Consider the following 111,674-nt stretch of genomic DNA (forward strand, 5'->3'; position numbering starts at 1 on the left):
ACCGGGCCCTTCTCCTCGATCACGAGGATCTCCTCCAGGCCGCGCGCGAACTCCAGCATCCGCGTGGGCTCCAGCGGGAACACCAGGCCGACCTTGTAGACGCGCACGCCGGCGGCGGCCAGGTCTTCGGTGCTCAGGCCAAGGCGGCGCAATGCCTCCATGAAATCGTGGTGAGCCTTGCCGACGGTGACCACGCCGAGGCGGGCCTGCGGCGAAACGACGATGTGCTTGTCCACCGAATTCACGCGGGCGAAGGCGAGCACCGCATCGAGCTTGGCGGCGAGCCGCTCTTCCAGGCCCAGCGAGGGCAGGTCGACCGAACGCACGTGCAGCGAACCGACCGACGCGGGCGGCTGGTAGTCCATCGGCAGCACGAAGCGGGTCGGCACCTCATCGAGGTTGACGGTCATGCCGCTCTCGACGACTTCGGAGATCGCCTTGAAGCCGACCCAGGCGCCCGAGAAGCGCGACAGCGCCCAGCCGTAAAGGCCGAACTCCATGTACTCGGCCACGCTGCCCGGATGCAGCACCGGCATGCTCCAGGCCTGCATGGCCGCGTCGCTCTGGTGCGGCATCGACGAGCTCACGCAGCCGTGGTCGTCACCCGCCACCACCAGGACGCCGCCCTGGGCGCTGGAGCCGTAGACGTTGCCGTGCTTGAGAGCGTCCCCCGAGCGATCGACGCCGGGGCCCTTGCCGTACCACATGGCAAACACGCCTTCGACGGTGCGCTGCGGATCGAGCGCGACGCGCTGCGTGCCCAGGCAGGCCGTGGCGGCGAGGTCTTCATTGATGGCCGGCAGGAACTGGACCTTGCCGGCCTCCAGGAACTTGCGGGCCTTCCACATCTGCTGGTCGACCATGCCCAGCGGGCTGCCGCGGTAGCCGGAGACGAAGCCCGCGGTGTTCAGGCCGGCGGCTTCATCGAGCCGCCTCTGCATCAAGGGCAGCCTCACCAGCGCCTGGGTGCCGGTCAGGAAGACCGTGCCCCGTTCTGCGCGGAGGTTGTCTGTCAGGGCGTACTGGCGCAGGGCGGGCGCAAGGTCCAACGGAGCGTTCATTGGTGCTGTATCAAGGCGTTAGCTGATAGAAATATTCTATGCGTGAACTACGTGTTTTGCGTTTCTTTCAATCCGCCTAGAATGCACCTAGCGAGTTCACTTCGACTCACAATGAAGGACTATTGAGATGATTCATCTTGACCGCGTCGCCTGGCGCCTGGTGGATGCCCTGCAGCGCCATGGAAAGCAGAGCGCGCAGCAGCTCGCCGATGCGGTCGGCATGTCCGTCACGCCGGTCTGGCGTCGACTGAAGGAGCTGGAGCAAAGCGGCGTGGTGCGAGGCGACGTGGTGCTGATGGATCGCGAGAAGCTGGGCCTGAGCGTCTGCGTCTGGGCCTACGTCACCCTGGTGCGCCATGAAGAGCAGGCCACCGAGGATTTCGAACGGCTCGCCGCCGCCTGCCCCGAAATCATGGAATGCGCCAGCATCACCGGCGAGGCGGACTACGTGATCAAGGTGGTCGCTTCGGACATGAAGGCCTACGACCGCTTCCTGCAGGACAAGCTCTTCAAGCTCAAGTCCATCTCCGGCGTGCGCTCCAACGTCGTGCTCAAGGAAGTGAAGTACGAGACCGCCCTGCCCCTGCCCCCGGCCGCCGCCTGACCCCTATGATGCCCACCCTCGCCCTGGCCTTCGACGACGTGCCTTTCCGCGCCATCGCGGAGCAGTCGCTCGCCGGCTTCTACGTCGTGCAGGACGAGCGCTTCGTCTACGCCAACGACACCTTCGCGGCGATGTTCGGCTTCGAGCGCACGGCGTTCATCGGGCGGCGGATCGTGGACTGCGTCACGGAGGACTCGGTCGACGAGGTGATGCACAACTATCAGCGCCGCATCAGCGGCGAGGTCAACGCGATCCACTACGTCACCAAGGGCGTGCACCGGGATGGAAGAGTGGTTCACCTCGAGCTCCATGCCTCGCGGGTGGAGTGCCGTGGCCGTCCGGCGATCGCCGGCGTGGCGCTGGACATCACCGAGCGCGTGCAGGCCCAGGCGTCGGTGCGCGAATCGCGCGAGCAGCTTCGCCGCCTGCTCAAGCACATCAACTCGACTCGCGAGATCGAGCGCGCCCGCCTGGCGCGTGAAGTGCACGACGTGCTCGGCGGCATGCTGAGTTCGGCCAAGTTCGACCTCTCGCGCATCGTGCGCCGCACGGCAGCCCCTGGGCTGGAAGAGCTGCACGCCATCGCCGCGCCGCTGGTGGAGCTGATGCAGGACACCATCGAGACGGCACGCTCCGTCTCCGAGGAGCTTCGGCCCGCCGGCCTGGACCTGCTGGGTCTGGGCGCCGCGCTGACCCAGGCGGTGGAGCGTTTCGGCGTCCGGCACGGCCTGGCCACGGATGTTCGATGCAGCGGCTCGTTCGACGCGCTGCCACCCGCATCGGCCATGCAGATCTACCGCATCGTGCAGGAGGCCCTGACCAATGTGGCGCGGCATGCCGAGGCCACGCAGATCGAACTGCAGCTGTCGGCCAAGGCCGGGGCGCTGGTGCTTCGGCTGGCCGACAACGGGCGCGGCCTCGATGCCACCCCGCGCCGGCCGGGAGCGATCGGCCTGTTCAGCATGGCCGAACGAGCCCGCGACATAGGCGCCACCTTCCACGCCCGCCCAGCCGGCGCCGGCGGCACCGAACTGCTGTTGATGCTGCCCCTGCCGGCATCGGTCACGCCCCCCGCCTGAAGGCTTCTGCCATGGCCATCCGCCTCCTCGTCGTCGACGACCACAAGATCTTCCGCGCCGGCATCGCGCGCCTGATGCTGGACGAGCCCGACATCTGCGTCACCGGCGAAGCGGCCGACGGCACCGCCGCCCTCTCGCTCATTCGCAGCCACCAGTACGACGTGGTGCTGATGGACATCAACATGGGTGCCCGCAACGGGCTGGAGACGCTGAGCGCCCTGCGCACCGAGTACCCACGCCTGCCGGTCGTGATGCTGTCCATGTACGTAGAGGCGCACTACGCGCGGCTCGCCCACAAGGCGCGGGCCAACGCCTACCTTTCCAAGGACATAGACACCGACGAGCTCCTGCGCGCGATTCGCCACGTGGCCGACGGCGGCATCTGGGTCACGCCGGCCTTCGGCGCATCGGCTCCGGACTCTTCGACGCCTGAATCGCCCCACGGCGCGCTCACCCCGCGCGAGAGACAGGTGATGATGAAGATCGCCCAGGGCATCCCGCTCACCGACATCGGCACGGAGCTGTGCCTGAGCGTGAAGACTGTCGGCACGCATCGCAGCCGCATCCTCGAGAAGCTCGGCCTGGCCAGCAACGCCGAACTGGTCCAATACGCGATGCGCGAGCGGCTGGTCGACTGATCGTTCCGGTCCCATGAAGCCCGCGGCAACCTCCCGCAGGAGTGACGCGGAAGCCGCGGTTCCGCCAGTTAGCATGAACCGTGTCGACACCGACCCGGAGGTCGTTTTCGATCCCGTCACCGATCTCCAGGCCCCTTGCATGTTCCGCTCGCTGCTCGCCGCCCTCGCAATGCTCTCCGGCACGGCCTTCGCCGCCGACGGCCTCGGGACGCTGCACAGCTTCCGCGACTGGGTGGTCGGCTGCGACAACACGCGGCGCTGCGAGGCGCAGGGCTACGGCAGCCAGGGTGAGGACGCGCCGCCCGGCGGCCGGGCCGCGCTGATCATCCGGCGCGAGGCCGGCCCCGGCCAACCGCCCGTGCTGCACTTCGCCTACAGCAGCATTGACGAGAACGCGCCGATGCCCGCCGCCGGCCAGGCCGTGCGGGTGCAGGCGGGCGCGCTGCGCTTCGACATGCCCGCGACGACTGCGCAGCAGTCGGAGCCCGACCTGCCCGCGTCGCGCGTGCCCGCGCTGCTGGCCGCGGTGCAGAAGGGCGACGTCATCCGGCTCTCGGCCGGCAGCGCGCAATGGCACGTGTCGCTGGACGGGGCGGCGGCCGCGCTGCTGAAGATGGACGACCTGCAGGGCCGCGTCGGCACGCCCGGCGCGTTGGTGCGCAAGGGCACGAAGCCCGAGGCGTCCGTGCCCGCACCCACCGTGCCGGTGGTGAAGGCCGCACCGCTGCCTCCCACCACCCCAGCCGATCTGAAGCTCGCCCCCGCGGTCGGCGCGCTACTGCCCCACACCGAGGACGACTGCCCCGACTTCGATCCCGCTCTGCTCGAACTGGTGCGCCTGACGCCCACCACGCTGCTCGTGCTGCAGCCCTGCTGGCGCGGCGCCTACCAGACCGGCAGCCGCGTCTGGCAGGTCGACGACCGGCCCCCGCACCGCGCGCGCCGACTCGGCCTGCCGATGCCCGATGGCAGCACGAACGACACGCTGGTGAGCGAGGGCCTCGGCGCCGAGAGCACGCTGGACCTGCACGAGGCGGCCAAGGGGCGGGGAATCGGCGATTGCTGGGCCAGCCATGACTGGACGTGGTCGGGGGACCGGCTGGTGCTCGTGAGCGCGTCCGAGTCGGATTGCCGGTTGTTCGAGGCGGGTGGGCTGATGGTGGACCTGTGGAGGGCGCAGGTGAAGTTGGTGAAGTGAGCGGAAGGCCCAGAGGGCCTGCGCGGCGCACGAAGCTGACAGTCCCAACCCGAAGCCCAAGTGGACCGCGGGCATTCAGACTTCGCGCCAACGGACGTTGGTCAGATCGAGACCTTCGTTGCGGAAAGTTGATCAACGCCACTAGACGACTGGTCTACTCTCGTCTACAGTGATGGTCATGCGCCCCTCCCAGGACACCTTCGACACCCGCCGGAGCATCGTTGACGCCGCCCAAAGGATCATGAGCGGCAAAGGCTACTCCGCGGTGGGCTTGAACGAGATCCTGAGTTCAGCCAAGGTCCCGAAGGGGTCGTTCTATCACTACTTCGAGTCCAAGGATGCCCTTGGCGAAGCGCTGCTGACGGAGTATTTCGACGGCTACCTGACCGACATGGACCGGACGCTGAACATGCCGGGCCAAAGCGCGGCGCAGCGGTTGATGAACTACTGGCTCCAATGGGCGCAGACGCAGCGGAGTTTCGATTGCCAGGGCAAATGCCTGGCGGTGAAACTGGGGGCGGAGGTGTCCGACCTGTCCGAGTCGATGCGCCAGGCGCTCAAGACCGGCACGGCCGAGATCATCGGCCGTCTCGCGGTCGCCATCGAGGCTGGGGCAGCCGATGGCTCCCTGGAAGTCGAAGGACGCGCCGCTGAAGTTGCGCAGAACCTCTACCAACTGTGGCTGGGCGCCAGCGTGATGGCGAAGATCGTGCGAGACGCCCAGCCGTTCGAAGCAGCACTGCAGATGACACGCCGGATATTGCACCTGCCCGCTAGCTGAAGGCGGGCGGGCCCGAAGGAATGCGCACGGCGCATTTTTTTCGGGCATGAAACTAGACGACCGGTCTAATAGTGGCTCAGCCGGTGTCCCCTTCCCTCGCCACTCCCACCTCCGCAAAGGAATGAAGATGAAGATCCTGATGGTCCTGACCTCCCACGATGAACTGGGCAACACCGGCCTCAAGACCGGCTTCTGGCTCGAAGAGCTCGCGGCCCCCTACTACGAGTTCAAGGCCGCCGGCGCCGACATCGTGCTGGCCTCGCCCCACGGCGGCCAGCCGCCGCTGGATCCGAAGAGCAACTCCGAGGCGTTCCGCACCGAAGCGACCCGGCGATTCGAGGCGGACGCCCGCGCCATGGCGGCGCTGGCAAGCACCGTACCGCTGGCAGAGGTCTCTCACGAAGGCTTCGATGCGGTGTTCTATCCCGGCGGACACGGCCCTTTGTGGGATCTCGCCGAGGACCCCAACTCGGTCAAGCTGATCGAAAGCACCTTGCAGGCAGGAAAGCCGGTGGCGCTGGTCTGCCATGCGCCTGGCGTTCTGCGCCACGCCAAGCGGCCGGATGGCCGGGCGCTCGTGGACGGCCTGACCGTGACCGGCTTCACCAACTCCGAGGAAGCCGCGGTGGAACTGACCGACGTGGTGCCCTTCCTCGTGGAGGACGAACTCAAGCGTCTGGGCGGTCGCTTCGAGCGCGGGGACGACTGGCAGTCGTATGTGGTGCGGGATGGACTGCTGATCACCGGCCAGAACCCGGCCTCGTCCGCAGAGGCGGCGGCCCGTTTGCTGACGGAGCTGGCGCGGGCGCGCTGAACGCACCGGCGCGAAGCCTGGCGAGACGCGCCGCATCCGTGCGCGTCCTCGCCAAGGGCCCCGAACACTGATCGCCTGATCCGCCCGTCGACCCCGTAGAAACCCGGATCGCGCATCAGAAGATCGCACCTGCCGCCTCGAACCGCTGATTCCTACGATCGCCTCATCGCTTGGGCCCACGACTTCGGGCCCGTGAGGAAGGATTCTCGAGGTGTACGCACAACTGGTGGAGACAGGCGCGGCGCGGGTTCGGGCGCTGGAGGAGATGGCGCCCGCTGAACGCGCGTTCCAGGAACGCATCGACGCAGGCATCAAGATCGAGCCCAAGGACTGGATGCCGGAAGGCTACCGCCGCACCTTGATCCGCCAGATCTCGCAGCACGCCCACTCCGAGATCGTCGGCCAGCTGCCCGAGGGCAACTGGGTCACCCGCGCGCCGACGCTCAAGCGCAAGGCCATCCTGCTGGCCAAGATCCAGGACGAAGCCGGCCACGGCCTTTACCTCTACAGCGCCGCCGAGACGCTGGGTGTCTCGCGCGACGAACTGCTCGACGGCCTGCATTCCGGCAAGGCCAAGTACTCCAGCATCTTCAACTACCCGACCCTGAGCTGGGCGGACATGGGCGCCGTGGGCTGGCTGGTCGATGGCTCGGCCATCGTCAACCAGATCCCGCTGTGCCGCTGCTCCTACGGCCCCTACTCGCGCGCCATGATCCGCGTGTGCAAGGAGGAGTCGTTCCACGCCCGCCAGGGCTACGACATCATGCTGGCCCTGTGCCGCGGCTCGGCCGCGCAGAAGCAGATGGCCCAGGACGCGCTGAACCGCTGGTGGTGGCCTTCGCTGATGATGTTCGGCCCGCCTGACACCGACTCGGTCAACAGCGCGCAGAGCGCCCAGTGGCGAATCAAGCTGCACTCGAACGACGAACTGCGCCAGCGCATGGTCGACCAGACCGTGCCGCAGATCGAGCACCTCGGCCTGACCGTCCCCGACCCCGACGTGCGCTGGAACGAAGAGCGCGGCCACTACGACTACGGCCAGATCGACTGGAGCGAGTTCCACCACGTCCTCAAGGGCAACGGCCCCTGCAACCGCCAGCGCCTGCGCACCCGCGTCGATGCCTGGGAGGAAGGCCGCTGGTTCCGCGAAGCCCTGGTCGCCCACGCCGACAAGCAAGCCGCAAAGCAGGCGGACGAGCAGGCCGTGGCCGCCTGAGCGTCGAACGATCCGAAGGAACAGAACATGAGCAAAGAGTGGCCCCTGTGGGAGGTCTTCATCCGCAGCCAGCACGGCCTCGCGCACAAGCACGTGGGCAGCCTGCATGCGCCGGATGCCGAGATGGCGATCAACAACGCCCGTGACGTCTACACCCGCCGCAACGAAGGCGTGGGGATCTGGGTCGTGCGCGCATCCGACATCGCCTCCAGCAGCCCCGGCGACAAGGCGCCGCTGTTCGAGCCCTCGAACAGCAAGGTCTACCGCCATCCCACCTTCTTCCCCATGCCCGAAGGCGTGAAGAACCTCTGAGGCGAGCGACGACCATGCGCGACCACAAGCTCCAGTTCCTGCTGCGCCTGGGCGACAACGCCCTGGTGCTCGGCCAGCGCCTGACCGAATGGGTCGGCAAGGGCCCCGCCCTCGAAGAGGACATGGCCCTGGCCAACACCGCCCTCGACCTGATCGGCCAGGCGCGGCTGTGGTTCACCTATGCCGGCGAAGTCGAAGGCAAGGGCCGCACCGAGGACGACTTCGCCTACCTGCGCGATGCCCACGAGTTCCGCAACGCGCTGCTGGTGGAGCAGCCCAACGGCGACTACGCCGACACGCTGATGCGCCAGTACCTGTTCGACAGCTGGCACCTGCTGCTGCTGGACGCCCTGGCCGGCTCCAGCGACGAGCAGATCGCCGGCATCGCCGACAAGGCCCGCAAGGAGGTGACCTACCACCTGCGGCGCAGCGCCGGCATGGTCGTGCGCCTGGGCGACGGAACGCCGGAGAGCCACCGTCGCATGCAGCGCGCGCTGGACGACCTGTGGATGTACACCGGCGAGCTGTTCAGCACCGACGAGGTCGATACCGCCATGCAAGCCTGCGGCGTGATCGGCGAGCTGGCCCAGCTGCGCAGCGCCTGGCGCGAGCAGCTCGCCGGCACCTTGTCCGCCGCCACCCTCGCCCTGCCGCCCGACGATGCCTGGATGCAGCGCGGCGGCAAGCAGGGCCGGCACAGCGAGCACATGGGCTTCCTGCTTGCCGAGATGCAATTCATGCAGCGCGCCTACCCCGGCCTGCAGTGGTGAGACGGCGATGGACCGTCCGAGCTGCGACGAGGTGTGGGGCTGGCTTGCACAGATCGAGGACCCGGAAATCCCGGTGATCTCGATCGTCGACCTGGGTGTCATCCGTGAAGTGAAGTGGGAGGACGATGGCGACGACGCCGAGTGCGTCGTCGCCATCACAACAACCTACTCCGGCTGTCCGGCCACCCATGTCATCCAGGCGAGCGTCGAGGATTGCCTGCGCGACCATGGCCTGAGCCGCGCCCGCGTCGTCCACCGCCTCTCGCCGCCCTGGACCACCGACTGGATGAGCGAAGAGGGCAAGCGCAAGCTGCGCGACTACGGCATCGCCCCGCCGGTCGGCCTGGCGGCGCAGCAGACGATCTCCATCGGCCAGATCGGCCGCGGCGGCCGCCCTGCGGCCTACGTCGCCCCCCGGCCGGACTGCCCGCGCTGCGGTTCGGCCCGGGTCTCGCTGACCAGCGAATTCGGCTCGACGCCCTGCAAGTCGCTTTACCGCTGCCTCGACTGCCTCGAGCCCTTCGATCACTTCAAGTGCCACTGAGCCCCCTTCGGTGTGCTGACGCGCATATGAGCCGCTTCTTTCCCCTGACCATCGCCAGCGTCCACCAGGAGACGCGCGACACCATCGTCGCCACCCTCGCCGTGCCCGGCGAGCTGCGCGAGACCTTCGCCTTCACGCAAGGCCAGCACCTGACCTTCCGCACCCAGCTGGAGGGCGAGGAGCTGCGGCGCTCGTACTCGATCTGCTCCGCGGTACAGGACGGGGACCTGCGCGTGGCCATCAAGCGCGTGGCGGGCGGCCAGTTCTCCAACTGGGCCAACGACCACTTCAAGCCCGGCGCCAGCATCGAGGTGATGCCGCCCACGGGCCAGTTCAACCTGCCGCTGGTGCCTGACGCGGCACGGCGCTACCTGGCGGTGGCCGCCGGCAGCGGCATCACGCCGATCCTGTCGATCGTCAAGACGACGCTGGCGGCCGAGCCGGGCTCGAGCTTTACCCTGCTGTACGGCAACCGCGCCTCGTCGTCGGTCATCTTCCGCGACGAGATCGCCAGCCTGAAGGACCGCTACCAGCAGCGGCTGAACATCGTCCACATGATGAGCCGCGAGCCGCAGGACGTGGAGCTGTTCAACGGCCGCATTGGCGCGGCCAAGTGCGAAGAGCTCTTCGCCCGCTGGATCCGCATCGCCGACCACGAAGCCGCCTTCATCTGCGGCCCGCAGAGCATGATGCTGGAGGTGTCGCAGGCCCTGCAGGCCCACGGCATGGCCAAGGAGAACATCAAGGTCGAGCTCTTCGCCGCAGGCACGCCAGCCAAGGCGCGGGCGCCGCGCCCCGCCACCGCCAACGACCCGCGCGAGAGCGAGATCACCGTCGTCGTCGATGGCGTGCAGCGCAGCTTCGCCATGGCCAAGGACAAGGAATCCGTCCTGGACGCCGGCCTGAAGAATGGCATCGACATCCGCTACTCCTGCAAGGGCGGCGTGTGCGCCACCTGCCGCTGCAAGGTCCTCGAAGGCAAGGTCGAGATGGACGCCAACTACGCCCTCGAGGACTACGAGATCGCCCGTGGCTTCGTCCTGAGCTGCCAGGCCTTCCCTATCACCGACAAGGTCGTCCTCGACTTCGACCAGGATGACTGAACCCGCACGCTGGAGCCACGAGATGACCTACGAAACGATTCGATTTGAAGTCAGCGAACGCGTCGCCCGCCTCACGCTGAACCGCCCCGAGCGGCTCAACAGCTTCAACCTGAAGATGCACGGCGAGGTGAAGCAGGCGCTCGCCCAGGTGGCCCAGGGCGCGGAGGACCGGAGCATCCGCGTGCTCGTGCTGACCGGCGCCGGCCGTGGCTTCTGCGCCGGGCAGGACCTGAGCGACCGCGCCGTCGCCCCGGGTGATGCGCCGCCCGACCTGGGCGAGTCGATCGAGAAGCACTATGGTCCGCTGGTGCTGGCGCTGCGCCGCCTGCCGATACCGGTGCTCTGTGCGGTCAATGGCGTGGCGGCCGGCGCCGGCGCCAACATCACCCTGGCCTGCGACATCGTCATCGCCGCGCGCTCGGCGAGCTTCATCGAATCCTTCTGCAAGCTGGGCCTGCTGCCCGACACCGGCGGCACCTACTTCCTGCCGCGCCTGCTGGGCCCTGCGCGCGCTGCCGGCCTGGCGATGCTGGGCGACAAGCTCAGCGCCGAGCAGGCCGCGGCCTGGGGTCTGATCTGGAAGTGCGTCGACGACGAGCAGTTGGCCGCCGAGGTCGACGCCCTCGCCCGCCAGCTGGCCGATGCGCCCACGCGCGGCCTGGCCAAGACCAAGTTCGCGCTGCAGGCCAGCGGCCTGAACACGCTCGAAGTGCAGCTCGACCTGGAGCGCGATTCGATGCGCGAGCTCGGTCGCACCAACGACTACCGCGAAGGCGTGGCGGCCTTCATGGAAAAGCGCGCGCCGCGTTTCACCGGCGCCTGAAGAGCAAGACCAGGGAGACAGAGAACATGAGCTATTCGATCCCCGCCGGCTCGGTGGTCGGCGTCGTCGGCGCCGGTGCGATGGGCGCCGGCATCGCGCAGGTCGCCCTGCAGGCTGGCCACGTGGTGCGCCTGCTCGACAAGGCACCCGGCGCCGCCGCCAAGGCCGTGCGCGGCATCAACGCGACGTTGGCGCGCCTCGTCGAGAAGGGCAAGCTCTCGCGCGAAGCCGCCGCCGCCTGCGGCGAGCGGCTGTTCGAAGCCGAAGCACCGTTCGACCTTCGCGACGCGGGCCTGATCATCGAGGCCATCGTCGAGCGGCTGGATGTCAAGCGCACGCTGTTTGCCGAGCTGGAGGGCGTGGTGTCGCCGAGCTGCATCCTGGCCACCAACACCTCCTCGCTGTCGATCACCGCGGTGGCCGCCGGGCTGCGCGAGCCGCAGCGGGTCGTCGGCATGCACTTCTTCAACCCCGCGCCGCTGATGGCCCTGGTGGAGATCGTCAGCGGCCTGGCCACCGCGCCCGGCGTGGCGCAGGCGGTCTTCGACGTCGCCGCCGCCTGGGGCAAGCTGCCGGTGCATGCCAAGTCCACGCCCGGCTTCATCGTCAACCGTGTCGCTCGTCCGTACTACGCCGAGGGCATGCGGCTGCTGACCGAGCAGGCCGGCGACGTGGCGACCATCGATGCGGTGATGCGAGAGGCCGGCGGCTTCCGCATGGGGCCCTTCGAGCTGACCGACATGATCGGCCACGACGTGAACTTCGCGGTCACGCAAAGCGTCTTCCAGGCCTACTTCGGCGATCCGCGATTCACGCCCTCGCTGGTCCAGCAGGAGCTGGTGAACGCCGGCTGGTACGGCCGCAAGTCGGGCCGCGGTTTCTACGACTACGCCGAGGGCGCGGAGCGGCCGCAGCCTGCCACCGAGGCGCCGCTGTCCCTGTCGAATGCCCCGATCGTGCTGTGGTGCGACACGCCCTTCGGCCAGGCCCTGGCGGTTCGGCTTGCCGACGCCGGCGTGCCTTTCGAGCGCCGCAGCGGTGCCGCGCCCCAAGGGCAGCTGATGATCGTCGGTCGTGCCACCGTGGCACTGACCGACGGCCGCACCGCCACCGAACGCGCGGCACGGCACCAGGTCGCCGCCACCGTGCTGGCCGACCTCGTGCTCGACCCGGCCACGGCCAAGCGCATCGCCCTGGCCCCGGCCGACACCTGCGATGAAAAGGCCTTCCACGCCGCAGTCGCCGCCTTCCAGGCCGCCGGCTTCGCGGTCACACGGCTGGGCGACGTCCCGGGCCTGGCCGTCATGCGCACCGTCGCCATGCTGGCCAACGAAGCGGCCGACGCGGTGAACCAGGGCGTGTGCGACGTCGCCGACGCTGATGCCGCCATGCGCCTGGGCGCCAACTATCCGCTGGGCCCGCTGACCTGGGCCGATCGCGTCGGCCTGGACCTGATCCTGGCCGTGCTGGACAACCTCGCCGCCGTCTATGGCGAAGACCGCTACCGCGCATCGGCCCTCCTGCGCCGCCGCGTCGCCGCGGGACGCCGCTTCCATTTCCGTTCGACCGATCCCGACCTCCTTCCCCTGCGATGAACCACGCCTACATCTGCGACGCCGTTCGCACGCCCTTCGGCCGCTACGGCGGCGCCCTCGCCTCGCTGCGCGCGGACGACCTCGCCGCCGCACCGATCGCGGCCCTGATCGCCCGCAACGCGTCGGTCGACTGGACCGCCGTCGATGACGTGATCTACGGCTGCGCCAACCAGGCCGGCGAAGACAACCGCAACGTCGCCCGCATGGCCGCCCTGCTGGCCGGACTGCCGATCGATGTGCCGGGCACGACGCTGAACCGCCTGTGCGGCTCCAGCCTGGATGCCATCGGCACCGCCGCGCGCGCCATCAAGGCCGGCGAAGCCGACCTCGTCATCGCCGGCGGCGTGGAGAGCATGACCCGTGCGCCCTTCGTGATGGGCAAGGCCGACAGCGCCTTCTCGCGCGCGGCCAAGGTCGAGGACACGACGATCGGCTGGCGCTTCGTCAATCCGCTGATGAAGAAGCTCCACGGCATCGACACCATGCCGGAGACGGCCGAGAACGTGGCCCAGGACTTCGGCATCTCGCGCGCCGACCAGGATGCGTTCGCGCTGCGCAGCCAGCAGCGCTGGGCGAAGTCGTTCGCCGAGGGCCGCTTCGGCCGCGAGATCGTCGCGGTGCAGGTGCCGCAGAAGAAGGGCGATCCGAAGACGATCGAGACCGACGAGCAGCCGCGCCCCGAAACCACGCTCGAGGCCCTGGCCAAGCTGCGCGGCGTCGTGCGGCCGGACGGTAGCGTGACCGCGGGCAATTCTTCCAGCGTCAATGATGGGGCTTGTGCGGTGCTGCTGGCCTCGGAAGCGGGCGTGGCCCGCCACGGCCTGAAGCCGCGCGGCCGGGTGCTCGGCATGTCCGTCGCCGGCGTTCCGCCGCGCATCATGGGCATTGGCCCCGCGCCGGCCAGCCGCAAGGTGCTGGCCCAGACCGGCCTGTCGCTTTCGCAGATCGACGTGATCGAGCTGAACGAGGCCTTCGCGGCCCAGGGCCTGGCGGTGCTGCGCCAGCTCGGCCTGCCCGACGACGCGGCCCACGTCAACGCCAATGGCGGAGCCATCGCCATCGGCCACCCGCTGGGAGCCTCCGGCGCCCGCCTGGTGACCACCGCGCTGAACCAGCTCGAAGTCACTGGCGGCCGCTATGCGCTGGCCACCATGTGCATCGGCGTCGGCCAGGGCATCGCGCTGGTGATTGAGCGGGTCTGAGATGTCAATGCAGTACGAAGACCTGATCGCCACCGCGCCCGAAGAGCGCGTGCGGCTGATCACCCTGAACCGGCCCGCGGTGCGTAACGCGCTGCGCACGCACACCCTCGCCGAGATCGCCGCGGTCCTGGACGAGGCCGCCGATGACCCGAACACCGGCGCGGTGGTCATCACCGGCAGCGAGAAGTACTTCGCCGCCGGTGCCGACCTGCACGAGATGGCCGACAAGGGCCCGATCGAGCTGCTGACCGACCCGCGCCCCAAGCTGTGGAAGCGCATCGCCGCCTTCCCCAAGCCCCTGATCGCCGCGGTCAGCGGCTACGCCTTCGGAGCCGGCTGCGAGCTGGTGATGCACGCTGACATCGTCATCGCCAGCGAAAGCGCCCGCTTCGGCGTGCCCGAGATCAACCTCGGCATCATCCCCGGCGCCGGTGGGACGCAGCGCCTGGCCCGCGTCGTCGGCAAGTCGCGTGCGATGCAGATGGTGCTGTCGGGCGAGCCCATCGATGGCGCCACCGCACTGCAGTGCGGCCTGGCGTCGGAGGTGCAGCCACCTGCCGAAACCCTGCAGCGCGCCATCACGCTGGCTCGCACCATCGCCGCCAAGGCGCCGCTGGCATTGCGCACCGCCAAGGAGGCCGTGCTGCTCGCCGAAGAGGCGCCGCTGTCGGCCGCGCTGAACGCCGAACGCACCGCCTTCGTCGTACTTGCCGCATCGCAAGACCGCCAGGAAGGCATCAGCGCCTTCCTCGAAAAGCGCCCCGCGCGCTTCCAGGGCCGCTGAGCGCGGCGCCGCTGCCGCTGCCCTTCCCCTCTCGCTCCAGACCATCAGGAGGACCGGATGACCCATCCCGTCACGTTGCAAAGTTTCATCGCCGGCCGCTGGGTCGGCACCCGTGCCGCCACCCCGCTGCCCAGCGCGGTCAACGGGCAGACCGTCTGCCATACCCATGAAGAGGCGCTCGACTTCGGCGAGGCCCTCACCTTCGCCCGCGGCACCGGCGCCGGCTCCTTGCTGGCCATGGACTTCCAGCAGCGCGCCGCCCGCCTGAAGGCCCTGGCGGCCTACCTGCTCGAGCACAAGGAGAGCCTGTACGCCCTGTCGCGCCACACCGGCGCCACGCGCAACGACAGCTGGATCGACATCGAAGGCGGCGCCGGCACGCTCTACGCCTATGCCCGAGTCGGCGCCAACGACCTGCCCTCGGGCAACCTGATCCACGAAGGCCCCGGCATCCCGCTGGGCAAGCAGGGCCGCTTCGCCGGCACGCACATCCTGGTGCCGCGCGGCGGCGTCGCGGTGCACATCAACGCCTTCAACTTCCCGATCTGGGGGCTGCTGGAGAAATTCGCGCCCAGCTTCCTGGCCGGCATGCCCTGCATCGCCAAGCCGGCCAGCGCCACCAGCTACCTGACCGAAGCCATGGTCCGGCTGCTCAACGACTCCGGCCTGCTGCCGGCCGGCGCGCTGCAGCTGGTCATCGGCGGCACGGGCGACCTGCTGGACCGCCTGAACGGCTCGGACGTGGTCACCTTCACCGGATCGGCCGACACCGCGGCGCGCCTGAAGGTGCGGCCCAACCTGATTGCGAACTCGGTGCCGTTCAACACCGAGGCCGACTCGCTCAACTGCGCCATCCTGGCGCCCGACGTCTCGCCCGACGACGACGAGTTCGAGCTCTTCGCCAAGGAAGTGGCTCGCGAGATGACGGTCAAGGTCGGCCAGAAGTGCACGGCCATCCGGCGCGTGATCGTCCCGCGCCGGCACATGGAGGCCATGGCCGAACGCATTGCCGCCCGCCTGGCCAAGGTGGTCGCCGGCGATCCGGCCGCCGAGGGCGTCACCATGGGTGCGCTGGCCTCGCGCGCGCAGCTCGCCGACGTCAGCGAGCGCGTCGAGCGCCTGCTTCGCGCGGGCGCCATGCGCTACGACACCCGGGCCTTCGCCCCGCGCGGCGAAGGCGTCGAACACGGTGCCTTCTTCGCCCCCACGCTGCTCGTGTGCCAGAACGGCTGGGCCAACGACGCGGTGCATGACGTCGAGGCCTTCGGGCCCGTCAGCACCCTGATGCCCTTCGACGACGTGGACGAAGCGCTGGCCCTCGCGGCTCGTGGTCAAGGCAGCCTGGTCACCACCCTGGCCACGCGCGACACGGCCATCGCCGCGCGCGCCGTGCCGCGCCTGGCGGCCAGCCATGGCCGTGTCCACATCCTGGAGCGCGAGGCGGCGGTCGAGTCGACCGGCCACGGCTCTCCCCTGCCCGTGCTCAAGCACGGCGGCCCGGGTCGTGCCGGCGGCGGCGAAGAGCTGGGCGGCGTGCGCGCCGTGATGCACTACCTGCAGCGCGCCGCCGTGCAGGGCTCGCCCACCATGCTCAGCGCCGTCACTGGCGAATACATGCGCGGCGCCGCAGTGCAGGAAGAGCCGCTGCATCCGTTCCGCAAGTGGTACGAGGACCTGCGCATCGGCGACTCGCTGCTGACCCACCGTCGCACGGTGAGCGAGGCCGACATCGTCAACTTCGGCGGCGTCTCGGGCGACTACTTCTACATGCACTTCGACGAGATGGCGGCCCGGAACACCCAGTTCGGCCAGCGCATCGCCCACGGCTACTTCGTGCTCTCGGCCGCTGCGGGCCTGTTCGTCTCGCCGGGCCCGGGCCCGGTGCTCGCGAACTACGGACTCGACAGCCTGCGGTTCGTCAAGCCGGTGGCCATAGGCGACACCATCCAGGCCCGCCTGACCTGCAAGCGCAAGATCGACCGCCCGACCAAGAAGGACCAGCAGCCGCAAGGCGTGGTGGCCTGGGACGTGCAGGTGCTGAACCAGCACGGCGAGCTGGTGGCCAGCTACGACATCCTCACCCTCGTGCGCAAGCGGCCAGACTGACATGCCGTGCTACTCCATTGACGGTGTGGTGCCGGTGGTCGACCCGACGGCGCACGTGCACCCCAGCGCCGTGCTCATCGGCGATGTGACGGTCGGCCCCGGTTGCTACATAGGCCCGTGCGCCAGCCTGCGTGGCGACTTCGGCCGCATCACGATGCTGGCCGGCGCCAACGTGCAGGACAGCTGCGTCGTCCACAGCTTTCCCAACCGCGAAGTCCTCATCGAGGAGAACGGCCACATCGGGCACGGCGCCGTGTTGCACGGCTGCACCGTGCGGCGTGACGCGCTCGTCGGCATGAACGCGGTGGTGATGGACGACGCGGAGATCGGCGCCGAGTCCATCGTCGCGGCCTGCGCCTTCGTGCCCTCGGGCACCCGGCTGCCGGACCGGTCGCTGGCCGTCGGAGCGCCTGCCAGGCTGCTGCGCACGCTGTCTGACGGCGACGTGGCGCGCAAGCGCGAGGGCACCGAGGTCTATCACGCCCTGGCGCAGCGCTGCCTGCACACCCTGAGGGAGGTCCAGCCGCTGGCCGCGCCGCCCGCCGATCGCCCGCCCCTGAACCTGCCCGACCTGCGCCCGCTGACCGCCGCGAAACGATAATCCGCCAGTTCAGCGGTATCGCATTTCGGGGGCACTCTTGACGGTCAGCGCGCGCGCAGGGCAACGGGCCCGCAGTTCCACCCATGGCGGCATGGCGGCCGCCTTCGCCGCGGCCATCGGCCCTGCCCTGTGCGCCGTGCTCTATGCAGCGGGCGCTTGCCGCGGGCCGTTACCGATGGCGGCGGCCGTGGCATTGGCCGTGGCGCTTTACGGCAGCGTCCAGTTTCCGGGGCGCTCGTCCAAGGCCTGCTTCGCGCTGGCCGGTGTGCTGATCCTCCTGATGGCTGCGGGCGTGGTGCCCGGCTTCGCGCGACTGCCGGTCGGCCACCTGTCGATCAACAGCGCGAAAGCGCTGGCCGGTCTCGCGGCCTTGGCCATGTTCCCTTCCTTCTGGGCCTGGAACCGCTCGTGCTCGGCCATGGCGGTGGCCTGCCTGTCCGGTGTGCCGCTGCTGGCCTGGTCAGTGGGTTTTGTGCATTGGGCTCCCGCATCGCCCGGCGCGCTGGTCGCGTTTGCGGCGAGCAATGTCTTCACCGTGATCGCGGAGGAATGGTTCTTCCGCCACTGGGTGCAGCGCCCGCTGGCGCGCTGGAGCATGCTCGCCGGCGTGGTGGCCAGCGCCCTGCTGTTCGGGCTGGTGCACCTGGGCGGTGGCCTGGTCTTCGCCGGCCTGGCCACCGTGGCCGGCCTCGCCTACGCCGGCGTCTTCGCCGCCAGCCGGGGCAGCATCTGGGCCGCCGTCGCCCTGCACGGCGCTCTCAACCTGCTGCGTGTCGCCCTGTTCGGCCTGTGAAAGGAGCGGCGGCGTGGCGTAACCTGCTGCCCCTTCGGTCCTGGAGAGAGTCCATGTCCCCGCTCAAGGCGGCCATCGTCGGCTACGGCTATGCCAGCAAGACCTTTCACGCGCCGTTGATCACGGCAGTCCCCGGCCTGCAGCTGGCGGCCGTCTCGTCCGGCGACCCGGCCAAGGTGGCCAGGGACTGGCCGCAGCTTCCGGTGCTCCCTTCGCCCGAGGCGCTGTTCGCCTGCGACGAGATCGAGCTGGTGGTCATCCCCACGCCCAACGAGACCCACTTTCCGCTGGCGGCGCAGGCGCTGGCTGTCGGCAAGCACGTGGTGGTGGACAAACCGTTCACCCTCACCACGGCCGAGGCGCAGGAACTGATCTCGCTGGCGCACCGGCACCAGAGGCTGCTGTCGGTGTTCCACAACCGGCGCTGGGATGCCGATTTCCTGACGCTGCAGGCGGTGCTGCGCCAGGGTTCGCTGGGCCGCGTGACGCATTTCGAATCGCACTTCGACCGCTACCGGCCGCAGGTGCGTTCGCGCTGGCGCGAGTCCGCCGCGCCCGGTGCAGGCCTGTGGTATGACCTCGGGCCCCATCTGGTCGACCAGGCCGTGGTGTTGTTCGGGGCACCGCAGACGATCTCGCTGGACCTGGCCAGGCAACGTGACGACGCCCTCACCGACGACTGGTTCCATGCCGTGCTGCGCTATGACGAACTGCGCGTCATCCTGCATGCCAGCGCCCTGGTGGCCTCGGTCGGCCCGCGCCTGGCGGTGCACGGCACGGCCGGCAGCTTCGTCAAGTTCGGTCTCGATCCGCAGGAAGACGCGCTCAAGGCGGGACAGGGCCCGGGCACTGCGGACTGGGGCCTCGACCCCATCCCTGGCCGGCTCACCCTGCGCCATGGCGACGAAGCGCACGAGCAGATCGTCGCTGGCGCGCGGGGCGACTACCTCGCCTACTACGTCGCCATCCGCGATGCGATTCGCCTCGGCGCAACCAACCCCGTCCCTGCGGAGCAGGCGCTGCAGGTCATGCAGCTGATGGAGCTGGGTCTCGCGAGCGCGCTGCAAGGGCGCGTGATGCCCGTGGCGCGCTCCTGACGGATCAGCGCCTCGGGCATCTCGGTCTCCATCCGGCCCTGCGGACCAGGTGCCCATCGGAACCGGCGGCGAAGACCACGGCCGGGGCCAGCCGCCCGCCTCACACGTCCTTGCTGACGACAAAGCCCGGCGGGACGCCGCGGGCATGCAGTTCCGCCACGGCCTGGTCGAGGAACTCCGGCGCCGGCCGGTAGTGGCCGCTGCTGCGGGTGATTTCCTTGATCTCGCCGTTCTCCACGCGGATCGTGCCCGCCGCGGCGACCGGCTGGCCGGCCAGGAAGCTGGTGTGCTGGAAGTCGGCGATGCCGGCCTTGTTGGACAGGTAGAGCTTGCCGTCGTGGTCCATCACGAAGATGGCGCTGCCGGTCTTCTCGCCCGAGACGGTGGCATCGCGGGTGTCGAAGGGCTGGCCGTCGGCGCCGAGCAGCTTTCCGCCCTCGATGCGGACTTCGTAGGCCTGGCGCTCCTGCTCGTCCAGGTACTTGACCTTCTGGCCGAACACCATGCCCTTCTCCTCATGCTGGTAGGCCGACAGCATGGGGATGGTCTTGCCGTACTTGGCCCCCTCGGGCGGCGGCACGTGGTCCACCCGCGCCGGGTTCACCGGGTCGATGGGCTGCATGGGGAACACCATCGGGAAGTCCAGCGAGCCGAGGTCGAAGGGCTTCTTCTCTTCCGGCGCATCGCCCGATGACGTGGCATGCGCGGCCATTCGCCCGGCTGCGCCGGGGCGCCCCATCGGCAGCGGCGAAGCGCCGACGCGCGATGCCTCCATGCTCAGGCCGTGGGACGGGCGATGGCGCGGCGCCAGGGCGTCGTGGCCTAGCGTGGCGGGGCGATGATGGGCGGATACGCCAGTCGCGGCTGGCGAATCCGGTCGTGGCATGACCGCCGCAGCGGCCGGCCCCGTCCCGCCAACCGTCAGCGTCATGACTGAGCGTCCTCGAACCGGACGTTGTGACGCAGCGACGGTGCCACGACCTCGCCCATCTCGACGTCGTGCCACTCTTCCTCGCCGTCCTGGGCCTGCAAGCCCAGCTTGTGCGCCACCCAGCCGCCGATGTCGGGCAGCTTGCCGGCGGACTGGTTGATGAAGCTGGCCGCGCTGGTGGCCATGCCGCCGATCTTCTCCTTGGCCTTGCCGGCGCCGGCCACGATCCCCTCGGTCGCCGCCTGGGCGGCGGCGCCGACGATGGGAGCGCCGATCTCGATCGTCGCGGTCATCAGGGCCATCAGCGCGACGCTGGACGCCCGCTTGCCGGTCATCACGCTCCAGTCGGCGCGGTCAGGCGGCAGATGGCCGTGGCTGCCCAGCGGCATGTGGCCGGCGGTATCGATCATCGTGTTCGCAGCGAACAGCTCGGAGATGAAGAATCCGATGGTGGCCGTGACCGCCAGGGGCACCGCGGGGCTCATCAGGGCGGCCCCCGCGCCCTTGGCGGCGTCGATCGCGCTTTCCGTGTAGCTTCGGTTCATCTTGTCGATGACAGCGCCAAGGTCGTCGCGCAGCAGCATGCGGGCGTCGTAGCCCGTGACGCCCATCAGCTTCTTGTACTGAACCGCCGCCGCGGCCGCGAAGCCCAGGCCGGCGTCCAGCGCCACGTCGACACGGTCGGCCGTCAGGCGCGAGATCGAGCTGTTGGTCACGCCGTCGAAGCGATGCTCGAAGGCGGCCTGGATGGCCGGCGCAGCCATGCGCGGCGCGTTCTTCAGGAAGTTGGCAGCGGTGGCCAGTTTCATCGAATCCATGATGGCGTCGTTGCCGGTCGGCACCTTGATCGATGCCGGCAGGTGGGCGTTGCCTTCGACGCCGTTGTAAAGCAGCGGCTTCATGGTCGCACTGCCCATCACGCTGATCGCCACGTCCAGCCCGCCGACACCCAGGCCGACCATCATGCCGACCGCCGGAGCGCTGCGCAGGATGTGGGGCGGAAGCATGGCGACCAGCTTCTCGTTGGCCAACTCCATGCCGATCGCATAGCCGGCGTTGCCGGTCAGGCCCAGGCCCACCACGGCGATCCCGGCGTCATGGCGCCATGCCTGCTTCAACAGCTTCTGCACCTTCTCAGGGGTGTCGAAGCCCTTCTCGAGCAGCACGGCGACGTTCTCGACCAGACGCGCTTCAACGTCAGGTGACAGGTCCTCCACGCCGCCCATCGACGCCTTGACCAGATGGTGCAGGCGAGCGGCCATGACGTGGTGGCTCATGGGCGACGAGGGCGACGTCCGCGTCGACAGCAAGTGCGTCTGCGAATCCGGCGAGCGGACGAAGGTCGCCGCGATGGCGGGCACAGTCCGCCTCTGCAACCCGGTCAGCGCATGGGAGCGTTCGAGGTTCTGCGGCTGGCGCTCCTCTTGGATTTCGCTGGTGCTGGCCCCGTCCCCCCCATGACTCGGAGAGTAGATCGGGTTTGTCGTGCTGGTATAGGCCTTTTGGATCTCTGGCATGGGGATTCTCCGGTGGGTGGGGCTGTGGACTCCAAGGGTGCCGGACCCGGCGCCGGGCGGCGCTTCCGGCGCGAAGCCTTCGCGCAGACAGCGAAGTTCGTCGCTCGGCTCACCAGGGCTTGCCCTGGCGGCGCAGACGGTCCAGTTCAGCCGCACCGTGCCGCAAGCGGTCCACGGTCTCTTGCGACACGTCGTCCATCGATTCGGTGCTCGTGCCGTCGCTGCACAGCGTGCTGGGATCGGTGCTGGTGCGCACGTCGGACAGGCGCATCTTGTGCAGCGTGGCGATGTGCGACACGAGCGCCTCGCCCACGGGCGCCGCACCGACGCCTCTCATCGCCGGCGTGCCGGGCGGGCGCCGGCAGGCCCAGTTCCCCGGGCGCGAGCAACTCATGCGCCTTGGCCGTGGGGTCGCCTCGCTCGCGCGCCGCGCGCGCCTCGGCCAGCCGATCGCGTGAAGCCGCCGGTGGTGGCTCCGCGGGCCGGCTGCTGCCCGTCGAAAGACGAGTCTTGTCGAACACCGCAGACGCCTTCGGGTCAACCGAACAGGCCGCGCAGCCGGGCACCCAGGCCACGCGGGCGCGCTGGCTCATCCTGCGCGCGAGGCTGCGACGCCGCGCCGTGATCTTGCGATTCAGCATCGAAGTACTCGGTGCGCGTGCTTTCGCCCAGCGAGTCGATCCGCTCCTGCTCGAGCAGGTCGGCCAGCGTGGGAGAGGAGAACTCGTTTCGCGCCTCGGCGAACGCCGGCCGAGTCGAGCTGGTGGGCGCCTCGCCGACGGGCGGCCGCTGACTGGCGGGCAGCGTGACGGGCTCGCGGCCGGTGGCGGCCATGGCATCCCGCGGCTTCTGGACCGATGGCCGGTTCTGGGCGAACGCGCCGTCGAGGTGATACCCCGAGGGCTGGCCGTCGGTGTCGTAGTCGAAGTGGACGCTGCCGGTGAGCTCCTCCAGCGCCGTGCTGGCGCCGCTGGTGATGCCTATCACCGGCCACACCGAGGCGCTGTTGCTCACGTCGGAGGACTTCAGGGCCGCGATGGTGTTGATGCGGAAGTTCTTCGGGTCGCTGATGAACTCGGCCACGCGGCTTTCCGGCAGGTTCGGGTAGGCCAGCTGCATCTGGACCAGCCGGTCCATGGCCTCGGGCTTGAGCTCCATCTTGATCTTGACGCGGCCCGGGTGCGTGGCCTGCAGGTCGGTGATCAGCTGGCGCAGCGTGGGATCGCTCTCCAACCGGGCCTGCATGTCCCGCAGGGGATGGCCCGCGGCGCCGGCATCGCCGTAGACCTTCTCGCCCAGCTTGGTCCAGATGGCGGGCTCGGTCAGGCGCGAGGGGTTGCTGGCGCGCAGCTCGTGGATCACGCCGAAATGCATCGGCTTGCCCGCCATCGCGAGGCCATGCTGCCAGCGCATCAGGTCGAGGTTGGCCAGCAGGTCCTTCCTGGCGCTGCCCTCGGGCCAGCCGTCGGCGACCTCGGTGCGCAGCTCGCCCAGGCGCGCCGCGAAGGTCGCCGGCTCGTCCGCCCTGGCCGGCAGGCCGGCCAGGCGTTCGGCCTGCTCGGGGAAAGCCACGGCCGTGCCGTCCAGCAGCTCGGCCCACTGCTCGCGCTGCACCGGCTGCGGCACCGCGGAACGGTACTCGCACTTGGCACCGCTCTTGTCGTGCACGCCGATGCTGAGCTCGTTGTCGGTGTTGCCGAACCCCAGCGCGAACTGGTGGGTCGCGTCCTCCGACTGCGGGAAGTTGAACCAGCTGCGAAAGCGCAGGCCCGGCAGCCGCAAGTCCGCCTCGCGGTTCCAGTAGCGGTGCCGCTCGGCGCCGGCCTGCAGCTCGCCGTCCAGCGTCTGGCCGTGCTGCTTGAAGGTCGTCTTCTCGAAGCCGATGCCCACACCGGCATGGAAGATCGAAGGGCGCGCGGCCCAGAAGTGCCCGCCCGCGTCTTCCTTGTAGCCGTTGGGGCCCATGCGGAAGAAGCCCTGCGCCTTGGCCTCGACCGCCGTCTCCTTGCGGACGACCGTTTCGCGCTCGTAGGTCGGCGCGAGCAGGGCCTGCAGGTCCTTCAGTTCGCCCTCGCCCTTCTTGCCGAAATCGAAGAGCCGGTCGACGAACTCGGGCAGCTTGTCGCGCGGCACCATGAACCAGAAGCCGTCGCCATGCGCATGGCGCACGCCGATCTCGCCGATCACCGCTCCGCGCATGAAGTGGTGCAGGAAGCCGTGGCCGTGGCCCCCGCTCTTGCCCCATCCGGCCGCGACTTCGGCCGACACGTCGCGCGCCTTCTCGATGGCGAAGGCGATGTCGCCGCCGCGCGGGTCGTCGCCCATCACTTCGACGGCCACGTTGTAGTCGCGCCCCAGCAGGCCGCCCGCGAAGGCGAACGCGAAGTTCTTGTTGTTCACGTAGCCCAGCGGATCGATCCCGCCGCCGTAGCTGCGGTCGAGCAGGTAGGTCTCCTTGGTCTTCATGCCCAGCAGCGTGTCGGTGAAGCGCTGCTTCAACTCCTGCAGCGCCTCGTCCTTGAGCTGCGCTTCGAGCTGCGCGTGCTCGGGCAGCCGCGCGTCCTTCAGCCGCCAGGCCAGCGTGGCGGCATCGGGCGCGCCGTAGTGGGCCAGCAGGTTGGGGTCGACGCGGTTGTGCTCGGCCGCATCGATCAGCTCGGACTTGCGCTTGCCCGGGCTCGGCACGCCGTAGCTCTCGGCCACTGCGCGGTTGAGCGGATGGCGCCAGTTGTTCAGCATGCGGCCCATGCTGCGCACGATGTCGTAGGTGTCTTCCAGCTGCTGGGTGTTCTTGAAGGCGAGGCTGGAGTACTGGGTCAGCGGATCGTCCGCATGGGCCTGTTGCAGGGCTTCGAAGCGGGTGCGCAGCTCGCCCGTGCTGGCCTCGCCGGCCGCCAGCAAATCATGCAGCTCGTGCACCGCCTGCAGGTTGCGCAGGATGCGGGTGTTCAGCAGCAGTTCGCCGTCCTTGGAGGACCGGCCCATTCCTTCGGCGTCGGGCTGGCGCAGGTACAGGCGCTCCGGCGAGTGGCGCATGCGCTGCAGCAGCCCGAGGGCCTGGCCCGCCTCGGCCGAGCCGGCGCTGCCGGCGAAGGCACCGAACCAGCGGTGCAGGTCGTCGAGCAGGTCGTGGTTCTCGTCCACGTGCTTCGGGCGATGGGACTTGAAGCTGCGGTCGTCGGCCAGGTTGGCATCGAGGAAGCCGGTGGCGTGGCCGATGTGCTGAAGCATCTGGCGGCTGTTGCGCATCAGGCCCTCGGTGAAGGCCTGCATCTCGTCGGCGAGGCTGGCATCCTGCCCGGCGATGCGGGTCAGGTGCGTGGCCAGGCCGGTGGGCGCTGCGGTGGACGAGCTCCTGGCCAGGTTGGCCCGGTACCAGTTCGCCGCGGTCGAGGTGGCCTGGTACAGCGGCTGCAGACCCTCCCGGCCGTGGCGCTTGTGCTGCACCCAGCGCGCGCCGACCTTGGGCGCCGAGGCCAGCGAACGAGCGTGCGCCCAGGCCGACTGGAACCAGTTGACGGTGTTCGAAAGAAAGGGCCGCGAAGTGCTCTTGAAGCCGAGGAACTCGCTCTTCACGTGGGCCGCCGGCAGGCCCGGCAGGTGGAACTCGCGCCCGCCCGCGGCGCGCAGCGCGTCGATCGCGCCCTGGCGGTCCAGCGGCGCGAGGCCGGTCTGCGGCGAATAGTGGTAGGTCGCCGGCTCGCCCTGGCCGGGCGGCGGTGCGATCCGGACCTGTACCCGCCCGGTCCAGTTCGATTCGATGCCTTCGAGCGTGTGGCCGGGCGCGAGCGGCAGGTCCTGCGCCACCCAATCCTGCTGACCGTCGGCCTGCGCCTGCAGCTGGTACAGCCGAGGTGCTTCGCCCTCGCGCCGGGCGACGGCGAAAAGTCGCCCGGAGACGTCGAGCGTGATCTGGTCGAGGCGGCCGACGTCCGGCAGGGCCAGCGCCTCGGCCGGTGCACTGCCGTTCAGGTCACGCGTGAAAAGTCGGTTGGCGTCGTCGACGTAGTAGAGGCGCTTGGTGGCCTCCCCGGCCGAGCTGCCGAGGCTTTCGAGCACGGCGAAGTCGCGCACCGGCCCGGTGGCGACCTCGCTCAGGCGAGCCTCAATGGCCGCGTTCACCGTGCCGGGCCGTGGCGCGGTGCCGGGCGGCAGATGCGGATGCAGCCCTTCGAGCTCGACGCGCACCAGGCGCTGGGTGCTGCTGCCATCGGCCTGGCGCTCGGTCTGCAACGCGTAGCTGCGCCCCAAGCCGCTCGGGTTGGGCTTGAGCGCCGTGAGGCCCGGCACGCCCATGGGCTGCCACTGGCCCCCGGCGTGACCGATGTGGAGCTGGCCGCGCCTGAGCGCCAGCTGCACGCCGTCGCGATCGATCGCAACCGTGTCGCGCGGGGCGATCCGGATCGGCTGCATGCCGTTGCGGCTCTGCGCCACGAAGGCGTTGTCGAAGCGCCAGCCCGGCTTGAAGCCGGCATCTGCGTGATAGGCGCTGAAGACCTCGCCGTTGGGTCGCCGGAACAGCGCGTGCAGCGTGGGCTCGCCGCCGTCCGGATCGACCGTGTGGCCGAAGTCGACGAGGGTGCTGTCTCGGTCCAGTTCGGGGCGGCCCTCGAAGGGATCGGCCACGCGTTGGGCCACGAAGCCCTGCGGGCCCGGCGGGCGCGACAGGTCGAGCCGGTACAGGCGGCCGTCGTGGCCGGCCACGTAGGCCGTCTCGTCGCCCGCCCAGGCGATGGCGGCGGCCTCGGCCTGCACGGGTCCGCCGTCGCTGGCGACCAGCCTGAGGCCGGCCGAGCCTTCCCGATCGCCGACCGCGATGCTGAGCCGCCCGCGGTCGTCCAGCGCCAGCACGCTGCCGTCGCGGCCGACGGCATAGCTGGTGAGGGGCCGCTCGCTCGTGTGCACCAGCTCGGATTCGTCACCGTCCAGGCGCAGGATCTCGGCTCCGCCGCCCTCGGCCGCGCGCGCTGCGTAGAGCTGGCCATCGCGCTGCGGGCCGATCTGTGCATGGGTGCGGCCCCCCTCCTCACCGGCAGGGGACCAGGCCTTGCCGGCGTCATCGAAGCGGTAGAGACCTCCATCCGGCCCGATGCCGAACAGCGCTCCCGAGCGCGAAGCAGCCACCTGGGTGACGAGGTGCGAAGGCAGCTGCCGCAGGCCCGCGTCGGCCAGCACCAGCGAGGCCCGCACGGCTGGCTTGCGGTTGGGCAGGCGGTCCAGCAGAGGGGCCACCAGGCGGCGCAGGCGCGAAGCCGGCTTGAGTTCCAGGGGTTCATGGGCCGGGTCGTAGCTCGGCACCGCCGCCACGCCGTCGTGGCCGATGGACACGTGCAGCGCCGTCCCGTCGCGGGTGCGGGCATGCTGGACCGAGGCGCCCGGTCGAACCGGCGTGGCGGGCGAGGCCGCGACGATGCCGGTATGGCGGCCCAGCGCGTGCTTCTGCAGCACCTGCGCCGTCTTCCTGTCCGTGCCTTTCACCTTGGCCTGGCCGACCTGGCTGCCGCGCGTCCGGCCCACTTCGACGTGAGGCTCGGCTCTCGCCGCGCGCCCTGGCAAGCCGCACAGCCATCCGGTGGTGGTGGATGGCGGGGCGGCCGTGGTGGCCTGGGTCGAGCTTTCCCCGCCGACATTGGCGGAGTTGTTGACTGGTGCGGCGGTGCGGGACGTCCTGAAGTTCAGCACGTGGAGGCCTCGAGGGGTGTTGGCGAACCACAAGTTAGGCGAGCTCGGCCTGACGACCTGCTCCGATGCGAACAGGCATGGCCTGACACGAAGCGAGGGGCTCGCGCCGGTCGCTTCGTTCGGCCGTCGACGGCTTCGCCTGTGTCACGAAACCGACATGTGCGCTCCAGACCATCGATCGTGTTCGTCAGGCATGGGGCCCGTGGCCCTGCCAAACCCCAGCCATCGCCTCCAGGAGTACCCCCATGGCACCGCCCTCCCCCGCCTCCCAACCGTCGCCGTCGCAACGGCAGTTGCTCGCCGACATCGCCGTCATGCTCGGCCTTCCCGCCGCTGGTGGTGCCCGCCTGGCGGCCCCCAACGTGTTCACCGGCCCTTCGGGCCTGGTGTGCCGCCTGTGGATGCAGCCGGACGCCGATGCGGTGCGGCCCGAGGTGCTGCTGCCGATGCGAGCCCGCGAGTTCCGCGACGACGATCTGGAGCGCCTGCTCAAGGTCCAGGGCCTGCTGCTGGATCAACTGGGCTGGTACCTCGGTGCCTCCAGCGACGGCATGCTCAGCCTCATGCCGCTGGCCTGGCTGGACGAACCGCAGGCCGTCGCCGCCTCGCTCGACATGGCCAATGGCATCGCGGTCTCGGCCCTCGCTGCGTTGATCAACGAGGGCGGCGCCCGGCGCGCGCAATAGCCATGCCGATCGAGAACCCTCCGACACGATCGGCCTCGACCGGACGGACCCCTTCACCGACCCCGCATCCGACCGGGCTGTCGACGCCGACGCCGGCGAGCACCTCCCCATCCAACGCGCAGCTGCAGGGTCCCGACGCCCTGGCCGCCCGGCCGCCTTCACTGGGCACGAGCGGGCACCACGCGCATTCGATGCGCTTCAACCGGCCGCCGGTGGATCACCATGCGCATCGCCCGTGGGGATCGGCCCGCTTCACCGCCCACGCCGAAGAGACCGGCACCGCCTCGCTGCTGCCGCCGTTGGACCACGGCCGCTCGGATCGTTTCTCTGGCTCGTTGCCGGGTTCGATTGGTGGCTCGGGTTACTTCGAGATCGAGCTGGACCATGTCCCGCATGACAACGGCACGCCGCCACCGGTTCAGTCCACGGGGCAAACAGTCCAATCGAACTCGGCCGTCAACGATCCTGCGTCGGAAGTGGTGATCGACATCGACCCCCCCGTGATCGATGCGACGCCGCGCGGCCAGATCGAGGCGGTCCTGCACGGCATGGACTTCGCGGCACCCGAAGGCCCTCTGCGCGAAGCGCAGGTCGCACTCGAGGCCGAGTACATCACCTGGGCCGCCGGGGTGGCCGAGAAGCGGCAGGCAGCCTTCGGCGCCGGGCACTACAGCATCGGAGGGGACCACCAGAAGAACTTCGGCGAGGCGGTGCTGCCGGCGGTCTACGACTTCGCACGCCAGTTCATCTCGTCGAGTTCCCGCTCACCGGTGCGCAATGCGGTGGCGACCGAGTTCGCGCCGAACTACACCCAGGTGGCTGGGCAGCGCGTCAACGTCGGCGAATTCAGCAACGGATGGGACTCTTCCGTGGTCGGGGGCGCGCTGGGTGGCGTCACGGCCCACGCCGTCGACAGCACGCTGCTCACGGCGATGGATCGCGAGGCCAAGAAGGCCAACATGCCGCAACTCAAGCCCGTGGATCTGAAGGCCCTGGTGCCGGATCCCGGCGACGTGCAGCTGAGCATCGTCGAAGGCAAGAAGGTGTACTGGCGCCCGACCGACGACGTTCATGCCGACCTGGAGTCCGGCGCCGGCGCGGCGGTTGGGCATCCCAGCAAGACCCAGCTGCAGGAGGAGGTGAAGGTGCGCCGACAGGCGCTGGCCAGCGTGCAGGACGGTCTGGAAGCCAAGAACTGGGGCCTTTTCGCCCAGCCCATGGTCACCGGTGCGTTCAACGTGCTGCGTCGGGTCGTGATGCCGGCGTCCAGCCTGTTGCAGCCGGGTCCCGTCTTCATCGGCTCGGTCGTCGCCTCGGGCACGGCCGGGGCCGTCACCAAGCTGGGCCTGGGCCTGCTGAAGCCGACGGCACAGGCCGACGTGGACAACCTGGTCGGCGGCCAGCAGCACGTCAAGTTGTTCGCCACCAAGGTGCCCGATGCCTCGCTGGAGCCGGCGCGCTTCTCCGACATCGGCCACCTGCCTGGCCGCGCGAAGGCGGTCCTGGGCGAGACCGCGGCGCTGGGCGCGCATTTCCTGGCCGGCGCCTGGCGCGACAGTGGTTCGTGGGTGCCATCGCGCGATGCTTCGCTCGCCCGCATCGGCGATGTCATGCGCTCGGTCACGGCCAACACCCTGGCCAGCGTGCTCTCGACCGCCACCGGCCCGCTCGTGGCCTCGGTCGCACGCCAGGGCCTCACGGTCCCGGCAGCCGGCGAAGCCAAGGACTCGGGGGCGTACCTGCTGCAGCAGGCCGCCACCAGCGCAACCAACGACTATGTGTGGCAGGCGTCCAAGGAAGCACACAAGAACAGCGCCTTCGACCTCGCCGGTTCGCTCGACCGGTGGCGCGCCCGCACTGATCGATAGCACAGTGCATGAGCGTTCCGCGCGCGGTCCTGCCGCCACCGGACGCGGACCCAGGCGAGTTGCGCTGGCAGTCAAGACAACGTGACCGGCCCAGGCGACCATCGAGCATCCGGTGGCCGACCACCCTGGCTGGAGGACGTAGTGAGGGCTCCCGAAGCGCCGACGCGAAGGGCCTTTGTGGCCCGCGAAACCCATGACAGCAGGACCCTGACCGACGCCGAACGGGACGCCGTGGAACAGGGCCGGCTTTTCGGTCGACTGCCGCTCGCCCTGCGCGATGCCATCCTCGGGCGGGCCTACGTCTGGCGGTTCAAGGACGGCGAGCGGGTGCTGCCTGCGGGCGCCCAGCCTGGCCATTGGCTCGGCGTCGCTTCGGGTGAGTTGCTGGGGCGCACGTGCTCCGCGCAAGAGGGCCAGTCGATCCCCACCCACCTGCTGGGGCCAGGCGCGTGGATGACCTTGTACAGCCCGGTTTGCGTGGTTCGCCGGCGCGGGATCGAGTTCGTGGCCAGCGGGCCGACCTGTGTCCTCGCCGTGAGTCGTGACGACACCCTGGAGCTGTGCTCGCGCGGGCCCGAGCTGGTCATGGCCATGCTTTCGCTTTGCGCGATCAACCTGCGCTATGCCCACCTCATCGTCCAGGAAGCGCAGACCAGCACGCTGGAGCAGACGCTGCTTCGATGGCTCGAATCCGGGGTCCAGATCGAAGACGGCCGCCGTGACGGGTCCTTCAAGGTCTACCGCAGCGTGGTTCCTCAAGCGGCCCTGGCCCTGTCCTCCGGGGTCTCCCGGCAAAGCTGGAACGCCGGCATGGCACGCCTGGAGGCCATGGGGCTGCTGGAGCGTGTCAAGGAGGGCCTGAGGGTGCCGGACTCGGCACGGCTCGAAGCCGCCTTGAAGGAACGCGGCCTGCGCGAGACTGCCCGGTACCTGCAGGCCGATGCACAACCGGTCAGCGCCGCGGCGCCGTTGGACGCCGAGCCCTTGCCCATCCGGGCCCTTCGCGACGATGAGCGAAGCGCGCTCGACTCCTGCCCTTGGTACATGCGCTTGAGTCAGCCCTTGCGCGACAAACTCCTGCCGCAGCTGCAGGTGCTGAGACTGCGCGACCAGGCCCAGGTGGCGGCCGTGGATCACCGGCCGCCTGGTTGGGTGGCGGTCCTGCGCGGAGGGCTTCGCCTCGTGTCCAGGGCTCCCTTCACGGACCCCGCCACGCCCGGGCGCAGGCCGGGGACGGTCCTGGCCGAGATGCCCCCCGGCTCGACCTTCTTCGAACATGCTCTGATCGACGGCGGCAACTCCGGCGTTGACGTCGGCTGTGAAGGCGACACGACCTTGCTCCTGCTGAAGCAGGATCCTTTCCTGGCGCTCATGGCCGCCGAACCGGAATTCCGGCTGGGCCTGCTGCACTGGCTCGGCATCTGCCACCACCAGATCTGCATCATGAAGCTCACCCTGGCGCTGCCCATGCCCGAGCGCCTGCAGGGCTGGCTCCACGTGCTGGGCCATCAGCGCGGCGCGGCAGACGGCCCCTGGGTCACCATCCCCATGAAGCTGACCCTGCAGGAGATCGCCTCGTCGCTCGGAACGACGCGCCAGTACGTCGCCAAGGCGCTGAAGGAGCTCGAAGGCGCAGGGGCCGTGGTCCGCCTGCCGGACTCGATCAAGATGCGCGGCGACCTGTTTCCGCGACTGGGGGCCTATGAAGGCTTGCGAGCGCGGCATGAAGCTGCCCGTCATCGCTGAGCCGCGGCGCCAAGCAAACCGGGGCCTCGTCGGCCCCGGCTCTGTCGTCGAGAGAACGTCCACCGTCAGCCGGTGTGGTCCTTCCACCGTGGGTGCTGCGCGCCTTCGACCTGTGCGGCCTGGGGCGTGAGCACGTCGGATTTCGTGTCCTCGATCCTCGCGCCCTGACGCGGCTGGTCCGACGGCGGGCGGTCCTGGCCTGCGGCCAGTTGACCCAACAGCGACAGCAGCTGCGCGTACTCCTGCAGCAGGCCCTGGGCCTTGCCGGAGCCGGCACCACCGCCTGCACCGCCCGCCCCTTGCGGACCGCCGGCCTGTCCCTCGTTGCCCATCATCGCCTGCATCAGCTGCGTGAGGATGGCGCCGAGAAGCGCCTTGACCGCTTCGTGCTGGGCCTGCTGCGCGAGCAGCTCGCCCACGCCCTGGGGCGGCGTCACCGGCGACGGGTGCCGCGAGAAGTGGACGTGCAGAGCTTCGGACATGCTGGGTCCCGGTGGAGGCGGGCCGGCGTGCGCCGGCCGCCCGGGGCTTACTTGACCTGCTTGTTGCCCAGCGCTTCGATGACCTGCTGCAGCAGCTTGGCCACGTCCTGCAGGCCGGGCTGGCCCTGGTTCTGGCCACCACCGTTGTCGGCGCCGGCCTTCTTGTCGTTCTCGGGGCCTTGCAGCGCTTGCATCAGCTGCTTGAGCGCGTCGCCCAGGGACTGGTCCTGCTTGTCCTTGGCGTCCTGCGCCTTGTCGCCCTTGAGGGATTCGATGAGTTGCTCCAGCAGCTTGAGCACCTGCTCCAACGACGCGTCCTGGGACTTGTCGTTTCCGGAGGTCTCCTTGGTGTCCGAAGTCTCTTCGGTGCCACCGGTCTCCTGGGTACCACCCGTTTCGCCCGCGCCGCCGGTTTCGCCCGCGCCGCCGGTTTCGCCCGCGCCGCCGGTTTCGCCCGCGCCGCCGGTTTCGCCCGCGCCGCCGGTTTCGCCCGCGCCGCCGGTTTCGCCTGCGCCGCCCGCGCCGCCGGTGTCGCCTGCGCCGCCAGCCGAGCCGCTGCCCGACGAGTCGCCCGCGCCACCAGCCGCCTGGCCGCCGCCCAGCGCCTTGATCAGTTCTTCCAGCAGCTTCAGGATCTGCGTGAGCTGGTCGCCGCCGCCCTGGCCGTCGACGCCCTTGCTGCCGTCCGCACCACCGGCGCCGCCGGCACCGCCCGCGCCGCCGGCGTCATCAGCACCGCCGGCCTTGCCGCCGCCCAGCGCCTGGATCAACTTCATCAGCAGCTCGAGGATCTGGGTGATCTGGTCGCCGCCACCCTTGCCGCCGTCAACGCCGCCAGCGCCTTCGGCACCACCGGCACCACCGGCACCCTCTGCGCCGCCAGCACCGCCAGCACCGCCAGCGCCGCCCGCACCACCGGCGCCACCAGCACCCTGGCCGCCATTCGGGTTCAGCAGCGCCTCGGCCACTTGACGGGCGAACTCGCCCATCAGGCCTTGCGCCAGGTCCTGGCCGCCGTTCTGGCCCAGCTTGTCGAGCGTGTTCTGGCCACCGCCGCCCAGCGCCTCGGCCAGTTGCTGGGCGAGGTCGTTGGCGTTGTGCTTCTTGCCGCCGGCGTTGAGCACCTGGCTGAGCATCTGCAGCAGCTCGATGAACTGCTGCAGCAGGCCTTCGACGCCCTGGCCGCCCTTGCCGCCCACGCCGCCTTGCTTGTCCGCACCACCGGCGCCACTGGCACCGCCGGCGCCCTGGCTGCCGCCGGCGCCCTGCACCTGGTCTTGCTGCTTGTCCTTGCTCAGCGCCTGCATCAGTTGCTGGAGCATGACCATGACGAGGGCCTTGACGACCTCGTTCTGCAGGTCGTGGGAGTGCTTCTTGTCGAAGCCTTTGGTTTGCTGCAACCCTTGCGTCTGGGAAAGGTGGAGGTGCAGATTGAGGGACATGTTTTCTCCTTGGGGGAAGTTGGCGGGTTAGGGTTTGGCCATGTTGGAGATGGCCGGGGTCGATCTGTCGATCTGGTCGACTCGGGATGCCGCGAAGGCCGGGGCCTTCATCGGGATGTCAGTTCCTGGCGCAGGTCGGAGGCCATCTGCTGGACCTTCCGCTCGAAGGCAGCGTCGTCCTTGCCGGCCATGAGCGAGTGGGCGTGGCCTTCGCGCATGGCCTTGACCATCATCGCGACCGCGTCGTTGCCGCCCGAGCTGTCGTCGGCGGTGGGCGAGCGGTCCGATGGCGATGAGGTGGTGTCGGGGGTGTCGGGGGTGTCGGGGGTGTCGACGTCCGGGGACGGCATGGTGGTGCCGGCCTGCGAATCGGTGTCCGTGCGGGTATCCGTATCCGTGTCCGTGTCCGTGTCCGTGTCCGGAGTGGGCGTTGCGGTGCCGGCCTGCGAATCGGTATCCGTGCGGGTATCCGTGCCCGTGTCCGGGGTGGGCGTGGTGTTGCCCGGAGCGCCTGCATCGGGCGTCGGGGTCGTGCCGCGGCCGAAGCCCGAATCGCAAATCAGCTTGTCGGTGATCTTGTCCGCCAGCTTGTCGGCCAGCTTGTCGGCCACCTGGTCCGACAGGTGGTTGGCATGGCCGTGCCGGCCCTTTTGGCCGCACAGGAGGGCGAGCAGGATCAGCAGCGCCATGAATTGCGGCAGGACGCCGGTCTGTGCGTCGCCGTGGTTCGCGCCCGCTTGGACCGGTCCCGACTTTCCTGCAGCGCCCGCCTGCCCGGTCGAGCCGGCGTGGCCTGCGTCCGTGCCGTTGGCTCCTGGATGGCCCGCGTGCCCGTGGCAGGCGCCGCCATGCGAAGCGGCCTGCATCAGCCGCTCGAGCAGGGCCAGCACGATCACGGCTGCGATGCCCGCGCGCAGATTCTTCTCGGCGCCGTGGTGGCGACCATGCTCCTGCGCATGGCAGGAGGGCTGGGTGTGGATGTAGATGTGCAGGGACGACATGCGTGCTCGCTCGAGTGGGTGATGGTGGCCTGTGGGTCCGGGTATCTAACGAATGTCTAACGGGTGTCGAACCTTAGGTTCGCGCTTGCGCGGCGCACGTCCATGCCGCGAAGCGCACTGCATGGACGCGAAGTGGAATGAGGCTCACTGCCAGGCTCCCGAGGCGGCCGACGGGGCCGACGCGGCCTCGACCGGATGGGCCAGCTGCTCCAGGCGTTTGGCGACGGGCCGTATCGACAGCTCGGGTCGCGCCTGGTTGAAGAAGATGCTGACCAGCATCACCAGCATCAGCATGGCGGTGGCGCCCTTGATGGGCTGCCCCAGGCTGTTGGGCTCCAGCTTCTCGGCTGCCTTGCCGAGCAGGCCGATGCCGAGGTCGATCAGCATCAGCGTCACGATCACCGGCCCGGCGATCTTCAGCGTCGTCTCGGCCAGGCTCTGGACCTGCGCCGGCAGGAAGCGCTCCAGCAGCGTCGGCCAGCTCGGCAGCGTGCCATGCAGCGGCCACCACTCGTACGAATCGATCAGCAGGCCGACGAAGACCATCATGCCGCCCAGCATGTAGAAGGCGACGATGGCGAGCTGCGACAGCAGGTTGCCCACCGGCGTGCTCTGCTGTCCGCTCAGGGGGTTCTGCTGCTGGACGTTGTTGTAGCCGGCCTGGTTGTCGATCAGCATGCCCACGCCTTCGGCCATCCAGAAGACGGAACTCACGGCGAAGCCGATCAGCATCCCGATCATTCCCTCCTTGAGCGAAAGCGTGACGATCTGGATCACGCTGAAGTGGGTCAGCAGGTCCGGCGGCTGGCCCCAGGCGATGAACAGGCCGAAGCTCAGCGCCAATGCGTTGCGGATCTGGCCGTGCAGGATCTGGTCGCTGGTCGCAGGCAGCACCAGCAGGGCCGCATAGACGCGCACGGTGCACAGCGCCAGCACGCCCAGCAGTCCCTTGAACTCGGCCCCCTGCTGCAGCAGGGCCAGGCCGTTCTGGACGTCCGGAGTGATCATCGGACCGCCCCCTTGGCCATCCGGGCCGCCACGCGGGCACGCTCGCGCACCTGGGCCAGCTGGCGGGCGACGGCCGTCTCCTCGGCCTCTTCGTCCTGCGCGTCCTCCACGGCCTTCTCGGCCTCGGCGATGGCGGCATCGAGCCGCGCCTGCGTCGCCTCCACCTGCTGGCGGGCGCGGCGCAGCGTCGCATCGCACTGCGCGAGATGCTGCTGCGCAGCTTGCACCTTGCCCAGCGCCGCCTGCGTCTGCTTGGCCGCTTCGGCGGTCGCACCCTGGGCCTCCTTGACGAGCATCTGGTAGGTGATGACGTGGTCCGGGCGGAAGCCCTCCTGCCTCGAGGTGGTCTCGGCCAGGCGATCGCGCACGGCCTCTTCGGCGGCGCGGGTCGTCTGCTCATGAGACTGGGCGGCCTCGTGGGCGGACTGCTCCTGTTGCAGTCGTTTGCGGCCCTCCTGAAGGGCCGCTTCGTGCTGCTCGACGCGGCGCTTCTTCAGCCGAACGAGGTTGCGCAGGCCCTTGATGTTGCTCATGGGAGTGGGAGGGAATCGGTCACGGCTGCAGCCTAGGTGCCGACCCCTGCGGCGCTCGTGCGACGGGCGAAGACTCCGACGTCGATGCGAAGCACGGGCAGGCCGGTTCGCATGCCTGCCCTTGTCTTCGTGCCCGGTGTCTTCGGGCCCAGGGTGCCCGCCTAGATTCGCGACACCGCCCGGAGATCGCCGCGCGGGTTCACGACCAGCCCGGGGGCAGCCATGTCAGAGAAGACCGAAGAGCCAACCCACAAGAAGCTCGAGGATGCCAAGCGCAAGGGCCAAGGCCCCAAGAGCCAGGACGCGGTGGCGGCTTCGATCCTGGGCGTGTCGCTGCTCGTGCTGACCGGCGCAGGCCCTTCCATGCTGGAGCGGATCACGACGGTGATCCAGCGCGCCATCACCCAGGGCATGCAGGCCAAGTCGACGCAGGACATGCTCGCGCTGCTGACCGACATGGTGCTGGACGGGCTCATCGCGGGCCTTCCGATGGTCATCGTGTCGATGCTCATCGCCGCGATCGTGCTGCTGGCTCAGGTCGGCGTGGTGTTCTCGTTCGAGGCCATCTCGCCCAAGTTCGACAAGCTCAATCCGGCCGAGGGGCTGAAGAAGATGGTCAACGTCCGTTCCCTGATCGAGTTCGCCAAGTCGCTGGTCAAGGCGGTGGCGCTGGGCTCGGTGGTCTGGGTCATCGTGCGCGGCCTGGTGCCGCTGCTGGTCGGCTCGGCCTACCTCACCCCCGAAGGCGAAGGCCAGGTGGCGTGGAGCTCGCTGCTGCACCTGCTCGCGGCCTCCTGCCTCGTCTTCACCGTCATCGCGCCGCTGGATTTCGGGCTGCAGCGGTGGCTGTTCATGCGCGACCAGAAGATGAGCAAGGACGAGGTCAAGCGCGAGCACAAGGATTCCGACGGCGATCCGCACGTCAAGGGCCAGCAGCGCCAGATGCGCGAGGAGCTGGCCAACAGCGCCCCGCAGGAGCGCGTGCCGGGCGCGACCGTGGTCGTCACCAATCCCACCCACTACGCCGTGGCGTTGCGCTACGACTCGCGCGAGGCGCCCATCCCCATCGTCATCGCCAAGGGCGTGGACGAAGAGGCCGCGACCATCCGAGCCATCGCCGCGGCCAACCGCGTCCCCATGATCGCCAACCCGCCGCTCGCCCGCGCGCTGCACAAGCTGCCGCTGGACCAGCCCATCCCCGACGAGCTTTTCGAGGCCGTCGCCGTGGTGCTGCGCTGGGTGGCCGACCTCGACCGCCTGGGCGGCGGCCGCTGATACCTATCTCCCGAGAACCTCCCCATGGCCAAGCGTTTCGATCCCAAGCTCATCAACGACCTGTCGATGGCCGGCTTCCTCGTCGGCGTGCTGGCGCTGATGATCCTGCCACTGCCCACCCTGTTGATCGACACGCTGCTGGCGATCAACCTGAGCATCAGCGTGCTGCTGCTGATGACCACGCTGTTCATCCCGGATGCGATCGCGCTGTCGACCTTCCCCTCGCTGCTGCTGTTCACCACGCTGTTCCGGCTGTCGCTGAACATCGCCTCGACCAAGGCGATCCTGCTGCACGCCGACGCCGGCCACCTGATCGAGGCCTTCGGCCAGCTGGTCGTCGGCGGCAACCTCGTGGTGGGCATCGTGGTCTTCCTCGTGATCACGATCGTGCAGTTCATCGTGATCGCCAAGGGTTCGGAGCGGGTGGCCGAGGTCGGCGCGCGCTTCACGCTGGACGCCATGCCGGGCAAGCAGATGAGCATCGACGCCGACCTGCGCGCCGGCCTGCTGACCGCCGACGAGGCCAAGCGCAAGCGCGCGCTGCTGGGCATGGAAAGCATGCTGCACGGCGGCATGGACGGCGCGATGAAGTTCGTCAAGGGCGACTCCATCGCCGGCCTGATCATCACCATGGTCAACATCCTGGCAGGCGTCGTCGTCGGGATCCTGTATCACAACATGACGGCCGGCGAGGCGGCCAACCGATTCGCCGTGCTGTCGATCGGCGATGCGATGGTGTCGCAGATCCCGGCGCTGTTCATCTGTATGTCGGCCGGTATCCTGACAACGCGCGTCTCGGACGACCACAAGAAGACCCCCACCTCGCTCGGCCAGGACATGACCGAGCAGCTGACCCGCAACCCGCGCTCCATGTACCTGGCCGCGGGCCTGACGATGGGCTTCGGCTTCATCCCGGGCTTCCCGCTGGTGCCCTTCACCCTGCTGGCGGCCGGCCTGGCCGCCGGGGGCCACGCCATGTCCAAGAAGAAGAGCAAGGGCAACGCCAGTGCGGTGTCCAAGCCCATCGCTGCGTTGATGCGCGAAGGCGGCAAGGGCGATGCACCTTCGATCCAGCAGCGCGCGCCGGAGTTTGCCAAGCCGCTGTCGATCCGGCTGTCGACCGACCTGAGCCGCCTGATCAATGCCGAGCGGCTGGACGATGCGCTGGTGAGCGAGCGAGAGTCGCTGCAGGCGCGGCTGGGCCTGCCCTTCCCCGGCGCGGCCATGTGGGTCTCGAAGGAGCTGGAAGGCCTGCGCTTCGAGGTCCTCATCAACGACGTGCCCACGGCCCTGGGCGAGCTGCCCGGCCGGCTGCTGCTGCTGACCGACGCCGAATCGCCACTGGCCGCGAAGGCGCAGAAGCACGGACCCGCGCTCGGCCAGTCCGAGTCGCTCTGGCTCACGCCCGACGCCGTGCCGGCCGACCAGCGCAAGACCTGCCTGGAGGTCGAGCAGGTGATCGCGCGGGAGGTGATGAACGTGCTGCAGCGCCAGGCCCATCTCTTCATGGGCGTGCAGGAGGTGCAGTGGGTGATCGAACGCGCCACGCCCGAGTACCCGGGCCTGGTGGCCGAGGTGCAGAAGGTGATGCCGCTGCAGCGCATGGCCGAGGTGCTGCGCCGGCTGCTGGAGGAGCAGGTGCCCATCCGCAACATCCGCAGCATCTTCGAGAGCCTGATCATGTGGGGCCCGAAGGAGAAGGACCTGCTGCTGCTGACCGAGTACGTGCGCTCGGACCTGGGCCGCTACCTGGCCCACGAGGCCGCCGGCGGCCAGCGCCAGCTGCAGGCCATCCTGCTGGACCCGGGCATCGAGCAGGCCATCCGCGGCTGCATCAAGCCCACGCCGGCCGGCAACTACCTCGCCATGTCGCCGGAGGATGCGCGTGACCTCACCGAGCGCATCGCCCGCGTCGCCGGCAACGGTCGCAAGGAGGGCGTGGCACTGGTGACCTCGATGGACATCCGGCGCTACGTCAAGAAGATGATCGAGAGCCGGCTCGACTGGCTGCGCGTGTACTCCTTCCAGGAGCTCGGCAATCTCATCGAGCTGCGGCCCATCGGCCGCGTCTCCTGACCGCCATGCAGGCCCCGCCGCGCATCCGGCCGCCCGTCAGGCCCGTCACGCCGGCTACGCCGGCCACGCCGGTCGATGCGGCTCGGCAGGATCGCTTCCTGCGCCAGCTGGTGCCTTCGCTCTGGGATGAGCTGGCCGACGCGGAAGCGGCGGAGCTCCTCGCGTTCGATTCGCCGGTCGATGCCATCGACGAGGGCTCGGCCGATGGCTCGCCTTCGCAGGGCGACGAAGGTCGACGCGATGGCGGCGACGAGACGCCCGAACCGCCTCCCCCCGCGCCGCCCGACGTCGCCGATGCTGCGCCATCCTTCCCGCATTGGTCCTGGATGCACGCCGCCGGCGCGGCCCCTGAACGGGGCCACAGTGACACGCCGCAGGGCGAAGCCGTGGCGCCCGCCACAGGCGCGTCCTGCGCCGGCGACGCCCCCTGGCTCGGCGACATCGTCCAGCAGGTCACGCAGCTGACGGCCGGCAGCGATGCCCGGTTCCAGCACTGGTCGATCACCGTCCCGCTGGACCCCGAAGCCCTGCCCGACTGCGAGCTTCGCCTCAGCCTTTCGCCTGGATCGATGGCGCTTCGGTTCCGCACCGGCTCCGCCACGTCCGCGGCCCTAGTCTCACGGCATCGGGATGCCCTTCGGGCCCGGCTCGAAGCCCTCCCTTCGTCGCCATCGGCGATCGACATCGACCTCGAATGAACAAGCCTCACGCTGCCCCCGCCTCGCTGAACGGCCGGCTGCCCTCGGTCAGCCCCGCCGAGGCCCGCCTGGCCCGCACGGTGTACGACCGCCGGTTCACGCGCTGGATCGACCACCTGCTGGCCGCCCGGGGCCAGGCCGTGGCGGCACCGGCTCGCCTGCGTGCCACGCAAGGGGCCGCCGCTGTCGCTGCACAGTTGGCCAGCCGGCACGGCGAGATCGAGCTGACCGCGCCGCTGTCCGCCTGGCCCGCCCTGGAACTGGCCGCCGGCCTGCCCGATGCGGCCCTGGCGCGCGACGTGGCCGAGGCCCTGCTGGCCGAGCCGCTGGCGCTGCTGGCGCCCTGGCTGCCCGGACTCGGGCTGAGCGGGGTTCAAGCGCGACCGCAGCGCGCCCCGGCCGTCGAACTCTGCTGGGGCGAATGGCGTGTCGGACTCGGCGCCATTGATGAAGGCGTCGCACGCCAGATCGGCAGCCAGATGCGACGCGCCGTCACCACCGACCTCGCGCCGCTGAACGGCCTGCGCCTGCCGGCCCGCCTGCGGCTGGGCCAGCGGGACCTTTCGCTGCAAGACCTTCGATCGCTCGTGCCGGGCGACGTGCTGGCCTGCGCCGCACGACCTGTCGGCGCCCCCCTGCGCTGTCAACTTTTCATTGGACTGGGAACCTTCATGCAAGCCACCGCCGAGACCGATCTGGAGCACACCGACGTGACGCTGTCGCAAGCCCCCACCCTCGACCACGAGCCCACTGCCGCCACGCCCTTCTCGCCGGAGGCCATCGGCGGGCTCAACGTCCCCGTCTCGTTCGAGATCGACAGTGCCCGCGTCTCGCTCGATGACCTGGCGGCCTTCGATGCCGGCTCGGTCATCACGCTGGACGCGCCGGTGCAGGATGCCCTCGTGCGCCTGGTGTGCTTCGGCCAGGTGGTCGGTACCGGCCGGCTGGTGGCCGTCGGCGACTGCCTGGGCGTGCGCGTCGAGCGCATGGGGCTGCCCGCGCAAGCGGCCTCTGCCGGGGCCTGATCATGGGTTCGCCGATCGGCATCGATCCGGTAGCGCTGTTCCTCGCCTTGATGGCGATGGCAGTGCTGCCCTTCGTCGCGATGGTCGTCACCTCCTACACCAAGGTGGTGGTGGTGCTGGGCCTGCTGCGCAACGCGCTGGGCGTGCAGCAGGTGCCGCCGAACATGGTGCTCAACGGCATCGCGATCATCATCTCGGCCTACGTGCTGGCCCCCGTGGCCATGGAGGCTGCCGACCGCATGCAGCGATCGTCCCCGAGCCCTTCGATCGAGCAGAGCTCCAACACCCAGCAGCTCATGACGGCGGTGAGCGCCGCACGCGAGCCCTTCCGCACCTTCCTGATCAAGCATGCGCAGCCGACCGAGAAGGCCTTCTTCCTGAAGTCCGCCCGTGCGGTGTGGCCGCCCGAACGCGCGGCGGGGCTGCAGGCGGAGGATTTCATCGTCGTCGCGCCGGCCTTCCTGCTGACCGAGCTCACCGAGGCCTTCCGCATCGGCTTCCTGCTGTACCTCGCCTTCATCATCGTCGACCTGGTCGTCGCCAACGTGCTGCTGGCCATGGGCCTGTCCCAGGTGTCGCCCACCAACGTGGCGATCCCCTTCAAGCTGCTGCTGTTCGTCGTGCTCGACGGCTGGTCGCAGGTCATGCACGGCCTGGTGCTGACATACCGCTGAGGAGCTTCTCATGACGCATTCCTTGCAGGGCTGCCAGCGGGCCGAGCGCTGGGCCGCTCCCGAGCCGGCCCGCATCCCCCTGGGGGATCGGCCGATGTACCCATCGGACGAGGGGCTCCATGCCTTGCGGGCCGAGCGCTGGGCCGCTCCCGAGCCGGCCCGCATCCCCTCGGGGGATAGCCTGATGTACCAATCGGACGAGGGGCTCCATCCTTCGCGGGCCGAGCGCTGGGCCGCTCCCGAGCCGGCCCGCATCCCCTCGGGGGATCGGCCGATGTACGCATCGGACGAGGGGCTCCATGCCTTGCGGGCCGAGCGCTGGGCCGCTCCCGAGCCGGCCCGCATCCCCTCGGGGGATCGGCCGATGTACGCATCGGACGAGGGGCTCCATCCCTCGCGGGCCGAGCGCTGGGCCGCTCCCGAGCCGGCCCGCATCCCCTCGGGGGATAGTCCGATGTACCCATCGGACGAGGGGCTCCAATGACCCACGAGTCGATCGTTCAGCTCACCTCCGAGGCGCTGATGCTTTGCCTGCTGCTGTCGCTGCCCGCGGTGGCCGTGGCCGCCGTCGTCGGCCTGCTGGTCGCGCTGGTGCAGGCCGTCACCTCGCTGCAGGACCAGGCCATCTCGCAGGGCGTGAAGCTCATCGCCGTGACGATCGCGGTGGGCATCAGCGCGCCGTGGATAGGCGGCACCATCCTGCGCTTCACCGAGCGGCTGATGGGCGCGATGTTCACGTCATGAGCTCGTCCTCATTCAACACCAACCGCCAGCATCAGCAGCTGCTGAACAAGCAGCAGCTCCAACGCCGCCACAACCAGGAGGTGGCCCACGCGCGCGAGGCGGCGCACGAGGCCCAGCAGGACCGCACCCAGGCCGCGCGCCAGGCCCAGGGTCGCTATGGCGACACGGTGTTCCGTACCGTGCCCATGCCGCCCGGGCCGCCGCCCCGGCAGAAGAGCCCGCCGCATCGCGGCGAGGTGCGCCAGCGTCGAGCGGACGGCAAGGACGACGAACGCGAAGACCTCGTCCAGCCCGAATCCGCGGAGCGCCGCGAGAACCCGGGCCAGGAGCGGGTCGAAGGCGTGGATCGCGATGGCCAGGGCCATCAGCAGCACCAGCACCACGAAGGCTCCCACGGCGGTAACGACCAGCCGGGCGGCTTCAGTGGCGGTTCCGGCGGTCATTCCGGCGGCCATTCGGGAGGCCACTCCGGAGGGGGCCATTCCGGCGGTCAATCGGGCCATTCGGGCGGGCAGTCCGGCCAGGGGGGTGGCCAGGGAGGCGGCCAGGGCGGGCAGGCCCGACAGCAGGCGCTCGGCCGCTTCGGCGCGCCGTCCGCGGGGCGCGCCGCCTCCACGCCTTCTTCGCTTGCCGCCGCGCAAGCAACCGAAGTTCAAGCTTTTCGCCACGAGCTCGCCGGCATCGCACTGCCCGAGCGGAGGGCGCGCTACCTGGCCGAGGCCATGGTGGCGCTCAGCAAGCCGGGCCGGCACGCAGGCCTGAACAGCGACGCGATGATGATGTCGCTCATGGCGGCCTACGTCGAGAACTCGGTCGAGCCGGGAGCCTTGTCCACGCTGGCGAAGGTCAAGCAGGTGCTGCTCGAGCTGGGCCCCACCCTGACCGGCGCGCTGCCTCCGGGCCCGCGCGAACGAAACCGGCTCGCGCTGCTGCCGCTGAAGCTGCTGGTCGTCGATCGGCATCGCACGGAGGCGCAGCGCCTGATTGCCGCCGAGCGACTGCGCGCCGGCCAGCGCTGGCCGGCCGACACGCTGGAACTCGAAACCTGATCCGACAGCGATGAGCTCCGAACAATACGAAGGGCTGGTCACGCAGCTGTGCGAGGTCATCCACCTGCCCGACCCGGCCGCCGTGCTGCAACGCGGCTGGATCGAGGTCGAAGGCTTCGAGGTGCTGCTGGCGCACTACCAGAACGACCCTTCGGCGATGTACCTGAACTTCCACTTCGGGATCGTGACGCCGGGGCGGGCCTTGACGGTCTTCCGGCTGCTGCTCGAATCCAACCTGACCGTCTATGCGCAGGACCAGGCGCAGGTCGGCGTCAACCCCGAGACCGGCGGCATCATCCTCATCGTGCGCGTGCCCATGACCCCCGATATCAGCGGACAGTGGCTGGCCGAGACGCTGACGCACTACGCCGAGCATGGCCGTTACTGGAACGACAACATCCTCGCCGCCGCCGAACAGGCCTTCGAAGGCCTGTGCTCGGGGGACTATCTCTGGTTAAAGGTTTAGCCCCCACGGGCCCCCCCGGGGCCCTGCCCCCCGAGGGGGCTCGCGCAGCGGACCGGCAGAGCCGGCTCCGCGCACGCCCTGGTAGGGAGCGGCGCTGAAGCGCGCTCGGGAAGGATCCCACGGCCCGTGACCGGGCCTGCCTCCGGAGGACCAGCAGAGCCGGGTCCGACACGCCTTGAGCACGCCCTGGGCGGCGAGCGGCGCTGAAGCGCGCTCGTGAAGGGCACGCAAAAGCGTTTGTCAGGCCTCGTAACGCGTCAGGTTGGTGTCAGGAGGCGTGGAAATGGGGGGTCCAGGAGGCGGCGACGCGGACTTCGCGCTCGGGGGTGGGCTCGAGGCTGTCGGGGCCGGTCAGGAGTTGGTAGCCGCGGCCGTAGACGGCGTTGATGCGAAGGGGGCAGCCGATGCGTGCGAGCTTGGCGCGCAGCTTGTAGACGTGCTGTTCCAGGGTGCGCTTGTTCAGGTCGGCCGAGCGGCCCCAGACGCGCGAGACGATGGTGGTGTTGGTGACCACCTGTTCGGGCCGGCTGAAAAGCAGCCAGGCGAGTTCGAACTCGCGGTGCGTGAATTGCACGACCTCCTCGCCGCGCGACACGCGCAGCCGGGCGGGATCGAGCTTGCAGCCTCCCACCTCCACGGCGCGCCGTGCCAGGCGGCCGAAGGCCTCGACATGGCCGCGCAGGCGAACCTGAAGTTCGTCGTGCACCGCACGCGACAAGTTGATGTAGTCGGCAGCGCCGCAGGCGAGCGCGGTGCCGAAGCCGGCGCGCATCTCCTCGCCCACCACGACCACAGGCACTTCCTGGTCGACGCAGCTTTTGACGAGGGTGACGTCTTCGGCCAGCGTGCTGCCGCTGTCCTGCAGCACCACGGCGTCGAAGGATTCACGCCGGGCCTGCTGCCGGAAGGCCGCGATGCTGAGGTTGAGCATCGCCTGGATACCACCTCTTGATAACAGTTCGATGACAAGCTGGCCCGCGGGTGATGTGTGCGACAAGAGGGCGACTTTCATAGGGTCGGACTGGGTGTGCGCGTGGTGTTGCCCGTATGTTGCGGGCCTGGAACCTAGGGTTGCTACGGATATGCCCCAGGCACCCTATCGCCCGTCGAACGCGCATGCCGCCGACCTGTCGCCTTTTGAACGTGACGGTGGCGCAACTGTCAGCACTTCGCCTTTCGTTGAATATTGCATGAACATCTCGTCGCATCCGTCCGCGCAACACAGCGTCAGAAGTCCGTGCGCTTGCCGTCAAGACAAGGTGTGGTGCATCGGCCACGATCAGGGCACGAGCTACCGCCAGCCCTGCCTGGCGGCGGACATCCATCGTTGGGGGAACGGATGCAAGAGACGGAAGCGCCCTCGCGGCGCCCTCGTACGCGAGGTCAGTCGAACCATGCGGCGGGACTGACCTGCGAGGAACGACACACCATCGAGCAAGGCCGGCTTTTTCGTCGGCTGCCGCCCGAGCTGCAGGACGCCATCCTCGGCCGGGCCTATGTATGGCGGCTGAAGGACGGCGAGCAGGTGCTGCCGGAGAACCAGGATCCTGATCACTGGATCGGTGTGGCGTCGGGCGAACTGTTGGGGCGCACGCGGTCGCTGGAAAACGGCCAGACCATCGCCACGCATGTGCTCGCTCCGGGGGTCTGGCTGAACGTGTACAGCCCGTTGTGCGGCGTGCGCAGGCGCGGGATCGAGTTCGTGGCGAGCGGGCCGAGCTGCATGCTCGCGGTGAGCCGGGCGGACATGCTCGATCTGTGCGCACGCTGGCCCGAGCTGGTGTCGGCCATGCTCAGCCTGTCGGCATTGAACCTGCGCTACGCCCACCTGGTCCTGCAGGAGACGCAGAGCAACACGCTGGAGCAGAAGCTGCTGCGCTGGCTCGACGCCGCCGTCCGTCTCGATGCCGCCAACCGCGACCCATCGGGCTGGGTGTATCGCAGCGTGGTGTCCCAGTCGGCCATGGCGTCGTCCGCCGGCGTCTCGCGCCAAAGCTGGAACGCCGGCATGGCGAGGCTGGAGGCCGCCGGCGTGATCCAGCGCATGAAGGACGGCCTGACGGTGCCGGACCTGGCCCGCCTGGAGGCCGCGATGAAGCAGCACGGCCTGCTCGGCACCTCCCAATACGTCAGGGGCGAAGAGCAGCCGGCGCATCCGCCCGCCCCCTTGAGCACCGAGCCCTTGCCGATCGAGTCGCTGCGCGACGACGAGCGCGCCGCACTCCGCACCTCGCGCTGGTACGAACGCCTGGGTGCCGAAGCGCGAGAGGACCTGATGTCGAAGATGCGGGTGCTGCGGCTGCCCGACAAGGCCTCCATCGCCGTCGCCGACCGCCAGCCCCCGGGTTGGGTGGCTCTCCTGCAAGGCGGGATGCGGCTGGCCTGCCCGCCGCGCTGCGCCAGGCAGGACGAGGCTTCGCAGGCGAAGCCGCGGTCGCAGCCGACTGGCGCGATCCTGGCGCAACTGCAACCCGGAGCCACCTTTCTAGAACACGCCCTCATAGACCGCGGCAACTGCGGTGTCGACGTCTGCTGCGACGGTGACAGCACGCTGCTCCTGCTGGAGCCCGACGACTTCCGCTCGGCACTGGCCGCGCATGCCGACTTCAGGCTCGTCGTGCTGAAGTGGCTGAGCTTCAGCCACCACCAGAGCGGCTTCCTCAAGCTCATCCTCACGCTGCCGATGCCGCTGCGCCTGCACGCCTGGCTGGACGTGCTGGCCTATCAGCGCGGCCAGCCCGACGGCGCGTGGCTGAGCATCTCCATGGCCCTGGGCCAGCAGGAGATGGCCGCCTGGCTCAGCACCACGCGGCAGTACGTGGCAAAGGCTCTGAACGAGCTGGAGAACGAGGGAGTGCTCGTGCGTCGCAGGGACACCTTCCTGTTGCGCCGCGAGGCCCTGCCATTAGCCCGTCCGCCGATGGCCACTGCGCATTGTTGAGGAAGGCGCCGAGCGTTCTTGAGCTTTGAAAAGGGGTCGATTTTTAGCATGAAGTCGTCATTGATTCACCGGCGCTACAGCGCAACGACCCATGCTGCTGACCCTTCTCTCGCTCTCTTGCGAACGCACTTCCAGCCAGGCTCCCCAACTGGCCCGACTGATCCGTGAAGCCCGTCTGAAGGACGCCGTCACGATGGGCCGCCAGCGCTTCGAGCGCATGGCCGGCCGCGACGACACGTGCGCCGAGGAAGGTGCCTTGCTCGGCCGCGCGATGCTGCTGGTCGGCATGGCCGAAGGCGCGAGCGAGGTGTTCCATCAGCAGCTCAAGGCCTACGACCAGGTCTCGCGCGGCATGGTGCGGTGGCACTCTGCACTTGATCAGGCGTGGCTGTTCCAGCACCTGAACCGCGCGTCGCGCGCCGTCGAATGCTGGAACATCGTCGCCAAGGATTCGGACGCTCCCATCGAGCTTCGCATCGAAGGCTTGTGCGGCGCGGCCGTATCGCTGCAGGCGCTGGGCCAGCACGCCCACGCCGTGGCCGCCGCGGAGCACGCGCTGTCGCTGTGTGATGAATCCAGCGCTGCGCACCTGCGCGACGGCGCCGAGGCCATCCGTCTCGAAGTGCAGGCGCGGCTGCGCCTGCTCGATTGCGAAGACCTGTCGGACCACGCCTTCGCCCAGCGAACCGTCGATGCGCTGCGCGATGCGCCGAGCCGGGAGAAGCTGGCGGAGATGGCGTCGACCCTGCTCTCGCACGCCGGCATTTCGCCCCTGCTCGTGGCCCGCGTGTCCTTCATTCGCGGCGGGCTGCTGGGCGACCGTCAAAGTGCGCGCCTCGAGGCCGTGTCGGCCTTCATCCGCTGGCTGCGCGAGCACGAGCTCGGCGGCGTGGATGCCACCTCGCGCATCGAGGCCTGCCTGGCGATGCTGTCGGCCCAGGCGCTCGGCATCGCCCGCGAAATGATCCAGCCCCTGGCCGGCAGCGAACGCGAGATCGACGCCAACCCGCACGCGATGGACATCCAGTATTGCCTGTCCAAGATCCACCACAGCGACGGCCGCTTCGGTGACTCCATGAAGCAGTACAAGCGGCACGTGGCGCAGGCCATGCGTGTCGTGCACAGCACCGTCATGTCGCGCATCGACATGCCGGTGGCCGGGCTGACCACGCCTTCGCAGGACACGACGGGACTTCGCCTGCCGCCGCGCTACCGCGCCGCGTACCGCTACATCATCGAGCACCTGCATGACAACGAGTTGTCGGTGCGCGAGGTGGCGGGCCGGCTCGGGGTCACCGAGCGCGCGCTGCAACTGGCGTTCCGCAACCACCTGGGTGTCACGCCGGCCGAGCTGATCCGCGGCGAGCGCATGAAGCGCATCCGCAGCGAACTCGACGAAGTCAGCGACACCGGCGGCCGCGCCCGCGTGCTCGACGTGGCCAGCCGCTGGGGCATCAGCAACCGCTCGACGCTGGCCAATGCGCTCAAGCGCGCACAGCCCATGAGTGAACAGGTGTCCATCGCCTGATGTCCACGCTGTGCAGGTGATGGATACACGGCATTGACACTTGGCCGCTAGCATGGCGAAAGCCATGCCACAGACCATCGCCAGCAGGCCCTCCGCCTCGCCTTCCTCCTCCAGCCGCCACGACGGTCCGCTTAGCGCCGAAGAGCGCGATGCCCTGACCCGTGGCGGCTTCATGTCGCGTCTTCCGTCCGCGCTCGTCGATGCCATCCTGGCGCGCGTGCGGGTCTGGCGCCTGGCCGATGGCGAACCGATCCTGAGCACTGGCCAGGCTGTCGACCACTGGATAGGCATCGCCGCCGGCAGCGCGCTCGTGTTCTTCCAGGTGCCGCACCTGGAGACCCTGCAGTGCACCAACTGGGTCCCCGCCGGCGTTTGGTTCAACCTCTACAACCCGGCTGCCCTGACGGTCAGCGACGTGGACGTCCGCGCCCAGGGGCCGGCGGCCGTCGTGGCCCTCGATGCCCAGGACCTGGAGGTGTTGTGCCAGCGCTTTCCCGAGCTCAGCCGCGAACTGGCGGTGGCCAATTCCGGCAACCTGCGGCGGGCCCTGCAGGTTTTGATCGCCTCCCAGCGCGCGACGCTGCGCCAGCGCCAGCTGTTCTGGCTGATCGAGCTGATGCAGGGGCTGGCGGCGGTCAACGGCGCCAGCCGGTTGTCGGTGCTCCACATGAGCCAGGATGCCCTGGCGAGATGGCACGGCGTGTCGCGACAGGCCTGGTGCGAGGGGATGAAGGCGCTCGAGCAGGAAGGTCTCGTCCAGCGAACACCCGAGGGTGCGCTGTCGGCCGATGTGGCGGCGCTGGAGGCCGCCATGGAAGCCGAGACCCGCGCGGTGGAGGCCCCTTACGTCGCCGCTGGGGCACCCCCCTGGCCACCAGCGGCGTCCAGCGAGCCCGTGGGCCAGCCGGCCGCCCTCGCCTTGCGGACGGCCGAACGCGAACGCATCTGCCGGGGCCGCTGGTTCAGCAGCCTGGCGCTCCCCTTGCAGCACGAACTCATCGAATCGAGTCGCGTGCGCCGGCTTTCGCAGGGCGAGCTGTTGCTGCGCGCGAATGAACCACCCGCCGGTGCCTGGCTGGTGATCGACGGCGCCATCCGGCTCGAAAACCCGCTCGCTGCTCCGCCGCACCGGACGATCGCGCTGCTGCCGCCCGGCTCGTGGCATTCATTTCACGATCTGGCCTACCGCAGCACCAGCGTCTTCGATGCGACGGCCCTGGAGCCGACCACCTTGCTGTGGCTGCCTGTCGAGGCCTTCGAACGCCTGTTCATCGCTTGCCTCGATTTCCGCCTGGCGATCACCCGGCTGCTGGCACTGCAGCAGTCACAGGCGGCGCGTTATGCCGCGTCGTTCTTCTGGCCCATCGAAGCGCGCGTCGGCATCTGGCTGCACATGATGCACTTCTACTTCGACATGCACTCCGGGCAGGGCAAGAGCATCGCGGCCTCCTTCACGCTGGACGACGTCGCGCAGTGGCTGGGTACCACGCGCCAGGCCATCTCGCGCCAGTTCAAGCTGCTCGAGCAGCAGGGCGTCATCCGGCGGGAACGGGGCCAGTTCGAGGTGCTGAAGCCGCAGGAGCTTCCTCGGCTGCTGCCGGCTTGAGCCTACTCGGGCCCGCGAGGCCGAATGACGCCGGCCCGCGCACTGGTGGCCGGGCCTGAGGCCCGGCACGGGAAGCCTCACTTCCATTCAAAGAGCTGACCGCGCGTGTGGCCCTGCGCGTCGACCTCGTACTCGAACAGGGCCGCGATGCTGGTCAGGCGCGACCAGGTCGGCGACTTGCTGTCGAAGTAAAGCGCGCCGCGGTACTTGATGCTGCCGTCCTTCTGCAGCAGGCCGACGCCCTGCCCTGTCCAGGTCGCGCTTTCACCCTGCGGGCCCATCACGATGCCCTGGCCTTCGCCGAACAGGGTGCCATCGGGCCGAAGCGCCGCGACGTAGGTGCCGGTCTCCTGGCTGGCCAGGCCCATCAGTTTTCCCGCGCCCTGGAACGATGTCTCCATCTTCGGCGGGCCACCGGCGCCGGGCAGCACGCGCTGCGAAATCACCTTGCCTGAGCCTTCACCAATCTTTTCACCAAGCATGTCGACCTCCGTGCCGCTCGTGGCGAGGTGGTCGGCGGGGACGCTGGCGGCCCCGCGGCGGGCGGCGGATGGCAACCAGGACGGTTGCCGGGTCACTATCGCCCGGGCCAGGCAGGAGGAGCTCCGTTGACGCTGTCAGCGGCCGGCCCCGGGCACCGCGCGGCGGGCGATCGCCGGGCCGCCACAGGCGCCCCGTCCTTCCTCCCGCCACGTGGGCGCCAAGGTAGTCCTGCAGGCCGGGAGATACAAGGCGTATGCCGGTGCCAGCGTGGTTATTGCCGCAGCGCGCCTGTCAGCCGCGGTGGGCGACGATGCGGGGGATCTTGCCGCTGCAGCCGCGCCGGCCGGGTTGGCCGCTGCGGCAGTGGATCTTCACCGGCGCCGCGCCCTGGTCCATCAGGAAGCCCTGCAGCACATGGCGGGCACGCCGCAGATGCCGGGCCGCCGATGCGCCACGCTCCCCCGTGCTCAGCAGCAGTTCGCTCGGACCCTGCTGGCTCAGCTGGAAGTCGAACAGGCCGGCGTCGTCCTCCAGCACCGTGCTGATGGCCAAGGGCAGCACAGGCACCGTGCGCCTTCGCGTGCCCGCCAGCTGCAGGGTGTCGTCGCGGCGCCCCTGGACGTCGACCACGGGCAGCCACGAGCCGCAGGGGCAGCGGTCCGGCGCCAGCGTCACCCGGTCACCCAGGTCGTAGCGTATGAGCGGTTGCACGTGATTGGCCAGATTCGTCAGCAGCGTCGTCGCACTCGCCACGCCGGGCGGCACCGGCCGTCCCCGCTCATCGACCGGCTCCAGCACGAACCAGTCGCTGTTGAGGTGCAGGCGCCCATGCACGCAGTCGCCCGCCATCGCAAGGAACTCGGACGCCCCATAGCTGTTCAGCACGCGACAGCCGAAGCCCTCCTCGATGTGACGACGCATGGCCGGCGTGAGGTTCTCGCCGCCGGTCCACACCTGCTGCAGCGCCAGCTTCAGGCGACCGGCCTGCTGCTCCTGGGCGAGCAGCATGGCCGCACTGGGATAGGTGGCGAGCACGCCCGGGTTCCAGGCCTGCAGTTCTTCGGCCAGGCGCTCGATCGGCTGCAGGAAGGAGATGCTGCGAGTGCGGCGTGCGAGCGAGGGGTTCAGGCGCCGCAGGCGCTCGACCGACACCACGCTCGCGAAGTGGCCGCCGGTCGCCCCGACGAAGGCGATGCGTTCGCCCAGCAGCCAGGGGTCGAACACGCCGCGACCGTGGGGCAATGGAGCGCGGCGCAGCGCTTCCAGCGCGTCATACACGGCCATCGATGGCAGATCCTGGACGAAGACACCGGGCTCGCCGGTGCTGCCGGAGCTTTCCCAGACCATGTAGCGGCCCAGATAGGCCTCGCCAATGACGGAAGGGTCCTGCAGAAAGCGCCGCGTACCGGCGAGCTCTATGGCCGGGTCGGTGACCCAGTCGCCGAAGTGCCGCATCAGCTCGGCCTTGTGCGCCACCGGCAGCGCCTGCAGCGGCGTGCTGCTGGTCTGTTCGCCGGACAGGCATTGCCGGTACAGGCGCGAGCCTTGGGCCGCTGCCGCGAGCAGCCTGCGCAGGCGATATGCGCGGCGCGCTGCCAGCGCTTCGCCGGTGCTGCGCGAAGCCATCCACACGTCGGCGGCGACTGAACCGGCAAGCCAGGGGTCGAAAGGCGGCAGCATGGGCGGGGCCGTGAGGCGGATGGAGCGCGGCAGGGTCCGCCGCAGCCCTCGTCAAAAGCCCATTCTGTTCCCTTCAAATCGCCCACGCCAGCCGCCAGCCGGCGCGGCGGAAATGAACAAGCCCCGATGGACGGGGCTTGCAGTCCGGAAGGCGTGAAGACTCAGGGCTTCTTGCCGAGAACGTTGAAGGCGCCCAACGGGCCGGAGGTCGCCTGCCAGCCGGTGCCGGTGTTGAACGCGAACAGGCCTTGCATGCCCACGTTGTTCATGTTCCAGGCGTCCCAGGTGTCGGAGGTCTTCTTGTCGGTGCGCACGACGACCCAGTACTGCGTGCCGGAGTCCACGGGCGAAAGCTTGGCGTTCATGGCGACCGTCACGCAGCAGGTGCCGAACACCGGCAGTCCGGTGATCGCACCCTTCTTGATCACGGCGCCGGGCACACCGCCCGCATCCTCGTTCAGGCTGACGGTGACACCGTTCGTGCCGGTGACGTAGCCCACGGCGACGTTGATCGTCTTGACGAGATAGTTGGCGCCGGGCGTGAACGGCATCGCGACGTCCTGGCGCGCACCGACGACGGATCCTTCTGCCGAGACGGTCCAGCCGCTGCAGCAGTCGTACGCGTTGTTCGGGTCGGTGTTGAAGGTGCTGTAGATTTCTTTGAGACCGTCGGTGCCGAGGGACTGGCGCGGCATCACCGCGGTGGCGGCTCCCGTCGCGATGGTGGTCCTGCCATCAGCGTGGGCAGTGGCACCGTTCGGACCGGCGGCAAGCGCCGAAGCGCTGAGGACGGTCATGGCGGCCAGACCACTCAAGGCTGCAAATGCTTCTTTCACGACTTACTCCTCGCTCAAAGTTGGGGGAAGGTGAGAGGCATGACTCCTGATCCACGCGGCAAATGCGACGTCGAATCGAGGAGGTGCGAATCCTAAGGTGGGGTATGAACAAGGCAAGATGCCCCCCCTAAATTGAGCGGCGGCCGCGTAGAAAAGCAAAACGGGCCCGAGGGCCCGTTTGCTTTCTGCTTGGTTGGCGGAGACGGAGGGATTCGAACCCTCGATGGAGCTTTTGACCCCATACTCCCTTAGCAGGGGAGCACCTTCGGCCACTCGGTCACGTCTCCAGCCGAAGCCAGCATTCTAACCACAGAACCAGCTCATTCCTCGTCGTCGCTGCTCGTCTTGGCCGTCGGGTCGTCGAGTTCGAAGACCTTGTGCAGCGCCCTCACGGCCAGCTCCATGTACTTCTCGTCGATGACGACGGAGGTCTTGATCTCGCTGGTGGAGATCATCTGGATGTTGATGCCTTCTTCGCTCAGGGCACGGAACATCTTGCTGGCCACGCCCACGTGGCTGCGCATGCCGATGCCGACGATGGAGACCTTGCAGATCTTCTGGTCACCGATCACCGTGGCCGCGCCGGTCGCCGGCTGGACCTTGCTCTTCAGCAGGTCCATCGTTCGCTGGTAGTCGTTGCGATGGACGGTGAACGAGAAGTCCGTCTTGCCGTCGTGAGACACGTTCTGGATGATCACGTCGACGTCGATGTTGGCGTCGGCCACCGCTCCAAGGATCTGGTAGGCGATGCCGGGCTTGTCGGGCACGCCCATCACGGTGACCTTGGCTTCATCGCGGTTGAACGCGATGCCCGAGACAACGGCTTGTTCCATCTTTTCGTCTTCCTCGAAAGTGATCAGGGTGCCCGACTTGGCTTCCTCGTTGATGTCGATGTCCCAGGGCGTGAAGCTCGACAGCACACGCAGCGGCACGCGGTACTTGCCGGCGAACTCCACCGAGCGGATCTGCAGCACCTTGGAGCCGAGGCTGGCCATCTCCAGCATCTCTTCGAAGGTGATCTTGTGCAGGCGCCGCGCCTCGGGTACGACGCGCGGGTCGGTGGTGTAGACGCCGTCGACGTCGGTGTAGATGAGGCACTCGTCGGCCTTCATCGCCGCAGCCACCGCCACCGCCGAGGTGTCCGAGCCGCCGCGGCCCAGAGTCGTGATGTTCAGGTCTTCGTCCACGCCCTGGAAGCCGGTGATGATCACCGCCTTGCCCTGCGCGAGGTCAGCGCGCACGCGGGCGTCGTCGATGCTCTGGATGCGGGCCTTGGTGAACGCCGAATCGGTCTTGATCGGCACCTGCCAGCCGTTGTAGCTCACGGCCTCCATGCCCTCGGCCTGCAAGGCCAGCGACAGCAGGCCCACCGAGACCTGTTCGCCGGTGCAGGCGATCATGTCCATCTCGCGCAGCACCGAGGGGCTGTGGCCGGCCGGGGCGACCTCCTTCGCCAGGCCGAGCAGGCGATTGGTCTCGCCGCTCATCGCCGAGGGCACCACCACCATCTGGTGGCCGGCGCGCGCCCATTTTGCGACCCGCTTGGCCACGTTGCGAATGCGCTCGGTCGACCCCATCGAGGTGCCGCCGTACTTGTGAACAATCAGTGCCATGGGCTTTGAGGGAGGGAAAGTGGACCGCAAACCCATCAATTTTAGCTGCCGCAGTGCGGCACACCCCAACAGGAGCTGACGGGCGTTCAGCAGTCCGGATGCCAGCGCACCGCCAGCTGCGGCTCACCGGCCGGCGCCATGGCCCGCGCATCGATGCCGAGGCCCGGCACGAAGAGCACCTGGTCGCCGGCCGCGACGATGGGCCCGCCGCGCTGCCACGCCGGCACCCCGCGATCCTGATACTGCTTCTTCAGGCTGCGGGCCACGCTGCGCGGGGCCCACTGGAACTGATCGCCGGGCAGGCGAGCGCGCAGGACGGCGCCAGACAGCAGCTTCGTCGACACGCCGCCCTCGTCCACGGCGACGAGCTCCAGCAGCCCACCCCACGCGGACAGCGCATGACGACCGGGCCGGTCGAGCGCCGGCGATTCGTTCGACAACGGCTCGGTCAGCGGCGTCGCGCGCAAAGGCACCAACACCAGTCGACCGCGATAGAGGCGTAGCTGGCGTTGGCCGTCGGCCGGCCATTGCGCTGTCGACCGGCCCGGCAGTTCGGCGGCGACGCGGCTCGAAAGATGGTCCAGGCCATGCGCGACACCAGCGTCGGCGAGCCACACCCGCAAGGCGCCGATTCTTCGCGCCGGCGTGAGCGCCAGCCATGCCGACACATCGAGCGCACGCTCGGGGTCGAGCACACGCGCAAGGTCCGCTCGGGTCACCTCCTGCACCAGCTGCTGCGCCCATTGCGCTTGGGCGGCCACGTGCAGCAAGGAGGATTCGGCGTTCGAAAAGGCGCCGAGCAGGGCCGGCCAGAGATCGTGCCGGAGGCGGTTGCGGTCGAAGCGACGATCCTGGTTGCTGTCGTCCTCGATGTGGCTCAGCCGGTGCCGCCGGACGTAGGCCGCGATCGCGTCGGCGGGCCGCTCCAGCCATGGCCGGCACCAGAGGATGTCGTCGCGTGACACTTCGCGAGGCATGGCCGACAGGCCGGCCGTGCCGGCGCCGCGCAGCGCTTGCAGCAGCACCGTCTCGGCCTGGTCGCGCCGGTGGTGGGCCAGCAGCACCACGCCGGCACCGGCATCACGCGCCATCGCCGCGAGCGCAAGGTAGCGCTCCTTGCGGGCCCAGGCTTCGACACTCTCGCCGCGGGCGGGTCGGCCATCGAGCCGATGCCACCGCAGGCTCACCGGCCACCCCGCTCGAGCCCACCGTTCGCATTGACGCCGAAGGTGCTCCAGCCAATCGTCGGCCGCGGGGTTCAGGCCATGGTGAACATGCAGAGCCGCCACTTGAAGCGAAGTGCCCCGGGCGAGCTGGGCCGTTGCGTGAAGCAAAGCGGTGGAGTCGCGCCCGCCGCTGGCCGCCACGGCAACAACCGCCGGCCGGGCGGCGTCATCTTCGGACGCGCTGCCGTTGCTCATCGCTCCATGGGCCCCGGCGGGCCGCGTTTAGCGCGCAGTCGTGTCGGTGAAGCGACCGTAGCTCTTCAGGCGTTCGTAGCGGCGCTCGAGCAGCTCGGGCACGGACAGGTCGGCGACCTGGCGCAACGCATCGACCAGGCCGCGCTTGAGCTGGGACGCCATCTGCTTCGGATCGCGGTGCGCGCCACCCACCGGCTCATTGACGATCTTGTCGATCAGGCCCAGGGCCTTCAGCCGGTGCGCGGTGATGCCCAGGGCCTCGGCCGCGTCCGACGCGCGCTCCGCGGTCTTCCAGAGGATGGAGGCACAGCCCTCGGGCGAGATGACCGAGTAGACGGCGAACTGCAGCATCAGGACCTGGTCGGCAACGCTGAGGGCCAGTGCGCCGCCGGAGCCGCCTTCGCCGATGACAGTCGTGATGATGGGCACCTCGAGCTGGGCCATCTCGTAGATGTTGCGCCCGATGGCCTCGGACTGGCCACGCTCCTCGGCACCCACCCCGGGATACGCGCCGGGCGTGTCGACGAAGGTGAACACCGGCAGGCCGAACTTCTCGGCCAGCTTCATCAGGCGCAGGGCCTTGCGATAGCCCTCCGGGCGGGGCATGCCGAAATTGCGCGCGCCACGCTCCTTGGTGTCGCGGCCCTTCTGCTGGCCGACCACCATGCAGGCCTGGCCGTTGAAGCGCGCCAGGCCGCCGACGATGGACAGGTCGTCCGCGAAGGCGCGGTCGCCGTGCAGCTCCTGGTAGTCGGTGAAGATCTCGCCGACGTAGTCCAGCGTGTACGGCCGCTGGGGATGGCGCGCGATCTGCGTTACCTGCCAGGGGTTGAGCTGGGTGTAGATGTCCTTGGTGAGTTGCAGGCTCTTCTTGTCGAGCCGCTCGATCTCTTCCGAGATGTCCACCGCGGACTCGTTCTGCACGTAGCGCAGCTCCTCGATCTTGGATTCCAGCTCGGCGATCGGCTGCTCGAAGTCCAGGAAATGGCGTTTGCTCATGGGTCGATTCCCTCGCGGAAGATCAATATTCGACAGGCAGCGGGTCTAGGCTGCGCCACAGGTACCAGGTGGCCACCGAACGAAACGGCGCCCAGCCCTCGCCGAGTTCGCGCGCTTCCGCGCGCGACACCGGCTCGCCGCTGAAATAGCTCACGGAGATGCCCTTGAGCAGGCCCAGGTCGTCCAGCGGCAGGACGTTCGGGCGCATGAGGTGGAAGATCAGGAACATCTCCGCCGTCCAGCGGCCGATGCCCCGGATGGCGACGAGCTCGTCGATGATGGCCTCGTCGTCCATCTGCTGCCACTGCTTGACGTGCACCGTGCCGTCGGCGAAGTGGCGGGCCAGGTCGGCGAGGTATTCGGCCTTTCGTGCCGACAGGCCGGCCGCGCGCAGGGCCGCGGTCTCGAGCGCCAGGACGTCATCCGGTACCAGGCGATGGGGTGGGCCGCCGACGGCCGCAGCGAACTTGTCCCAGACGGATTGCGCGGCCTTGATGGAAATCTGCTGGCCGACGATGGAACGTGCCAGCGTGGTGAACGCGTCGCCCCGGCTTTGCAGCCGCGCCTCGCCGAACTGCGGGATGAGCTTCTTCATCACCCGGTCGCGCTTGGAAAGATGCTTGCAGGCATCGTCCCAGTACTCCGGCGTCACGCCGGCGCCGTTGCCCTTGGCCGCCATCAGGATTTGACCCAGGTCGTGCCCTGCGGCGTGTCCTTGAGCATCACGCCGGCAGCCAGCAGGTCATCCCGAATGCGGTCGGCCGTGGCGAAATCGCGCGCTTTCTTGGCCGCGTTGCGAGCCTCGATGCGCTCGTTGATCGCCGCCTCGTCCAGCCCCGAGCCGGCACGCAGGAAGGCGGTAGGCGCCTGCTGCAGGACGCCCAGCGTGCCGCCAAGCGCGCGCAGCAGCCCGGCCGCGTCCTGGGAGCCCCGGTTGACCTCCGAGGCCAGTTCGAAAAGCACGGCCATCGCGCCGGGCGTGTTGAAGTCGTCGTCCATCGCGGCCTTGAAGGCTGCGGCCGGACCGGCGGACCAATCGATGACGGCAGGTTCCGGCGAACCCGCTGCCTCGAGGGCGGTGTACAGCCGCCGCAGTGCGCTGCGCGCATCGTCGAGGTGCGCGTCGCTGAAGTTGAACGGGCTGCGGTAGTGCGTGCGCAGCATGAAGAAACGCAGCGTCTCGCCGTCGTAGCGCTGCAGCACGTCGCGGATGGTGAAGAAGTTGCCGAGCGACTTCGACATCTTCTCGTTGTCGACGTTCAGGAACCCGTTGTGGATCCAGAAGTTGACGAACGGATGGCCCAGCGCGCCCTCGCTCTGCGCGATCTCGTTCTCGTGGTGCGGGAACTGCAGGTCCATGCCGCCGCCGTGGATGTCGAACCGCTCGCCGAGAAGCGCGCAGCTCATGGCAGAGCATTCGATGTGCCATCCGGGCCGGCCAGCGCCGTAGGGGCCCTCGTACTTGGCATCGGCCGGCTCTTCCGGCTTGGCGGCCTTCCACAGCACGAAGTCCAGCGGATCTTCCTTGCCCTCGGCCACGGCCACCCGCTCGCCAGCGCGCAACTCGTCGATCGACTTGCCGCTGAGCTTGCCGTAACCAGGGAACTTGCGCACGGCAAAGTTCACATCGCCGTTGCTCGCTTGATAGGCGAGGCCTTTGGACTCCAGCGTGCCGATCATCGACAGCATCTGGGGCACGTAGTCGGTGGCTCGCGGCTCGTGCGTGGGCCTGGCGACTCCGATGGCGCCCACATCGGCGTACATCGCCTCGAGCATCTCGTCCGTCAGCGCGCGGATGCTGATGCCGCGCTCGACCGCACGCCTGATGATCTTGTCCTCGATGTCGGTGATGTTGCGCACGTAGGTGACGCGGTAGCCGCTGGTCTGGAGCCAGCGATAGACCACGTCGAAGGCCATCATCATCCGCGCATGACCCATGTGGCACAGGTCATAGATGGTCATCCCGCAGACGTACAGGCGCACATGGCCCGGCTCGATGGGGACGAAGTCTTCGACCCGACGGGTCAGTGTGTTGTAGATGCGCAAGGCCATCAACTAAAGGCTTCAACGAAGGCGCGTTGGCGTCGCTGGGGAAGCGGTTGGCGGCAAGCTGGAGGCTCGGCCGGGCGCCCGTCGTGCGGGGTCGGTAGAATCATCTGAGTATAGCCAAGGAGTTTCTGGACGTGACTTCGACCCTCACCGGGCGGGCGCCGATGCCCCGCCGTTTCTTGCAGCGAGTCCTCCAGATCGGCGCCGGTCTGGCGATCGCCCTGACAGCCGCGTCGCCGGCCTGGGCGCAGAAAGTGAAGCTGTCCACCAGCATGGGCGACATCGTGCTGGAGCTCGACAAGGACAAGGCGCCCAAGACCGTCGACAACTTCGTCCAGTACGTGAAGGACGGACACTACGACGGCACCATCTTCCACCGCGTGATCGAAGGCTTCATGATCCAGGGCGGCGGCATGAAACCCGACATGAGCGAGAAGCGCACGCGAGCGCCCATCCCGCTCGAGGCGCACAACGGCCTGTCGAACACTCGCGGCACGGTCGCGATGGCCCGCACCGCCATGCCGGATTCCGCCACCTCGCAGTTCTTCATCAACGTGGTCGACAACCCCAACCTGGACAGCTACGGTGGCGGCTACGCAGTGTTCGGCAAGGTCACCCAGGGCATGGACGTGGTCGACAAGATCAAGGCCGTGCGAACCGCAAACAAGGGGCCGCACCAGAACGTGCCGCTGGAGCCGGTCCTCATCAAGAAGGCAACGTTGGAGTGAGCAAGCATGACGAAAACCGTTGAATTGACCACCAGCGCCGGCGTGATCCGCCTGGAGCTGGATGACGCCAAGGCCCCGCAATCGGTGGCCAACTTCCTCTCCTACGTGAACAAGGGCCACTACGACGGCACCGTGTTCCACCGCGTGATCAAGGGCTTCATGGTCCAGGGCGGCGGCATGACCGCCGACATGAAGCAGAAGCCCACCGACGGGCCGATCCAGAACGAGGCCAGCAACGGCCTGAAGAACGACAAGTACACGGTCGCCATGGCCCGCACGAACGCGCCGCATTCGGCCACCGCGCAGTTCTTCATCAACACCAAGGACAACGGCTTCCTGAACTTCACGTCCGAGTCGCCCAGCGGCTGGGGCTATGCGGTCTTCGGCAAGGTGGTGGCCGGCCAGGACGTGGTCGACGCGATCGAGAAGGTGCGAACCGGCAACAAGGGCTTCCACGACGACGTGCCGCTGGAGGCCGTGACGATCGAGAAGGCCGTGGAAGTTGCCTGACCCTGTCGCGCGGATGGTGTTGCCGCCGTCCATCCGGACGGCGGACTTCATTTCGGACCTGCACCTGAGTCGCGAGCTCCCCCGGACGGCCGCTGCGCTGGCCGAATACCTCCGCAGGACGAAAGCCGAGGCGATCTTCATCCTCGGCGACCTCTTCGAGGCCTGGGTGGGCGACGACTCCCGTACCCTGCCCTTCGAGGCGAGCATCGTCGACATGCTGGCCGGCGCAGCGCAACGGCAGCCGCTGTACATCATGCGCGGCAACCGCGACTTCCTGATGGATGGCCCATTGTTCGAAGCGACAGGCGCTGTCGAGCTGCCAGACCCAGTGGTAGTGCAAGCCTTGGGCATCTCGAATGAGCCCGTGCTGCTCAGCCATGGCGACGCCCTGTGCCTCGAAGACACGGCCTATCAGCAGTTCCGGGCGCAGGTGAGACAGCCCGAGTGGAAGGCAGCCTTTCTGGCGAAGCCGCTGGCCGAGCGCCAGGCGATTGGTGCGCAGATGCGCGCCGCGAGCCGCGCCCACCAGCTTCGGGCCGAGCCCGTCACCTACGCGGATGCCGACGCCTCGCTGGCGCAAGCCTGGCTGGCCGTGGCCGGAGCCCGCACGCTCATCCACGGCCACACGCACCGGCCACAGAGCGAACGTCGCGCGGAGGGTTGGCAGCGCCACGTGCTGAGCGACTGGGACTGCGACCATGCCCTGCCTGCGCGCGCCGAGGTGCTGCGCTGGGCGAACGAAGGCTTCACGCGCCTTCCCCCCGACCAGACCTGAGCGGTGGTGCTGCCTCGACTTTGGCGCGGCGTGAGCCGCTGGCGCGAGACCCGCACCCTGCAGCGATACGCCATCCCCGACGCCATGTGGGACAAGGTGATGGCCGCCTACCCCTTCATCTCCTGCCGCTCCGCAGATGATCGGCAAGAGCTGCGCTCGCTGGTGAGCCTGTTCCTTTCGCGCAAGGAGTTTCACGGCGCCCAGGGCCTGCAGGTGACCGACGAGATGGCGGTGGCCATCGCCGCGCAGGCCTGCCTGCCCATCCTCAGGCTCGGCATTGCGGCCTACGACGATTTCGTCGGCATCGTCGTCCACCCTGACGAGGTCGTGGCCCAGCGCGAGGTGATGGATGACGACGGCGTCGTGCACGAGTACGACGAGGTGCTGACGGGCGAGGCCGTCAGCGGTGGCCCGGTCATGCTGGCGTGGTCCGACGTCGAGAGCGCGGGCGAGACGGCCGACCTTGCCTACAACGTCGTCATCCACGAATTCGCCCACGTGCTCGACATGGCGGATGGCGAGGCCGATGGGGTCCCCTTGCTGCCGACAGCGAAGGCCCGCGAGGGGTGGATCGAGTGCATCGATGCCGAGTTCGAGCGTTTCGTCGAACGCATAGACGCAGGTGACGAAAACACCGTGCTGGACCCCTACGGCGCCGAAGGGGTGGAGGAGTTCTTTGCCGTGGCGGCCGAGGCCTTCTTCGTCGCGCCGCAAGCCATGCGAAGCGAGCATCCCGCGCTGTACGCCCTCTTCACGGGTTACTTCGGGCAGGATCCGCTCGCCTGAGAGCCTCTAGAGAGCGTCTGGGACGGGCGCTCGCCGAAGTGGCGCCGGTAGTCGTGCGCAAACTGGCTGAGGTTCCAGAAGCCCCAGGCGGCCGCTGCTTCATGCACGCTGCCAGGCTGGCCCGCTCGCAACGCCCGGCGGACGCCATTGAGCCGCACGCTGCGCAGGTAGGCATTGGGCCCCATCGCGGTCTCGGCCTCGAAGGCGTACTGCAGGGTCCGGCGGCTGACGTGCAGATGCGCGCACAAGCCGGCTACCGTGAGCGCCGCATCGGGCTGTGCCGCCACGAGCTCGTCGACCTGTTGAACCACGCGCCGCCTTTGAGTGGCATTGCCGCGCACCTCCTGCGGGGCGCTTGGCTGCTCGAGAAGGTGCAGCACCACGTCGAACATGGCTTGCTGCAGCGTCGCCCGTGCGCCCTCGGCGTGCCGATGTGACGATCCGGCTGATGCCGCCAGCGCCAGGATCGCGCGCAGACGAGCGAGGCCTTCACGGCGACGAGCCTCGCCCACGTCCAGCCATGGCGAGGCATCGACCATCGTCCACGTCAGCTCGACGCCCTGCTCCGCGGCGCGGCGCTGCAACTCGCCGCGGGAGACGACGACGCCCAGCATCTCGTGGCCGGCCGGACTGACCAGCTCGAACCGCCGGGAGCTGCCGCACAGCAGCGCACCGCAGGCCCCCACCTCGCGCCCGTCGATGCGCGAGCCGTCATGCCGGGCCGTCAGCCCGCACCAGAGCGCATCGGCCCAGACCTCGCAGCGCTGACGCAGCGCCTGGCTGGTGCATTCCCGGTAGACCTGCGCGACGCCGCTGGTCACTTCGTCCAGGCGCCCGCTGAATCCGCCGGGCGTGAGCTGGTCATAGCGCTGCTGCCAGCCGCTCAGGCGCTCGGCGTGTTCGTCCACGTCGCCGGCCAGCATCGACTGCCATTGCCAGCCTGCTCGCCAAGTCGGTGCATTCGGCGCCGGGTTGGTGTCCATCAACTTTGCCGATTCGCGATAACGGGCCGGGCATCGACTGTCCTACGCTGACGGACATCCCCGGCGCACCCCGCGTATAGCAAGGGCCGGGCCATCGATGGCCGGCCGCGTCTTGAAATGGAGCACCTCATGCAAGCAGCCGCACCTCCGGCACTGAACAAGTCCCTCGGCACCTTGCAGCTGTGGGGGATCGCCGTCGGGCTCGTCATTTCCGGCGAGTATTTCGGATGGAGCTACGGCTGGGCATCCGCAGGAACGCTGGGCTTTCTGGTCGCCTCGACCTTCGTGGCCCTGATGTACACCACCTTCATCTTCAGCTTCACCGAGCTGACCACCTCCATTCCTCACGCCGGAGGCCCCTTCGAATACAGCCGTCGCGCGTTCGGCCCGACGGGCGGCTACATCGCCGGCTTTGCCACGCTGGTCGAGTTTGTCTTTGCGCCGCCCGCGATCGCATTGGCCATAGGCGCCTACCTGAATGTGCAGTTCCCCGCCCTGTCACCCAAGGTCGCCGCAGTCGGCGCCTATGGGGTGTTCATGGTGCTGAACATCGTCGGCGTGCAGATCGCCGCGACCTTCGAGCTGTTCGTCACCCTGCTCGCGATCTTCGAACTGCTGGTCTTCATGGGCGTGGTCGCTCCGGGCTTCTCGAGCGCCAACTTCCTCAAGGGCGGCTGGTCGGGCCAGGACAGCTTCAGCCTGGCGGCGGTGCCGGGCATGTTCGCGGCGATCCCGTTTGCGATCTGGTTCTTCCTGGCGATCGAGGGGGTCGCGATGGCCGCCGAGGAGGCCAAGAACCCGAAGCGCTCCATCCCGATCGCCTACATCGCCGGCATCCTGACGCTGCTGGTGCTGGCCGCCGGCGTCATGGTCTTCGCGGGTGCCGCCGGTGACTGGACCCAGCTGGCGAACATCAACGACCCGCTGCCGCAGGCGATGAAGCTGATCGTCGGCGAGCAAAGCGGCTGGCTGCACATGCTGGTCTGGCTGGGCCTGTTCGGCCTCGTCGCCTCCTTCCACGGCATCATCCTGGGCTACTCGCGGCAGATCTACGCCCTCGCCCGCGCCGGAGTGCTGCCGGGCGTCCTGGGCCGCATCCACCCGCGCTTCCACACGCCTCACCTCGCCATCCTGGCGGGCGGAGCGGTCGGCATTGCAGCGATCTTCAGCGACGAGCTCATCAGCTTCGGTGGCCAGACGCTCACGGCCAACATCGTGACGATGAGCGTGTTCGGCGCCATCGTGATGTACATCGTCAGCATGGCCAGCCTGTTCAAGCTGCGCCGCGCAGAGCCTGGGCTGCAGCGGCCGTTCGTGGCACCGCTGTTCCCCTTCTTCCCGGCTTTCGCCCTGGTCGCGGCGGTGGTCTGCCTCGTGACGATGGCCTACTACAACGCCCTGATCGCCTGCGTGTTCGCCGGCCTGGGCGTCGTCGGGTATGTCTACTTCCGCGCCACCGGCGCGCGGCGCGCGGCCGCGCCGGATGGGCTGCCGGCGCAGGCCTCCTGAGCACGCTGCGCGAGCCCATCGAGACCAGCCCTGCATGACCCGGACGCCACAAGGCGCAACGCACGCGCGATGCGCACCCTTCTGAGCGCGAGCTACAGTTTCCGACCATGCCATTTCGAGCCCGCATCGGTGTCCAGGAGCACCGCTTCGACGACCTCGCAGCGTTGATGGCGCGCGCATCGCCCGAGCGGTCGGGCGATCATCTGGCCGGGGTTGCCGCGGGTTCGGCGCAGGAGCGTGTTGCGGCCCAGCGCGCACTGGCCGACGTTCCGCTGTCGCACTTCCTGCAGGAGGTGGTCGTCCCGTACGAGACAGACGAGGTGACGCGCCTCATCATCGACCACCACGACAAGCCCGCCTTCGAGCCAGTGTCGGGCTTCACCGTGGGGCAGTTCCGCGACTGGCTGCTGTCCGATATGGCCGACGAGAACTCGCTGACCGCGCTTGCCAAGGGTTTGACGCCCGAGATGGTGGCAGGGGTCTCCAAGCTCATGCGCCATCAGGACCTCATCCTGGTGGCGCGCAAATGCCGCGTGAGAACTCGCTTTCGGGACACCATCGGCCTGCCCGGCCGGCTCTCGACCCGCCTTCAGCCGAACCATCCGACCGACGATGCGGCGGGCATCGCCGCGAGCGTGCTCGACGGCCTCATGTACGGCAGCGGGGACGCGGTCATCGGCATCAACCCGGCCACCGACAACGTGCCGCAGGTGATGCACCTGCTGCGAATGCTGGACGCGGTGATCACCCGGTACGAGATCCCCACGCAGTCCTGCGTGCTGACGCATGTGACGAACACGCTGCAGGCGATCGAGCAAGGCGCCCCGGTCGACCTGGTCTTCCAGTCCATCGGCGGCACCGAAGCCACGAACCGCAGCTTCGGCATCGATCTGGCGCTGCTGGCCGAGGCGCGCTCGGCGGCGCTGTCGCTCAAGCGTGGGGCGCGCTTCGACGACGGCCAAATGGGCACCAACGTCATGTACTTCGAGACCGGCCAGGGCAGCGCCCTTTCGGCCAACGCCCACCACGGCTGCGATCAGCAGACCATCGAGGCGCGGGCTTACGCGGTGGCGCGCCACTTCGAGCCCCTGCTGGTCAACAGCGTGGTCGGATTCATCGGACCCGAATACCTCTATGACGGCCGGCAGATCATCCGCGCCGGCCTGGAGGACCACTTCTGCGCCAAGCTGCTGGGCCTGCCGATGGGCTGCGACATCTGCTACACCAACCACGCGGAGGCCGACCAGAACGACATGGACGTGCTGCTGACGCTGCTGGGCGTCGCAGGGTGCAGCTTCATCATGGGCATCCCCGGCTCGGACGACGTGATGCTCAACTATCAGACCACCTCGTTCCATGACGCCTTGTACGCCCGGCGCGTGCTCGGTCTTCGTCCGGCGCCCGAGTTCGAGTCGTGGCTGGAGCGCCTGGGCATCTTCGAGCCGGGCGGCATGGCCCGTCTGGCCCACTCCATGCCGGCGACCTTCTCCCGGCTGCTTCCCTCGTCATGAAAAACGGCACTGTCGTCGGCAACCCTTGGACGGGGCTGCGTGGCCACACGCCGGCACGCATCGCCCTGGGTCGCGCTGGCGTGAGCCAGCCTACCGAGCCGCATCTCGATTTCCAGGCGGCCCATGCGGCGGCACGTGACGCCGTTCACCGGCCCTTCGACAGCGATTCAGTCGCTGCCAAACTGGCTGAAGCGGGCTTCGAGAGCATCACGATACGAAGCGCGGCGGGGGATCGCGGCGTTTACCTGCAGCGGCCCGACCTCGGGCGTCGGCTGGATGAAGAGTCGGCATCCAGGCTGCGCGGATGGCGCGATGGTGAATGCGATCTGGCGATCGTCATTGCCGATGGCCTGTCGGCCCTGGCCGTGGAGCGGCACGCTGCCTCGTTTCTGTCACTGCTTCGCCCGTTGCTGGCAGAGGATCCCGTGGCCTGGCGCCTGGCGCCGGTGAGCCTGGCCCACCAGGCCCGCGTGGCACTCGGCGACGAGGTCGGCGCCCGACTGGCCGCGCGGATGGCCCTCGTGCTCATCGGCGAGCGTCCGGGCCTGAGTTCGCCGGACAGCATGGGGCTGTACCTGACCTGGGCACCCAGGCCCGGCCGCACCGACGCCGAGCGCAACTGCATCTCGAACATCCGCCCGGAAGGCCTGGCGCTGCCCGAAGCCGCCGCCCGGGCCACCTGGCTGATGCGCGCGGCACGAGCGCGTGCCCTGACCGGCGTGGGCTTGAAGGACGACAGCGTCGTGGCCCCCAGCGTCTCGAGTGGCGGCCGTGCGCCGTTTTCACTGACGGACGATTCGGCGAAGGGCTGAAAAGAAACGGGCGCCGCTCTCGCGACGCCCGTCTTCTATCTGCTTGCCTGCAGCTTCTAGAGCGCTGTCGCCTCGGCCTTCGGCTTGTCGCCGCTCTTGCCGGCGGGCTGGATGTCCAGCACCGTCAGGCCTTCTGCATCGATGTCCACCGACAGTCGGCCACCGTCGACCAGGCGGCCGAAGAGCAACTCGTCGGCCAGGGCCCGACGGATCGTGTCCTGGATCAGCCGCTGCATGGGCCGCGCCCCCATCAGTGGGTCGAAGCCCTTCTTGGCCAGGTGCTTGCGCAGTCCGTCGGTGAAGGTGACTTCGACCTTCTTCTCGGCCAACTGCTGTTCCAGCTGCAGCAGGAACTTGTCGACCACCCGCAGGATGATCTCCTCGTCCAGGGAGCGGAAGCTGACGATGGCGTCCAGGCGGTTGCGGAACTCGGGCGTGAACAGGCGCTTGATGTCGCCCATCTCGTCGCCCTGCTCGCGCCTGGTCGTGAAGCCGATGGTCGACTTGTTCATCGTCTCGGCGCCCGCGTTCGTGGTCATGATGATGATCACGTTGCGGAAGTCGGCCTTGCGCCCGTTGTTGTCGGTCAGCGTGCCGTGGTCCATGACCTGCAGCAGCACGTTGAAGACGTCCGGATGGGCCTTCTCGATCTCGTCGAGCAGCAGCACGGCGTGCGGCTTCTTGGTGACCGCCTCGGTCAGCAGGCCACCCTGGTCGAAGCCGACGTAGCCCGGAGGCGCACCGATCAGCCGGCTGACGGCATGGCGCTCCATGTACTCCGACATGTCGAAGCGGATCAGCTCGATGCCCAGGATGTAGGCCAGCTGCTTGGCGACCTCGGTCTTGCCGACGCCGGTCGGGCCGCTGAACAGGAAGGCGCCGATCGGCTTGTCCGACTTGCCCAGCCCCGACCGCGCCATCTTGATGGAGGCGGCCAGCGCGTCGACCGCCGGATCCTGGCCGAAGACGACGCTCTTGAGGTCACGCTCCAGGTTCCTGAGCTTGCCGCGGTCGTCGTTGGAGACAGAGGCCGGCGGGATGCGGGCGATCTTGGCGACGATCTCTTCCACCTCGGAACGGGTGATCGTCTTCTTCTGCTTGCTCTTGGGCAGGATCCGTTGCGCCGCGCCCGCCTCGTCGATCACGTCGATCGCCTTGTCGGGCAGGTGCCTGTCGTTGATGAACTTGGCGGACAACTCGGCCGCGGCCTGCAGCGCCCCCAATGCGTACTTGACGCTGTGGTGTTCCTCGAAGCGCGACTTCAATCCCTTGAGGATCTCCACCGTCTGCTCGACGGACGGCTCGACCACGTCGACCTTCTGGAACCGGCGGGACAGCGCCGCATCCTTCTCGAAGATGCCGCGGTACTCGGTAAAGGTCGTTGCACCAATGCACTTCATCGCACCCGATGACAACGCCGGCTTCAGGAGGTTGCTTGCATCGAGCGTTCCGCCCGAGGCTGCACCGGCGCCGATCAGCGTGTGGATCTCGTCGATGAAGAGGATGGAGCGCGGACTTTCCTTGAGCTGCTTGAGCACGCCCTTGAGACGCTGCTCGAAGTCGCCGCGGTACTTGGTACCGGCCAGCAATGCACCCATGTCGAGCGCATAGACGGTGGCGTCCGCCAGCACTTCGGGCACATCGCCCTCGGTGATGCGCCAGGCCAGGCCTTCGGCGATCGCGGTCTTGCCGACGCCCGCCTCGCCGACCAGCAGCGGGTTGTTCTTGCGCCGGCGGCAAAGCACCTGGATGACACGCTCGACCTCGAGCTCGCGCCCGATCAGGGGATCGATCTTGCCGTCGCGGGCCTGCTGGTTCAGGTTGGTGGTGAACTGGTCCAGCGGCGATCCCTTGCCTTCGCCGCCGCCTTCTTCCTTCTCGCCCTCGCCGGATCCCGATTCGCTGCCCTTTTGCGGCTCCGGCGGATCCGACTTCTTGATCCCGTGGGCGATGAAGTTGACGACATCCAGGCGGGTCACGCCCTGCTGGTGCAGGTAGTAGACGGCGTGGGAGTCCTTCTCGCCGAAGATGGCGACCAGCACGTTGGCGCCGGTCACTTCCTTCTTGCCGCCGCCGGTGGACTGCACGTGCATGATCGCGCGCTGGATCACCCGCTGGAACCCGAGGGTCGGCTGGGTGTCGACCTCTTCGGTCCCCCCCACGGTGGGGGTGTTTTCGCGGATGAACGCCACGAGGCTCTTGCGAAGATCCTCGATGTTGGCTGCGCAGGCACGCAGCACCTCGGCCGCAGAGGGGTTGTCCAACAACGCGAGCAGCAGGTGCTCGACGGTGATGAACTCGTGTCGCTGCTGGCGCGCCTCGACGAACGCCATGTGCAGACTGACTTCTAGTTCCTGGGCAATCATGCGGCCTCCATAATGCATTGAAGCGGGTGCCCCGAGCGGCGTGCAGCGGCGAGCACCAGCTCGACCTTGGTGGCCGCAACGTCCTTTGAGAAGACTCCGCAGACGGCCCTACCCTCATGGTGAATCTTCAGCATGATGAGGGTGGCGGCCTCAAGATCAAGCCTGAAATATTCCTGCAGAACCATCACGACGAATTCCATCGGCGTGAAGTCGTCGTTCAGCATGACGACCTGGTACATGCGGGGCGGCTTCGTGCGAGCCGCCTGGCGCTCGGCGACGACCGAGCCGTCGCCCTCGTTCGGCCGTGGGACCGAGGGCGGCAAAGCGGGTGGCTTGGGGGCTTTCGAAGCCATGAAATCAGTATAGCCAGTTGACTGTAGGGGCACAGGGTACGGCGATGTTCGCCGGAGCAAGCATCGGGCCATTGAGTGAAAAACCGCCGCGCCGCAGCGCAATTGAGACGCTCGGTGCTCTTGACTGCTGCCGCGCGGCACGCCGCCATTGACAGTCCCGGAGCCCGGCCTCAAAAATAATGACACAAGCCCTCCCAACAAAGGGCGTCAGGAGGAAAGCATGGATTTGATGGGTACTGTCAAATGGTTCAATGACGCCAAGGGATTTGGCTTCATCGAACCGGAAGGCGGCGGCGACGACGTCTTCGCGCACTTTTCGGCGATCCAGATGGAGGGTTTCCGCACCCTCAAGCAAGGAAGCCATGTGGTGTTCGAACTGGTGCAGGGCCCCAAGGGGCATCTGGCACAGAACATCCGCTCAGTAGCAGCCGAAGCGGTTGCCGCGGTCGACAGCTCGTCTGGCTGATCGATCGCCGGCCTGTCCGGCGGCACCCTTGCCCAGTGCTGTCACAACTGATTGCACTGACGGGAGCGCTGGGAACAGGCCTTGCCGGTGATCCGTCGACCCTGTCGACGGATCATGGCATGCACTACCCCGCACCGCACGCTTTCGGGAGCCGCTCGGCCGCCTGAGGTTCATCCGTGCGCTGCCCTCGCGGGCGGCCGCAAAGGGTCGCGCGGTTCCAACTTGAAGCAGACGGTCGGCGCTGCGCCAAGCTGAAGGCAGCCATGGGTAGCACACCGGCTTTGGAGGAGGCACTGCTTGCAAGTCTCATGTACGGCTTGATGCCGTTGTGGGCGGCCGCCGGCGTGGCCGATTGGCTGTGCCATCGCTGGCAACGCATGGAGCAAACGGCCGGCCTGGGCGAATCGCTCCTGCACCTTTCGATGCTGATGATCCTGGCACCCGCGACGCTGGCGGCGCTGCTGCTCGAGATCAACGCGGGGATGCTGGCCTGGCTGATGCTCGCCTGTGTCCTGCATGAGATGGTGTTCTGGTGGGACCTGGGCTATGCCAGCCGCCGGCGCACCATCCCGCCCGTCGAGCAGTGGGTGCACAGCGTGCAGTTCGCCACCCCGTGGGTGGGCCTGGCCGGTCTGGCGCTGCTCCACCGCGGGCAGGCGATGGCGCTGCTGGGTCTGCCTGGGGCGCCGGCGGCCGGGTGGACGCTCCAGCCCAAGCAGAATTCGTTGCCCCCGGATTACGTCATCGTCGTCCTGGTGGCCGGCGCGGCGCTGGTCTGCCTTCCCTTCCTCGAAGAGTTCTGGCGCTGCCTGCGCGTACGACGGGAACGAGGGAGCCTGGCTCAGGACGGCTTGGCAACCATCAGGTAAAAGACGACGACGAGCGCCACGAAGGCCGGCACGCCCGGCAGTACCCACCACCGTAGAAACTGCCAGTAGCGCGGGGGCAACGGGGTACCCCTTGCTGCCGCATCGTTGGCCATCTCCCGCATCCGCAGTTGGAGCCACACCACCGGCAGCCAGCAAGCGCCGGCCAGGAAGTACAAGCCGATCGACCAGGCGAGCCATGGCGTTGAAAGCGGCCAGCCGGCCATTCGAGCCATCAGAACCCCGGTGACGGGCTGGATGACGACGGTGGTCGAAGTGAAGAGCCAGTCGGCGAGCACCACGTGGCGCAGCACAACGGACACCGCTCGTGCATCCCGAGTCAGGCTGGTGAGCAGCATGTAGTAGGCCGACCCCAGGCCGGTGCCGAACAGCAGCGTGGACGACAGCACGTGGATCCACTTCAGGATCACGTAGCTCAACGCCGCCTCCCATCGACTGCCATCAGCAGGCACAAGCCCGCCAGCATCGGCAGGTTCTTCAGCATCGGCCCGTAAGGATGCAGCCAGTATTCGGGCAGGCGCCAGCTGATCAGCGCGCTGTAGAACACGATGAGCCCGATCTGGACGCACCACAATGCCCGGCGCGGCCAGGCCAGCGTCAGGAACCCCAGGACCAGGTCGAGGCCGGCCGCGCCGAAGAGCAGCAGTCGCGCCACTGCGCCGTGCGCCCCGACCCTCTCCAGCAGCGCCAGGCTGTCCGCCACAGGATAAGGACCGGATGAGACGATCGCAGTGCCGACCCAAACCGCTGCGATGCTCCAGCGCAGCAGCACCAGGCTTGGCAACAGGCGGGATCGGGTCAGCACCAGCTGCCGATGCTCGGGAGCGATGAATCGCTCCACGCCCCGAGGCAGTCGCCCCAGCGCCAGCCTCATTCGATCCACCGGGGCCACGTTGCCTCGCTGGAGCATCTTCCAGGCGTCCGACTCCAGCAGGCTGCCCGGCAGCAGCCGGGCAGCGGCCCATGCCACCGCATCGACCCACCGGCGCGGCACTCGCCAGACCCTCGCCCGATCCAGTCCCATGCCCGCGCGCAAGACCTGAAGGTAGCCTTCCCAAGGCAAAGCCGCCGGTCCGACAACCGCCAGCCGCGCAGGCCCCTCCAAGGGAACTCCTTCCACCAGTCGCAGCACCAGCTCGGCCACATCGTCCACGTGCACCGGCTGCACCAGCCCGGCTCCGTCCGGCACAAAGTGCACCGGCGCGGCCGCCAACTGCAGGAACAGCCGAGAGCTCTTGCCGTCAAGGCCGAACACCAGTGACGGCTGCAGCACCACCGAATCCAGGCCTCGCGCGACTAATGCTTCATCGCCCGCTCGCTTGCTCAGGTGATAGCGGCTGCGCGCGTGGGCATCCGCCCCGAGTGCCGAGAAATGGATGACGCGGCGAACGCCTGCCTGGGCACAGGCCTCGAACAAGGCGCTCGGAGCGGCCACGTGCAAGCGGTCGAAAGTCTGTTGTCCGCGTTCGCGGAAGATGCCGACCGCATTGATCACCACGTCGATGCCGGCGAGCGCTGGAAGCCAGGCGCTGGCCGGCGGCACGGTGGACAGGTCCATCGAGAGGCCATCCTGCCCGGCGCCGGCGGTACTGCGGCCGACCCGAACCACCTCATGGCCGGCCGATTCCAGCTTGTCGGCCACGTGTCGTCCGATGAAGCCGGTCGCGCCGGTGAGCAGGATGCGCACGTTCGAACCCCTCCCTTTGCACAGCGGTACGCGGCTTGCCGCAAGTCGGGCAAGTCATATGCCCTTGATCGCTGCCATGACCGCATTCCGTGAAGCACTGTATGACCGCCTGGCCGCCAGCTTGTCGACGGGCACCGCCGCCGGCCTGCTCTCGATGGCCGCGCTCGCCCTGCGCGGGCGGGCCGAGACCGGCAGCGCGGCGGCGCCGTTCAACGCCATCAGCCACTGGCTGTACGGCTCGCGCGCGCTGCGCCTCGACACGGCGGACACCCGCCACACCGCCTTCGGCACCCTGGTGCACCTGGCCAGCTCGGTGTTCTGGGGTGCCATCTATGACCAACTGGTCTGCCGGCGCAAACCGCCGCCGCCCCCAGCCGGGCTGGTGGCGGGCGCAGTGGGCGTCGCCGGACTGGCAGCGGTGACCGACTTCGTGCTGGTGCCCGAGCGCCTGACGCCGGGCTTCGAGCACCGACTGTCCCAGCGCAGTCTCGTGTTGACCTACACGCTTTTCGCCGCGGGTCTCGCGCTCGGCGCCATGGCAGCGCAGCGCCGCCGATGAACGAAAAGGCCCCGGCATCCTCACGGACGACGGGGCCGGACCGGTCAGCGGCCAAGCACGGCCACCAGCCTGTCTTACATGTTGTCGATCATGACCTGGCCGAAGCCCGAGCACGACACCTGCGTCGCGCCATCCATCAGGCGGGCGAAGTCGTAGGTGACCTTCTTGCTCAGGATGGACTTCTCCATCGAGCTGATGATCAGGTCGGCGGCTTCCTTCCAGCCCATGTGGCGCAGCATCATCTCGGCCGAGAGGATCTCGGAGCCGGGGTTGACGTAGTCCTTGCCGGCGTACTTCGGCGCGGTGCCGTGGGTGGCCTCGAAGCAGGCCACCGAGTCGGACAGGTTGGCGCCCGGGGCGATCCCGATGCCGCCCACCTGCGCGGCGAGCGCGTCGGAGATGTAGTCGCCGTTGAGGTTCAGCGTGGCGATCACCGAGTACTCGGCCGGACGCAGCAGGATTTGCTGCAGGAAGGCGTCGGCGATCGAATCCTTGACGACGATGTCCTTGCCCGTCTTCGGGTTCTTGAACTTGCACCACGGGCCGCCGTCGATCAGCTGGGCGCCGAACTCGCGTTGGGCCAGGGCGTAGCCCCAGTCACGGAAGCCACCTTCGGTGAACTTCATGATGTTGCCCTTGTGCACCAGGGTGACATTGGGCTTGTCGTTGTCGATCGCGTACTGGATGGCCTTGCGCACCAGGCGCTCGGTGCCCTCGCGCGAGACGGGCTTGACGCCGATGCCCGAGGTGTCGGGGAAACGGATCTTCTTGACGCCCATTTCCTCGATCAGGAACTTGATGACCTTCTTGGCCTTGTCGCTCTCGGCTTCCCACTCGACGCCGGCGTAGATGTCTTCCGAGTTCTCGCGGAAGATCACCATGTCGATCTTCTGCGGCTCCTTCACCGGCGAAGGCACGCCGGCGAAGTACTGCACCGGGCGCAGGCAGACGTACAGGTCGAGCTCCTGGCGCAGGGCCACGTTCAGCGAGCGGATGCCGCCGCCCACCGGGGTGGTCAGCGGGCCCTTGATCGAGACCACGTAGTCGCGCAACGCGGCCAACGACTCTTCCGGCAGCCAGACGTCCGGGCCGTAGACCTTGGTCGACTTCTCGCCGGCGTAGATCTCCATCCAGTGGATCTGCCTCTGGCCGCCGTAGGCCTTGGCCACCGCGGCGTCCACCACCTTGATCATCACGGGCGTGATGTCGAAGCCGGTGCCGTCCCCCTCGATGTACGGAATGATCGGGTTGTTAGGGACATTGAGCGAGAAGTCCGCGTTCACGGTGATCTTCTGTCCGCCCTCGGGCACCTTGATGTGCTGGTACATGTCGCTTGGCTCCGCGCTGCGTGCTGTGGGTTGTGAAAAGGGATTTCGGAACCCGAAATTCTAGTTCAGCCCGGCTGTCACCCGGCTGACCACCCCTGCCCCAAAGGGCCTACGACAGGCAAAAGGCGATCGCCTGCCGGATCAGGTCATGACCGAGCGCCCAGATGGAGGCCGCTGCCAGCAGTGAGCCGGCCAGGCGAATGGCGAAGCCATTCACTCGGGCGGACAAGGTGCCGGCAGACGGCTGCCCGGCCTCCTGAGCTCCCGCACTTCCTGCCAGGCGGCCCCATAGCCAGGGCGCCAGGCCCAATGCCGGCGCCGTGGCCATGGCGAACACTCCCATCGCGGCCGCGCCGCCCCACGCCGAATCGGCCAGCGCCGCCACCACCAGTGCCGATTGCAGCAGGCCGCAAGGCCAGGCCACCCAGGCCAGGCCCAGCGCGCCGGCCTTGGCCGGCCCTTGCATCCGCTGCCAGCCGTTCGCGTCGGGGACCTTCCGTTGCGCGCCCCGCCCTGCCCGCTCCAGCCACTCGGGTTGACGTCCGCGCACGAGCAGCCAGAGCCCGAGCGCGAGCGCCCCCACGTGAAGCAGCGTCCAGACGGGCCGCAGGGCGGGACTCCAGCTGCTCCATTGCGCCAGCGCCCCCACGCTGGCGGAAGCCACCGCGCCAGCAGTCGCATAGGCCAGGAGCCGGCCCAGATGGAAGGCAGACCAGGCATCGCGCGGCGCCCCCGCGCAACCCCTCATGGCCGCCGCGGCAGGTGCACCGCACATGGCCACGCAGTGCACCGAGCCCGCCAGGCCCAGCAGCAACGCAGTGAACAGCAGCGCGAGGTTCACGTCAGATGATGCGAGAGAAGCGTTCCCGAACCTTATCGGCCCGCAGGTGCTTGTCGAACGCCATGGCGATCGCGCGCACGAAGAACCAGCCGGAGGGAGTCACCTGAACCGCGCCCGGCTCCAGCGTGACGAGACCCTGGGCCTCGAAGGGCTCGAGCTCGGCCAGCTCGGTGCGGAAGTACTCCTTCACGTCCACCAGGTAGGCCAGCTCGACGGATTCGAACTCCAGCCGCCCCTGGCACATCAGGGCCATGATGACCGCGCGACGCAGCAGGTCGTCGCGAGTCAGGGCCAGGCCTCGAACGACCGGGAACTGCCCTTGCGCGATCGCGTCGTAGTACTCCGGCAGCGTCTTGGCGTTCTGGCTGTAGGTGGCGCCCATCCGGCCGATGGCCGAAACGCCCAGCCCGATCAGGTCGCAATCGGGCTGGGTGCTGTAGCCCTGGAAGTTGCGGTGCAGGCGCCCCTGTCGCTTCGCGGCCGCCAGCGAATCGCCGTGCAGGGCGAAGTGATCCATGCCGATGTAGGCATAGCCATGGCCCATGAAGCTGGCGATGGCGCCCGAGAGCATCGCCACCCGGTCCTGGGGCGGCGGCAGATCGGCGGCATCGATGCGCCGCTGCGGCTTGAAGCGCTGAGGCAGGTGCGCGTAGGCATACAGCGCGATGCGGTCCGGCCGCAATTCGCCCACCTGGGCGGTGGTGCGCGCGAACGAGGCCGGCGTCTGCTTCGGCAGGCCGTAGATGAGGTCGACGTTGATGGACTCGAAGCCCAGCGAGCGGGCGTCGCGCATGAGGTCTCGCACCATCTCGAAGGACTGCACGCGGTGGACCGCCTTCTGCACCTCGGGATCGAAATCCTGCACGCCGAAGCTCAGGCGGTTGAAGCCCATCGTCCGCAGGGCACCGAGGCGCTCGGCGCTCACGGTCCGCGGATCCACTTCGATCGACACCTCGGCACCCGGGGCAATGCGGAAGGCCTGGCCCAGCACCTGCATCAGGTCGGCGAGTTCGGCATCCGTGAGGAAGGTGGGCGAGCCACCGCCGAAATGCAGCTGGGACACGGCTTGCGGCGCGCCGAGGGCTGCCGCGTGCATGGCGATTTCCGCCTTCAGGGCCCGCAGGTACTCCGCGGCGCGATCGTGGTGCCGGGTGATGACCTTGTTGCAGGCGCAGTAGTAGCAGACCGATTCGCAGAACGGAATGTGCACGTACACGGACAGCGGCGTCTTGCCGCCGACCCGAGCTCCCTCGGCCCGCTGGCGCAAGGCTCCCTGGTATTCCGCCGGCCCGAAGGCTTCGACGAAGCGGTCGGCCGTGGGATAGGACGTGTAGCGCGGCCCCGGTACGTCGAAACGGCGCAGCAGGTCCACCGGCAGGAACTGCGATGCGCTCGCGGCCTCGGGGGGAGCGGTGGATGCTTCGGCAGGCTGGATGGTCATGGAGCGATGGTGCCTCGCCACCCCGCGGGTCGACCTTGACATGCCTCAAGCCGGAGGCCGCCTGTCGGGCCAAGAATGGACAAGCTCTTGAGGAGGATCATGTCGCCTACGCCCTCGACCCCGACGCCCGTCACGACACGCGTCAAGCCCCAGGCCTTCAAGGTCGCCTGTTCCAGCTGCAACCTGCGTGAGCTGTGCCTGCCGGTCGGGCTGAGCCATGACGATCTCGAACGCATGGACACCCTGGTGGCCACGCGGCGCAGCGTCCCGAGAGGCGACACGCTGTTCCGTTGCGGCGACGAGTTCCAGTCGTTGTACGCCGTGCGCACCGGCTTCTTCAAGACCTGCGTGTCGTCGGAGGACGGTCGCGACCAGGTCACCGGCTTCCAGATGGCCGGCGAACTGCTCGGCCTCGACGGCATCAGCAGCGATCGCCATTCCTGCGATGCCGTGGCGCTGGAGGATTCGCAGGTCTGCGTGATCCCCTTCGGCCAACTCGAGGAACTGTCCCGCGAGTTCACGGATCTGCAGCGCCAGTTCAACAAGATCATGAGCCGCGAGATCGTCCGCGACCACGGCGTGATGCTGCTGCTCGGCAGCATGCGCGCGGAGGAGCGGCTGGCGGCCTTCCTCCTCAACCTGACCCAGCGCCTGCAGGCCCGTGGCTTCTCGCCCTCGGCGCTGATCCTGCGGATGACGCGGGAGGAGATCGGCAGCTACCTCGGGCTCAAGCTCGAGACTGTGAGCCGCACCTTCTCCAAGTTCCAGGACGACGGTCTGCTCGAAGTCAGGCAGCGTCAGATCCAGATCCTGAACCAGGCCGGCCTCTCAAAGCTTGTCAACGGTGCGGCCTGTTAGGGCCCCCACGGCCCCTGCCGGGGGCTGCCCCCCAAAGGGGCTCGCGCAGCGGACCGGCAGAGCCGTGGATTGTTGACCCCCGCGCCCCCTGCCGGGGGCTACCCCCCAAGGGGGCTCGTGCAGCGGACCGGCAGAGCCGTGGATTGTTGACCCCCACGCCCCCTGCCGGGGGCTGCCCCCCAAGGGGGCTCGCGCAGCGGACCGGCAGAGCCGTGGATTGTTGACCCCCACGCCCCCTGCCGGGGGCTGCCCCCCAAGGGGGCTCGCGCAGCGGACCGGCAGAGCCGGATCCGCGCACGCCCTGGTAGGGGAGCGGCGCTGCGCGCGCTCCGTCAAATGCGTGTCAGCGGGTGTCGGGGTGGACGAGGAATTGGGTGATCGAGGACGCGAGGGAGATCACCATCCAGAACATCAGGAAGGTCACCGAGTAGACGGTCGTCGGCTGCCACTCGATGGGAGCGGCGCCGAACCACTGCAGGTGCTCCGGATCGACCACGGCAAAGACCAATGTCTCCAGTACGCCCGCCATGAGAAAGGCCGGCCACAGGATGCACAGGGTGCGGGTCGGGCGGTCGGTCGGTGGCGAGGTCATGGCGCAGCGCTGCTCAGGGCTTGGGCGTGGCCGCGTGGTTGCGGGCCTGCAGCGCCGGGGTCATCGACTCGGGCGTCGACGAACGCTCGCTGATGCCGCCCCGCTCTTCGGGGCCGAGGACCGGATCCGCGCCACGGGCCGCTATGAAGGCTGTGGCGAGGCTGGCGATGACGACGGCCAGCGGCCCGCCGATCACCAGCCAGACCATCGGATAGCGCCACCAGGCGACCGGTTCGCCGTGGTGTTGAAGTGGAGGAGAAGTCGACATATGAAACCTCGGTGAACGAACCCCGTGCAGCGTCAGCGCGGCACGATGAAGGTGGATTTCTCGTTGACCAGAACCGCCGCGCCGTCATCGGCGAGCCGCTCGACATGGAATTCGATAGGATGCGCGCCCGCCCCGGCTTGCAGAGCGGATTCGGGCGGCACCTGCACCTGCAGCGTCACCCAACGCGCTTCCGCGGGCTGGATGGCCAGGCCGGGGTCGCTCGCCAGCGCGATGCCCTGCATTCCAGTGACGCTCAAGTGGTAGCGCTGAGGCTGCTCGGTGGCGTTCATGATCTGCAGCCGGTAGACGTTCTCGATCCGGCCTTCGTCGGCGAGCCGGGCCAGGGAGGAACGGTCGCGCACCACATCCACCCGGAACGGCTTGCGCACCGCCAGGCTGGCCACGAACGCCCCGCAGATCAGGAACAGGATCGTGGTGTAGACGAGCACCCGCGGCCGGGCCACGCGACGCAGGATGTCGCGCCATCCGAGGTGTTCCGACAGGCTGTTCTGCGTCGCGTAGCGGATCAGGCCGCGCGGATACGACATCCTGTCCATGATGCCGTCGCACACGTCTATGCAGGCGGCGCACCCTATGCATTCGTACTGCAGGCCCTTGCGGATGTCGATGCCCGTCGGGCAGACCTGGACGCACAGCGTGCAGTCGATGCAGGAGCCCAAGCCGAGTTGCTTCGGGTCGGCCTTCTTCGAGCGCGAGCCGCGCGGCTCGCCGCGCTCGGTGTCGTAGCTGATGATCAGCGTGTCGTGGTCGAACATCGCGCTCTGGAAGCGCGCGTATGGGCACATGTACTTGCAGACCTGCTCGCGCATGTAGCCCGCGTTGCCGTACGTCGCGAAGCCGTAGAACAGCACCCAGAACCATTCCCAGGGACCGAAGGCCAGCGCCGCGGCCTCGGCGGCCAGCGTACGGATGGGGGTGAAGTAGCCGACGAAGGTGAAGCCGGTCCACAAGCCGATGGCGATCCAGGCGCCCTGCTTCGCCGTCTTGCGCCAGATCCGCTCGAAGGTCCAGGGCCCCTGGTCGAGCTTCATGCGCTGGGCGCGATCGCCTTCGAGCTTTTGCTCGACCCACATGAAGATCTCGGTATAGACCGTCTGCGGACATGCGTAGCCGCACCACAGCCGCCCCGCCACCGCAGTGAACAGGAACAGCGAGTAGGCCGAGATGACGAGCAGGCCCGTCAGGTAGATGAAGTCCTGCGGGTACAGGACGAGGCCGAAGATGTAGAACCGACGCGAGGCCAGGTCCAGAAGCACCGCCTGCCTATCGTTCCAGGTCAGCCAGGGCAGCCCGTAGAAGAGCAACTGGGTCGCCCATACGAGCGCCCAGCGCCAAGTGGCGAAGGTGCCCGTGACGGCACGGGCGTAGATCTTGCGCTGCTTCTGATACAGCGAGACGACCGCGACCGTGCTGTCGTTGTCGACGGCCGAGGTCCCAAGCTCGCTCACCAGGGCCCCTTGCCCGACGAGTACGTCGGCCGATCCCGCAGGGGGATGCGGGCCAGCTCGGGAGCGGCCCGGCGCTCGGCCCGCCAGCAGGGGGCAGCCACGGGATGCCTCATCGCCCCTGCGTCCTTACTTCGCCGCCAACTGCTGCGTCGAGTGCGACAGGCTCCACACGTAGGCCGTCAGCACCTTGACCTGCTCGGGCGTGAAGCGCGGTCCTTGCGGCGGCATGACGTTGGTCCTGCCGGTGTTGATCATCGAGGTGATCGCGGCCTCGCCCCAGCCATGCAGCCAGACCTTGTCGGTCAGGTTCGGCGCCCCGAGCGCCTGGTTGCCCTTGCCATCCGGACCGTGGCAGGCGGCGCATGCGGCGAACTTGGGCTTGCCCAGTTGAGCGGCCACGTCGTTGTGCGCGCTGCCCGAAAGGCTCAGCACGTAGTTGGCGACGTTCTTCACGTCATCCGCCGTGCCCACCGCCGCGGCCATCGGCGGCATCATGCCGGTGCGGCCTTCCACGATGGTCTTGTGGATGTACTCCTCGCCGGTACCGCCCAGCCAGTCGCCGTCGGTGAGGTTGGGAAAGGACTTGCCGCCCCGCGCATCGGCACCGTGGCATTGGGCGCAGTTGTTGGCGAACAGGCGCTCGCCGATGGCCATGGCTTGCGGGTTCTTGGCCAGCTGTTCGGCCCCCTGGCCGGCAAAGGCCGCGTACACCGGCGCCATCGTGGCGCGCGCCTTGTCCTGCTCGCTCTGCCACTGGCCGGTGCTGGACCAGCCGAAGGCGCCGGGCGAACTGCCCAGGCCGGGATACAGCAGCAGGTAGGCCACCGAGAACACGACCGTCAGCACGAACAGGCCCATCCACCAGCGCGGCAGCGGGTTGTTCATCTCGCGCAGGTCCTCGTCCCAGACGTGGCCTGTGGTGTTGTCCGTGGCCATCACCTTGCGGCGGCTGGCGATCATCAGCAGGATCAGGCAGAAGACCAGCCCTGCCATGGTGACGGCGCCGACGTACACGGACCAGCCGGCGTTGAAGAAGTCGCTCATTGCTTGTTGCTCCGTTGTGCATCGAGGGGGGCTGCGCCAGCCGGCTCTTCGCCGGGCTCTTCGGAGAACGGCAGATTCGCCGCCTCGTCGAAGGCCGATTGGCGGCGCCGGTTCAGCGTCCAGGCCATCAGGCCCAGGAACAGTCCCAGCGACAGCACCGTGATGAAGCTGCGCCAGGTGTTGACGTCGAAGTCCATGGCGGTTCGCTCCTCACTTGCGGGCGGTGCCGAGCACCTGGAGGTAGGCGATCACCGCCTCCAGCTCGGTCTTGCCCTTGACCTCGTCGCCCGCCTTGCCGATCTCTTCGTCGGTGTAGGGCACGCCGACGATCCGCAGCGCCTTCATCTTGGGCGCCAGCTCGGCCGGATCCAGTGCTGCAGCCGCCAGCCACGGGTAGGCGGGCATGTTCGACTCCGGCACCACGTCGCGCGGGTTGTTCAGGTGGACCTTGTGCCACTCGTCGCTGTAGCGGCCGCCGACGCGGTGCAGGTCCGGCCCGGTGCGCTTGGATCCCCACTGGAACGGGTGGTCGTAGACGAACTCGCCGGCCACCGAGTACGGGCCATAGCGCAGCGTCTCTGCACGGAAGGGACGCACCATCTGCGAGTGGCAGTTGTAGCAACCCTCGCGCAGGTAGACGTCGCGGCCCGCGAGCTGCAGCGGCGTGTAGGGCTTGAGGCCCTCGACCGGCTGCGTGGTGGATCGCTGGAAGAACAGCGGCACGATCTCGACCAGCCCGCCGAAGGCGATGGCGGCCAGGATCAGGACGATCATGAGGAAGTTGCTGGTCTCGATCTTCTCGTGACCACCAACGGCGTGGGCTTGTGCCATGTGTGTTTCTCCTTGTCGGCCTCAGGCGGTGGCCATGCCGCCGGGGATGGCTGCCGGCTGTGCCTTGCCGCTGCGAATCGTCATCACCGTGTTCCAGCCCATGATCAGCATGCCGCTGAGGTACAGCAGGCCGCCGAGCACGCGGATCACGTAGAAGGGATAGGTCGCCTTGACGCTCTCGACGAAGCTGTAGACCAGCGTGCCGTCGGGGTTCACCGCGCGCCACATCAGGCCCTGCATCACGCCCGCGATCCACATCGCGGCGATGTAGAGCACGATGCCGATAGTCGCGACCCAGAAGTGCAGTTCGACGGCGCGGGTGCTGTACATCGCCTTGCGGCCCCACATGCGGGGGATCAGGAAGTACAGCGCGCCGATGGACACCAGGCCCACCCAGCCCAGCGCACCGGAGTGCACGTGGCCGACGGTCCAGTCGGTGTAGTGCGACAGCGCGTTGACCGTCTTGATCGACATCATCGGACCTTCGAAGGTCGACATGCCGTAGAACGACAGCGAGACGATCAGGAACTTCAGGATCGGGTCGTCACGCAGCTTGTGCCACGCGCCGCTCAAGGTCATGATCCCGTTGATCATGCCGCCCCACGAGGGCGCCAGCAGCACCAGCGAGAACATCATCCCGATCGATTGCGCCCAGTCCGGCAGCGCGGTGTAGTGCAGGTGGTGGGGGCCCGCCCACATGTAGGTGAAGATCAGGGCCCAGAAGTGCACGATCGACAGGCGATACGAGTACACCGGCCGCTCGGCCTGCTTCGGGATGTAGTAGTACATGATCCCGAGGAAGCCGGCGGTGAGGAAAAAGCCCACCGCGTTGTGCCCGTACCACCACTGGACCATCGCGTCCTGCACGCCGGCGTAGGCCGAGTAGCTCTTCGTCAGGCTGACCGGAATCTCGGCCGAGTTGACGATGTGCAACAGGGCCACCGCGATGATGAAAGCACCGAAGAACCAGTTGGCCACGTAGATGTGCCGGACCTTGCGCGTGCCTATCGTGCCGAAGAACACGATGGCGTAGGCGACCCACACCACGGCGATCAGCAGGTCGATGGGCCACTCGAGTTCGGCGTATTCCTTGCCGCTGGTCATGCCGAGCGGCAGCGTGATCACCGCGAGCACGATGACCAGGTTCCAGCCGAGGAAGGTGAACATCGCCAGCTTGGGCAGGAACAGCGTGGCCTGGCAAGTGCGCTGGACCACGTGGTAGCTGGTGGCGAACAGCACGCTGCCGCCGAAGGCGAAGATCACTGCGTTGGTGTGCAGAGGGCGCAGCCGCCCGTAGCTCAGGAAGGGAATGCCGAAGTTGAGTTCGGGCCAGGCGAGCTGCGCGGCGATGATCACGCCGACCAGCATGCCCACGATGCCGTAGACCACCGAAGCGAGCGCGAATCCGCGTACCACGGTGTCGTTGTAGGCCGGCCGGGCCTGTGCGGGTGCTATTGCCATCAAGTGACTCCTGTTGCCTGCCTCTTTGCAGGCCTGCCAGGATTCTTCGGCACTCGCCCTCGCGGCTACTTGATCGGTATCAACCGCCTTCGGACTCGTCGAGAATCCGCTCGCCTTCGCGTTGCAGATCGTCGAATTGCCCTCTGTTGAGAGCCCACCCGAAGATGCCGATGATGGCCAGCACGAGCACGGCGGACAGCGGAATGAGGAGGTACAGGATGTCCACGGAAAAGCTCGGTCGTCAGATCCGCGCAAGGCGCAGAGAGTTGCCCACCACCAGCAAGGAGCTGCAGGCCATGCCCAGGCCCGCGGCCCATGGCGGCAGCCAGCCGGCAAGGGCCAGCGGCACGCAGGCCAGGTTGTAGGCGGCAGCCCAGGCGAGGTTCTGCCGCATCACGCGGCCCATGCGTTGAGCGAGCCGCCTGGCGGCCACCACCTCGCCGAGGCGGTTGGAAACCAGCACGGCGTCCGCATGCAGGCGAGCGACCATCGCGCCACGCCCCATCGCCATCGAGACATCCGCCTGAGCCAGCACGGGCGCATCGTTGACGCCATCGCCGACCATGCCCACCCGCTCGCCGGACGCCTGCGCCGAGGCGACGGCAGCCAGCTTGCTTTCAGGCGTGGCGCCGGCGCGGACGTCGGCAATGCCCAATCGAGCCGCCAGACGCCGCGCGCGCTGTGGCTGGTCGCCCGAAAGCAGCGTCACGGCCACGCCGTCCTGCAGGAGCGCGCCCACGGCCTCGGCCGCGTCGGCCCGCAGGCGTTCGTCGAAATCGAACCGCAGGACGAGCTCGGCGCCCTCGGCAGCGAACCACACGCACGGCAGCTCGGTCTCCGGCGTGCCGCCAGCCGATCCGCCGCGCACCCAGCTCCAGCTGCCCAGGCGCCACGAACGGCCCTGGTCATCGCGCGCCTGCAGTCCCTGTCCGGCCACTTCGTTGACCTGTTGCCAGATCACTGGCGCGCCGGTCGTGTGAGCCGCCATGGCCAGAGCCCTCGCCAGCGGATGGCCCGACGACCGGGCCAACGCGATCGCGGCGGCCACCAGGCTCGGCGGCACCACATCCCCGACCGGGCGGCCCTGACCATCCACCAGTTGCGTGTCCACCCAGCTGGCCTGGTCCTCGGTCAAGGTGCCGGTCTTGTCGATGAACAGACGCCGCATGCCGGCCAAGGCTTCCAGCGCATCGAGGCGTTGCAGCATCACGCCGCGCCGGGCCAGCGCGCCTGCTGCGGCGACCATCGCCGAAGGAACCGCGAGAGACAGCGCGCAAGGACAGGTGACTATCAGCACCGCCACTGCCACGCCGATGGCGCGCGACGGCTCTATCCAGGTCCAGGCGACTGCCGCTGCCGCAGCCAGCACGAGCACGGCCCACAGGAACGGTCCTGCCCAGGCGTCCGCCTGGCGTACGAGGGCAGGCCGTTGCGTCAGCGCCTGGCGCATGAGGCTGACGATGCCGCCGTGCCGCGTGTCGGCCCCTACGCGCTCGACCCGCATGCGCACTGGAGCGCCCAGGTTCACGCTGCCGCCGACCACCTCGTCACCCACCTGGCGTGCCACGGGAAGCGACTCACCGGTCAGCAGACTTTCGTCCACCTGGGTGGCTCCGACTTCCAGCCTGCCGTCGGCGGGGAAGCTCTCGCCCAGCGGCACGAGGACCTGGTCGCCGGGCCGAAGGCGCTGCACGCTCACCGTCTCCACCACCCCGTCGGCGACCACCCGCCGGGCGGTGTCGGGCAGCGTGGCGAACGCCGATTCCAGGCTTTCAGCGGCGCGGTGGCGGGTGAGCATCTCGAGGAGCCGGGCGCCCAGCAGGAAGCTCACGAACATCGCGAGCGAGTCGAAGTACACCTCGTGGCCGAAAGCGCCGCCCGGATCGAAGGTCGCGCCGCTGCTGGCCACGAAGCTGACCGCGATGCCCAGTGCGACCGGCACGTCCATGCCCATGCGCCGCTGGCGCAGAGCCCGCCAGGCCCCTTGAAAGAAGGGCCCCGCCGAGAACAGCAGCACCGGCATGGTCAGCAGCCAGCTGCCCCAGTCGAGCAGTTGCTTGAGGTCCGGCGCCAGATCACCGCCGCGGGACACGTAGCTCGGCGTGGCGAACATCATGATCTGCATGGCGCAGAAGCTCGCCACGAACAGGCGCCAGAGCGCCAGGCGGCGTTCGCGCTGGCGCAGCAGACGGGCGGGTGCGGCGGCGTCGGGCACGGCTTCGTAGCCCGCGCCGCGGATGGCCTGAACGAGTGCCGAAAGCCGCGTGCGCGCCGGATCCCAGCGCACCTGCGCCCGCTGGCCCGCAGCGCTCACCTCGGCCCGCTCGACGCCGGACACGTCGGACAGGGCCGCTTCGATGATGCCGGCGCAGGCGGCGCAATGCATGCCGCCCAGGACCAGGCTGGTCTCGGCGATGCGCCTGCCGCCCGGCGCCGTCTCCCAGCGCGTGCTGCCTTGCTGCTCGATCGGATCGTCGAGCACCGCCAGATCGTCCGCAGCAGCTTCGACGGCAGTCAGGTTCATCACGGCAAGGCTTGGGTCATTGGCAGGGGTGGACGCAGCCGTGTCGGCGAAAACCGCCCGCCTGCGTTCGATAATCTATCGACCGACCCACCGCCCGGACATGACATTGATCAAGCCAATCCCAGCCCGTCCCGCCCTGACGTCCCTGCTGTCGCTCGCCCTGGCCGCCCTCGCGGGCGCCGCTTCGGCCCAAGGCACCGGCGAGCCACAGCAACTGTCCACCGTGACGCTGCACGCCGGCATGCACAACATCGTGGCCCAGGTGGCCAAGACGCCGGAGCAGCGCCAGATCGGGCTCATGTACCGCAAGCAGATGGCCGGTCACGAGGGCATGATCTTCGTCTTCGACTCGCCGGCCACCCAGTGCTTCTGGATGCGCAACACGCTGATCCCCTTGTCGGCCGCCTTCGTGGCCGAGGACGGCAGCATCGTCAACATCGAGGACATGAAGCCGATGTCGGACGAGTCGCACTGCTCGAAGAAGCCGGTTCGCTACGTGCTCGAGATGAACCAGGGCTGGTTCGCCAAGACCGGCCTGAAGTCTGGCGACAAGCTGACCGGGCCGCTGTTCCGCTGAGCGTCAGGCGGCCAGCGTGATCGTGAACCGCAGGCCCTGAAACTGCGGCCGCGTGTCGGCCACGATGCCGCCGCCCAGGCGCTGGACCACCTCCCGGGCGATGGTCAGCCCCAGGCCGGTGCCCCCGTCGTTGCGAAGGTCGGCACGTTCGCCACGCCAGAAGGGCTCGAACAACTGTGCCAGCTGCTCTGGCGGCACGCCCGGGCCGTCGTCCTCCACAACCACTTCCGCGCCGCCCCCCTCCAGAGCAGCCACCCGCACAGTCACCTGGGGGCCGCCATAGCGCAGCGCGTTGTCCAGCAGGTTGTTGACCACCTCGCCCAGCCACAGGGGATGGGCGCGAGCCATCACCGGCATGTTGGGTGCCTCCAGAGCGATGCTGCGGCCCTCACGCAGCGCCCTGACGACCAGCGGCTCGGCCGAATCCCTCAGCAGCGGCACGATGTCCATGGTCTCGTGCTCGGCATCGATCGAGAGCGCGCTTTCCGAACGCGCCAGGCTGAGCAGCTGGCCGATCAGCCTCGACATGCGGTCGGTGGAGCGCTCCAGCTGCGCCAGCAGCGGGCGCCAGGCCGATTCATCCTGGCGATGGGCTGCGAGCTCCTGGGCCAGGTTCTGCGCCAGCACCCGGATGCCAGCGACCGGCGTGCGCAGCTGATGGGCCGCGTCGGCCACGAAGCGCCGCTGCAGCTGGATCGACTGCTCGACGTCGGCCAGCAGGCTGTTGATGCGCTCGATGAGCGGCACGGCCTCGCGCGGCACATCATGCAGGGGCAAGGGGCGCCAGTCCTGGCTGTCGCGCAGCGCCACTTCGGTGGCCACGTCGCGCAGGGGTTGCAGCCCCCGCCGGATGCCCCAGCCGATCATCGCGAAGGTGAGCGAGCCCAGGGCCAGCGCCGGCAGCACGATGGACAGCTGCAGGTCCCGCATCAGCACGACACGCTTGTTCTTGGTCTCGACGACGATCACCGAGACCGAGCGGTCGAGCATCGGCGAGCTGAGCGAGAACACCGCACCACGCACCGGCTCGCCCTCGAACTCGGCATCGAACAGCCGCGGTTGCGCGAAGCTGGCCTGGCGCAGCTTCGCGCCGGGCACCGGCACATGGGCGTCCCCTGCCAGGGCGTTGCCTTCGATGTCGACCATGGCGAAGCCGTTGCGGTCGTCGCGGTCCCAGGTCACCAGCTCCATGGCCTGGCGCGACAGGTCCAGCAGCGGACCGCGGTCCGACCAGGTCACCTTGGCGGCCAGCGCGCTGACCTCGTCCTGCAAGCCGCGGTCGAAGGCCTGGTTGGCGCTCGATCGCGCCAGCCAGTAGGCGCCGATCACCGCCGCCAGCAGGCCCACGCCCCAACTCCACAGCAAGGGCCTGAGCAGCGCGCGCCGGACGCTCGGCCCGGTGACCTGCCGCTCAGGTGGCGGGAGCGTCATCGCCGTTCGCCGCGGCGGCTTCCATCAGGTAGCCGAAGCCCCTCACCGTGCGGATCACGACCCCCATGGTGGCGAATCGCTTGCGCAGCCGGTGCACGTAGACCTCGACCGAGTTCTCGCTGAAATCGGCCTCCCAGCTGGACATCCGGGCGACGATGGAATCCTTGGACACGACCCGGCCGGACTTCTGCATCAGCAGCTCGGTCAGTGCCAGTTCACGCGGGCTGAGCGCGATGCGCTGGCCCTGGTGGGTCAGCTCGCGGTGGGCCAGGTCGAGCTTGAGGTCGCCGCATTGCAGCACCTCGTCGATGCGGCCCTGGGCGCGCCGCTTGAGTGCCCGCACGCGGGCGAGCAGCTCGGGCAGGTCGAAAGGCTTGACGAGATAGTCGTCGGCGCCGGCGTCCAGCCCCTGCACGCGGTCGGACAGCTCGTCGCGCGCGGTCAGCAGCAGCACCGGCATGCGGATGCCCTTGGCGCGCCAGTGGCGCAGCACCTCCATGCCGTCGCGCCGCGGCAGGCCGAGGTCGAGGATGCCTAGGTCGTACTGGCCCATGACGCCCTCCGTCATGGCCTGCTCGCCGTCATCCAGCACGTCGACCTGCCAGCCTTCTCGGCCCAGGCCGCGCGCCACGCCCAGGCTGAGGGCGGGGTCGTCTTCCACCAGCAGGATTCGCATGGGCGGCGAGCGTAGCAAAAAGAAAAGCCGGCACAGGGCCGGCACGTCGGTGGAGAAGGCCTGCGCGGCCAGCGCACGGCCGCTCCGAAGCGGCCGCGCTACCCGCCTGGCGGGTGGCGCCTGTACTCAGGCGCCGGGTGCTCCAAAGTTCTTTTCAGCGAACGACCAGTTGACCAGGTTGTTCAGGAAAGTCTCGACGAACTTCGGACGCAGGTTGCGGTAGTCGATGTAGTAGGCATGCTCCCACACGTCGACGGTCAGCAGCGCCTTGTCGCCGGTGGTCAGCGGCGTGCCAGCGGCACCCATGTTGACGATGTCGACCGAGCCATCGGCCTTCTTCACCAGCCAGGTCCAGCCCGAGCCGAAGTTGCCGACGGCGCTCTTGGTGAAGGCTTCCTTGAAGGCCGCGTAGGAGCCCCACTTGGCATTGATGGCCTGGCCGAGCGCGCCGCCGGGCTCGCCACCGCCATCCTTCTTCAGGCAGTTCCAGAAGAAGGTGTGGTTCCAGATCTGCGCGGCGTTGTTGTAGATGCCGCCACTGGACTTCTTGACGATCTCCTCCAGCGGCAGCGACTCGAACTCGGTGCCCTTCTGCAGGTTGTTCAGGTTCACGACATAGGCGTTGTGGTGCTTGCCGTGGTGGTACTCGAGCGTCTCGCGGCTCATGTGGGGGGCCAGGTCGTCCAGGCCGAACGGCAGCGGCGGCAGGGTGTGTTCCATGCTTGTTCCTTTCCTTTCGTGGGGCTCGCGGCGCAACGACGGCGCCGGATGAATTGGAGAGCCGGCGCATTGTAGGCAGCGCATGGCGCCTGACACCCGGCCATGGATGATCAGTCGGCGGTCGGATCGTCGGGCTGCACCAGCGTGATGCGCGCCTCGGCATTGCCGTCCGCCCAGACCGCGCGGACCGCCTGCCCGACCTGCAGCGACCGCGCCGAAACGATGGCCTCGCCCTGCTCCGTCTCGACCCAGGCATAGCCCCTCGCGAGCACGCTGCGCGGGTCGAGTGCCGCCAGCCGATGAGCGCGGGTCTCCAGGCGGTCGCCCTCGCGCGACTGGAGGCGGCGCATGGCGCTGGTCAGCCGCTGGGCGCGGTGGTCCAGGGCCTGGGCCTGGACATGCAGCGCGCGACCCAGGGATGCCCGCTGTCGTTGCGCCAGCATGCCGAGCCGGCCCTGCTCTGCCGCCAGCCGTTGCGCCGGCCGCTGCAGGCGCATGGCCAGCGCATCGAGACCCTGGGCGGCGCTGTCCAGGCGCTGCCTCAGCCGGCGGGCCAGCAGTTCCTCGCGAGAGTCCAGCGCTTGCAGCAGGGCCCGCCTTTCAGGGGCGGCCAGCTCGGCCGCGGCGGTCGGCGTGGCAGCGCGCAAGTCGGCTGCCAGGTCGGCCAGCGTCACGTCGGTCTCGTGGCCCACACCGCACACCACAGGCAGCCGCGATGCGCGCACGGCTCGCACCACGCGCTCATCGTTGAAGGACCACAGGTCCTCCAGCGATCCGCCGCCGCGGCACAGCAGCACCAGGTCCACGTCGCGCAACGCATTGGCCTGTGCGAGGGCGCGCACGATGGACTCGGGCGCCTGCGCGCCCTGCACTGGCGTGGGCACGAGCACCACGCCAACGTGCGGCGCGCGGCGGGTCAGGCAGGTCAGCACATCGTGGATGGCGGCGCCGCTGGAAGACGTCACCACGGCGACCCGACGCACGAACGCTGGCAGCGGGCGCTTCCTCGCGGGGTCGAACAGCCCTTCGGCCTGCAGCCGGGCCCGCAACCGGAGGAACTCCTCGTACAGGTTGCCTGCCCCGACGCGCTGCATCGCCTCGACGATCATCTGGAGTTCGCCGCGCGCCTCGTACACCGCCAGGCGGCCGCGCACCTCCACCTGCTGCCCGTCCTGCGGGTTGAAGCCGAGCATCATGGTCGAGCGCCGGAACATCGCGCAGCGCAAACCGGCGCTGGCCCCCGAGCCATCCTTGAGCGTGAAGTAGCAATGCCCGCTGCCGGCGCGGCTGAAGCCGGAAAGTTCGCCGCGAACGGCCACCGCTGCGAAGCGGGCCGCCAGCGCGTCTGACACGGCCAGCAGCAGGCCGGCGACGTCCCAGACCCGGGGGCCGGGCGTGGCAAAGGATTCCATGATGTCCACCGGCGACACAGCGCCTATTTCTTGAGCAACGTGTCGCCAGGCCGCGCCGTTGCACGCTTTTCGAAGGTTGCGCCCGTCTTGCTCACAGCGTTGTCCACACGGACTGTGGAAAGAGCACGCTGCGGTGGCTCCGGGACCGACGAACGATCGGTCCATAATCGCGCGTCTTTCGTTTCGGGCCCCGTGCCTACAGGCATCTTGCTGTCGATCATACAAGCCGCCGGATGGCCGATCTGGCCCCTGCTCCTGTGCTCCGTGGCCGCGCTGGCCCTGATCTTCGAACGGGCTGTCGCGCTTCGCCGGGTTCGCGTCGCGCCCAACGGGCTCGTCGACGAAGTCCTGCAGGTCCTGCGCCAAGGCATCCCCTCGCAGGACGTGATCGGCAAGCTGGCCGCCAATTCCACCCTGGGCGCGCTGCTCGCCAGCGGCATCCGCGTCGTCGCTCAGGATCCGCGCTGCAGCGAGACGCTGCTGCGCGACGCCTTCGAGGCCGCCGGACGCAGCGCTGCCCACCAGTTGGAGCGTTATCTGAACGCCCTGGCCACCATCGCCTCGGCGGCGCCTTTGCTCGGCCTGCTCGGCACCGTGATCGGCATGATCGAGATCTTCGGCTCGCAGGCGCCTGGGGGCTCCGGCAGCAACCCGGCGCAACTCGCGCATGGCATCTCGGTCGCGCTGTACAACACCGCCTTCGGCCTGATGATCGCGATCCCCTCGCTGATGTGCCATCGCTACTTCCGCGGGCGCGTCAACGACTACCTGCACGACATGGAGCAAGGGTCGGAGCGTGTGCTGCACCACCTGGTGCGCCTGACGTCCCGCGCGGTCGTCTGAGTCCAGCAGGCCCGGTTCCCCATGGCCATGAACTTCCGCGGCGACCGCCACGACGAGCCGGAGATCAACCTGATCCCCTTCATCGACGTGCTGCTGGTGATCCTGATCTTCCTGATGCTGTCCACGACGTATTCGAAGTTCACCGAGCTGCAGGTGACGCTGCCTGCGGCCGACGCCGACGCAGCGCGCGATCGACCGGCGGAGATCATCGTCGCGGTGGCGGCCGATGGCCGATACGCCGTCGACAAGCAGCCCGTCGAGGGCCGCAGCGTCGAGTTGCTGGCAGCCGCCCTTCGTGCCGCCGCCGAGCAACGCCAGAACCCCTTCCTGATCATCTCCGCCGATGCCACGGCGGCGCATCAAGCGGTCATCAACGTGCTGGACGCCGCGCGGCGCGCCGGCCTGGTGCGGATCACCTTCGCCGCGCAGAACCCGGCGCAGGCCGGCACGGCCCCTTGACCGGCAGTGCTGCCAGCGCGCTGCAGGCGCACTGGTGGCGCCCGCGGCCCAGTGTCGCGATGCGGCTGTTGCAGCCTCTGTCCCTGCTCTACAGCGCCCTCGCCTCACTGAACGAAGAGATGCAGCGCCGGCAGTCGCCGGGGCGTCTCGGCGCGCCGGTGGTCGTCGTAGGCAACCTGGTGGTCGGAGGCGCGGGCAAGACTCCGACGGTCATCGCGCTGGTGGAGTGGCTGCGTCGCGAAGGTTGGCAACCTGGCGTCGTCTCGCGTGGCTACGGCCGTGCGGATGACCAACCGCTGGTCGACGTGCAACCCGACACCCCGGCCGCCAAGGCCGGCGACGAGCCACTGCTGATCCGGCGGCGCACGGGCGCCCCCGTGGTCGTGGCGCGCGACCGAGTGGCGGCGGCGAAGGCGCTCCTGTCGGCCCACGCCGAGGTCGACATCGTCGTGTCCGATGACGGCCTGCAGCATCACCGTCTGCCGCGGGACGTGGAAGTCCTGGTGTTCGACGACCGCGGTGCCGGCAACGGCCTCGTGCTTCCCGCTGGACCGCTGCGCCAGGCGCTGCCCCGGAATCTGCCGCCGCAGGCGCTGGTGCTGTACAACGCCTCGCGCCCCAGCACCTCGCTGCCGGGGGCGTGCGTTCGGCGCACGCTGGCTGAAGCCTTGCCGCTGTCCGCCTGGTGGAGGGGGGACACGCAGGCCTGCCGGCCCCTGTCGACCCTGGCAGGCCGGCCCGTCGTCGCCGCGGCCGGATTGGGCGCGCCAGAGCGCTTCTTCTCGATGCTGGAACAGGCCGGCCTGACGATCGAGCGGCTGCCGCTGGCCGACCACGCCGACTTCAGCGCCCTGCCCTGGCGACAAGACACGCCGGACGTCATCGTCACGGAGAAGGACGCCGTCAAGCTGACCCCCGGTGCGGCCGGCGGCAGTCGCGTCTGGGTGGTGGCGCTAGACTTTGTCCTTCCGCCCGATTTCACCGCGGCCCTGCAGCAGCGATTGCCTCGCCGGGTCGACGCCTCCACACCAAGATGAACATGGATCACCGCCTGATCGAGATGCTGGTCTGCCCGGTCTGCAAGGGGCCGCTGCAATTGCGGCGGGACGAGGAATCGCGCCCCACCGAGCTGATCTGCACGGCAGACCGGCTAGCCTTCCCGATCCGCGACGGCATCCCGGCCATGCTCGAGAGCGAAGCGCGCCGCTTGGAGCCGACAGAGGACGAATGATGCGGTTCACGGTGCTGATTCCCGCGCGGCTCGCCTCCACCCGGTTGCCGAACAAGCCCCTGGCCGACATCGCCGGCAAGCCCATGGTCGTTCGCGTGGCCGAGCGCGTGGCACGGGCTGGCGCGGCGGCCGTGTGGGTCGCCGCCGATGATGACCGGACGGTGAAGGCGTGCGAGGCGCACGGCGTGGCGGCACTGCTGACCCGCCAGGACCACGTCTCGGGCAGCGACCGCCTTGCCGAAGCCTGCGAGCAGCTGGGCCTGGATGGCGACGACGTGGTCGTGAACGTGCAGGGCGACGAGCCGCTGATCGATCCGGCGCTGGTGGCCGACTGCGCCCGACTGCTGGCGCAGCGCCCCGACTGTGCCGTCGCGACAGCCGCGCACCTCATCACCGAAGGCGCCGACTTCATCAGCCCGAATGTCGTGAAGGTCGTCTGTGACCGCCTGGACCGTGCGCTGTATTTCAGCCGCGCGCCCCTGCCGTGGTGGCGCGATGCCTCGAGCGCCGGTGCGCCCGCGCTGCCGGCCGGCCAGGCCCTGCGCCACATCGGCCTTTATGCCTACCGGGCCGGCTTCCTGCGCCGCTTTCCCGCCCTCGAGGCCGCCCCTCTGGAGCAGCTGGAATCGCTGGAGCAATTGCGCGTGCTCTGGCATGGCGAGCGGATCGCCGTCCACCGGGCCGCGCAGGCGCCCGCTGCGGGCGTCGACACCCCGGAAGACCTTGCCCGGGTGCGCGCCGCCTGGCCGGCCTAGAAGCCGCCGCCGCCAGGCGCGTGTGCCCCGCGCCGGCGTGCCTGCCTGTCAGCCAGACGCAGGTATACGCGTGCTATCCTGACCCGAAAGCAATGCCTCCAGCCGCCGCTGATCGAGGCAGCACCGCCGGCGTCCGAAGACGCACCGCCACGAGCGGCCGGCGCTACAGAATCATCAACATCGAGAGACAACGACCATGCGATTGATCCTGTTGGGCGCGCCCGGCGCCGGCAAAGGAACCCAGGCGGCCTTCATTTGCCAGAAGTACGGCATCCCGCAAATCTCGACGGGTGACATGCTGCGGGCCGCGGTCAAGGCCGGCACGCCGCTCGGCCTGGCGGCCAAGAAGGTGATGGACGCCGGCTCGCTGGTGAGCGACGACATCATCATCGGCCTGGTCAAGGAGCGCATCGCCCAACCGGACTGCGCGAACGGCTTCCTGTTCGACGGCTTTCCCCGCACGATTCCCCAGGCCGAGGCGATGAAGGAGGCCGGAGTGAAGCTTGACCTGGTGCTCGAGATCGACGTGCCCGACGAGGCGATCATCGAGCGCATGAGCGGCCGCCGCGTGCACGTGGCCTCGGGCCGCACCTACCACGTCAAGTACAACCCGCCCAAGTTGGCCGGCAAGGACGACGTGACCGGCGAGGACCTCATCCAGCGCCAGGACGACGAAGAGACCACCGTGCGCAAGCGCCTGCAGGTCTACCAGGACCAGACGCGCCCGCTGGTCGACTACTACAGCCGCTGGGCCGAGTCGGGCGATCCTCAGGCGCCGCGCTATGCCCGGATCCTGGGCCTCGGAACGGTGGAAGAGATCACCGCTCGGGCACTGCAGGCGCTCGGCTGATCCGCCACGCGTTCAAGCCAGGCGGCCCCGCGGGGCCGCCTTTCTTTTGAAGCACAATTGACGTTTACGTCAACGTCAATCAGCCGCGGCACGCACGCCCGGCTCCCAACAGGAGCACTCATCCATGGAAATCTCCGGCAAGGTCTTCATCGTCACCGGCGGCGCTTCCGGCCTCGGCGAAGGCACGGCGCGCATGCTGACCGCCCATGGCGGCAAGGTCGTCATCGCGGACCTGCAGGTCGACAAGGGCGAGGCGTTGGCCAAGGAGCTGGGCGGCGTCTTCGTGCGCTGCGATGTCAGCCAGGAGGCGGATGGGCGCGCCGTCGTGGCCGCGGCCACCGGCCTCGGCAAGCTGATGGGGCTGGTCAACTGCGCCGGCATCGCGCCGGCCGTGAAGACCGTCGGCAAGGAAGGCGCCCACCCGCTGGACACCTTCAGCAAGGTGATCATGGTCAACCTCGTGGGCAGCTTCAACATGATCCGGCTGGCGGCCGAGGCCATGTGCAAGAACGAGCCGGAGGCCACGGGCGAACGGGGCGTGATGATCAGCACGGCCAGCGTCGCCGCCTACGACGGCCAGATCGGCCAGGCCGCCTATTCGGCCAGCAAGGGCGGAGTGGTCGGCATGACGCTGCCGATCGCCCGCGACCTGGCCCGCAACGGCATCCGCAACATGACCATCGCTCCGGGCATCTTCGGCACCCCGATGCTGTTCTCCATGCCCCAGGACGTGCAGGACGCCCTGGCCGCCAGCGTGCCTTTCCCCAGCCGCCTCGGCCGTCCGGAGGACTATGCCAAGCTGGTGCATCAGATCGTCACCAATGACATGCTCAACGGGGAAGTCATTCGCCTCGACGGGGCCATCCGCATGGCGCCGAAGTGATCGCGATGAGGGGTTGACCTGAGAGGGTCGCCCTCATCGACGGACGGCGGCGGGCCGTGGAAAATGATCCGCGCCCGCAGCGTTCGCGGGTGCCACGGGGCACCGCATGTCCTCCACGCCGTCATTTCTGCCAAAGCGCGAGGATCTTGAGGCATGGGCGCTCGCCGCCGAAAGGCAGGGCCGTTTCAGCGAGGCCCTGGAAGCCTGGAACCGGCTCCTGGTTCTGGAGCCCGACCATGTACGCGCCCTGACGGCCATCGGCTACGACGCTCAGCGCCGTGGCGATTTCGCGCAAGCACGCCAGGCACTCGCCAAGGCGGCCCGATTGGCGGGCAAGGATCCTGTCCCCTGGCTCAACCTCGCGCACTTGTGCAGACAGCAGAAGGACGAGGTGGAGGAGGAAAAAGCCCTCGTCGAGGCACTCAAGGTCGATCCGCAGGATCTGCTCGCCCTGCTGATGCGCGGCGAATTCCACGACCGGCAGGGTCAGGCCCAGAAGGCGGCCCGGGCCTATGCCGCTGCCGTCGCGGTATCACCCCCGAAGGAGCAGCTGCGGCCCGATTTGCATGCCCGCGTGGCACACGCGGCCGCGGTGCGCGATCGCTACAACCGCACCCTGGCCGACCACCTGGATGCCGCCTTGCAGGGGGCGATCGACGGGTGCCAGGGTGACGATGTCTCGCGCTTCCGGCTGTCGCTGGACATCATGCTCGGGCGCAAGAAGCGATTCGAATCGAAGCCCTCGCAATTCCTCGTGCCGAACCTGGCCCCGGTCGAATTCTTCGACCGGTCGCATTTCCCCTGGCTCGACGCCATCGAAGAGGGCACCGAAGAGATCCGTCAGGAGTTCCTGGCCGTGTTGGAAGCGGATGAAGGCTTCGCGCCGTACCTGAGGTACTCCGCCGACATGCCGGTCAACCAGTTTGCCGAGCTGAACAACTCGCCTCGCTGGAGTGCCTACCACCTCATCAAGGACGGGCACGTCAACGCTACCGCCGCGGCCCGCTGCCCTCGTACGATGCAGCTGCTTGCCGGCGCACCGCAACCCGACCAGCCGGGCCGCACACCCGCGGCGCTGTTCTCGCTGCTCAAACCGCACACGAGAATCCCGCCGCACACGGGGGTGAGCAATGCGCGCGTCCTGGTGCACCTGCCCTTGATCGTTCCACCCGGGTGCGGCTTCAGGGTGGGCAACCAGATCCGCGAATGGGTGCCCGGCCATGCCCTGGTCTTCGACGACACCATCGAGCACGAGGCCTGGAACGACAGCGATCAATTGCGCGTCGTGATGATCTTCGACATTTGGCATCCGGCCCTGAACGAGAGCGAGCGACGTCTCATCACGTCGATGGCAGTGGCCATCAACGAGTTCGCCGGCATGCCCGAGGGCTACGGGACCTGAGGCGGATCTTTCTGGCGTTTGGCTGGCGCTAAGATCCTCGGAACCTATGCCGACCTTCGCCGAGTTCCTCGCGCCCATCGACGCGGCCGACTTCAAGACCCGCTTCTTCGGCCAGAAGCCTCTGCACATCCCGGCGGCCGGGCGCACCCTGGCCAATCCCCTGCCCTGGCGGCGCTTCAACGAGTGCCTGGACCTGAGCGCCTTCTGGAACGAGGACACCCTCAAGGTCTTCTACCGCAATCGGCTGGCGCTGCGCGACAACTACTGCGACCTCGACAACATCGGGCCCGATCAGAAGGCGGCCGCCGATCCCCGCAAGGTCAAGGCACTGCTGGGCTTCGGCGCCAGCCTGGTGGCGAACCAGATCCAGCGTGTCAGCCCCGAGGTGGCGCGCATTGTCCAGATGCTGCAGCGGGAGTTCGCCGCGAGTGCCGGGGCGAACGTGTATTGCTCGTTCCAGCGGGTGCAGGCGTTCAACACGCATTACGACCTGCACGATGTCTTCGCACTCCAGGCAGAGGGCGAAAAGCTGTGGCGGATCTACGAGGCCCGTGCGGACAACCCGCTGTCGCCACTACCGCCCGGGGACGAGGCCGAGAACTGGCTCGTCGCGACCCGGGGCAAGGTGGTGGCCGAGGTGCTGATGCAACCGGGCGACCTGCTGTACCTGCCTCGCGGCCAGTACCACGATGCGGTCACCGGCGCGGACGCCTCGCTGCACGTCACCTTCTGGCTCAAGCCCGCCACCGGCCTGTCCCTTTTCAAGCTGCTGGAGTCCGCAGCCGCGGCGGACAGTGACTTCCGTGCTTACCTGGCCGACGCCGCGGACGGCGATGCGCTCCCCCTTCAGCTGGCGAAGCTCGGGCAGAAGCTTCAACAGCTCATGACCTCCGGCTCCTTTGCCATCGACGTGGCCAACCACCAGCGGTCTTTCGTCACTGAAGGTGCCGGCTTCGAGCTGCCGCAAAGGCAGCGCTCCACCTACTACTCCACGGCCAAGCGAGGCCAGGTCGTGCGTCACCGCGATGGTTTCGCGGTCCAGATCGAAGGCCGGCAGCTCGAGGTGGGCCACTCCCATCCGGCAGTCGCCTGGTTGCTCCAGCAGCGCCTGTTTTCCTTCGATGACCTCCTCGCGCGCTTTCCCTTTGTCGGCGAGGCCGACCTGCAGGCGGTCCTGCAGAAGCTGTGCTCGATGGGCGCGGTGGTCGAGACCGAGATGCGCTGATCGCCCCGGTGACTGCTGCGTCTGCGCTCCATCCGCTGCCCGCACGCGCGACATTGCGCCAGGACGGTCTTCATGTCGGCCTGGCGGACATCCCGCCCGGCGAAATGCGTGATCCCTTCCTGCAGGACACCTTGCGTCGCGTCGCCGCGGAACTGACGTTGACGCACTGCCCTCGGCCGGAAGAAACCCCGGCCGACACCGGTGCGGCCCCGGCGGGGCTGATCTTCCACGTCGGCCGTTGTGGGTCGACCCTCGCGTCGCAACTGCTCAAGCTGCAGCCGGGGCTCGCCGTCTATTCCGAACCGCCGGCCATCAACGAGTTGCTTGTCGCTGCGCAGGGCGCCTCGAGGGCGCGCCTGGTAGGCGCCCTGCGCACGATGGCCCAGCTGTTTTCCCGCCACGCCGCGGGGCCGTACGTCGTGAAGCTGTCGAGCTGGAACGTGTTGTTCTGCGACGTCCTGACCGAAGCATTCCCGAGTTCGCCCTGGGCTTTGTGCCTGCGCGACCCGCTCGAGGTCTGCGTTTCTCTGGAGGCGCGGCCTCCGGGCTGGCTCAGGGAGCCCGCCGGCGCGCTCAGGCCATTCCTGGGCGTCGCCGAGGGAACCCAGGGCGGGCCCACTGCGAGGAACGTCGTGCACGCCTTCGCCTCCTTCTGCGCCGCGGCAGAGCGACTCGAGCCTTCGCGAGGCCTCCTGCTCCACTATGAAGGCTTGCCTGAGGCCGTCTGGCAGCAGTTGCTACCCCGATTGCAGATGCGTGCCGATGAATGCACCGAGGAGCGCATGCGGTCAGCATCACGCCAGGACGCGAAGGCACCTGTCGGGCAGGCCAGGCCCTTTGCCGTGGATGGCGAGCGCAAGCGCCTGGCCGCCAGTGCCGAACTGCGTCGAGGCGTCGAAGCCATCGCCCGCCCGGCGATGCAACGTTTGATCGAGCGAATGACCGCCTAACGGCTTCGCAGGGACCACGCAAGCGGCAAGCCGGTGCCCGGCGCCGGCACGGCGTCCACCAGCGCGGGATGGTTGGAGCGCGACAGCTTGGTCGCCAGGGCCTGCACGGCTTCATCGTCGAGCGCCGCCCGCAGCAACGCTCGCAGCCGCAATTGCTCCATGCCCATTTCACCTTGCACGCGGCGCAGCTCATCCATCACCAGCGGGTGACCCAGCACCCCGAGGACGAAACTCGCGGCGTCCGTGACGATGCCTTGGCCCGGGTGCCGTTGCTGGAGGGTGCCGATGAGTGGACGCAGGGCCTGTCGCGCCTCGGCCAGCGGCACATGGGGTCGATCGGCCAGGCCACCTGCCGTTTCCAACAGACCTGCGGCGCCACAAAGATCGTCGAGTGCAGCCAGGCGGCGCCGGTTCTGCTCGAGGATGACGCTGCGCGAATGGTGCGCAACGACCATCCAGGCCGCGTCGGGTTTCAGTACCCGCAGCAACTCGCTGGGCGCGGGTTCCTTCGCATACTCGATGGAGAACTGGCTGGTCACTGCATCGAACTGTGCGTCCGCAAACGGCAGGGCTTCCATCGCCACGCCGCCGACAAATTCAAGGTTCGGCACCCCGAGGGTGAGGTCCTTGACATAGTCCACGCCCAACAGCTTCAAGTCCTTCCGCAAGGTCGATGCGAATCGAGGAACCGCTCCTGCGCCGGTGCCCAGATCGAGGACCCGTGCTCCTGGTGGCAAGGCCCGGAAGAAGGTCGCCCAGAGCGATTCGAGTGCCGCCGCTGCCGGGCGCGGCAGGCCCGGTAGGCAGCCCCCGGACGCAAGGGGCACGCCCGCCCAGTAGTGGGACCAGGCCTCGCGGTCAGCGAGGTCCGGATTCAAGGGCGGCAGTGATGGCATAGGCCAAGTCCGGACGCAGAGGGAAATCCAAAGGAAAAGAGGGTCGCCGTGGCGACCCTCTCGATTTGCAAGACCGGCAAAAAGCCGGCTGCTCGTCAGAACTTGGCGTTCAGCGTCAACGAGATGCGGCGACCCAGCGCGTCGTACACCACCGGGTAGGTGTTGCCGTTCACGAAGCCCGCGCCGTTGTTGCGCAGCGGCGGGTCGGTGTCGAGGATGTTGTTGACCGCGGCCGACAAGGTGATGTTCTTCGTCGCCTTGTACGAAGCAGCAATGTCGAAGTAGTCGACGGCCTTCAGCTTGGACACCAGCGGATCGGTGGTGATATTCAAGTGCGGGTCGCTGCTCAGTCCCTCGTTCTTCACCTGGTCGATGTGGCGCCAGTTGAGCGAGAGGTCGACGTTCCACGGAGAGCGCCAGGTGGTGCGCAGCGAATGGCGCCACTTCGGTGCCGGCGTGCCGCACGTGGCACCGTAGTAGCCCGCGCAGTCGTAGGAGCCGAAGCCCGGGGCATCTTCCGCCTCGAACTTCTTCAGCCACGTGCCCTTGAACGCGAAGTCCAGGCGACCCATGCCCTCGAGCTTGAGCGAGTAGTCCGCGCCGAAGTCCAGGCCCTCGGTTTCCTTGAACGACAGGTTCAAGTTCGTGGCGTTGATATAGCCGCCGTCAGGGACCACGCCGGTCCAGAGGTCACCCGTCAACTCGCTGCGATGGATCAGCCCGCAGGTGAAGGCGTTGCCCGTGTTCAGGCAGTCGTTGAGGATGGCCGTCGGCGGGATGTTGCCGATGATGTCATCCACCCGGATGTGGAACCAGTCCAGGGTCAGGTTCATGTCCCGGATCGGATTGATCACGAAGCCGAGCGTCCAGCTCTTCGACGTTTCCGGGTTCAGCTGCGTGTTGCCACCGAAGACGGCGTTGTACTGGCCAGCCGGGTTGCCCAGGATATGGCCGTACTGCGCTGCGGTCACACCGGTGCGTGCGCACTGCTCGAGCGTCGCCTCCGGAGCGGCGCCGGCGCACGGATCACCCGTCTCGTTGTCGTACAGGCCCAAGGCGGCCTGCGAGAACAACTCGATGATGTTCGCCGCACGGGAAGCGCGCTGGGCGCTGGCACGGACCTTCATCTCGTTGATCGGTGCCCACTCGAGGCCCACGCCCCAGGTGCTGGTCTTCTTGCCAGTGCTGTAGTCCGAATAGCGGTAGCTGGCGTTCAGCGCCAGCAGCTCGGCCCAGGGCGCCTTCTCGACGATGGGCATGCGGGCTTCGGTGAAGATGTCCGTCACGTCGAACGCGCCGGCCACACCGATCGTCGGGCCGCCTTGGCCGGCCAGGTCACCCGTGGTGAACGCCTGGTCGGTGGTCAACTCCATCTCTTCGGTGCGGTGCTCCACGCCGAACGCCAGACCCAGGCCGGACTTGGCCCAGGGCGACTTGACGCCATAGCCGGTCAGGTCGCCGTTGATCGAGGCGTTGATCACCTCCGTCGAGGTGAAGCCCTTCTGGAAGCCCGGGGTCTGCAGGTAAGCCAGTGACGCAGGCGTCACGCCACCCGGGGTCCAGATGTTGTACGGAACGCAGTTCGGATCCGAGCCGTCGAGGAACGAACGGCAGACTGCGTTGCCCGTGCCATCGTCGACCACGTCCAGTGCGCGAAGCAGGCGGGTGTTCGAGAAGTCGTTGTGATAGACCTCCTGGAACAGCACCTTGCCGACCAGCGCCGAGACGTCGTAGCTCCAGGCGTCGCTGATGTCGCCCTTGACGCCGATCACGCCACGGTAGGAGCTGTGGCGGATGTCGTCCTGGCGGCCACCGCCTTCCACGTTGCGGCGACCGATGAACAGATCCGCCGTCGACCCCGGTGCGTTCAGGTTGAGGGTGTCCTTCCAGGCTTGGTTCAGCAGCGGGTTGTCGGCGCTCACCGTCGTGACGAAGCCCCCCAGGAAGATGCCGCTGGGGGCGATCTGCGCGACGGTGTGGTCGTCGTGGAAGCCGAACTCGCCGTAGACACGCGCATAGTCGGCGATGTCGTAATGCGCCAGCGCCTGGACGCTGTAGCGATCCGACGGACGCTGGAAGTAGTTGCTGGGAGCGTAGTTGTACTGGTCAGCCGCTCCGAACGGGTGGATCGAACCGTCCGTGGCCATCGACCAGTCACCACCGTTGGTCAGGTCGATGAAGCGGCCCGGGAAGGCAGTCGACGAACCGCCGCAGGTCCACGTGCCACCGGCCGCGGTCAGAGCGCAATTCGAGAAGTCGCGCTTGTCTTCCGTGACCGCGTCTTCGGTCTTGTGCGCGAAGAACAGCACGGCGTTGCCCTTGCCGTCGGCGAAGTTGCCGCCCAGGGTCAGGCTGAAGTCGGTGACCTTGCCGTCGGCGCCAACGTCGCCCGGGAGCGCGAAGTTGCGAGCCGTGTTGGCGTCCTTGACGCCTTGCGAGGTGTGCTGGCTGTGGTTGTAGAACTCGTGGTTCAGGTCGATCTGGACCCCCTCGAACTTGTCGTCGAGGATGAAGTTCACCACGCCGGCCACAGCGTCAGAACCGTAGATGGCGGAGGCGCCACCCGTCAGGATTTCGACGCGCTTGATCAGCGACACCGGAATCTGGTTCAAGTCGGTGGAGATGTCGCGCGGGCTGCCGCCCGGCAGGCGACGGCCGTTGACCAGCACCAGGGTGCGGTTCGAGCCGAGATTGCGCAGGTTGACGGTCGCTGCGCCCGTCGCGCCGTTCGACACGCTCCCGCCCTGGTCGGCGAAGACCTGCGGCAGGTTGTTCAGAAGCTGCTCGGCGTTGCGCACGCCCTCCAGCTGGATGGCCTCCTTGCCGAGCACGACCACCGGCGAGGTGCCTTCGGTCTGGACGGTCTTGATGCGTGAACCGGTGATCTCGACCCGCTCTTGCGCGAAAGCCGAGCCGGACGCCAGGATCATCCCGCCGCCGAAAGCGAGGACCAAGCTCTTGCAGAGCCTTGTTTTCTGGAACATACGTACCACTCCTGAGTAAGGGAAGGTTGATCGATAGACCCTGCTCCGAAGCAAGTCACATACCGCTCTCGTGAAGGCAGCATGTTCCCGCTACGAAAACATGTGAATCGATTGTCACGGAACCCCCGTTCAGGCCTGCTACCGGGAAACCCTCTAGGGCAGTTTTGCGACGGTTTTTGTTGTGTTTCCGCAGCACAGTCGGTGATCGACTGACTTGTCTAGTCAATCGGGCCGGGCCCCTGAAAGACAAGCGGCCCTCACGCTTGCGCGCAGGGCCGACCGACCGTCAAGTTAGGGGGAGAACGGGTTAGAGAAAACCCTGGACCCTGGCCTCAGAGATCACTGGTGACCAGCCGCGGTACCGAGGCGATCAGCTTCCTCGTGTAGGCGTCCTGCGGCCGGCTCAGCACGTCGTCGCAGGAGCCCTGCTCCACGATGCGTCCGGCGCGCATCACGGCGACTTCATCCGCGATGTACTCCACCACGCCAATGTTGTGGGTAATGAAAAGGTAGGACACGCCCAGCTGGCCCTGCAACTCACGCAGCAGGTTCAGGATCTGGGCCTGCACCGAGACGTCCAGCGCCGAGGTCGGCTCGTCGCAGACGATGAGCTTGGGCTCGACCGCCAGGGCCCGGGCGATCGCAATCCGCTGCCGTTGGCCTCCCGAGAACTCATGCGGATACCGGTCGAGCGCCTCCCGTCGCAAACCGACCTGGTCGGCCAGTCGCTCCAGCCGGGTCCGCCGCGAGGCTGCATCCACATCCGGTTGCAGCGCCTGCAGGCCCTCCTCCAGGATCTCGAAGACCCGCATGCGAGGGTTCAGCGAGGCGAACGGGTCCTGGAAGATGATCTGGATGTCCCGCCGCGCCTTCTGCAAGGCATCGCCTTCGAGCTCGAAGAGATTCTGCCCACGCAGCAACGCCCGGCCTTCAAAGGTGGCCTGGCGACGCAGCAGCTGCACGATGGCCTTGCCGGTGGTCGTCTTGCCGCACCCCGATTCACCCACCAGTGCCAGCGTCCGGCCCGACTGCACCTGGAAGGAGATCCCGTCCACGGCATCGAAATAGCCGCCCACCCGCTGCAGGATGCCCTTGCGGATCGGAAAGCGCACGCGCAACTTGTCCACCTGCAGCAGCACCTTCTCGTCAGCTGCGCCAGCTTCGGACGGACGCTGGACGGCCTGGTCGGCCGGCACCAGGTTGATCACGGCTTCGGTCGCCTTCGCATCATGCCCGGGCGCATAACGCAGGCAACGCACCGTGCGAGTGCCGGCCAGCGTGTAGAGCTCGGGCAGCGTCGTCTTGCATGCCGGCTCGGCGCAGTAGCAGCGCGGCTCGAAGCGACAACCTTCGAACTGCAGCGTCAGCGGCGGCACGGTGCCGGGGATGGCGGCCAGGGCCTGGCCGCGGCGCGCCGCATCGGGCAGCGCCCGCAGCAACGCCTTCGCATAGGGGTGCTTCGGCGCCGAGAAGAACTCCTCCGCTGTCGCCACCTCGATGATCTGGCCGGCGTACATCAGCGCCACGCGGTGGGCCATGCCGGACACGACAGCGAGGTCATGAGTGATCAGCATGAGGCCGAGGCCGTGCTCCGCCTGAAGCTGCTTGAGCAGGTCCAGGACCTGGGCCTGGATCGTCACGTCCAACGCGGTGGTGGGTTCGTCCGCGATGATGTAATCCGGCTCGCCCGCCAGCGTCATGGCGATCATCACGCGCTGCTTCTGGCCCCCGCTCATGCGGAACGGATAGTCGTCGATGCGGCGCTCGGGTTCCGGGATGCCGACCTTGCGCAGCCAGTCGAGCGCCTTGGCCCGTGCGGCTTCGCCACGCAACGGCGTGTGGGCTTCGATCGCCTCGACGATCTGGTCGCCGATCTTCATGACCGGGTTCAGGCTGGTGGAGGGCTCCTGGAAGATCATGCCGATCTTGCCGCCGCGGATGGCCCGCATCTGCGATTCGGGCAGGGCCAGCACATCCTCCTGGTCGACCAGGATGTCGCCCGAGGCGATGGCTCCGTTCTCGGGCAGCAGGCGCATCAGCGCCAGCGCCGTCATGCTCTTGCCGCACCCCGACTCGCCCACGAGGGCGAAGGTTTCCCCGCGCTGCAGCGACAGGCGCATGCCGTCGATGGCGCGCACCAGGCCGGCCTCTGCGTCCAGCTCGACCTTGATGTTCTTGATTTCGAGCATGTCGTCAGGCTGCCTTCTTCTGCACCAGGGGGCGCGGCCGGAAAGCCCGGGCGCGTGGATCGAACGCATCGCGAACGCCGTCGGCGAAGAGGTTTGCCGCCAGCACCAGCGTGACCATGAAGATGAAGGCCGCGGCGAAGGGCCACCAGACGACCGGGTCGCGGCTCATCTCGTTGCGGGCGAAATTGATCATCCCGCCAAAGCTGTTCATCGAGGGATCGACGCCGACGCCGACGTAGGAAAGCACGGCCTCGTACAGGATCAGTGCCGAGAACTCGAGCACCGTGACGATCAGCATCAAGTGCGCGACGTTGGGGAAGATGTGCCGCACCATGATGCGTCCCTGCCCCACTCCAAACGCATTGGCCGCCTGCACGAATTCCAGCTCGCGCAGCTTCAGCGTCTCGCCGCGCAGCAGGCGGCACAGGCCCGCCCAGCCGGTCAGGCCGAGCACGGTGCACAGCAGGAACAGCTTCAGATCGGCCCGCTCCACGCCCGTCTCGAACAGCTCGGGATGCTTGTCGAGGAAGACCTGCACCATCAGCACGCAAGCCGCGATCAGCAGGATGTTGGGGATCGAGGACAACACCGTGTAGAGGTACTGGATCACCTCGTCGACCCAGCCCCTGAGGTAGCCCGCCATGATGCCGAGCGTGACGGCCAGCGGAAGCGTTGCGAGCGTGGCCAAGGTGCCGATGACGAAGGCGGTTCGGATGCTCTTGAGCGTCTGGTACATCACGTCATTGCCGGTGATGTCGGTGCCGAAGACGTGGTACTGCCCCATGAGCGAGACCATCGCGCCTATCGGCAGCGCCAGGCCCACGAGCGTCCAGCAGGCGGTCTTCCAGGGCACCGGTGTCTCGCCTCGCCGGATGCGCCCGAAAGTGACGGCGAAGGATTCGCGCCGCGCGCGCGAGACCGCGGCGATCAGCAGCACGCTCAGCACCAACGCCACCGCGAGCCCGGCGGCCAGGCCAATGAAGACTCTTCGCGTCACGTCGCCCGCCCACTGGGTCTCGGGGTCGGACAGGTGCGCGCCCCCGAACTTCAGGCGGGGCGCCATGCGCCGGACCTCGCCATTGACCTCTTCAGACTCCTTGGTGAAGCTCACGTAGGCCAGGGGGCGCGAATACGTCGACTCCCGCGATTGGACGACCCGGCGCAGGCCGGCGTCCAACAGGGATTGCACCCGCGTGTCATAAGCGACCGCCCCTTCCTTCGCATTGGCCGCTGGTGGCAGCGTGGGCCGGAAGTGCACGCTGTCGGCCAGCGTCACCAGCAGGCAGGCCAGCAGCACCAGCGACGAGGCCAGGGCCGGCCCGTTGCGAAAGACCTTGCCCCAGTTGGCGGACAGGTTCGGCTTGCGACTCACCATCCAGCCGTAGGCCACCAACGCGACCAACAGCAGCCAGATGGCCACGTCGGTCCACAACATCACGAACTTCGGCATCACCTTGTCCTCTTGGCGTTCTTCTCGTCGATCAGCCCAGGCGCACGCGCGGGTCCACCCACGAGTAGGCAATGTCGATCAGGATGTAGGTGGCGATGTACAGCAGCGAACCAACGAAGACCATCGTGCGCACGATGGCGAAGTCCTGCTTGCCGATCGCCTCGATCACGTAGGCGCCCAGGCCCGGGATGCCGAAGAAGCTCTCGAACACCAGGCTGCCCATGAAGACATACGGCAGGTAGCCGCCCATGCTGGTGATGATCGGGATCAGCGCATTGCGCAGCACGTGGCGGAACAGCACCACCGATTCGCGCAGGCCCTTGGCGCGCGCGGTGCGCACGTAGTCCTTGCCGATCTCCTCCAGGAACATGGCGCGGTACAGGCGCGCCTCGGTGCCCAGCCGTGCGAGCGCGGACAGGACCACCGGCAGGACGAGGAAGCGCACCACGTCGAAGCCGGGGGCGTAGCCCGAGATCGGCACCAGCTTGAGCACGCGCGAGAACAGGTACTGGCCGACGATGATGTAGAACAGGCTCGAGATCGACAGCATCAGGACGCACAGCACCACGCCCCACAGGTCGAGCTTCGTGTTCCTGAACATCACCAGCAGCAGGGCGAAGCTGGTGCTGGAGATGACCTGCAGGATGAAGATGGGCAGCGCCAGCTTGACGCTGACCCACATCCGCGTGGCCACCTCGTGGCCCAGGTCGCCGCCGGCTTCGGCATCGGCGCGGCCGAAGTTCAGCGTGAACAGCGAAACCGAGCGCTCCCAGAAGATCGTCTCGGTCAGCTTGTCGCTGCCTTGCTTCGGCTCGTTCCAGTACAGCGGCTTGTCGTAGCCGCGCTCGGACTTCCACTTCTCGATCAGCTCCTGCGTCACCCGCTTGCCGCCGATGTTCAGGCGGGCCATGTCGTCGGGGGTGTTGACGGTGAAGAACAGGAAGAAGGTCGCCAGGTTCACGCCCAGCAGGATGAGCACGCCGTAGAGCAGGCGGCGCAGGGTGTAGGAAAGCATGTTCTAGGCTGGGTCAGACGAGAATCTCGCCGCGGGCATTCATGCGCTCGCGCCGACGCAGGCTGTTGCGCGCCACCAGGATGCCGGCCACGAGCACCGCGACGATCAGCGTCAGCGGCCACCACACGGGCCGGTTCCACTCGGCCAGCTTGGTCGTGCGTTCCGCGCTGTCGAGCTTCAAGTAGCGGCCGTGGTCGCGAACCAGGATCGCGGGCTTGGAGTTGGTCACCCAGTGCTGGATGGCTGCCGAGGCGTAGGGGTAGAAGCCGAAGGAGCAAGGCGCATCGCGGCGCAGGATCTCGGTCATCTTGTCGACGATTTCCTGCTTGGCCGGGCCGTCGTCCATGGTCTTCAGCTGGGCGAACAGCTTGTCGTACTCCGGGTTCATGTAGTTCGACGTGTTCTCGCCGTCCGACACGCTTTTCGCGTTCGGGCCGTAGAACAGGAACAGGAAGTTCTCGGCATCGGGATAGTCGGCGTTCCAGCCCAGCCAGAAGACCTGGTGCTTGCCCTTGCGCACCTTGTCCTGGAACTGGTTGTTGTCGGTGGCGCGCACCTCGAGCTGGATGCCGAGCTTGGCGAACTGCTTGACCACCCAGTCGATCTCGGGCTTTCGCTCCGGAGTGGCCGGTGCATAGAAGTCATAGTTGATGACCAGCGGCTTGCCGGTGTTGGCTTCGCGCCCGTCGGGGTAGCCCGCCTCGGTCATCAGCTTCAGGGCGTCCTCGATGGGGCGGCGCACGTACTTGCCGTTCACCAGGCGGTGCGTGAGCGGGTTGAGGCCCTCCGGCGTGCCTTCGCGCGAACCCGGGATGCCCTCGGGCAGCAGGCTCATGGCGGTGACGCCGGCCTTCTTCGGGAAGACCTTGGAGTACTCCTCCCAGTCGATGGCGATCGAGATGGCCTGGCGCAGCTTGCGGTTGCGCTCGCGCTGCGCCTCGTTCTCGCCCCACCCGATCACCGGGTCCAGCATGTTGAAGGCGATGAAGTAGCTGTTGACGTCCCCGTACTGCGGGAAGATGAAGCCCTTCTTCTCGTAGACCGCCCTGACCTCGTCCGAGTCGTTGGCCTCCACCAGGTATTGGGTGCCGAGGTCGGTCCGCTCGAAGACTTCCAGGTCGTAGTAGCCGTCGCGGAACTTGTTCTTCTGCGGAGTGGCCTCGCGCTCCACGGTGGACACGATGCCGTCGACGAACGGCGTCTTCTTGCCGCAATCGTCCAGCAGGCCGCGCTCCTTGTCGCCGGGCATGCCTTCGCAGGGATAAGGCTCACCACGGTAATTGGGGTTGCGCTTCATCACGATGCGCCGGTCCTTCACGAACTCGGTGACCATGAAGGGCCCCGTGCCCACGGGCCAGTTGTCCAGCGTGAGGCTGTTCTCGGCCATGCCCGGCTGGGCATAGAAGGCGTCGGCCTCCCAGGGCACCGGCGACAGGAAGGTCATCTGCATCCAGTACTTCCACTGCGGGTACTTGCCGTGCAGGCGGATGCGAAGGAGGTACTTCTCGGGCGCTGTCGCCCCGGCCAGAGGCCATTTGCGGAAGTCGAGGAAGGGCTTGTCCAGGCTCGACGGGTCGGTGCCCTGGCGCAGCTTGGCGTCCTCTTTCTTGACCAGGTCGCCGTATTCCTTCAGGCCGATCACATATTCGGAGAACACGCCGAAGATGGGTGTGGTGATGCGCGTGGTGGCGTGCCGCTTGAGGGCGTAGACGAAGTCATCGGCCACCAGCTCGCGCGTGCCCTGCTCGAACTGCAGCGGCGAACGGCGGTCGCCCACCTCGCCGGCCTTCATGTGGTGGTACCGGTACTGGCCCTGCTCGTCCTTGGCGAAGGCGGGGTGCGGCTGGAACATGATGCCGCGCTTGATGGGCACCTCGTACACGCTCTCGACGACCTGGTCGCCCGGCGCATCGTCAGGCAAGCGCTGGCCGTTCTTGTCGAGGTAGACCGGCGCGACGACCTTCTCGGCCGACTTCGGCACCAGCTCGAATGGCCGCTTCAGGTAGTGGTAGCCGTAGGGGGGCTCGTAGACCTGGTAGGTGACCAGGGTGTCGTTGGACCAGTACGACGCCGTCGGATCCAGGTGTCTCGGCGTGTTCTCGATCATGGCCGAGAAGATCATCTTCGACTCGGCCGAGCCCTTGGGCCAGGGGCTGTTGTCGCAGCCAGTCACCACGGACATCAGAGCCAGGCCCGTGGCCCACAGCCAGGGCCTGGCTCGCCAGACCCGACCGAACGCCGACACCACACCGCCCATGCGACAAACTCCAGAGAAGGCCGGTCGCCACGCGGATAGGGCGCGACCAGCGGACAAAACAAAACCGCCCGCGGCACGGCTCCGGCTTGTGCCCGGAGCGTGCGGCGAGGCGTCTTGCAGATTCTATGCCCGGGTATTCGCCGGGCGGCTTAGGGTTTTCGCAAGCTCATCGAGAGAGCCAGCGAAGCATCTTCAACAAAACTCAGCGTCAGCAGCGAATTCCACCAACGGGTCAGTGGTGCTGGTGAGACCAGCCGACGAAGGCGTCGCGCCCCTCGACCAGCAGACTCACCGGACGCCCGAAGGGCATGGTCACCTTCGTCGGCACATGGCCGAAGGGCACGCCCGTCAGCACCGGCGTGCGGGTGAGCGAGCGGACCTGCGCGACCATGGCCTTGAGGTCGTAGCCTCGGTCCATCGGGGAGCGTTTCCAGTCGCTCACCGCGCCCAGAAGCACAGCCTTCTGGCGCGCCAGCACACCAGCCTGGTGCAGCTGCAGCAGCATCCGCTCGACGCGGTACGGATGCTCGTTGACGTCCTCGACGAACAGGATGCCGCCCTTGACCTGCGGCCAGTGCGGCGTGCCGAGCAGCGAGGTCAGCACGGTGAGGTTGCCGCCCCACAGCAGGCCCTTGGCCTGAAGGCCGTCGAAGCCGGCTTCGGTGCGAAAGCCGATGGCCTCCAGCTCGCCGCTCATGGCCTCCGCGAAGCAGTCCGGCGTCACCTCGTCCAGCTCTTCTCGTCCGAAGTCGTCGACCGCCAGCGGGCCGCACCAGGTGCTGGCGCCCGTGTGGGCCAGGAGGCCCATCTGGAACGCCGTCATGTCGCTGTAGCCGACCCAGCGGGTGCCCCTTTCCACGCTGCGCGCGAGCTTCTTCCAGTCGAGCTGGTCCAGCAGGCGGGTCAGGCCGTAGCCGCCGCGCGTGGCCATGGCGACCGAAGGCGCCTGCGTCGCGACGCGGTGCAACGTGGCCAGGCGCACTTCATCGCTGCCGCCGAAGCGCTGCTGCTTGGCCAGGGCGGCCTCGTCGACGTTGACGGTGAAGCCCATGGCGGTCAGGCGCCTGGCGGCCAGCCGCAAAGGCGCCGCCTTGAGCAACACGCCGGAGGGGGTGAACAGGGTGAGGCTCGTCATGCGTCAGAAGATGGTGTCGGGATCGTCGGGAAGCTCGGTGGCCTGGCCGGTCGGGATGGGCTCGTCGCCCGGCGCGGGATCGGCAGCCAGCCCGGGCAGCGGCTCCGCCGCTCGCAAGGCCTTTTGCTGCGCCCGCCGCTCCGCGAAGAACTCTCGCAGGATGGTGCCGCACGCCTCGGCCAGGACACCGCCCTGCACCGCCGTGTGGTGGTTCAGCCTGGTTTGTGCGAAGAGGTCCACCACCGACCCCGCGGCGCCTGTCTTCGGATCCGGCGCACCGAACACCACCCGCTTGAACCTGGCGTGCATCAGCGCCATCGCGCACATCGCACAGGGCTCCAGCGTCACGTACAGCTCGCATTCGGGCAGACGGTAGTTCTCGAGCAGTTGCGCCGCGTGCCGAAGGGCGACCATCTCGGCATGCGCCGTGGGATCGTGCGTGGTGATCGGACGGTTGTAGCCGGTGGCGATCACCTGCCCTTCCCGCGTGATCACCGCGCCCACCGGCACCTCCCCCGACAGCCACGCGTTCTGCGCCTGGTCGAGCGCCAAGCGCATCGCGTAC

At 68.3% G+C, this 111,674-nt stretch carries 103 protein-coding genes, 1 tRNA gene and 1 pseudogene; 56 read left to right on the plus strand and 49 right to left on the minus strand.

Annotated features, from left to right (window positions below):
* A pseudogene (locus tag ACS5PM_RS27845) lies at positions 1-1,061 on the minus strand (indolepyruvate ferredoxin oxidoreductase family protein); the annotation flags it as partial.
* Positions 1,062-1,188: 127 nt separating this feature from the next.
* Between ACS5PM_RS27845 and ACS5PM_RS27850 the strand changes: the two are divergent.
* From ACS5PM_RS27850 to ACS5PM_RS27940, 19 genes are all read left to right on the plus strand, one after another.
* Entirely contained in the window at positions 1,189-1,665 is a 477-nt protein-coding gene (locus tag ACS5PM_RS27850; RefSeq protein WP_439391174.1) for an Lrp/AsnC family transcriptional regulator, read from the plus strand.
* 8 nt (positions 1,666-1,673) lie between these two features.
* Positions 1,674-2,744, plus strand: a complete 1,071-nt coding sequence (locus ACS5PM_RS27855) for a PAS domain-containing sensor histidine kinase (RefSeq protein WP_439391176.1) — start codon at positions 1,674-1,676, stop codon at positions 2,742-2,744.
* Positions 2,745-2,755: 11 nt separating this feature from the next.
* Positions 2,756-3,382, plus strand: coding sequence for a response regulator (locus tag ACS5PM_RS27860; RefSeq protein WP_439391177.1), 627 nt, complete (start codon positions 2,756-2,758; stop codon positions 3,380-3,382).
* A 73-nt stretch (positions 3,383-3,455) separates the two neighbouring features.
* The gene (locus ACS5PM_RS27865; protein WP_439391178.1) at positions 3,456-4,580 is read left to right on the plus strand and encodes a DUF1176 domain-containing protein; all 1,125 of its coding nucleotides are present in this window, start codon (positions 3,456-3,458) and stop codon (positions 4,578-4,580) included.
* Between the two features lie 172 nt (positions 4,581-4,752).
* Entirely contained in the window at positions 4,753-5,361 is a 609-nt protein-coding gene (locus ACS5PM_RS27870) for a TetR/AcrR family transcriptional regulator (RefSeq protein ID WP_439391179.1), read from the plus strand.
* A gap of 127 nt (positions 5,362-5,488) precedes the next feature.
* The gene (locus ACS5PM_RS27875) at positions 5,489-6,175 is read left to right on the plus strand and encodes a type 1 glutamine amidotransferase domain-containing protein (RefSeq protein ID WP_439391180.1); all 687 of its coding nucleotides are present in this window, start codon (positions 5,489-5,491) and stop codon (positions 6,173-6,175) included.
* Between the two features lie 211 nt (positions 6,176-6,386).
* On the plus strand, positions 6,387-7,391 hold the full coding sequence (gene paaA, locus ACS5PM_RS27880) for a 1,2-phenylacetyl-CoA epoxidase subunit PaaA (RefSeq protein ID WP_439391181.1): 1,005 nt from the start codon (positions 6,387-6,389) through the stop codon (positions 7,389-7,391).
* A gap of 27 nt (positions 7,392-7,418) precedes the next feature.
* A complete protein-coding gene (gene paaB, locus ACS5PM_RS27885; protein ID WP_439391182.1) occupies positions 7,419-7,703 on the plus strand; it encodes a 1,2-phenylacetyl-CoA epoxidase subunit PaaB in 285 nt (94 codons plus the stop codon).
* 14 nt (positions 7,704-7,717) lie between these two features.
* Positions 7,718-8,473, plus strand: coding sequence for a 1,2-phenylacetyl-CoA epoxidase subunit PaaC (paaC, locus tag ACS5PM_RS27890; protein ID WP_439391183.1), 756 nt, complete (start codon positions 7,718-7,720; stop codon positions 8,471-8,473).
* A 7-nt stretch (positions 8,474-8,480) separates the two neighbouring features.
* Positions 8,481-9,017: a 1,2-phenylacetyl-CoA epoxidase subunit PaaD gene (gene paaD / locus ACS5PM_RS27895; RefSeq protein ID WP_439391184.1), complete on the plus strand. Its 537-nt coding sequence runs from the start codon at positions 8,481-8,483 to the stop codon at positions 9,015-9,017.
* Between the two features lie 26 nt (positions 9,018-9,043).
* Complete coding sequence (gene paaE, locus ACS5PM_RS27900; protein ID WP_439391185.1) at positions 9,044-10,120, plus strand: 1,2-phenylacetyl-CoA epoxidase subunit PaaE; 1,077 nt, start codon at positions 9,044-9,046, stop codon at positions 10,118-10,120.
* Positions 10,121-10,142: 22 nt separating this feature from the next.
* Positions 10,143-10,943, plus strand: coding sequence for a 2-(1,2-epoxy-1,2-dihydrophenyl)acetyl-CoA isomerase PaaG (paaG, locus tag ACS5PM_RS27905; protein WP_439391186.1), 801 nt, complete (start codon positions 10,143-10,145; stop codon positions 10,941-10,943).
* 26 nt (positions 10,944-10,969) lie between these two features.
* Positions 10,970-12,538, plus strand: coding sequence for a 3-hydroxyacyl-CoA dehydrogenase PaaH (gene paaH, locus ACS5PM_RS27910; protein ID WP_439391187.1), 1,569 nt, complete (start codon positions 10,970-10,972; stop codon positions 12,536-12,538).
* Entirely contained in the window at positions 12,535-13,740 is a 1,206-nt protein-coding gene (pcaF, locus tag ACS5PM_RS27915; protein WP_439391188.1) for a 3-oxoadipyl-CoA thiolase, read from the plus strand. Before paaH ends, pcaF begins: the two co-directional genes overlap by 4 nt.
* A 7-nt stretch (positions 13,741-13,747) precedes the next feature.
* Positions 13,748-14,524 (plus strand): enoyl-CoA hydratase-related protein, encoded by a 777-nt coding sequence (locus ACS5PM_RS27920; protein ID WP_439391189.1) that lies wholly within the window; start codon positions 13,748-13,750, stop codon positions 14,522-14,524.
* A gap of 57 nt (positions 14,525-14,581) precedes the next feature.
* Entirely contained in the window at positions 14,582-16,630 is a 2,049-nt protein-coding gene (paaZ, locus tag ACS5PM_RS27925) for a phenylacetic acid degradation bifunctional protein PaaZ (protein WP_439391190.1), read from the plus strand.
* A 1-nt stretch (position 16,631) separates the two neighbouring features.
* Entirely contained in the window at positions 16,632-17,231 is a 600-nt protein-coding gene (locus ACS5PM_RS27930) for an acyltransferase (RefSeq protein ID WP_439391191.1), read from the plus strand.
* Positions 17,232-17,322: 91 nt separating this feature from the next.
* Positions 17,323-18,024: a CPBP family glutamic-type intramembrane protease gene (locus ACS5PM_RS27935; RefSeq protein ID WP_439391192.1), complete on the plus strand. Its 702-nt coding sequence runs from the start codon at positions 17,323-17,325 to the stop codon at positions 18,022-18,024.
* 53 nt (positions 18,025-18,077) lie between these two features.
* Positions 18,078-19,121: an oxidoreductase gene (locus ACS5PM_RS27940; protein WP_439391194.1), complete on the plus strand. Its 1,044-nt coding sequence runs from the start codon at positions 18,078-18,080 to the stop codon at positions 19,119-19,121.
* A gap of 100 nt (positions 19,122-19,221) precedes the next feature.
* Here the strand turns inward: ACS5PM_RS27940 and ACS5PM_RS27945 are convergent, their stop codons facing one another.
* The 4 genes from ACS5PM_RS27945 to ACS5PM_RS27960 all read right to left on the minus strand — a co-directional run bounded on the left by ACS5PM_RS27945 (position 19,222) and on the right by ACS5PM_RS27960 (position 27,251).
* Positions 19,222-19,833 carry an IQM protein middle domain-containing protein gene (locus tag ACS5PM_RS27945; RefSeq protein ID WP_439391195.1) on the minus strand — a complete coding sequence of 204 codons (612 nt, stop codon included), beginning with the start codon at positions 19,831-19,833 and terminating at the stop codon, positions 19,222-19,224.
* A 215-nt stretch (positions 19,834-20,048) separates the two neighbouring features.
* Positions 20,049-21,569: a hypothetical protein gene (locus ACS5PM_RS27950; RefSeq protein WP_439391196.1), complete on the minus strand. Its 1,521-nt coding sequence runs from the start codon at positions 21,567-21,569 to the stop codon at positions 20,049-20,051.
* Positions 21,570-21,678: 109 nt separating this feature from the next.
* Positions 21,679-21,963: a hypothetical protein gene (locus ACS5PM_RS27955; protein WP_439391197.1), complete on the minus strand. Its 285-nt coding sequence runs from the start codon at positions 21,961-21,963 to the stop codon at positions 21,679-21,681.
* Positions 21,964-22,106: 143 nt separating this feature from the next.
* Positions 22,107-27,251: an AvrE-family type 3 secretion system effector gene (locus tag ACS5PM_RS27960; RefSeq protein ID WP_439391198.1), complete on the minus strand. Its 5,145-nt coding sequence runs from the start codon at positions 27,249-27,251 to the stop codon at positions 22,107-22,109.
* Positions 27,252-27,496: 245 nt separating this feature from the next.
* On the opposite strand from ACS5PM_RS27960, the gene ACS5PM_RS27965 reads away from it, so the two are divergent.
* The 3 genes from ACS5PM_RS27965 (at position 27,497) to ACS5PM_RS27975 (ending at position 31,551) form a co-directional block, all read left to right on the plus strand.
* Positions 27,497-27,937: a hypothetical protein gene (locus tag ACS5PM_RS27965; RefSeq protein ID WP_439391199.1), complete on the plus strand. Its 441-nt coding sequence runs from the start codon at positions 27,497-27,499 to the stop codon at positions 27,935-27,937.
* A 191-nt stretch (positions 27,938-28,128) separates the two neighbouring features.
* On the plus strand, positions 28,129-29,805 hold the full coding sequence (locus ACS5PM_RS27970; RefSeq protein WP_439391200.1) for a hypothetical protein: 1,677 nt from the start codon (positions 28,129-28,131) through the stop codon (positions 29,803-29,805).
* A gap of 177 nt (positions 29,806-29,982) precedes the next feature.
* Positions 29,983-31,551 (plus strand): Crp/Fnr family transcriptional regulator, encoded by a 1,569-nt coding sequence (locus ACS5PM_RS27975; RefSeq protein WP_439391201.1) that lies wholly within the window; start codon positions 29,983-29,985, stop codon positions 31,549-31,551.
* A 65-nt stretch (positions 31,552-31,616) separates the two neighbouring features.
* Here ACS5PM_RS27975 and ACS5PM_RS27980 read toward each other — a convergent pair whose 3' ends face one another.
* The 5 genes from ACS5PM_RS27980 to ACS5PM_RS28000 all read right to left on the minus strand — a co-directional run bounded on the left by ACS5PM_RS27980 (position 31,617) and on the right by ACS5PM_RS28000 (position 36,017).
* Positions 31,617-32,033 carry a hypothetical protein gene (locus tag ACS5PM_RS27980; RefSeq protein ID WP_439391202.1) on the minus strand — a complete coding sequence of 139 codons (417 nt, stop codon included), beginning with the start codon at positions 32,031-32,033 and terminating at the stop codon, positions 31,617-31,619.
* A 47-nt stretch (positions 32,034-32,080) separates the two neighbouring features.
* Positions 32,081-33,475: a hypothetical protein gene (locus ACS5PM_RS27985; protein ID WP_439391203.1), complete on the minus strand. Its 1,395-nt coding sequence runs from the start codon at positions 33,473-33,475 to the stop codon at positions 32,081-32,083.
* 107 nt (positions 33,476-33,582) lie between these two features.
* Positions 33,583-34,476: a hypothetical protein gene (locus tag ACS5PM_RS27990; protein ID WP_439391204.1), complete on the minus strand. Its 894-nt coding sequence runs from the start codon at positions 34,474-34,476 to the stop codon at positions 33,583-33,585.
* A 144-nt stretch (positions 34,477-34,620) separates the two neighbouring features.
* Positions 34,621-35,484, minus strand: coding sequence for a type III secretion system export apparatus subunit SctT (gene sctT / locus ACS5PM_RS27995; protein WP_439391205.1), 864 nt, complete (start codon positions 35,482-35,484; stop codon positions 34,621-34,623).
* On the minus strand, positions 35,481-36,017 hold the full coding sequence (locus ACS5PM_RS28000; RefSeq protein ID WP_439391206.1) for a type III secretion protein: 537 nt from the start codon (positions 36,015-36,017) through the stop codon (positions 35,481-35,483). Before ACS5PM_RS28000 ends, sctT begins: the two co-directional genes overlap by 4 nt.
* A gap of 222 nt (positions 36,018-36,239) precedes the next feature.
* On the opposite strand from ACS5PM_RS28000, the gene sctU reads away from it, so the two are divergent.
* Genes sctU through ACS5PM_RS28045 form a run of 9 tightly spaced genes read left to right on the plus strand, consistent with a single transcriptional unit; the run spans position 36,240 to position 44,024 of the window.
* Positions 36,240-37,292, plus strand: a complete 1,053-nt coding sequence (sctU, locus tag ACS5PM_RS28005; RefSeq protein ID WP_439391207.1) for a type III secretion system export apparatus subunit SctU — start codon at positions 36,240-36,242, stop codon at positions 37,290-37,292.
* Positions 37,293-37,316: 24 nt separating this feature from the next.
* Positions 37,317-39,368, plus strand: coding sequence for a type III secretion system export apparatus subunit SctV (gene sctV / locus ACS5PM_RS28010; RefSeq protein ID WP_439391208.1), 2,052 nt, complete (start codon positions 37,317-37,319; stop codon positions 39,366-39,368).
* A 5-nt stretch (positions 39,369-39,373) separates the two neighbouring features.
* Positions 39,374-40,066: a type III secretion HpaP family protein gene (locus ACS5PM_RS28015; RefSeq protein ID WP_439391209.1), complete on the plus strand. Its 693-nt coding sequence runs from the start codon at positions 39,374-39,376 to the stop codon at positions 40,064-40,066.
* Positions 40,063-41,091, plus strand: coding sequence for a type III secretion system cytoplasmic ring protein SctQ (gene sctQ / locus ACS5PM_RS28020; RefSeq protein WP_439391210.1), 1,029 nt, complete (start codon positions 40,063-40,065; stop codon positions 41,089-41,091). Before ACS5PM_RS28015 ends, sctQ begins: the two co-directional genes overlap by 4 nt.
* A 2-nt stretch (positions 41,092-41,093) precedes the next feature.
* Complete coding sequence (sctR, locus tag ACS5PM_RS28025; RefSeq protein WP_439391211.1) at positions 41,094-41,765, plus strand: type III secretion system export apparatus subunit SctR; 672 nt, start codon at positions 41,094-41,096, stop codon at positions 41,763-41,765.
* 10 nt (positions 41,766-41,775) lie between these two features.
* A complete protein-coding gene (locus ACS5PM_RS28030; protein ID WP_439391212.1) occupies positions 41,776-42,249 on the plus strand; it encodes a hypothetical protein in 474 nt (157 codons plus the stop codon).
* Positions 42,246-42,509, plus strand: coding sequence for a type III secretion system export apparatus subunit SctS (sctS, locus tag ACS5PM_RS28035; protein ID WP_439391213.1), 264 nt, complete (start codon positions 42,246-42,248; stop codon positions 42,507-42,509). Before ACS5PM_RS28030 ends, sctS begins: the two co-directional genes overlap by 4 nt.
* A complete protein-coding gene (locus ACS5PM_RS28040) occupies positions 42,506-43,558 on the plus strand; it encodes a hypothetical protein (RefSeq protein WP_439391214.1) in 1,053 nt (350 codons plus the stop codon). The genes sctS and ACS5PM_RS28040 overlap by 4 nt, the downstream gene beginning before the upstream one ends.
* A 10-nt stretch (positions 43,559-43,568) precedes the next feature.
* Entirely contained in the window at positions 43,569-44,024 is a 456-nt protein-coding gene (locus tag ACS5PM_RS28045) for a type III secretion system chaperone family protein (protein WP_439391215.1), read from the plus strand.
* A 268-nt stretch (positions 44,025-44,292) separates the two neighbouring features.
* On the opposite strand, the gene ACS5PM_RS28050 is transcribed toward ACS5PM_RS28045, so the two are convergent.
* The gene (locus ACS5PM_RS28050; RefSeq protein WP_439391216.1) at positions 44,293-45,036 is read right to left on the minus strand and encodes a winged helix-turn-helix domain-containing protein; all 744 of its coding nucleotides are present in this window, start codon (positions 45,034-45,036) and stop codon (positions 44,293-44,295) included.
* 327 nt (positions 45,037-45,363) lie between these two features.
* On the opposite strand from ACS5PM_RS28050, the gene ACS5PM_RS28055 reads away from it, so the two are divergent.
* The 3 genes from ACS5PM_RS28055 (at position 45,364) to ACS5PM_RS28065 (ending at position 50,099) form a co-directional block, all read left to right on the plus strand.
* Positions 45,364-46,965, plus strand: coding sequence for a Crp/Fnr family transcriptional regulator (locus tag ACS5PM_RS28055; protein ID WP_439391217.1), 1,602 nt, complete (start codon positions 45,364-45,366; stop codon positions 46,963-46,965).
* Between the two features lie 91 nt (positions 46,966-47,056).
* Positions 47,057-48,493, plus strand: coding sequence for a helix-turn-helix domain-containing protein (locus ACS5PM_RS28060; protein WP_439391218.1), 1,437 nt, complete (start codon positions 47,057-47,059; stop codon positions 48,491-48,493).
* A gap of 64 nt (positions 48,494-48,557) precedes the next feature.
* Entirely contained in the window at positions 48,558-50,099 is a 1,542-nt protein-coding gene (locus ACS5PM_RS28065) for a Crp/Fnr family transcriptional regulator (protein WP_439391219.1), read from the plus strand.
* 77 nt (positions 50,100-50,176) lie between these two features.
* On the opposite strand, the gene ACS5PM_RS28070 is transcribed toward ACS5PM_RS28065, so the two are convergent.
* The 9 genes from ACS5PM_RS28070 to cysS form a co-directional block, all read right to left on the minus strand.
* Positions 50,177-50,581, minus strand: a complete 405-nt coding sequence (locus ACS5PM_RS28070) for a hypothetical protein (protein ID WP_439391220.1) — start codon at positions 50,579-50,581, stop codon at positions 50,177-50,179.
* A 292-nt stretch (positions 50,582-50,873) separates the two neighbouring features.
* Entirely contained in the window at positions 50,874-52,262 is a 1,389-nt protein-coding gene (locus tag ACS5PM_RS28075; RefSeq protein ID WP_439391221.1) for a phenylacetate--CoA ligase family protein, read from the minus strand.
* A 161-nt stretch (positions 52,263-52,423) separates the two neighbouring features.
* Positions 52,424-53,098 carry a choice-of-anchor R domain-containing protein gene (locus ACS5PM_RS28080; protein WP_439391222.1) on the minus strand — a complete coding sequence of 225 codons (675 nt, stop codon included), beginning with the start codon at positions 53,096-53,098 and terminating at the stop codon, positions 52,424-52,426.
* A 194-nt stretch (positions 53,099-53,292) separates the two neighbouring features.
* A tRNA-Ser gene (locus ACS5PM_RS28085) sits at positions 53,293-53,385 on the minus strand.
* A 33-nt stretch (positions 53,386-53,418) separates the two neighbouring features.
* Positions 53,419-54,711, minus strand: coding sequence for an aspartate kinase (locus ACS5PM_RS28090; RefSeq protein ID WP_439391223.1), 1,293 nt, complete (start codon positions 54,709-54,711; stop codon positions 53,419-53,421).
* Between the two features lie 86 nt (positions 54,712-54,797).
* Positions 54,798-56,132, minus strand: a complete 1,335-nt coding sequence (gene tilS, locus ACS5PM_RS28095; RefSeq protein WP_439391224.1) for a tRNA lysidine(34) synthetase TilS — start codon at positions 56,130-56,132, stop codon at positions 54,798-54,800.
* 27 nt (positions 56,133-56,159) lie between these two features.
* Complete coding sequence (locus tag ACS5PM_RS28100) at positions 56,160-57,131, minus strand: acetyl-CoA carboxylase carboxyltransferase subunit alpha (protein ID WP_439391225.1); 972 nt, start codon at positions 57,129-57,131, stop codon at positions 56,160-56,162.
* Positions 57,132-57,153: 22 nt separating this feature from the next.
* Entirely contained in the window at positions 57,154-57,810 is a 657-nt protein-coding gene (locus tag ACS5PM_RS28105; RefSeq protein ID WP_439391227.1) for a DNA-3-methyladenine glycosylase family protein, read from the minus strand.
* Positions 57,810-59,183 carry a cysteine--tRNA ligase gene (gene cysS, locus ACS5PM_RS28110; protein WP_439391228.1) on the minus strand — a complete coding sequence of 458 codons (1,374 nt, stop codon included), beginning with the start codon at positions 59,181-59,183 and terminating at the stop codon, positions 57,810-57,812. The genes ACS5PM_RS28105 and cysS overlap by 1 nt, the downstream gene beginning before the upstream one ends.
* A 161-nt stretch (positions 59,184-59,344) precedes the next feature.
* On the opposite strand from cysS, the gene ACS5PM_RS28115 reads away from it, so the two are divergent.
* From ACS5PM_RS28115 to ACS5PM_RS28130, 4 genes are read left to right on the plus strand one after another with little or no spacing between them, the layout of a single operon-like run.
* Positions 59,345-59,908 carry a peptidylprolyl isomerase gene (locus tag ACS5PM_RS28115; protein ID WP_439391384.1) on the plus strand — a complete coding sequence of 188 codons (564 nt, stop codon included), beginning with the start codon at positions 59,345-59,347 and terminating at the stop codon, positions 59,906-59,908.
* A gap of 6 nt (positions 59,909-59,914) precedes the next feature.
* On the plus strand, positions 59,915-60,418 hold the full coding sequence (locus ACS5PM_RS28120; protein ID WP_439391229.1) for a peptidylprolyl isomerase: 504 nt from the start codon (positions 59,915-59,917) through the stop codon (positions 60,416-60,418).
* A complete protein-coding gene (locus tag ACS5PM_RS28125) occupies positions 60,411-61,193 on the plus strand; it encodes a UDP-2,3-diacylglucosamine diphosphatase (protein ID WP_439391230.1) in 783 nt (260 codons plus the stop codon). Before ACS5PM_RS28120 ends, ACS5PM_RS28125 begins: the two co-directional genes overlap by 8 nt.
* Before the next feature lie 6 nt (positions 61,194-61,199).
* Positions 61,200-61,979, plus strand: a complete 780-nt coding sequence (locus tag ACS5PM_RS28130) for a M90 family metallopeptidase (RefSeq protein ID WP_439391231.1) — start codon at positions 61,200-61,202, stop codon at positions 61,977-61,979.
* Here the strand turns inward: ACS5PM_RS28130 and ACS5PM_RS28135 are convergent.
* On the minus strand, positions 61,952-62,962 hold the full coding sequence (locus tag ACS5PM_RS28135) for a helix-turn-helix domain-containing protein (RefSeq protein ID WP_439391232.1): 1,011 nt from the start codon (positions 62,960-62,962) through the stop codon (positions 61,952-61,954). The genes ACS5PM_RS28130 and ACS5PM_RS28135 overlap by 28 nt on opposite strands.
* A gap of 129 nt (positions 62,963-63,091) precedes the next feature.
* Here ACS5PM_RS28135 and eat point away from each other — a divergent pair, with 129 nt between their 5' ends.
* From eat to eutC, 3 genes are all read left to right on the plus strand, one after another.
* The gene (gene eat, locus ACS5PM_RS28140; protein ID WP_439391233.1) at positions 63,092-64,471 is read left to right on the plus strand and encodes an ethanolamine permease; all 1,380 of its coding nucleotides are present in this window, start codon (positions 63,092-63,094) and stop codon (positions 64,469-64,471) included.
* Positions 64,472-64,578: 107 nt separating this feature from the next.
* The gene (locus ACS5PM_RS28145) at positions 64,579-65,982 is read left to right on the plus strand and encodes an ethanolamine ammonia-lyase subunit EutB (RefSeq protein ID WP_439391235.1); all 1,404 of its coding nucleotides are present in this window, start codon (positions 64,579-64,581) and stop codon (positions 65,980-65,982) included.
* Complete coding sequence (eutC, locus tag ACS5PM_RS28150) at positions 65,979-66,794, plus strand: ethanolamine ammonia-lyase subunit EutC (protein WP_439391236.1); 816 nt, start codon at positions 65,979-65,981, stop codon at positions 66,792-66,794. The genes ACS5PM_RS28145 and eutC overlap by 4 nt, the downstream gene beginning before the upstream one ends.
* Before the next feature lie 56 nt (positions 66,795-66,850).
* On the opposite strand, the gene clpA is transcribed toward eutC, so the two are convergent.
* Positions 66,851-69,160 (minus strand): ATP-dependent Clp protease ATP-binding subunit ClpA, encoded by a 2,310-nt coding sequence (gene clpA, locus ACS5PM_RS28155; protein ID WP_439391237.1) that lies wholly within the window; start codon positions 69,158-69,160, stop codon positions 66,851-66,853.
* A complete protein-coding gene (gene clpS, locus ACS5PM_RS28160) occupies positions 69,157-69,513 on the minus strand; it encodes an ATP-dependent Clp protease adapter ClpS (RefSeq protein ID WP_439391238.1) in 357 nt (118 codons plus the stop codon). Before clpS ends, clpA begins: the two co-directional genes overlap by 4 nt.
* Before the next feature lie 220 nt (positions 69,514-69,733).
* Between clpS and ACS5PM_RS28165 the strand changes: the two genes are divergently transcribed.
* Both ACS5PM_RS28165 and ACS5PM_RS28170 read left to right on the plus strand, forming a co-directional pair.
* Positions 69,734-69,979 (plus strand): cold-shock protein, encoded by a 246-nt coding sequence (locus ACS5PM_RS28165; RefSeq protein ID WP_439391239.1) that lies wholly within the window; start codon positions 69,734-69,736, stop codon positions 69,977-69,979.
* 263 nt (positions 69,980-70,242) lie between these two features.
* Entirely contained in the window at positions 70,243-70,848 is a 606-nt protein-coding gene (locus ACS5PM_RS28170) for a diguanylate cyclase (protein ID WP_439391240.1), read from the plus strand.
* On the opposite strand, the gene ACS5PM_RS28175 is transcribed toward ACS5PM_RS28170, so the two are convergent.
* The gene (locus ACS5PM_RS28175) at positions 70,821-71,285 is read right to left on the minus strand and encodes a DUF2269 family protein (protein WP_439391241.1); all 465 of its coding nucleotides are present in this window, start codon (positions 71,283-71,285) and stop codon (positions 70,821-70,823) included. The genes ACS5PM_RS28170 and ACS5PM_RS28175 overlap by 28 nt on opposite strands.
* Positions 71,282-72,553 (minus strand): SDR family oxidoreductase, encoded by a 1,272-nt coding sequence (locus ACS5PM_RS28180; RefSeq protein WP_439391242.1) that lies wholly within the window; start codon positions 72,551-72,553, stop codon positions 71,282-71,284. The genes ACS5PM_RS28175 and ACS5PM_RS28180 overlap by 4 nt, the downstream gene beginning before the upstream one ends.
* Positions 72,554-72,629: 76 nt before the next feature.
* Between ACS5PM_RS28180 and ACS5PM_RS28185 the strand changes: the two genes are divergently transcribed.
* Positions 72,630-73,112 carry a hypothetical protein gene (locus ACS5PM_RS28185; RefSeq protein ID WP_439391243.1) on the plus strand — a complete coding sequence of 161 codons (483 nt, stop codon included), beginning with the start codon at positions 72,630-72,632 and terminating at the stop codon, positions 73,110-73,112.
* A gap of 74 nt (positions 73,113-73,186) precedes the next feature.
* Here the strand turns inward: ACS5PM_RS28185 and icd are convergent, their stop codons facing one another.
* The 3 genes from icd to hemN all read right to left on the minus strand — a co-directional run bounded on the left by icd (position 73,187) and on the right by hemN (position 76,722).
* Positions 73,187-74,440, minus strand: coding sequence for an NADP-dependent isocitrate dehydrogenase (icd, locus tag ACS5PM_RS28190; RefSeq protein ID WP_439391244.1), 1,254 nt, complete (start codon positions 74,438-74,440; stop codon positions 73,187-73,189).
* A gap of 109 nt (positions 74,441-74,549) precedes the next feature.
* A complete protein-coding gene (locus tag ACS5PM_RS28195) occupies positions 74,550-75,281 on the minus strand; it encodes a sulfite exporter TauE/SafE family protein (RefSeq protein WP_439391245.1) in 732 nt (243 codons plus the stop codon).
* 1 nt (position 75,282) lies between these two features.
* On the minus strand, positions 75,283-76,722 hold the full coding sequence (gene hemN, locus ACS5PM_RS28200) for an oxygen-independent coproporphyrinogen III oxidase (protein WP_439391246.1): 1,440 nt from the start codon (positions 76,720-76,722) through the stop codon (positions 75,283-75,285).
* A 99-nt stretch (positions 76,723-76,821) separates the two neighbouring features.
* Here hemN and fnr point away from each other — a divergent pair, with 99 nt between their 5' ends.
* Positions 76,822-77,580 carry a fumarate/nitrate reduction transcriptional regulator Fnr gene (gene fnr, locus ACS5PM_RS28205; RefSeq protein WP_439391247.1) on the plus strand — a complete coding sequence of 253 codons (759 nt, stop codon included), beginning with the start codon at positions 76,822-76,824 and terminating at the stop codon, positions 77,578-77,580.
* 343 nt (positions 77,581-77,923) lie between these two features.
* Here the strand turns inward: fnr and ACS5PM_RS28210 are convergent, their stop codons facing one another.
* The 9 genes from ACS5PM_RS28210 to ACS5PM_RS28250 all read right to left on the minus strand — a co-directional run bounded on the left by ACS5PM_RS28210 (position 77,924) and on the right by ACS5PM_RS28250 (position 85,769).
* On the minus strand, positions 77,924-78,172 hold the full coding sequence (locus ACS5PM_RS28210; protein ID WP_439391248.1) for a hypothetical protein: 249 nt from the start codon (positions 78,170-78,172) through the stop codon (positions 77,924-77,926).
* A 13-nt stretch (positions 78,173-78,185) separates the two neighbouring features.
* Positions 78,186-78,440 carry a nitrogen fixation protein FixH gene (locus tag ACS5PM_RS28215; RefSeq protein ID WP_439391250.1) on the minus strand — a complete coding sequence of 85 codons (255 nt, stop codon included), beginning with the start codon at positions 78,438-78,440 and terminating at the stop codon, positions 78,186-78,188.
* A gap of 32 nt (positions 78,441-78,472) precedes the next feature.
* Positions 78,473-79,909 (minus strand): cytochrome c oxidase accessory protein CcoG, encoded by a 1,437-nt coding sequence (ccoG, locus tag ACS5PM_RS28220; protein ID WP_439391251.1) that lies wholly within the window; start codon positions 79,907-79,909, stop codon positions 78,473-78,475.
* 126 nt (positions 79,910-80,035) lie between these two features.
* Entirely contained in the window at positions 80,036-80,953 is a 918-nt protein-coding gene (gene ccoP / locus ACS5PM_RS28225) for a cytochrome-c oxidase, cbb3-type subunit III (protein WP_439391253.1), read from the minus strand.
* Entirely contained in the window at positions 80,950-81,150 is a 201-nt protein-coding gene (locus ACS5PM_RS28230) for a cbb3-type cytochrome oxidase subunit 3 (RefSeq protein WP_439391255.1), read from the minus strand. Before ACS5PM_RS28230 ends, ccoP begins: the two co-directional genes overlap by 4 nt.
* A 13-nt stretch (positions 81,151-81,163) precedes the next feature.
* Entirely contained in the window at positions 81,164-81,784 is a 621-nt protein-coding gene (gene ccoO / locus ACS5PM_RS28235) for a cytochrome-c oxidase, cbb3-type subunit II (RefSeq protein WP_439391256.1), read from the minus strand.
* A 21-nt stretch (positions 81,785-81,805) separates the two neighbouring features.
* A complete protein-coding gene (gene ccoN / locus ACS5PM_RS28240; RefSeq protein WP_439391257.1) occupies positions 81,806-83,245 on the minus strand; it encodes a cytochrome-c oxidase, cbb3-type subunit I in 1,440 nt (479 codons plus the stop codon).
* A 79-nt stretch (positions 83,246-83,324) separates the two neighbouring features.
* On the minus strand, positions 83,325-83,471 hold the full coding sequence (gene ccoS, locus ACS5PM_RS28245) for a cbb3-type cytochrome oxidase assembly protein CcoS (protein WP_439391258.1): 147 nt from the start codon (positions 83,469-83,471) through the stop codon (positions 83,325-83,327).
* Positions 83,472-83,486: 15 nt separating this feature from the next.
* Positions 83,487-85,769: a heavy metal translocating P-type ATPase gene (locus ACS5PM_RS28250; protein WP_439391259.1), complete on the minus strand. Its 2,283-nt coding sequence runs from the start codon at positions 85,767-85,769 to the stop codon at positions 83,487-83,489.
* Between the two features lie 100 nt (positions 85,770-85,869).
* Between ACS5PM_RS28250 and ACS5PM_RS28255 the strand changes: the two genes are divergently transcribed.
* Positions 85,870-86,346 carry a DUF192 domain-containing protein gene (locus ACS5PM_RS28255; protein ID WP_439391260.1) on the plus strand — a complete coding sequence of 159 codons (477 nt, stop codon included), beginning with the start codon at positions 85,870-85,872 and terminating at the stop codon, positions 86,344-86,346.
* A gap of 3 nt (positions 86,347-86,349) precedes the next feature.
* On the opposite strand, the gene ACS5PM_RS28260 is transcribed toward ACS5PM_RS28255, so the two are convergent.
* The 4 genes from ACS5PM_RS28260 to xseA all read right to left on the minus strand — a co-directional run bounded on the left by ACS5PM_RS28260 (position 86,350) and on the right by xseA (position 90,594).
* Positions 86,350-87,777 carry a sensor histidine kinase gene (locus ACS5PM_RS28260; RefSeq protein WP_439391261.1) on the minus strand — a complete coding sequence of 476 codons (1,428 nt, stop codon included), beginning with the start codon at positions 87,775-87,777 and terminating at the stop codon, positions 86,350-86,352.
* Complete coding sequence (locus ACS5PM_RS28265) at positions 87,758-88,453, minus strand: response regulator (RefSeq protein WP_439391262.1); 696 nt, start codon at positions 88,451-88,453, stop codon at positions 87,758-87,760. The genes ACS5PM_RS28260 and ACS5PM_RS28265 overlap by 20 nt, the downstream gene beginning before the upstream one ends.
* A 126-nt stretch (positions 88,454-88,579) precedes the next feature.
* Positions 88,580-89,173 carry a superoxide dismutase gene (locus ACS5PM_RS28270; protein WP_439391263.1) on the minus strand — a complete coding sequence of 198 codons (594 nt, stop codon included), beginning with the start codon at positions 89,171-89,173 and terminating at the stop codon, positions 88,580-88,582.
* 110 nt (positions 89,174-89,283) lie between these two features.
* Complete coding sequence (xseA, locus tag ACS5PM_RS28275) at positions 89,284-90,594, minus strand: exodeoxyribonuclease VII large subunit (RefSeq protein ID WP_439391264.1); 1,311 nt, start codon at positions 90,592-90,594, stop codon at positions 89,284-89,286.
* A 198-nt stretch (positions 90,595-90,792) separates the two neighbouring features.
* Between xseA and ACS5PM_RS28280 the strand changes: the two genes are divergently transcribed.
* From ACS5PM_RS28280 to ACS5PM_RS28325, 10 genes are all read left to right on the plus strand, one after another.
* The gene (locus ACS5PM_RS28280; RefSeq protein ID WP_439391265.1) at positions 90,793-91,428 is read left to right on the plus strand and encodes a MotA/TolQ/ExbB proton channel family protein; all 636 of its coding nucleotides are present in this window, start codon (positions 90,793-90,795) and stop codon (positions 91,426-91,428) included.
* A 27-nt stretch (positions 91,429-91,455) separates the two neighbouring features.
* Positions 91,456-91,887, plus strand: coding sequence for an ExbD/TolR family protein (locus ACS5PM_RS28285; protein ID WP_439391385.1), 432 nt, complete (start codon positions 91,456-91,458; stop codon positions 91,885-91,887).
* A 59-nt stretch (positions 91,888-91,946) separates the two neighbouring features.
* Entirely contained in the window at positions 91,947-92,924 is a 978-nt protein-coding gene (gene lpxK, locus ACS5PM_RS28290) for a tetraacyldisaccharide 4'-kinase (RefSeq protein ID WP_439391387.1), read from the plus strand.
* A 2-nt stretch (positions 92,925-92,926) separates the two neighbouring features.
* The gene (locus tag ACS5PM_RS28295; RefSeq protein WP_439391266.1) at positions 92,927-93,118 is read left to right on the plus strand and encodes a Trm112 family protein; all 192 of its coding nucleotides are present in this window, start codon (positions 92,927-92,929) and stop codon (positions 93,116-93,118) included.
* The gene (gene kdsB / locus ACS5PM_RS28300) at positions 93,118-93,873 is read left to right on the plus strand and encodes a 3-deoxy-manno-octulosonate cytidylyltransferase (RefSeq protein ID WP_439391389.1); all 756 of its coding nucleotides are present in this window, start codon (positions 93,118-93,120) and stop codon (positions 93,871-93,873) included. Before ACS5PM_RS28295 ends, kdsB begins: the two co-directional genes overlap by 1 nt.
* A 196-nt stretch (positions 93,874-94,069) precedes the next feature.
* On the plus strand, positions 94,070-94,723 hold the full coding sequence (adk, locus tag ACS5PM_RS28305) for an adenylate kinase (RefSeq protein ID WP_439391267.1): 654 nt from the start codon (positions 94,070-94,072) through the stop codon (positions 94,721-94,723).
* A 124-nt stretch (positions 94,724-94,847) separates the two neighbouring features.
* Positions 94,848-95,606 carry a 3-hydroxyacyl-CoA dehydrogenase gene (locus tag ACS5PM_RS28310; RefSeq protein ID WP_439391268.1) on the plus strand — a complete coding sequence of 253 codons (759 nt, stop codon included), beginning with the start codon at positions 94,848-94,850 and terminating at the stop codon, positions 95,604-95,606.
* Between the two features lie 106 nt (positions 95,607-95,712).
* Positions 95,713-97,008: an aspartyl/asparaginyl beta-hydroxylase domain-containing protein gene (locus tag ACS5PM_RS28315; protein ID WP_439391269.1), complete on the plus strand. Its 1,296-nt coding sequence runs from the start codon at positions 95,713-95,715 to the stop codon at positions 97,006-97,008.
* 46 nt (positions 97,009-97,054) lie between these two features.
* Positions 97,055-98,233, plus strand: a complete 1,179-nt coding sequence (locus ACS5PM_RS28320; RefSeq protein ID WP_439391270.1) for a JmjC domain-containing protein — start codon at positions 97,055-97,057, stop codon at positions 98,231-98,233.
* An 8-nt stretch (positions 98,234-98,241) separates the two neighbouring features.
* A complete protein-coding gene (locus ACS5PM_RS28325) occupies positions 98,242-99,183 on the plus strand; it encodes a sulfotransferase family protein (RefSeq protein ID WP_439391271.1) in 942 nt (313 codons plus the stop codon).
* On the opposite strand, the gene ACS5PM_RS28330 is transcribed toward ACS5PM_RS28325, so the two are convergent.
* The 8 genes from ACS5PM_RS28330 to tadA all read right to left on the minus strand — a co-directional run bounded on the left by ACS5PM_RS28330 (position 99,180) and on the right by tadA (position 111,667).
* On the minus strand, positions 99,180-100,079 hold the full coding sequence (locus ACS5PM_RS28330) for a class I SAM-dependent methyltransferase (protein WP_439391272.1): 900 nt from the start codon (positions 100,077-100,079) through the stop codon (positions 99,180-99,182). The two genes, ACS5PM_RS28325 and ACS5PM_RS28330, sit on opposite strands and share 4 nt — an antisense overlap.
* Before the next feature lie 95 nt (positions 100,080-100,174).
* The gene (locus ACS5PM_RS28335) at positions 100,175-103,033 is read right to left on the minus strand and encodes a TonB-dependent receptor domain-containing protein (RefSeq protein WP_439391273.1); all 2,859 of its coding nucleotides are present in this window, start codon (positions 103,031-103,033) and stop codon (positions 100,175-100,177) included.
* A 362-nt stretch (positions 103,034-103,395) separates the two neighbouring features.
* Complete coding sequence (locus ACS5PM_RS28340; RefSeq protein WP_439391274.1) at positions 103,396-105,252, minus strand: ABC transporter ATP-binding protein; 1,857 nt, start codon at positions 105,250-105,252, stop codon at positions 103,396-103,398.
* Positions 105,253-105,256: 4 nt separating this feature from the next.
* On the minus strand, positions 105,257-106,702 hold the full coding sequence (locus ACS5PM_RS28345) for an ABC transporter permease (RefSeq protein ID WP_439391275.1): 1,446 nt from the start codon (positions 106,700-106,702) through the stop codon (positions 105,257-105,259).
* Positions 106,703-106,733: 31 nt separating this feature from the next.
* On the minus strand, positions 106,734-107,717 hold the full coding sequence (locus ACS5PM_RS28350) for an ABC transporter permease (protein WP_439391276.1): 984 nt from the start codon (positions 107,715-107,717) through the stop codon (positions 106,734-106,736).
* A 13-nt stretch (positions 107,718-107,730) separates the two neighbouring features.
* Complete coding sequence (locus tag ACS5PM_RS28355) at positions 107,731-109,899, minus strand: ABC transporter substrate-binding protein (protein WP_439391277.1); 2,169 nt, start codon at positions 109,897-109,899, stop codon at positions 107,731-107,733.
* A 307-nt stretch (positions 109,900-110,206) separates the two neighbouring features.
* Positions 110,207-111,109, minus strand: coding sequence for an LD-carboxypeptidase (locus ACS5PM_RS28360; protein ID WP_439391278.1), 903 nt, complete (start codon positions 111,107-111,109; stop codon positions 110,207-110,209).
* A 3-nt stretch (positions 111,110-111,112) separates the two neighbouring features.
* The gene (gene tadA, locus ACS5PM_RS28365) at positions 111,113-111,667 is read right to left on the minus strand and encodes a tRNA adenosine(34) deaminase TadA (RefSeq protein ID WP_439391391.1); all 555 of its coding nucleotides are present in this window, start codon (positions 111,665-111,667) and stop codon (positions 111,113-111,115) included.
* Positions 111,668-111,674: the final 7 nt, after the last annotated feature.

The organism is Ideonella flava (assembly GCF_051857595.1).
Taxonomy (GTDB): Bacteria; Pseudomonadota; Gammaproteobacteria; order Burkholderiales; family Burkholderiaceae_C; genus Ideonella.

What these genes read in the sequence shown, in the direction of transcription:
- ACS5PM_RS27850 (WP_439391174.1), top strand. Translation starts at nt 1,189, where the DNA reads ATGATTCATCTTGACCGCGTCGCCTGGCGCCTGGTGGATGCCCTGCAG.
- ACS5PM_RS27855 (WP_439391176.1), top strand. Translation starts at nt 1,674, where the DNA reads ATGCCCACCCTCGCCCTGGCCTTCGACGACGTGCCTTTCCGCGCCATC.
- ACS5PM_RS27860 (WP_439391177.1), top strand. Translation starts at nt 2,756, where the DNA reads ATGGCCATCCGCCTCCTCGTCGTCGACGACCACAAGATCTTCCGCGCC.
- ACS5PM_RS27865 (WP_439391178.1), top strand. Translation starts at nt 3,456, where the DNA reads ATGAACCGTGTCGACACCGACCCGGAGGTCGTTTTCGATCCCGTCACC.
- ACS5PM_RS27870 (WP_439391179.1), top strand. Translation starts at nt 4,753, where the DNA reads ATGGTCATGCGCCCCTCCCAGGACACCTTCGACACCCGCCGGAGCATC.
- ACS5PM_RS27875 (WP_439391180.1), top strand. Translation starts at nt 5,489, where the DNA reads ATGAAGATCCTGATGGTCCTGACCTCCCACGATGAACTGGGCAACACC.
- paaB (WP_439391182.1), top strand. Translation starts at nt 7,419, where the DNA reads ATGAGCAAAGAGTGGCCCCTGTGGGAGGTCTTCATCCGCAGCCAGCAC.
- paaC (WP_439391183.1), top strand. Translation starts at nt 7,718, where the DNA reads ATGCGCGACCACAAGCTCCAGTTCCTGCTGCGCCTGGGCGACAACGCC.
- paaD (WP_439391184.1), top strand. Translation starts at nt 8,481, where the DNA reads ATGGACCGTCCGAGCTGCGACGAGGTGTGGGGCTGGCTTGCACAGATC.
- paaE (WP_439391185.1), top strand. Translation starts at nt 9,044, where the DNA reads ATGAGCCGCTTCTTTCCCCTGACCATCGCCAGCGTCCACCAGGAGACG.
- paaG (WP_439391186.1), top strand. Translation starts at nt 10,143, where the DNA reads ATGACCTACGAAACGATTCGATTTGAAGTCAGCGAACGCGTCGCCCGC.
- paaH (WP_439391187.1), top strand. Translation starts at nt 10,970, where the DNA reads ATGAGCTATTCGATCCCCGCCGGCTCGGTGGTCGGCGTCGTCGGCGCC.
- pcaF (WP_439391188.1), top strand. Translation starts at nt 12,535, where the DNA reads ATGAACCACGCCTACATCTGCGACGCCGTTCGCACGCCCTTCGGCCGC.
- ACS5PM_RS27920 (WP_439391189.1), top strand. Translation starts at nt 13,748, where the DNA reads ATGCAGTACGAAGACCTGATCGCCACCGCGCCCGAAGAGCGCGTGCGG.
- paaZ (WP_439391190.1), top strand. Translation starts at nt 14,582, where the DNA reads ATGACCCATCCCGTCACGTTGCAAAGTTTCATCGCCGGCCGCTGGGTC.
- ACS5PM_RS27930 (WP_439391191.1), top strand. Translation starts at nt 16,632, where the DNA reads ATGCCGTGCTACTCCATTGACGGTGTGGTGCCGGTGGTCGACCCGACG.
- ACS5PM_RS27935 (WP_439391192.1), top strand. Translation starts at nt 17,323, where the DNA reads ATGGCGGCCGCCTTCGCCGCGGCCATCGGCCCTGCCCTGTGCGCCGTG.
- ACS5PM_RS27940 (WP_439391194.1), top strand. Translation starts at nt 18,078, where the DNA reads ATGTCCCCGCTCAAGGCGGCCATCGTCGGCTACGGCTATGCCAGCAAG.
- ACS5PM_RS27945 (WP_439391195.1), bottom strand. Translation starts at nt 19,833, where the DNA reads ATGGCCGCGCATGCCACGTCATCGGGCGATGCGCCGGAAGAGAAGAAG.
- ACS5PM_RS27950 (WP_439391196.1), bottom strand. Translation starts at nt 21,569, where the DNA reads ATGCCAGAGATCCAAAAGGCCTATACCAGCACGACAAACCCGATCTAC.
- ACS5PM_RS27955 (WP_439391197.1), bottom strand. Translation starts at nt 21,963, where the DNA reads ATGAGTTGCTCGCGCCCGGGGAACTGGGCCTGCCGGCGCCCGCCCGGC.
- ACS5PM_RS27965 (WP_439391199.1), top strand. Translation starts at nt 27,497, where the DNA reads ATGGCACCGCCCTCCCCCGCCTCCCAACCGTCGCCGTCGCAACGGCAG.
- ACS5PM_RS27970 (WP_439391200.1), top strand. Translation starts at nt 28,129, where the DNA reads ATGCGCTTCAACCGGCCGCCGGTGGATCACCATGCGCATCGCCCGTGG.
- ACS5PM_RS27980 (WP_439391202.1), bottom strand. Translation starts at nt 32,033, where the DNA reads ATGTCCGAAGCTCTGCACGTCCACTTCTCGCGGCACCCGTCGCCGGTG.
- ACS5PM_RS27985 (WP_439391203.1), bottom strand. Translation starts at nt 33,475, where the DNA reads ATGTCCCTCAATCTGCACCTCCACCTTTCCCAGACGCAAGGGTTGCAG.
- ACS5PM_RS27990 (WP_439391204.1), bottom strand. Translation starts at nt 34,476, where the DNA reads ATGTCGTCCCTGCACATCTACATCCACACCCAGCCCTCCTGCCATGCG.
- sctT (WP_439391205.1), bottom strand. Translation starts at nt 35,484, where the DNA reads ATGATCACTCCGGACGTCCAGAACGGCCTGGCCCTGCTGCAGCAGGGG.
- ACS5PM_RS28000 (WP_439391206.1), bottom strand. Translation starts at nt 36,017, where the DNA reads ATGAGCAACATCAAGGGCCTGCGCAACCTCGTTCGGCTGAAGAAGCGC.
- sctU (WP_439391207.1), top strand. Translation starts at nt 36,240, where the DNA reads ATGTCAGAGAAGACCGAAGAGCCAACCCACAAGAAGCTCGAGGATGCC.
- sctV (WP_439391208.1), top strand. Translation starts at nt 37,317, where the DNA reads ATGGCCAAGCGTTTCGATCCCAAGCTCATCAACGACCTGTCGATGGCC.
- ACS5PM_RS28015 (WP_439391209.1), top strand. Translation starts at nt 39,374, where the DNA reads ATGCAGGCCCCGCCGCGCATCCGGCCGCCCGTCAGGCCCGTCACGCCG.
- sctQ (WP_439391210.1), top strand. Translation starts at nt 40,063, where the DNA reads ATGAACAAGCCTCACGCTGCCCCCGCCTCGCTGAACGGCCGGCTGCCC.
- sctR (WP_439391211.1), top strand. Translation starts at nt 41,094, where the DNA reads ATGGGTTCGCCGATCGGCATCGATCCGGTAGCGCTGTTCCTCGCCTTG.
- ACS5PM_RS28030 (WP_439391212.1), top strand. Translation starts at nt 41,776, where the DNA reads ATGACGCATTCCTTGCAGGGCTGCCAGCGGGCCGAGCGCTGGGCCGCT.
- sctS (WP_439391213.1), top strand. Translation starts at nt 42,246, where the DNA reads ATGACCCACGAGTCGATCGTTCAGCTCACCTCCGAGGCGCTGATGCTT.
- ACS5PM_RS28040 (WP_439391214.1), top strand. Translation starts at nt 42,506, where the DNA reads ATGAGCTCGTCCTCATTCAACACCAACCGCCAGCATCAGCAGCTGCTG.
- ACS5PM_RS28045 (WP_439391215.1), top strand. Translation starts at nt 43,569, where the DNA reads ATGAGCTCCGAACAATACGAAGGGCTGGTCACGCAGCTGTGCGAGGTC.
- ACS5PM_RS28050 (WP_439391216.1), bottom strand. Translation starts at nt 45,036, where the DNA reads ATGAAAGTCGCCCTCTTGTCGCACACATCACCCGCGGGCCAGCTTGTC.
- ACS5PM_RS28055 (WP_439391217.1), top strand. Translation starts at nt 45,364, where the DNA reads ATGCAAGAGACGGAAGCGCCCTCGCGGCGCCCTCGTACGCGAGGTCAG.
- ACS5PM_RS28060 (WP_439391218.1), top strand. Translation starts at nt 47,057, where the DNA reads ATGCTGCTGACCCTTCTCTCGCTCTCTTGCGAACGCACTTCCAGCCAG.
- ACS5PM_RS28065 (WP_439391219.1), top strand. Translation starts at nt 48,558, where the DNA reads ATGCCACAGACCATCGCCAGCAGGCCCTCCGCCTCGCCTTCCTCCTCC.
- ACS5PM_RS28070 (WP_439391220.1), bottom strand. Translation starts at nt 50,581, where the DNA reads ATGCTTGGTGAAAAGATTGGTGAAGGCTCAGGCAAGGTGATTTCGCAG.
- ACS5PM_RS28075 (WP_439391221.1), bottom strand. Translation starts at nt 52,262, where the DNA reads ATGCTGCCGCCTTTCGACCCCTGGCTTGCCGGTTCAGTCGCCGCCGAC.
- ACS5PM_RS28090 (WP_439391223.1), bottom strand. Translation starts at nt 54,711, where the DNA reads ATGGCACTGATTGTTCACAAGTACGGCGGCACCTCGATGGGGTCGACC.
- tilS (WP_439391224.1), bottom strand. Translation starts at nt 56,132, where the DNA reads ATGAGCAACGGCAGCGCGTCCGAAGATGACGCCGCCCGGCCGGCGGTT.
- ACS5PM_RS28100 (WP_439391225.1), bottom strand. Translation starts at nt 57,131, where the DNA reads ATGAGCAAACGCCATTTCCTGGACTTCGAGCAGCCGATCGCCGAGCTG.
- ACS5PM_RS28105 (WP_439391227.1), bottom strand. Translation starts at nt 57,810, where the DNA reads ATGGCGGCCAAGGGCAACGGCGCCGGCGTGACGCCGGAGTACTGGGAC.
- cysS (WP_439391228.1), bottom strand. Translation starts at nt 59,183, where the DNA reads ATGGCCTTGCGCATCTACAACACACTGACCCGTCGGGTCGAAGACTTC.
- ACS5PM_RS28115 (WP_439391384.1), top strand. Translation starts at nt 59,345, where the DNA reads ATGCCCCGCCGTTTCTTGCAGCGAGTCCTCCAGATCGGCGCCGGTCTG.
- ACS5PM_RS28120 (WP_439391229.1), top strand. Translation starts at nt 59,915, where the DNA reads ATGACGAAAACCGTTGAATTGACCACCAGCGCCGGCGTGATCCGCCTG.
- ACS5PM_RS28135 (WP_439391232.1), bottom strand. Translation starts at nt 62,962, where the DNA reads ATGGACACCAACCCGGCGCCGAATGCACCGACTTGGCGAGCAGGCTGG.
- eat (WP_439391233.1), top strand. Translation starts at nt 63,092, where the DNA reads ATGCAAGCAGCCGCACCTCCGGCACTGAACAAGTCCCTCGGCACCTTG.
- ACS5PM_RS28145 (WP_439391235.1), top strand. Translation starts at nt 64,579, where the DNA reads ATGCCATTTCGAGCCCGCATCGGTGTCCAGGAGCACCGCTTCGACGAC.
- eutC (WP_439391236.1), top strand. Translation starts at nt 65,979, where the DNA reads ATGAAAAACGGCACTGTCGTCGGCAACCCTTGGACGGGGCTGCGTGGC.
- clpA (WP_439391237.1), bottom strand. Translation starts at nt 69,160, where the DNA reads ATGATTGCCCAGGAACTAGAAGTCAGTCTGCACATGGCGTTCGTCGAG.
- clpS (WP_439391238.1), bottom strand. Translation starts at nt 69,513, where the DNA reads ATGGCTTCGAAAGCCCCCAAGCCACCCGCTTTGCCGCCCTCGGTCCCA.
- ACS5PM_RS28165 (WP_439391239.1), top strand. Translation starts at nt 69,734, where the DNA reads ATGGATTTGATGGGTACTGTCAAATGGTTCAATGACGCCAAGGGATTT.
- ACS5PM_RS28170 (WP_439391240.1), top strand. Translation starts at nt 70,243, where the DNA reads ATGGGTAGCACACCGGCTTTGGAGGAGGCACTGCTTGCAAGTCTCATG.
- ACS5PM_RS28185 (WP_439391243.1), top strand. Translation starts at nt 72,630, where the DNA reads ATGACCGCATTCCGTGAAGCACTGTATGACCGCCTGGCCGCCAGCTTG.
- icd (WP_439391244.1), bottom strand. Translation starts at nt 74,440, where the DNA reads ATGTACCAGCACATCAAGGTGCCCGAGGGCGGACAGAAGATCACCGTG.
- hemN (WP_439391246.1), bottom strand. Translation starts at nt 76,722, where the DNA reads ATGACCATCCAGCCTGCCGAAGCATCCACCGCTCCCCCCGAGGCCGCG.
- fnr (WP_439391247.1), top strand. Translation starts at nt 76,822, where the DNA reads ATGTCGCCTACGCCCTCGACCCCGACGCCCGTCACGACACGCGTCAAG.
- ACS5PM_RS28210 (WP_439391248.1), bottom strand. Translation starts at nt 78,172, where the DNA reads ATGACCTCGCCACCGACCGACCGCCCGACCCGCACCCTGTGCATCCTG.
- ACS5PM_RS28215 (WP_439391250.1), bottom strand. Translation starts at nt 78,440, where the DNA reads ATGTCGACTTCTCCTCCACTTCAACACCACGGCGAACCGGTCGCCTGG.
- ccoP (WP_439391253.1), bottom strand. Translation starts at nt 80,953, where the DNA reads ATGAGCGACTTCTTCAACGCCGGCTGGTCCGTGTACGTCGGCGCCGTC.
- ACS5PM_RS28230 (WP_439391255.1), bottom strand. Translation starts at nt 81,150, where the DNA reads ATGGACTTCGACGTCAACACCTGGCGCAGCTTCATCACGGTGCTGTCG.
- ccoO (WP_439391256.1), bottom strand. Translation starts at nt 81,784, where the DNA reads ATGGCACAAGCCCACGCCGTTGGTGGTCACGAGAAGATCGAGACCAGC.
- ccoN (WP_439391257.1), bottom strand. Translation starts at nt 83,245, where the DNA reads ATGGCAATAGCACCCGCACAGGCCCGGCCGGCCTACAACGACACCGTG.
- ACS5PM_RS28250 (WP_439391259.1), bottom strand. Translation starts at nt 85,769, where the DNA reads ATGAACCTGACTGCCGTCGAAGCTGCTGCGGACGATCTGGCGGTGCTC.
- ACS5PM_RS28255 (WP_439391260.1), top strand. Translation starts at nt 85,870, where the DNA reads ATGACATTGATCAAGCCAATCCCAGCCCGTCCCGCCCTGACGTCCCTG.
- ACS5PM_RS28260 (WP_439391261.1), bottom strand. Translation starts at nt 87,777, where the DNA reads ATGACGCTCCCGCCACCTGAGCGGCAGGTCACCGGGCCGAGCGTCCGG.
- ACS5PM_RS28265 (WP_439391262.1), bottom strand. Translation starts at nt 88,453, where the DNA reads ATGCGAATCCTGCTGGTGGAAGACGACCCCGCCCTCAGCCTGGGCGTG.
- ACS5PM_RS28270 (WP_439391263.1), bottom strand. Translation starts at nt 89,173, where the DNA reads ATGGAACACACCCTGCCGCCGCTGCCGTTCGGCCTGGACGACCTGGCC.
- ACS5PM_RS28285 (WP_439391385.1), top strand. Translation starts at nt 91,456, where the DNA reads ATGAACTTCCGCGGCGACCGCCACGACGAGCCGGAGATCAACCTGATC.
- lpxK (WP_439391387.1), top strand. Translation starts at nt 91,947, where the DNA reads ATGCGGCTGTTGCAGCCTCTGTCCCTGCTCTACAGCGCCCTCGCCTCA.
- ACS5PM_RS28295 (WP_439391266.1), top strand. Translation starts at nt 92,927, where the DNA reads ATGGATCACCGCCTGATCGAGATGCTGGTCTGCCCGGTCTGCAAGGGG.
- kdsB (WP_439391389.1), top strand. Translation starts at nt 93,118, where the DNA reads ATGCGGTTCACGGTGCTGATTCCCGCGCGGCTCGCCTCCACCCGGTTG.
- adk (WP_439391267.1), top strand. Translation starts at nt 94,070, where the DNA reads ATGCGATTGATCCTGTTGGGCGCGCCCGGCGCCGGCAAAGGAACCCAG.
- ACS5PM_RS28310 (WP_439391268.1), top strand. Translation starts at nt 94,848, where the DNA reads ATGGAAATCTCCGGCAAGGTCTTCATCGTCACCGGCGGCGCTTCCGGC.
- ACS5PM_RS28315 (WP_439391269.1), top strand. Translation starts at nt 95,713, where the DNA reads ATGTCCTCCACGCCGTCATTTCTGCCAAAGCGCGAGGATCTTGAGGCA.
- ACS5PM_RS28320 (WP_439391270.1), top strand. Translation starts at nt 97,055, where the DNA reads ATGCCGACCTTCGCCGAGTTCCTCGCGCCCATCGACGCGGCCGACTTC.
- ACS5PM_RS28330 (WP_439391272.1), bottom strand. Translation starts at nt 100,079, where the DNA reads ATGCCATCACTGCCGCCCTTGAATCCGGACCTCGCTGACCGCGAGGCC.
- ACS5PM_RS28340 (WP_439391274.1), bottom strand. Translation starts at nt 105,252, where the DNA reads ATGCTCGAAATCAAGAACATCAAGGTCGAGCTGGACGCAGAGGCCGGC.
- ACS5PM_RS28345 (WP_439391275.1), bottom strand. Translation starts at nt 106,702, where the DNA reads ATGCCGAAGTTCGTGATGTTGTGGACCGACGTGGCCATCTGGCTGCTG.
- ACS5PM_RS28350 (WP_439391276.1), bottom strand. Translation starts at nt 107,717, where the DNA reads ATGCTTTCCTACACCCTGCGCCGCCTGCTCTACGGCGTGCTCATCCTG.
- ACS5PM_RS28355 (WP_439391277.1), bottom strand. Translation starts at nt 109,899, where the DNA reads ATGTCCGTGGTGACTGGCTGCGACAACAGCCCCTGGCCCAAGGGCTCG.
- ACS5PM_RS28360 (WP_439391278.1), bottom strand. Translation starts at nt 111,109, where the DNA reads ATGACGAGCCTCACCCTGTTCACCCCCTCCGGCGTGTTGCTCAAGGCG.
- tadA (WP_439391391.1), bottom strand. Translation starts at nt 111,667, where the DNA reads ATGCGCTTGGCGCTCGACCAGGCGCAGAACGCGTGGCTGTCGGGGGAG.